The organism is Micromonospora hortensis (genome assembly GCF_022230935.1).
Lineage (GTDB): Bacteria > Actinomycetota > Actinomycetes > Mycobacteriales > Micromonosporaceae > Micromonospora > Micromonospora hortensis.
In genome coordinates, this window is the sequence record NZ_JAKKFE010000012.1 from 1 (window position 1) to 115,343 (window position 115,343).

Genomic DNA, 115,343 nt, shown 5'->3' on the forward strand with positions numbered 1-115,343 from the left:
ACACACGGCACTACCCACAAAGCGCAACACAGCCGACACTACAACGGTACCGCCGCGACCCGTCACGCACGGAGCGTGCAGCGTCAGAACTGCAGCGTCCATTACCACGACCAGGAAAGGCGCACCGACGATGCCGGCACCCACTCCATCAACGACCTCAACCCCGTCCTGCTCACGGCAACCGGCAAGGCTGACGCCTACCGGTAGGTGGAGAGCAGCACCCCCGACGCCGACGCCACGCAGACCGACAAGCTGCGCGCCGACATCGTCAAGACCGTCGACGACGGCCGGGCCGTGGTCGCCAACATCGCCGGCACCAGCACCGACACCAACGGTGTCACCCACTCCTACGAGGGCGGGCACTACATCAGCGTCGTCGGCTACCACGACAACGGCAACACCGTCACCATCGCCGACTCCGCCGACCCCAACCAAGCCGCCTACCAGATCAGCGTCGAGCACCTCGCCGACTGGATCGCCACCCGCGGCTACGCCACCAGCTGACCCCACACCACCCGCACACACCGAAGGGCCGGACCCCACCACGGGGCCCGGCCCTTCGTCGTCTTTCCACCATCTGCGGCACGTATTGACAATTGTCGACTTCACCGTGAGGCTGGGGGCAGTGAGAGCGCTCTCTCGCCCCGGCCCAACCGGCCACTACCAAGTCTGGCCAGGCACAACTCCGATGCCTTCGGCGGCGGCGCCGGAGCTGTCCCTGACCCGTCCCCCGACAGGAGTCACGAGATGGACAGGGCCGCACCCCTCTCCGGCATCCCCCGCCGACTACGCCTCGCCACGGCTATCGGCGCCCTGCTGCTGCTACTCGGCACGTTCCTGGTGTCCACCACCAACCGGGCCGACGCCGCCCCCGGCCAAGCCGGCGCCGACTTCGGCGCCAACGCCATCCGGGTCGCCGAGTTCCCCGCCGACTGCACCTACAGCCACCGACTGCCGGACGACCCGATCGTCTTCCCCGGGCTGCCCGGGGCGTCGCACATGCACAGCTTCTTCGGCAGCACCGTGACGAACGCCAGGACCACCCTCCCGGACCTGGTCAACTCGCCCACCACCTGCAACCCGCGGGTGGACGTCTCGTCGTACTGGGTGCCGACCCTGTATCGGGACAACGTCGCGGTGGAACCGGCGATCGCCACGTTCTACTACCTGGGCGAGGGCGTACGCGCCGACGTCGTCGCGAACACCCAGCCGTTCCCGCTGGGGCTGCGGCTCGTCGCCGGCAACGCGAAGGCCACCGGGCCGAACGACAGCATCGCCCGCTGGTCCTGCCTGCACGCCGGGCACGTGCCGCCGTCGAAGGACTTCGTCAACTGCCCGTCGGGCACCATGCTGGAGTCGTACCTGGACTTCCCGCAGTGCTGGAACGGCCGTGACCTCGACTCGCCCGACCACAAGAGCCACCTGGCGTACCCGGTGAACCAGGCCTGCCCGAGCACCCACCCGGTGCACGTGCCGAAGTTGCGCCAGGTGCTTCGGTACCCGGTGACCGGCGACCCGTCGCGGTTCCGGCTGGCCTCCGGGCCGGGCTACACGATGCACGGCGACTTCTTCAACGCCTGGCCGGTGGCGGAGCTTGCCCGCCGGGTCCAGGACTGCATCCGTCCCGTGATCAAGTGCGGTCACGACGGCCGACCGATCTGAGCGACAGCTCCACACCACGGCGGCGGGTCCGGTCACCCGGGCCCGCCGCACTGGTTGGGAAGGGAGATCGGATGCGTCAGCCCACGGCGTCCACGGTGCTCATCGCCGTGTTGCTCGTCGCCGGCTGCGGCGGCGGGCCACGGGACGCGACCGGCACCGCCACACCGCCCGTGACCGCGCCACCGGCGACGACAGCGCCGACACCGACGGGTACGGCGTTCAACCCCACCGACATCGCCTGGCTGCAACTGACGGTGGCGATGACCGAACGCCTGCTGCCCGTCCTCGATCTGGTGCCGGCGCGGACCACCGACCCGGCCTGGCGGCAGACGGCCACCCAGGTGGCGACCACCCGGCGCGCCGACCTGGACCGCGCCCGCCGGTTACTGGCCGACGCCGCGGCCCCGACGACGAATCCGCACGAGGGGCACGACATGCCGGGCATGGCCACCGCGCAGGAGATGACCGCGCTGCGGGCGGCCAGCGGGCAGCCGTTTCACCATCTGCTCGCCGGGCACCTGCGGGCGCATCTCGCGCAGTCGGTCCGGATCGCCACCGCTGAGCAGCAGAGCGGAGTCCAGCCGGCGACCGTGGCGCTGGCGGCGGCCGTGGTCCGGTCCGGCACCGCCGACCTCGAACGGCTCGATCGTCTCGACGCCAGACAGCAGCGCGCGCTCAGCCGCGAGCGCTGACGGGCTCCGCCGCGAGCAGTACAGCCTCGACCGGACGGGACAGCGCCGGCGAGGCTCAGGCGGCGTAGCGGGCGGCGAGGTCCACGACACGGCGGGCGGCAGCCACCATCGCCCGGTCGGCGAACCGGCCGTCGGGCAGGACCACGGTGCCCGAATCCCGCTGGTGCGCGTCCGCCACGGCAGCCAGCAGCTCCGCAGCGCGGGCCACCTCCCGATCGGCCGGCCGGAACGCGTCGACGATCACCGGGAGCTGGCGCGGGTGGATCGCCGCACGGCCGAGGAAGCCGAGCCGTCGGCCCGCCGCGCAGGAGGCGGCCAGACCGGCGAGGTCGACGACGTCGGCGTACACCGACATGGCCGGCGGGGCCAGACCGGCCGCGCGGGCCGCGACCACCACCCGGCCGCGCGCCCAGAGCAGACCGTCGTCGTCGCTCACCCCGAGATCCGAGCGCAGGTCGGCCTCACCGAGCCCGATCGAGGCCACCGCCGGGTGGGCAGCGGCGATCGGATACGCGGCCTCCAACCCGGCCGCCGACTCGATCAGCGGGTGCACTGGCACGTCGACCCGCTCGGCGAGGGCCGCCAGTGTCGCGGCCGACTCGACCTTCGGCAGCCGCAGCCCGGCCAACCCGGGCCGGCCGGCCACCGCCGCCAGGTCGGCATCGAGGTCCGGGCCGGTCAGCTCGTTGACCCGGACCTGCACGGGCACCGGGTGCGCCTCGGTGAGGAACTCGGCGACCGCGTCCCGGGCGTACGCCTTGCGCCCGGCGACAACGGCGTCCTCCAGGTCGAGGATGACCGCGTCGGCACCCGAGGCGACCGCCTTGGCGAACCGGTCCGGGCGGTCGCCGGGCACGTAGAGCCAGCTCAACAGCATCAGAGCACCCCCCGCTCGCGCAGCGCGGCCAGCTCCTCGGCGCTCAGGCCGAGCGCGGCGAAGACCGCGTCGGTGTCCTGGCCGTGCCGCCGGCCGGCGTGCCGGATCTCGCCGGGCGTCTCGGCGAGGCGGAACGGCACGTTCTGCATGCGTACCTCGCCCAACTCCTCGTCCGGCACTGTGCGCACGGTGCCCAGCGCGGCGTACTGCGGGTCGGCGAGGATGTCGCGCACGTCGTAGACGGGAGCGACAGCGGCCTGGGCCTCCTCGAACGCGGCCACCACCTCGTCGCGGTCCCGTTGCGCCACCCAGGCGCTCACCGCCGCGTCCAACTCGTCGGCGTGGGCGGCCCGGCCGCTGCCGGTGGCGAACCACGGCTCGTCGATCAGCTCGCCGCGGCCGACCAGCCGCAGCACCCGTTCGGCGATGCTCTGCGCGCTGGTGGAGACCGCCACCCAGCGCCCGTCGGCACAGCGGTAGGTGTTGCGCGGGGCGTTGTTGTTGGACCGGTTGCCCAGCCGGGGCTGGACGTAGCCGAGCTGGTCGTACCAGGTGATCTGCGGCCCGAGCATCGCCATGATCGGCTCGATGATGGCGAGGTCGACCACCTGCCCGGCGCCGGTGACGTCGCGGGCCCGCAGGGCGAGCATCACCGCGTACGCGGCGGCGAGCGCGCTCACCGAGTCGGCCAGCCCGAACGGGGGCAGCGTGGGCGGCCCGTCCGGTTCCCCGGTGGCCGCCGCGAAACCGCTCATCGCCTCGGCGAGGGTGCCGAAGCCGGGCCGGCGGGCGTACGGGCCGACCTGCCCGAACCCACTGATCCGGGTGATCACCAGCCGGGGGTTGACGGCGTGCAGCTCGGCCGGGCCGAGCCCCCACCGCTCCAGGGTTCCGGGGCGGAAGTTCTCCACCAGCACGTCGGCGTCGGCGAGCAGCCGGCGCAGCAGTTCCGCGCCGTCCGGGTCGGAGAGGTTGAGGGTGACGGTGCGCTTGTTGCGGCCGAGCACCTTCCACCAGAGCCCGACACCGTCGCGGGCCGGGCCGTGCCCCCGCGACGGGTCGGGCTTGGCCGGATGCTCCACCTTGATCACGTCGGCGCCGAAGTCACCGAGGAACGCCGCCGCGAGCGGCCCGGCGAAGAGGGTGGCCAGGTCGACGACAGTGACGCCGTGCAGTGGCGCGGTCACCGGGTCACCTCCGGCAGGTCGGCCGCACAGCGGAAGCCGACCTGTTCGGAGCGGGCGAGACCGGCGCCGGTGAGCAGCAGCTTCACCGACACGTCCGCCGGTTGCGGGCCTCCGTCGAGGTACCAGTCGGAGCCCTCCGCCCGGTACTGGGCGCCACCCTTGAGGATGGCGAAGCGGGTACGGCCGTCGGAGTGCTCGCTCTCGGTCAGGTTCCACACCAGCGGTTCCCGCCGTACGAGCAGTCCCGCCTCGGCCGCGACCTGCCACTCGTCCTCGGTGGGCAGGCGCAGCCCGGCCCAGGTCGCGTACGCCCGCGCGTCGGCCAACTCGACCCCGGTCACCGGGGCGTCGGCCGGGCCGGAGCCGGCGGTGAACCGCTCCGGGCGCACCGGAACGTAGCCGGTGGCGCGCAGGAACTCGGCGTACTCGCCGTGGGTGACCTCGTGCACGGCGATGGCGAACCGGCCGAGCCGCACACTGCGCCGCAGCGTGCCGCTGTGGTGCAGCCGAGGCGGCAGCGGCTTCCACTCGTCGACGTAGGGCGCCTCGCCGTACAGCCCGGTCTCCCGTACCCGGTGCCGGACGACCAGCTCGTGCCGGCCGCCCTCGACGGCGACCAGACCCGGCGGCACCTGCGCTAGCGGCGTCCACGGCGTACGGACGCGCACCGCGGCTCGGGCCGGGAAGGACGGGTCGCCGGTCGGCGGCTCGTGCCGGTGCGCGGAGGCGAGTCCGCGCGCCACGGCCGCGATCGCGCCGGCCGGGAGTGGGCCACCCACCGCCAGTCGACCGTCGGCGGTCTCGGTGACCGTCAACTCGGCACCGGTGACCAGGTCGACGAAGTGCCGGCCGGCGCTCGGGTCGGTGACCAGCCACGGGCCGTCGTGGTCCGCGCCCCGGTTCACCACCGTCCACAGCGGCTCGTCGTCGTGCGTCCAGCGGGACGCGTACACCTGGCCGTCGCCGGGATGGTCGGCGAGCGGCACCCAGTCCTCGGCGCGCAACCACGCCGCGTGGCTGGCCTGCACCCGGCGCATCGCCCGCAGCACCGCGCGGTCCCGCTCGTTCCAGCCGACCCAGACGCCGAAGACGCTTTCCCAGACCAGCACGCCGACGCCGTTGAGCCAGGCGGAGTGCAGCTCGTCGAGGTGGTCGCGGTGCCAGCGCCGGGTGTGGTGCAGCACGTGCCGTCGCTCGAACCACTTCGCCCGCAGCACGCCGGGCACCTCGGAGTCGGCGAACCACTGCGCCCAGGACATCGCGTGGTCGGCGATGCGGGCCAGCGGCACCCGACTCTCGCCCTCCAGGACCATGCCGGGGCGCACCGTGTCCAGCGCGGCGCGCAGCTCCCCGGCACCCTCCTTGAGGGTGTCCAGGAAGACCCCGTCGACGCCGAGCTTGCCGGCCAGCGTGGCGACCTCCTCGGCGTCGCTGCCCGGCTCGCGCCGGGTGCCGGTGTCCCACGGGTTGTAGTCGACGAAGACCTTCACCCCACGTTGCTGGAAGGCGCGCACCACCTCGGGCAGCTCCGGTACGTCCCGGTACCAGTCGAACTGGTTGCGGTCGTCGAGGCCGATCACCGGGTACGCGTGCCAGAGCACCACCCCGTCGAAGCCGCCGAAGTCCCGCCCGGCCGCGTCGAGGAACTCGTCGACGGTGAAGACGCCGCGTTCGTGGTCGTAGAGCGTCTCGTCCCAGAGCCAGGCCAGGCAGACGCTGAAGCAGTCACCGGCGATTTCGTCGTAGTGCTCGCCGCCGTAGCCGATCCGGTGCCGGGCGTCGACCCGCCACCGGACGATCTGCTCCCGCCAGGCCGGCCAGTCGGCCCTGTCGGTCGGGGCGGCGAAGATCTTCGCCTCGTCCAGGGTGCTCAGGTCGGCGTGCCCGCCCAACGGCACCTCGGTCGGCCGGTCGATCGGGCGCGGGACGTACGGGTTGAAGCTCACTGTGCACCTCGGTAGGTCGCGTCGTAGAGGGCGTCGATGGCCGGCCGGTCGGGCAGGGCGGTGGACGCTCCGGGCCGCTGGGCGCAGGCCGCGCCGGCGGCACAGGCCCAGCGCAGGCTGGCGGTGACGGTGTCCTCGCTGCTGGCGCCGCCGCGTTCGGCCCAGCCCACGGCGAGCGCGCCGGTGAACGCGTCACCGGCGGCGGTGGTGTCCACCGCGTCGATCTGGGGCGCCGGGACCGCGAGACGCAGGCCGTGTCGATCGGCGTACGCGGCCCCGCGCGCGCCGAGGGTGAGCACCACCCGGGGCACCAGCTTCAGCAGGGCGTCGAGCAGCACCGGTGGGTCGTCGGAGGCGACCTCGGCGACGACAGCCGCCTCGTGCTCGTTGACCACCAGCACGTCGACGAGATCGAGCAGTGCGCTGGGCAGCACGGCTGCGGGTGCGGCGTTCAGCACCACTGTGGTGCCGTCGGCCCGGGCCCAATGCGCCGCCTGGAGCACCGCGGTCAGCGGCACCTCCAGTTGCAGGAGCAACACGTCGGCAGCCGCGATCGTCGCCCAGTCGTCAGCGTCCAGCTCGGTCAGCGTGCCGTTGGCGCCGGGCGCGACCAGAATGAAGTTCTCCGCGTCCCGGTCGACGGCGATCAACGCGACACCGGAGGGGCCGGCGGCGGTCCGCAGGCCACTGACGTCCACTCCCGCGTCGACGAGACTGGCCCGCATCCGGGTACCGAACTCGTCGTCGCCGACCGCTCCCACGAAGTCGCAGGCCGCACCGGCCCGGGCGGCGGCGACGGCCTGGTTGGCGCCCTTGCCGCCGGGTACGGTCCGGAAGTTCTCGCCGAGCACCGTCTCACCAGGGCGGGGCAGCCGCGACGCCGTGACCACCAGGTCCAGGTTGCTGCTGCCCACCACCGCCACCCGCGCGCTCATGCCACGCTCCCTTCCGTCGGCGGCTGCGCCAGGGCGAGGGTCCGCTCGGCCAGCTCGTCGAAGCCGATCCCGTCGAAGCCGCCAATGCTGCTGGCCAGCCGGTTGTGCAGCGGGGCGACCCAACGCGGCGGCAGCCCGGACGCGCCGGTGAGCGCTCCGGTCACCGCGCCGACTGTCGCGCCGGTCGAGTCGGTGTCCCAGCCGCCGCTGACCACAGCGGTGATCGACCGTTCCAGGTCCCCCCGCCCGTACGCCAGGGCGGCGGCCACCAGCGCGGCGTTGTTGCGGACGTGCACCCAGTGCAGGTGGCCGTGTCGTGCGTACAGCTCGTCGACAACGCGTTCCCAGTCGTCGGTGCCCGCGCCGAGCGCACGTGCCTCCCGGACGGTGGCGGCGAACCGGCTAGCCGGCGGCAGCACCGCCTCGGCGGCGTCCAACACCTCGTCCACTGTGTCGGCCACCGGCGCGGCGGCGGCCAGCGCCGCCGCCCAGAGCGCGCCGTGCACCCCACCTCGGACGTGGCTGACCGTCGCGTCCCGCACCGCCAGCTCGGCCGCGCGGTCCGGCCGGCCGGGGTTGACCCAGCCGTACACGTCGCTGCGGATCTGCGCGCCGATCCACTCCCGGAACGGGTTGTGCCGGCGGGCGCTCTGCGGCGGCGGGTACCCGAGCAGCAGGTTGCGATACGCCACCCGCTCGGCGGTGAAGACCCGCCCGCCGGGCAGCCAGTCCAGCCACGCCTGCGCCACGTCGGCGCTGGTGAAGCCCCGACCGTGCGTCTCCAGCACGCGCAGCGCCAGCAACGCGTAGTTCAGGTCGTCGTCCTCGGGCATCCCGTCGATGTTCTCGGCGAGGCTGGTCGGCGCGCTGCGCCGGTTCCACGGCCAGCGGGCGGCCACCTCGACCGGGAGTCCCTTCGCGGTGAACCAGTCGCGCAGTGGCCACCGGTCGGTCGCGATGAGGATCTCCCGGATGCCCTCGCGGGGAATCTTCTCCACCGGCTTGCCGAGCAGGCAGCCGACCGCCCGGCCGAGCCACCCGCCGTGCAGCCTGTCGTACGCCGCCTCGGTCGGCAGCGACCAGCTGGTCGGCCAACCGGCGCGCAGCGTGGCCAGGTCGTCGGCCTCGTCGGCGGTGTCGACGGCGGGCACCGCGTCGGCGGCGTCCAGCAGCTCCGTGGCGAGGGCCCGCAGTTGCGGCGACGCCGGGGTCGCCGACGCCCCACTGACCGGTGGGGTCAGGTCCCCGCCGGCCGCCGTCCACCGCTGGGCGATCGCGGCGACGTCGCGCCCCTCGTCCCGGCTGGCCGCCAGCTCGTGCGGCAGGAGGTCCTCGGGCTGAACCCAGGTGATCCTCACCGGGTCTCGCCCCCAACCCCCCGGGTGGCACCGACGGCCAGCCCGGCGAACCGCTCCGCCCGGCGGGCGAACCGGGCCTGGTCGCGTTCGAAGACCTCGCCGGCCACCGCGGCCAGGACCCGGGCCGGCTCCACCAGGTCGGTCCTGGAGGCGGTGGCGACCACGTCGGACCACTCCGCCGGCACCGCGTCGGCGCCACCGAGAGCCCCGGCGATGGCGGCGGCCATGGTGGCTGTGGAGTCCGCGTCCCGGCCGTAGTTGACCGAGCCGAGCACCGCGGCCCGGAAGTCGCCGCCGGCCACCACGAGCATGCCGAGAGCCACCGGCAGCTCCTCGATGGCGTGCAGGCGACTGGGCCGCCGCGCGCCGAGGCCGGGGCTGCGGTACTCCTCCCCCACCGTGTCGTAGGGGGCGACCGCGGCCCGCAGCGCCGGGATGGCCTGCTTCCAGTCGTGGTGGCCTCGGGCCTCCTTGACCACCGCGTCGATGGCCGCGCGGGTGCCGTCGCGGGCCAGGTCCAGCGCCGCCGCCACGACGTCCTCGACGCCCGCGCCGGGGGTCGCGGCCGCCGCGACCGAGGCCGCGAACACGGCGGCGGCCTCCCGCCCGTAGCTGTGCTGGTGCGCGCCGGCGATCTCCACCGCCTCGGCGTACGCCCCGGCCGGGTCGCCCGCGTTGACGATGCCGACCGGGGCCATGTACATGGCCGCGCCACAGTTGACGATGTTGCCGACCCCGGCCTCGCGCGGGTCCGCGTGGGCGTGGTGCAGTCGGGTGACCAGCCACCGTTCGGCGGCCGCGAGCCGGTGGAAGGTCACGCCGTCGCGCTCCAGGTCGGGGATGTACACCACCCGCTCGATCAGGTCGGGAACCAGCAGCTCCACCACGTCGTACGCGTCGAGGTGGTCCCGTTTGGCCGCGTACGCGCGGACCAGGGCGTGGGTCATCAACGTGTCGTCGGTGATGTGCCCGTCGCCCTTGTGGTACGGCGCGAGGGGTCGTCCGGTGGCCCAGTCGGCGTGGTACGGGGGCACGATGCCCTCGACCCAGCCGCCGAAGCGGGTGCGGATCTGCTCGGGCAGCGCCGTCTCGGTGGCGCCACCCAGGGCGTCTCCGACCGCGGCGCCGACCAGGCAACCGACCGATGTGTCGAGCAAGAGTGACATGTCGTTACCTCAGAACCTGCTTGCCACCGTCGACCAGCTGCGTGCCGAGCTGATCGAGGGTGATCTTGTTGGCGAAGTACTGCTGGAGGGCCGGGGTGGCGTACTTGGTCTTCCACTCCGGGTAGCCGTCGGCCTGCTGGAACGGGGCGACGGTCAGGTCCGTGGCGCTGTCCGCGGCGACGTCCCAGCCCTGCTTGCCGGCGGTGAGCTTGACCAGTTCCTCGTTGGCCTGCCTGCCGGTCGGCACCAACCAGTCACCCTTGGCCAGGGCTGCCATGTTGGTCGGGTTCAGGAAGTACTCCAGGAACTGCGCGGCCTGCTTCTTGTGCTTGCTGTCCTCGGAGATCGACAGCGTCTGCGGGTTGGCGGCCTGCTTGGTGGAGAGCCCCTTGATCGGGGGCACTGTGACCCACTCGAAGCCGGCCGGCGCCTGCTCGACCATCTGCTGGCGCAGCGACACCGAGCCGGGCAGCATCGCGTACTTGCCGCCGAAGAAGCCGGGCAGGGTGTCCGCGCCGCTCATGCCGAGTGCCTCCGGGGAGGCGGACTTGGCGGTGTAGAGCATGTCGTGGATCCGCTTCGGGATCTCCTTCTCGGCGTCGCCGACCTTCACCTCGGTGCGGCCACCGTCGCCGTAGAAGAACGTGCCGTCGTAGTTGAGCGCGAGGTTCAGCACCCGGTTGGTCGGCGACTTCAGCGCCCAGGCCGCGCCGTACTGGCCGGGCTTGGTGAGCTTCTGCGCGTTGGCCTGAAACTCGTCCCAGGTCCAGCCGCCGTCGGCCGGCGGGACCGCGACACCGGCGGCGTCGAGCAGCTTCTTGTTGGCGATGACGACCTGCGACTCCAGCAGGAACGGCACACCGGTGACCTTGCCGTCGACGGTAGCGGTGTCCCAGATGCCCTTGTCGATCTGCCCCTTCAGGTCGTCCGAGACCAGGTCGGAGAGGTCGGCCAGGTAGCCCTGCTTGCTGAACTCGCCGATCGAGGACGCCTCGTAGTGCACGATGTCCGGCGCGTCGCCGCCCTCGAACGAGGTGAGCAGTTGGTCGTGCACCGAGTTCCAGTCACCCTGGACGTACTCGACCTGGATGTCCGGATGCTCGGCGTTCCACTTGGCGACCAGATCCTTGTTGACCTGCAGAGACTCCTTCTGCCAGGCGAGGCTGAGGAAACGCAGCTTGGCCGGGCCGGAGGTGGCCTCGTCGTCGCCGCCGGCACCGCACGCGGTGAGCGCGCCGAGGCCGATGACCGTGACCGCGGCGGCCGCCGCGAGTCGACGGAATCGGGTACGGAGCATGGGGGATTACCTCCTTGGTGGTGGTGGTTGGGGGGACGGTTCAGCCCTTGACCGCGCCCGCGAGCGACCCGGACGAGAGCCGGCGCTGCATGAACGCGAAGAAGATCAGGCTGGGCAGCGTGGCCAGCAGTGAACCGGCGGCCAGGGGTCCCAGGCGGGCGGTGCCCTCGATGCCGACGAACCGGGCCAGCGCCACCGGCAGGGTGGCCAGCTCCGGGGTCTTGATCAGCACCAGTGCGAAGAAGAATTCGTTCCAGGCCGAGATGAACGAGAACAGCGCTGTCGCGACCAGGCCCGGAGCGAGCAGCGGGAAGACCACCCGTCGCAGCACCTGCACTCGGGTCGCGCCGTCGACCGAGGCGGCCTCCTCCAGCTCCCTCGGAATGTTGCGGACGAAGCCCTGCAGCATCCACAGCGCGAACGGCAGCGCCCAGACCACGTAGATCAGCACCAGCCCGGCGTGCGTGTTGGCCAGGCCGACCTGCCGCAGCACCAGGAAGATCGGGATGATCAGCAGCACGAACGGGAAGAGCTGGGACAGCAGCACCCAGCCCAGCGCGGCGGTGCCGAGCTTGGAGCGGAACCGGGCGAGGGCGTACGACGCCGGCATGGCGACCAGCACGGTCAGCACCGCCGAGGCGAGGGAGACCTGGAGGCTGTTGAGCACCGCCCGGCCCAGCTCCTGCTCGGTGAACGCCTGCACGAAGTTCTGCACTGTCGGGTTGTCGGGGATCAACGTCGGGTGCAGGCGTACCAGTTCGCGCGGCGGTTTGAACGCCGTGGAGAGCAGCCAGACCAGCGGGAACCCGAGGAAGATCAGGTAGCCGGCGAGCGCCAGGTACTGCAGCGTCCGGCTCGTGCGGCTCGGTTTTCCGAACATGTCAGTTCGCCTCCCTGAGCCGGCGACGGAGATAGACAGCGAGCAACGCGATGATGATCACGACCATGACGTTGCCGAGCGCCGCCGCGTAGCCGTAGTTGCCGTAGCGGAACGCCTCCTCGTACGCGAACAGCATCGGCAGCATCGTCTTGCCGCCCGGTCCACCGGCGGTGAGCACGTAGACCAGGCCGAACGAGTTGAAGTTCCAGATGAAGTCCAGCGAGGTGATCGCCACGATCACCGGCGCCAGCGCGGGCAACGTGACGTGCCGGAACCGGTGCCAGGTGCTGGCTCCGTCCACCGCCGCCGCCTCGTGCAGCTCGCGACCCACGCCCTGCAGGCCGGCGAGCAGGACGACTGTGGTCTGCGGCATGCCCGCCCAGACTCCGACGATGATCACCGCGGGCAGGGCGGTGCTGAAGTCGCCCAGCCAGTTCGTCCGCAGTCCGTCGGCGCCGATGCGGTGGAAGAACTCGTTGATCAGGCCGGCGTCGGGGTGGTAGACGAGCTTCCACAGGATGCCGACCACGACGGGCGGCATCGCCCACGGCACGACGGCCAGCACCCGCGCCACACCTCGGAACCGCAGTTGCTGGTTGAGCAGCAGCGCCAGCCCGAGGGCGAGCAGGAACTGCAACACCGTCACCCCGACCGCCCAGAGCAGGCCGATCTTGAACGAGTTCCAGAACAGCTCGTCGCCGAGGAGGTCGCGGTAGTTGGCCAGGCCGGTGAAGCTGACCTCGACGTTGCGACCGGCGCGGGCGTCGGTGAAGCCGAGGTAAATGCCGCGCAACAGCGGGAACACCGACAGCACCAGGATCGGCAGCAGCGACGGCAGCAACAGGAGGTAGATGGTGGTGCGGTCGGAGCGGAACCGGTTCGGCCGGCGGGCCGGCTCGGCCCGCTCGACGTCCGGCCGCTCGGCCAGGGTGGTCATGCGGTCACCCCTTCGCTGGACGGGTGGGTGGTCGGTGGGCCTGCCGGGCCGGTGGCAGGTCGAGGGCCCGGCAGGGTCGCGGCGCTGGACGCGCGAACGACGAGACTTGGCGGCACCTGCTCGCGCCGTGGCGGCAAAGTGGCGTCGGCAATGCGTTGCAGGAGCAGTTCGGCGGCTCGGCGACCACGCTCGGCCGAGCCGAGCGAGACGCTGGAGAGCTGGGGAAACATCATCCGGGCCAGTTCGGTGTCGTCCATGCCGACCAGGGCGACGTCCTGTGGCACCCGACGACCGGCGACCAGCAGGGCGTGCAGTGCGCCGACCGCGATGAGGTCGTTGGCGCAGACCAGGGCGTCCGGGTCGGCGCGGGCGAGCAGTCGCTCGGTGGCGGCGCGGCCGGCCGCGTACTGGAAGTCGCCGACCTCGATCAGCTCGTCGTCGAGTCCGATGCCGTGTCGGGCCAGGGCGGCCCGGAATCCGGCGTCGCGGGCGGCGCCCGGGACGGTGTCGAGCGGGCCGTTGACGAAGCCGATCCGCCGTCGACCGGTGGCGACGAGATGGTCCACCGCCAGCGCCACACCGTGCCGGGAGTCGGTACGCACATTGTCGATCGGAGCGTCCGCGTCGAGCTGGCCGACCACCACCACCGGCACCGGACTGTCCACCAGCGCGGTGAGGTGGTCGTTGGTGACCCGGATCGGTGAGACGATCATTCCGTCCACGTAGCGGTTGGCCAGTCGTCGCAGCAGAGCGGTCTCGTTGTCGATCCGCCCGCCGGTGGCGTGCACCAGCAGCTGCCGCCCGGAGGACGCGACCACGGCCTCGATGGCCCGCATCATCTCCACGTAGACCGGGTTGCCGATGTCCTCCACCGCGAGCGCGATCAGGCCGGTGCGCTGGGACTGCAACGACCTGGCGATCGCGTTGGGCACGTAGCCCACCTCGGCGGCCGCCTCGCGAACCTTGCGGATCGTCTCGGGGCTGCCGCCGACGCCGTTGAGCACCCGCGAGGCGGACGCGATGGAGACGCCGGCGCGGGCGGCGACGGTGTGCACCGTGGGCCGGCCGTCCGCCGGTTCCTGTAAACGTTTACGACCCACGTCCGGCACCTCCACCCGATAGCTGTAAACGTTTCCGGGGAGTCTGCTCCGTAGGCGGCGGAGAGGTCAACCCCCCGTTACGAAAACGTTTCCAACCCCCCGTACCAGCGAACCCACCCCCGCCCCCACCCCGTTGATCATGAAGTTATTGCCACGACACACCGCAGCGGAGGGCAACAACTTCATGATCAACCGTTCAGGTGGGGGCCAGCGGGAGGGGTAGCTCTCGGGCTGGCCAGCGGGAGCGGAGTCTGCGGTCATGGCTGGCCACGACGATGGCACCTGGGCCGACGCCCAGGGCGTCCTCCAACTCGTCGCAGAGCGTCGGCGAGAGGTGGTTGGTGGGCTCGTCGAGCAGGAGCAGCTCCGGCGGATCGGCGACGAGCACCGCCAGGGCGAGCCGACGGCGCTGTCCCACCGACAGGTCGGCCACCGGGCGGTCGAGGTCCGCCGGGGCGAGCAGCCCGAGGGACGACAGCGGTACGACATCGGCTCGCTCCACGCCGACGGCCGCGTCGAAGACCTGCCGGGCCGTCCGCCGCGCGTCAGCGAAGACGGTGTCCTGGGCGAGCAGGCCGACCCGCAGCTCCGGTCGTCGCCAGAGCGTTCCGGCACCGACCAGGTGACCGGCGAGCACGGCGAGCAGAGTCGACTTGCCGGTGCCGTTGGGGCCGGTCACCAACAGCCGGTCGCGGGACCTGAGCACCAGGTGCGCCACCCGCAGTCGGCCGGGAACCTCCAGCCGGTCCGCCGTGACGACGACCCCATCACTGTCGCCGATCGCGAGCGCCGGCGCGTGGAAGCGCAACGGCTCCGGCGGCACCGGAACGGGGTCGCGCTCGATCGTCTCCAGTCGACGGGCGGCGTCGCGGACGCGACGGGAGATCTGGTTCTGCACGCGCCCGGCGGTGTGCCCGTACCCCATCTTCTCGCTGTCGCGCGGGCCCCGGCCGTGGGCGACCTGGTGCCCGGTCACGGCGGCGGCCTCGCGCAGCTCGGCGAGGAGCGCCTGCTCGTCGTCGTAGCGCCGTCGCCACCGTTGCGCCTCGGCCCGCTTCGCCGTCAGGTACGCGGTGTAGCCGCCGCCGAAGCGGACCGGCCCGTCGACCGCCGGGTCCAGGTCGACGAGATCGGTGCAGACCGCGTCCAGGAAGGCCCGGTCGTGACTGGCGACCACTACCACCCCCGGCATGGCACGAAGCTGGTCCTCGCAGAACGCCGCCGCCGCGTCGTCGAGGTGGTTGGTGGGCTCGTCGAGCAGCAGCGCGCTCGGCCGGCGGACCAGCATCGCCGCGAGGGCGAGCCGGCCACGTTGCCCGCCGGAAAGCGCGCCCACCACGCGGTCGTGGGGCAGCCCGCCGAGACCGAGGCCGTCGAGGATCGTGCGGGCACGCCGGTCGGCGTCCCAGGCGTCACGGTCCTGCGCCCGTTCCAGCACCTCGCCGTACGCGGCCAGCAGCCGGTCGTGCTGCTCGGTGCCCTGCGGCGAGTCGGCGAGCGCGACGCCGATCCGGTCCAGCTCGGCGAGGTCGGCACGGGCCTCGCGCAGCGCCTCGTCGAGAACGGCGGCGATGGTGGTTGATTCCCGCAACGGCAGTTCCTGGTGCAGGAACCCGACGTCCGGTGGGCGCGTGACGGTACCGGAGTCGGGTACGTCGACGCCGGCCAGGACCCGCAGCAGTGTCGTCTTGCCGGTGCCGTTCTCACCGATCAGGCCAATCCGGTGGCGGGGCGCGGCGGTCAGGGAGACGCCGTCGAGCACCCGGCGGTCGCCGCGGACCCGCACGAGGTCCTGGGCGATGAGAGCAGGTCGAACAGACATGGGGAACCTCGGAGACGACGATCCGGGGCGCACATCGGCACCCCGATGGAAGCAGGGCATGACGACGGAGGCCGCGGCGACACGGGCGCGATCACGCGCTCGTCGGCGGCCGGTCCGGGTGCTCACCCGGAGATGTCGTCGTCACCTGCCACGTCTGCTCCGATCTCCGAAAACTCGGGCGCAAGGATAACTCGGCGTCGCTGGCCTCGGCTCAGCTCCCGCCTGTGCGGGCACCAGCGCGCAGCGAGTCGATGGTGAGGTCGAGGACGGCTTCGAGGTGGTCGATCTTTCCGGTGGAGAGCAGCAGCAGCACACCGCCCTGGATGCCGGCGAGCAGTGCCGCGGCCGCCCGGTCGGCGTCGAGGTCCGGGTCGACGTCGCCGGTCGACTGCATGTGCCGGATCCCCTCGGTGATCGCCTTCTGCCAGCGCCACATGAGCCCGGTCACGATGGCCTGCGCGCCGGGCGCCCGTCGGCCGGTCTGGCCGAGCAGACCGTTGAGGGGGCACTTCACCCCCTGGGCGAGGTACCGCTCGATCAGTCGGTCGCGCCAGGCGAGCCAGGCCGGCCAGGACGTCAGGTTGCTGAGCATCGGCTCCTGGTCGAGGAGCACCTGGTCCGCCTCGTGCTGGGCCACCGCGAGCAGCAGCCCTTCCTTCCCGTCGGGGAAGTAGTGGAAGAGCTGGCCCTTGCTGGTGCCGGTGTGGGCCATCACGTCCTCGAGGCGTACCTCGTCGACGCCGCGCTCGCGGATCTCGGCGGCGGCGCCGGCGACGATCCGCGCCCGGGTCGCCTCGCCCTTGCGGGTCAACGCCCGTGTCATGCGACCTCCTGGGTTCGGACCTGCGGGTCCAACCTATCTCGGTTTTTGGACTTGCAGGTCCATTTTTGCCGAGCAAAGGTCGGGAACGCGCGGCCCACAGCGGGCCGACACCACGATCGGGAGGGCACCACCGTGAACCACTACTACCTGCTCGGGCGGTCCGGTCTGCGGGTGAGCCGGCTGGCGCTGGGCACCATGAACTTCGGCGTCGACGGGTTCCACGCCGCGTACGGCAAGACCGAGGAGGAGGCCGAGCCGATCTTCCGGCAGTACCTGGAGTCGGGCGGGAACTTCATCGACACGGCGGACTTCTACACCGCCGGCGAGAGCGAGAAGATCCTCGGCCGCTTGATCGACCGGGCCGGCGTCCGCGAACGACTCGTGCTCACCAGCAAGTTCACCAACACCGTCGATCCGAGCGACCCGAACGCGAGCGGCAACGGCCGCAAGCACATCATGCGGGCCGTGGAGGCTTCGCTGCGCCGGCTCGGCACCGACTACATCGACCTGTACCTGCTGCACACCTGGGACCGGATCACCCCGGTCGAGGAGGTCGTGCACACCCTCGACGACCTGGTCCGCGCCGGCAAGATTCGCTACGCCGGTCTCTCCGACGTACCGGCCTGGTACGCGGCGCGGGCGCAGAGCTACGCCGAGGCACACGGGCTGGCTCCGATGATCAACCTTCAGCTGCCGTACTCCCTGGTCAGCCGGGGCATCGAGGCGGAGTACGTAGCGATGGCCCAGACCATGGGCATGGGCCTCACCGCGTGGAGCCCGATCGCCAGCGGCTTGCTCAGCGGCAAGTACCGGCGCACCGGTGACGGCCTGAGCGGGACCGGCCGGTTGACCAACCCGGGCACCGGAGGTCGCCAGGTCAGCGCCAGCGAGTGGAAGGTCATCGAGGCTCTGGAGAGCGTCGCCGCCGACCTGGGCCGCAGCATGGCCCAGGTCGCGATCAACTGGGTCGCCACCCAGCCCGCCGTCGCCTCGGTGATCATCGGGGCGAGCAGCGCCGAACAGGTCAGCAGCAACTTCGAGGCGCTCGACGTCGAGATCCCGGCCGATGCCCGTCGCCGGCTCGACGAGGCCAGCGCGCCGGAACTCGGGGCGCCCTACGTGATGTTCACCCCGCAGTACCAGTCCTGGGTGGTGAGCCCCGGCCTCGGCATCGGCGACAAGCCGGCCGGCTACGCCCCACCGGTCTTCAACAGCGCCGCCGCCTAGAACCTCGCGCGCAGCACGCCGCCGGCCCCCAACCCCCTGCCCCGCGATCTTGCACTTGCTGTCCCGGCATAAGGGGCGTCCCACTCATGTCGACAACCAAAAGTGCAAGATCGGCGGGGTGGGGCGGGGCGGGGCGGGGCGAGGGGCGGGGCGGCGGGGTTACCGACGGGTCGGGGCGTCGTTCGTCGGCGCTGGCTCGCCCTCGTAGAGGGCGACGTACCGTCGGCGCCACTCGTCACCGTCGGCGCCCAGGGCAGCGAGGTTGAGGGTGTTGTGTTCGACGCCAAGCGCCGCCGGCAGGGTGCACACCCGCAGCGGTATCGCGTTCGCGTCGGCGATCCGGCGCGGCACGTCGACCGCTGCCCTCAGGTTCACCACGCCGTCGAGCGGGCTGATCGCGACCGCCGCGGTCCGCAGACCGGTCCGCCGGGGCGGGTTCGGCAGGGTACGGGCGATCGTCAGGTACTGGGTGACGGCGGCGAGGGAGTATCCGCGTGACGTGACGCGGTCCCGGAGGACGCGGCGCCCGTACAGCACGATGAGCGGTTTCACCGCGTAGGCCGGCGCCTGTCGCGGGTTCGGACCGAAGAACGGCGACAGCAACAGCAGATGCCGTACGACGTTGCCCGGCACCTGGGCCAGCCAGGTGGCGAGCACGGCACCGCCGGAGATCCCCACGACGCCGACCTCGTCTCCCAGCGCCGCCGCGACGGCCCAGCCCTGCGCGGCGTACGTCGTCAGCTCACCGGCCTCGACCCGGTGGTGGGCCCGCCGGTCGACGGTCCCGTGCTGGGGCGCCCGGGGAACCCAGACGTTGTACCCACTGTCGAAGAACTTCTCGGCCAGCCCCTCGTACTGCTCGGGCGCGAGGGTGTACCCGTGCAACAGCAGCACGGCCCGGCCGGTCCGGGAGCCGTGGCTCAGCAGGCGACTGCGCGACTCCGGTCGCACCTCCGGATCGGCCGTCTCGGCGGCGATCATGGCCGCGGCGGCACGGGTGGCCGTGTCGAAGTCGAGCGGTCGGGCCGGCGGGACCCGTAGCCCACGGCGGCCCACCGGCCAGAGGTAGAGCCCGGCGACCGCCGCCCCGGCAAGCGCCAACCCGCCGACGAGGAGCGCGATGATCTCCGGCATGGGCAGATGCTGACAGGGGCCGCGCTCGACGCCGGCTGAGGGGGTGCGCCCGGGTGACCGGGCGCACCCGGTCAGCTATTCCTGGCTGTTCGGCGGCGCGAAGACGACCCGGGAGCGCAACTGCCGAAAGCCGGTCCGCTCCAACTCCGCCAGCACCGCCACCCGGTGGGCGTCCACGTCGGCGATGACCTCGCGGGCACCGCCGGCGGCCAGCACCCGGACCGCCTCGGCCAGCAACTCGGGTCGGACGGCCTCGTCGAGCAGGCCGAGATAGGCGATGAGTGGAAAGCAGGCGTCGCCGGCCGTTCCGACCAGGCCCACCGGCTTACCCGCGTCCATCGCGACGCGCCATCCGTCGAGGGCGTCGCCCAGCCAGGCGAGCGGATCGGTGGCCAGGTCGACGCCGCCGACCGCTAGTGCGTTCTCGACGCCGGTCAGTACGTCCGGCTCGGCGATCCTGGCGACCAGGGCCTTGACCTCCGCGACGTCGACGGGGGCGCGGAAGTCGTACCGTCCGGAGGACGCCGGTAGGGGTGTGCCCGTCCAGGAACAGCGGAGCCGCTCCCCCCGCTCGACAAGCCCGGCGAGCCGGGCGGCCCCCATGGGCGCCCGCACCACGGCCAGCACCTCGGGCCGACGCCGCCAGTGCGCCGGCAGCGCGGCGTGGTACAGACCGGGACCGCCCAGTGCCTGGTGGGCGGCGCGCAGCAGCTCGGCGCCCACCTCCGGCTCGGCGTCCAGGTCGAACCGTTCCAACCACGGGGCACCGACGGCGCCCGGCGGGAGGACCCAGGCTGCCCGACCGACCACCCGGTCGGCACGGAGGGCGACCCAGGTGCGCTCGGGACGGTAACCGCCGCCGGCGATCCCGTCGGCGTAGGCGACCTGGCGCAGTTGCGGCAGCGGATCAGGCATGGAGTCGAACAGGTTTTCCTCGCCCGCGACGAGCGGACGGATGACCAGATCAGTCATGGGTTGGTCCTCCGGGAAGCGCGCGCCCCGGATCAGATCCGCGCGGACGCCGGAGCGCGGAGGGGGCGCAGAACATCGGACATTGTTCTGACCTCCTTCCAGCTCGACGGCGTGCCCGACGACCATACGCGCAGGGGTCGCCCGCTCGCAACGGATCGTCACAGCGTCGGGTTGGTCTCCGCCCCACGCTTGTGGGCACGCTGGTCGTACACGGTGATGCCGGCCAGGATCACCGCCGCGACGGCCGCCACGGCGACCGGCGGGAGCAGCACCATCGGCGGAGCCGCCACGGCGAGCGCCACCGCGCCGTAGTACAGCGCCCGACACCGCGGCGCGGATCGGTCCTCCCGCTCCAGGGCGCTCCGCCCGATCAGGAACAGCACCGGGCCGCCGAAGATGATGGCCACGAGAGCCCAGTCGATCGGCGGGTGCGGATCCTCGATGACCTGACCGAAGCCGACGGCGGTGCAGATGATGCCACCGACGATCAACAGCAGGCTGTAGCTCGCCCACCGGGACAACTGGATCCCCTCCCCGCTCGGGGTCGAGGCATGGCCGGACCTGACGTGGTAGAAGTAGATCCGCCAGAACGAGACGACCACCACGAACGAGGCGACGAGGACGATGGTTCCCTCGGTGGTGAAGCCCGGGAAGCTGACCGCGGCGCCGGCTTCGAGCACCACCTCGGCGAGAGCGATCATGAAGAACTGGTTGTACCGCTCGGCGAGATGCTCCTGCGAGACGGTGACCCTCAGGCTGTTCAGCTGTCTCCGGCCTATTCGGGGAAGGGGGTAGGTGGTGGCGGCGCCGATCATCTCGATGGCGAGGGCGATGGTCCAGAAGATGCCTCGACCGAGACCGCCGCTGATGCCGCCACTGATCCAGAGCACGCTGGACGCCAGGTGCCAGGTCAGCACCCGGAGCGAGAACGTGTGCGCCGGGTGGCCCCGCAGGGCGAACGCCAGGAAGAGCGGTCGGCCGACCTGGATGACGACGTAGGTGCAGGCGAAGACGACGCCGCGTTGGCCGAAGGCCTGCGGCAACGTGACGGCCAGCACCAGCGTGCCGAACATCGTCGCCAGCAGCACTGCCTGCAGATCGGGACGTCGGGGGTCGTAGGTGCTCGCCAGCAGGGCGTTGAGCGACCAGATCATCCACATCGCCGTGAAGAACAGGACGGTCTGGCCGGCCTCGGACAGCAGTGTGTGCCGGACGATGGTCAGGTCGTCCGCGACCCGCCCGGCGAGGCGGGCCAGCGCGAAGACGTAGACGATGTCGAAGAGCAGTTCCAGGACGGTCGCCGAGCGAGGACTCTTGCTTTCCCCAAGCCCACGAAAGAACTCGGTGCGCGTCAGCACGGACGGCGAGACAGCTCAGCCGGCCAGGGCCGCCGGCACGGGCACACCACTGTGGTGACCCTGTTCCGCTGCCATCGTCCCCGAGCCTCCCTCGCCGACCGGCCCCGCTTGATCCCTATCTGCGTATTTTATCCATCTTCATCGGGTCTCCGTCGCTGATGGCGGATACCGGATCGGCGGTACGCCGGATCATCTGTGCCGTCACCCTGCGGTACGAGCCCGGGTCGACGGGGAACAGCCACTGCCGGGCCCGGGTCAGCGGGCCGACGTTGAGCCCCAACTCGTCGAGCACCTCGTCGACGTTGTGCATCGAGAACGGGATGATGTTCGTGCCGCGAGCGTGTCGTCCGTTGGTGCGCTTCGCCATCCAGAACAGCCGGGCGCGCACCTCGTCGCGCATCCGGACCTCGGTCGGCAGCGTCAGACCACCCCGCAGGTACGCGGCCGTCCAGACCGCCGCCATCTCCGCGCTGAGCGGGCTGAAGAACGACGAGTTGTAGCCGGCGAACGTCAGCCTCGGCACGCCGATCGGCAGGATCTGCCGGTAGAGCATGAAGTTGCCGGCGTCGTCCTGGAGCCGGGCGTGCAACGCGTCGTCGAAGAACGGCACGTGCTGGCGGAAGCCGGTGCCACAGATCACCAGGTCGGCGGGGAGCACAGTGCCGTCGGCCAGTCGGGCGGCGGGCCGACCATCGTCGACCAGCAACTCGGTGATCACCTGCTCCCGGTGCACGGCGATGCGGCCGTCGGTGACCCGCTCGAAGAAGCCCTCGGTGGCGAGGCTGACAGTGCTGCGGGCGATGTCCTCGAAGCTGCCCTTGGGCACGAGACCCAGCTCGCGCAGGTTGAACTGCCGGGTCGCTACCGAGCCGACGCTGTCGACCATGCGTTGGCGCAGACCGTTCCCAGGGCCGTGCAGGAACCGCTCGAAGCCCCTCAGGTGCAGGTAGCGGAAGAGCGCCTCACCCATCCGGGTGAGCAGCAGGTACTTGTAGTTGAGCGCACCGCCGAGCTTGCGGGGCATCTTCCAGAGCAGCTCGCGCGCCACCACGTGGGTCTGGGCGGCGACCTCGCTCACCGGGACCGCCACGTCGCAGGACGACTTGCCGTACCCGACCACGAGGACGTTCTTACCCCGGGCCGCCTCGATGTCGTGGAACTCCCCCGTCGCCAGGACGCGCCCTCCGGCGGCGGTGAAGCTCGCCTGCCCGTCGAAGGACGGAACGAACGGGTCGCAGAAGATGCCATTGGCGACGATCAGGTGGTCGTACCGTTCCACGGTCAGTGGGTCCTGGGCGCCCGCCGGCCGCGAGGTCACCAGCCACCCGGTCTCGTCGTTGACCAACTCGGCCGAGGCGACCTCCGTGGACAGGCGCAGCGCGCTGGCCAGCCCGAACTTCTCCACGTAGCTCTCCAGGTACCGCTGGACCTGTTCTCCCGACGGCCACTGCGGGTAGTCGGCGGGCATCGGCAGGTCGGAGAGGTGGTAGGTGCCCTTGTCGTTCTGGGTGTGCAGGCCGGGGTATCGCCGGGTGCGGCTCCACACCCCGCCGACGTCGGGCGCGCGCTCGAACACTGTGACGTCGAATCCGCTCTGCCGCAGCACCTTCGCTGCGCTCACACCGGCGAATCCGGCACCGACGACGGCGATCCTCATGGTCTCCTCCGAAGAACGAACGAACGGCGCCGGCGCTGACCGCCCGCGGTGGTCGCACGCTAGCGAGCGGACCGGGAAGGTCGCTATCCGCTCGACGCGGACGCTGTCCGCGGTACGCGACAGCACCCTTTTCCTGTCGGGTCGACGGCTTTCGGGTCTGGTCCGGCCCGGTCACGCCTTACGGTCAGCGCGACGGGACGCCCGGGAGGTGTCGGATGGATGCGGTGACGGTCCGGACGGACGACGTCGACCGGGCTCGCGCCGAGGTGGGTCGGGTCTTCTGTCCACACCGGCTCACCCCGCAGGCGGGTGTGCACAGCGTGCGACTGCGGATGGCGGCTCGCCGGGCGGGCGGGGTGGGCGTCATCGACCTGGACTACGGGCAGGCGGTGCGCATCCAACCGCCCGCGCTGGAGAGCTTCTACCTCGTCCAGATCCCCAGCGCCGGCAGCACGATGGTCCACCATGCCGGTCAGAGCGTGACCTCGACGCGCGACGTCGCCTCGGTGCTGTCCCCGTACGACTCCTCGGACATGCGGTGGTCCGAGGGATCGCCCCACCGAATCTTCTACGCCGACCGGCGGGCCGTCGACCGGGAACTGGCCCGCCTGCTGGGCCACCCGGTGGACGACCCGGTCCGCCTCGACGTCGGCATGCTCATGACCACGCCGACCGCGCGGGCGTGGGCACGCGGGGTGGCGTTCCTCGCCGACGAGCTGTCCCAGCCGGCGGACGCGTCCCTGTTCGACCACCCGCAGGTAGCCGCCCGTTTCGAACAGGGGCTCATCGGCAAGCTGTTGCTGGCCCATCAGCACAGCCACTCCCACCTGCTGTCCGAGCCGGGCCAGCACGCCCACCCCGGGCGTCTCGTCCGCCGGGCCTGCGCCCTGATCTCCGAACACCACGGGGAGGCACTGACCGTGGGTGACGTCGCCGAGGCGCTACGGGTGAGCGTACGAACACTGCAGGACTGCTTCCGCCGTGAGTTGCAGACCACCCCGACCGCGTACCTGCGGGCCTGCCGGCTCGACGCGGCGCACCGCACGCTCCGCTCGGCCGCGCCGGGGGCGTCCGTGACGACGGTTGCCCTGCAACACGGCTTCGTGCACCTCGGCCGGTTCGCTACCGAGTACCGGAGCCGCTTCGGCGAGACGCCGTCCACGACCCTGCGTCGGTGACGACCGGTCAGACCGCCCGGGCCACGCAGATCCGGGCGCCCAGGCGTGGACCCGCCTCGTAGATCAGGTAGCCCACGCCGCCGTCGGTGCCGAAGCTCGGTGACGCGACCCGACCGTTGTCGGAGGCGATCGGGCTGTGGAACACCCCGAGATGCACCTCCCGGTCGAAGCCGTTGCCGACCTCGGTGAGGTGCATTCGACCGTCACCGCCGTGGTAGACGACGTACGCGGTGCCGTTGCGGGTGAGCAGATGTGGTGCGGAGATGTCGCTCAGGCCGTCGCCGGCCGGCGAGATCAGCGGCTCCGGGGCGAACTGCCACTGGTCCCAGCCGTTCGGCGACCAACCCCAGAAGATCTTCCGGGTGCCGGGCCGCACGGTGTGCGCTCCCATGTAGAGCATCACGTACTTGTTGGCGAGCCCGGTCACCCGGTGCTCGAAGACCCGGGCGTACGACGTTTCGGTGGTGTTCGGCACGAGCCTGGTGCTCAGGATCGGCGTCTCGTCGCTGAAGGTGATGCCGTCTCGGGACCGGGCCACCCGGGTGGTGGTGTTCTCCCCGTGGAAGTAGAGGAAGAACTCCCGGCTGGAGGCGTTCCAGACGACGTGCGGCGACGAGACGTGGCTGACCGTCGTGGTTGGTAGCACCCGGTCGACGATGGGGTTGCCGGGGTGCTCGGTGTAGGGGCCTTCCAGCCGGTCGGCGTAGGCGAGGCAGATCCCGCCGGGCGCATCGTGCGGGGCGTAGTAGAGGTAGTACCGCCCCTTGGCGCCGGTGATCTTGTCGTAGACCCCGCGTACACAGGGAAAGATCGTTTCGCCGGTGGGGTTGTAGGCCAGTGGGCGGTCGAACGCGTCACGGACGTACCGGTAGCTGGGGAAACCGGCCGGCCCGGCCAGCGCCGGCGCGCCCTGGAGCAGGGTGCCGGCACCGCCGGCGGCGGAGGCGGCGCCGAGCAGCGCCGCGCCACGCAACAGCCCGCGCCGGCTCAGCTCGGTGGGTCGGCCGGAGGGCGGATTCGGGTACGGGTGTGCCATCTGGTGTCTCCGATCGTGAGGGGACGCTCGTCGATCGCGGAGCGTGAGTGGTGGCGCGACGGCGGCCCGGAAGGCACTGACGAGAGCGCAACCAGCGTCACTGTCGGTGATGTGGCTGCCTGGCCGGTCGCCCGGGGTCGTCATCGACGAGTCTGGCCGGGTCCTCAGTCGACCGTCAAGGTGCTAATACGAATTATCGAGCGGCTTTCGTCGGCAGAACTTCTCCGCCCGAGGGTCTTGACGGCGACGCCGGATGCGCCGCACCATTTCACCTCACCGACGCTAATGCGTATTACCCCGGTAACGATTGGACACGGAACGTGACTGGTTCGCGCAGGCGAGTCACCCAGCACGACATCGCCCGGATGACAGGCGTCAGCCAGGCGACCGTCTCGCTGGTGCTCAACGGCCGCGACGACGGCAACGTCAGGATCGCCCCGGAAACCCGGGCACGGGTCCTGCACGCCATCCGCACCACCGGTTACGTCGCCGACCCGGTCGCCCGCCGGCTCGCCGCGCGGCACAACCGCATCCTCGGTGTCTTCACCTACGAGCCGGTCTTTCCCACCGGCACCGGCGACTTCTACCACCCGTTCCTGGTCGGCATCGAGGAGTGCGCCGAACGGCTCGGCTGTGACCTGCTGCTGCTCACCAGCGCGCCGGTGGCGGGCGGCCGGCGGCGGATATTCCACGACGACAACCGGCTCCGCCTGGCCGACGGCTGCGTCCTGCTCGGTCGATCGCTGGACCACGACGAGCTGACCCGGCTGGTCACCGAGGGCCAACCGTTCGTCTCGGTCGGCCGCCGCGACGACGCGGGCGGGCCGGTGCCGTACGTCGGCGCCGACTACCCGACCGCCACCGCCGCCGTGGTACGCCGCGCACTGGCCGCAGGTCACACCGCGCTGGCCTACCTGGGCCAGGGCTCCGGCCCCGAGTCGCACGCCGACCGGATGCGCGGCTTCCGGGCCGCGCTCGACGAGGCCGGACGCACGCCACGGCACCTGCCGACCACCGACCGCTCCCCCGCGGAACTGCTCGACGCCCTGCTCGCGGCGGGCGTCACGGCGGCGGTGGTCGAGGAGTACGCCGACGGTGTGGCCATCGCCCAGCTGGCCCGCGAACGGGGCCTCGACATCCCGGGTGACCTGTCCATCCTGGCGCTCGGCGACCCGACCCGGCCGGCCAGCACCGACATCGACTTCACCGGCTTCCGCATCCCCCGCCGCGAGATGGGGTGGCAGTCCGTCGAGGTGTTGACCGGGCTGCTCGAGGCGGACCCGGAAACCGTGCCGCAGCGGCTGGTGCCCTGCCAGCCCGTCGACGGCGCCACCCTCGCGCCGCCGAAGGTGACCCCGTGAAAGGACAGCTCTTGCCAGAGATGCAGGCCGAAGTTCTGATCGTCGGCGGTGGACTCGGTGGCGTCGCCGCGGCCCTCGCCGCGCTGCGCGCCGGCCGTTCCGTGGTGCTCAGCGAGGAGTACGACTGGCTCGGCGGTCAACTCACCAGCCAGGCCGTACCGCCCGACGAGCACTCCTGGGTCGAGCAGTTCGGCGTCACCGCCAGCTACCGCAAGCTGCGCGACGGCATCCGGGACTACTACCGCGCCTACTACCCGCTCACCGACCGGGCCCGCCAGGCCACCGCGCTCAACCCGGGGGCCGGGCACGTGAGCCGGCTCTGCCACGAGCCACGGGTCGCGGTGGCGGTGCTGGAGGCGATGCTCGCGCCGTACCGGGGGGCCGGCCGGCTGCGGCTGCTCCAGCCGTACCTACCGGTGGGGGCCGACACCGACGGCGACCGGGTGACCGGGGTGACCCTGGCGCACCGGGACAGCGGCGAACGGGTGCACGTTGTCGCGCCGTACGTGCTGGACGCCACCGAGACCGGCGAACTGCTGCCATTGACCGGCACCGAGTACGTCACCGGCTTCGAGTCGCGGGGCGAGACCGGGGAGCCGAGCGCGCCGGACGAAGCGCAGCCGGAGAACATGCAGGCGTTCTCGGTCTGCTTCGCGGTCGACCACGTCGACGGCGACCACACCATCGACCGGCCGGCCCGGTACGACTTCTGGCGGGCGTACCAGCCGCCGTTCTGGGGCGACCGGATGCTCTCCTTCCGCTCACCCAACCCGCGCACGTTGGAGATCTCCGAGCGCAGCTTCACCCCCAACCCGGACGACGACCCGTGGCTGGTGATGGCCGACCAGCGGCTGAGCCCGGGCGACGGCAACCTGTGGACCTTCCGGCGGATCGCCGCTCGGCGCAGCTTCGTCCCGGGCAGCTACGACAGCGACATCTGCCTGGTCAACTGGCCGATGATCGACTACTTCGAGCAGCCGCTGATCGACGTGCCCGACCCCGCCCACCAGATCGCGGCGGCCCGGGAGCTCTCCCTGTCGGTGCTCTACTGGCTGCAGACCGAGGCGCCGCGCGCCGACGGCGGGACCGGCTTCCCCGGGCTGCGGCTGCGTGGCGACGTCACCGGCACCGGTGGCATCAGCACCGGCGGCGACGTCGCGCACAGCGGTCTGGCCCAGGCCCCGTACATCCGTGAGGCGCGGCGCATCCGCGCCGAGTACACCGTCGTCGAGCAGGACCTGTCCCTGGCGGTACGCGGCGACAAGGGCGCGGTCAGCTACCCGGACGCGGTCGGCGTCGGCATGTACCGCATCGACCTGCACCCGTCCACCGGCGGGGACAACTACGTCGACGTGGCCTCGTGTCCCTTCGAGATCCCACTCGGCGCCCTGATCCCCCGACGGGTGGAGAACCTGCTGCCCGCCGGGAAGAACATCGGCACCACCCACATCACCAACGGTTCGTACCGCCTGCACCCCGTGGAGTGGAACATCGGCGAGGTCGCCGGTCTGCTCGCGGACTTCTGCCTGGCCCGCCGGGTCACTCCCCGCGCGGTGCGTCACACCCCCGGCCTGCTGGCCGAATTCCAGAACCGCCTCGCCGACGAGGGCGTCGAGCTGCGCTGGCCCGACATCGCCGGCTACTGAGGGAGAACCCTGATGAGGAAACGGTTGACGGCCGTCGTCGCGCTCGCCGCGATGCTCGGCCTGAGCGCGTGCGGCGGCGGCGACAGCGCCGGCTCCGACGGCCCGGTCTCGCTGCGGATGACCACCTGGTCGGCGAACGAGGCACACCTGAAGCTGTTCAACGACATCGCGGCGGAGTACCAGAGCAGCCACCCCAACGTCGCGAAGATCACCTTCGACCCGATCCCGTTCGAGAGCTACACCACCACGTTGACCACCCAGATCGCCGGTGGAAACCCGCCCGACCTGGCCTGGGTCCTGGAGAACGCGGCTCCCGACTTCGTCTCCTCGGGCGCGCTGCTGCCGCTGGACGAAACCCTGCGCAAGACCGACGGGTACGGCTTCGACGAGCTGGCGCCGGCCGCGACGAAGCTGTGGCAGGCCGACGGCAAGCTCTACGGCTACCCGTTCTCCACCTCACCGTTCGGCATCTTCGTCAACACCGACCTGGTCAAGGCCGCCGGCGCGAAGAGCCCGGCCGAGCTGATCGCCGCCAACGCCTGGACCTGGGAGAACGCGGTGACCACCGCCTCGGCGGTAGCCGCCCGGACCGGCAAGGCGGGCCTGGTGGTACGGGACTTCGACTACAAGGGCTGGGACAACCTCTCCACCATCTGGACCGGCTGGGGCGCCCAGGCATGGAGCGCGGACGGAAAGACCTGCGGCTTCAACGCCACCGAGATGGTCGACGCGATGACCTTCCTGCACCAGGCGATCTTCACCGCGAAGGCGCTGCCGGGCCCGGGTACCGCCGCCGACTTCTTCGCCGGCGAGGCCGGCATGACGATCACCCAGATCTCCCGGGCCTCGCTGCTGGAGAAGCAGAAGTTCGGCTGGGACCTGGTGCCGCTGCCGGCCGGGCCGAAGGGCAACTACTCGGTGATCGGTCAGGGTGGCATGGGCGTGTTGAAGAAGGGCAAGCACGCCGCCGTCGCCGCGGACTTCCTGGCCTTCCTCACCAACCCCGCCAACTCCGCCAAGCTGGCGCAGTTCTTCCCGCCGCCGCGTACCCCGCTGCTCACCGCGGCGACGCTGGCCAAGACCAATCCCCTGCTCAAGCCGGAGCAGTTGCAGAGCGTCGTGATCGACGGGATCGCCAACGGGGTGGTGAAGCCCAACCACACCGGGCAGGCCGAGCTGAGCCAGGCCGTGCGGTCGGCGCTGGACCCGATGTGGAAGGCCGACGCGGACGTGCGGGGTGTGCTCGACGGGGTCTGCTCGGCGATCAACCCGCTGTTGGCGAAGTAGGGGATCAGCGATGCCGGTCCTGACGGACAACGTGGCGGGTCGGGCTGAGCCCCGGCCCGCCCCGGGCGGCACGGCAGCGTCGCCGCGACGCGGGTGGTGGACCAGTCGTCGACGTGATCAGCTCGCCGGCCTGCTCTTCGTGACCCCACAACTGGTGGGTACGGCCCTCTTCGTGCTGCTGCCGCTCGGCCTGGTGGTCTGGTACAGCCTGCACGAGTGGAACGTGCTCGCGGACACCTTCGACTTCGTGGGCACCGACAACTACCGCGAGCTGGTCGACGACCCGAAGCTGCCGGGCGTACTCCGGAGCACGCTGTTCTTCTCCGTCGGCCTGGTCGTATTCAACCTCGCCCTGGCCCTGCTGCTCGCCGTCCTGCTCAACCAGCGGCTGCGCGGCACCGTGGTGTTCCGTACGCTGTTCTTCTCACCGGTGGTGGTCTCGCTGGTCGCCTGGACGATCGTCTGGGGTTTCCTGCTCCAGGACAACGGCGGCGTCAACGGGGTGGCCGGCGCGGTCGGCCTGGACGGCCCGAACTGGCTGCGCGGCGAATGGACCGCGCTGCTGTCGGTGATCGTCGTCCAGGTGGTCAAGAACGTCGGCCTCAACATGGTGCTGTTCCTCGCCGCGTTGCAGGGCGTGCCCGCCGAACTCTACGAGGCGGCCCGGGTCGAGGGGGCGAGCCGGTGGAACCAGTTCCGTCGGATCACCGTGCCGCTGATCAGCCCGACCATCCTGCTGACCTCGATCATCACCGTGGTCGGCGCACTACAGGTCTTCGCCCAGATCGCCGTGCTCACCCAGGGCGGCCCGGGCACCTCGACCACAGTGCTCGTCTACTACCTCTACCAGCAGGCCTTCCAGTTCCACCAGTTCGGGTACGGCTCGACGCTGTCGGTGCTGCTGTTCCTGATCGTGCTGACGCTGACCGTCGTGCAGTGGCGGATGCGCAGGAAGTGGGTCTTCCATGAACAATAGGCTCCCCTTGCGGGCCCGGGTGGCGATCTATGGGCTGATCTGCCTGCTGGCCATCCCGTTCGTCTTCCCGACCTGGTGGATGGTCACCTCGTCATTCAAGCCGGTCAGCGACATCTTCGCGTTCCCTCCGTCGCTGATCCCCACCGAGCTGAGCTTCTCGGCGTACCGGCGGGTGTTCGAGCTGCAACCGTTCGCCCAGCAGTACCTCAACAGCGCGTACATCGCCGCGGTGGTCACCGTCGGCACCCTCGCCGTCTCGTCGCTGGCCGGATACGCGTTCGCCCGGATCCGGTTCCGTGGTCAGCACGCGCTCTTCCTGGTGGTGCTGGTGGGCCTGCTGATCCCGAGCGAGGTGACCATCGTGCCGCTGTTCCAGATGTTCAACTCGGTCGGGATGATCGACACCCACTGGCCGCTGATCCTGGTGCCGACGCTCGGCGCGCCCAGTGTGCTGGCCACCTTCATCATGCGGCAGTTCTTCATCACCCTGCCCGGCGAGTTGGAGGAAGCCGCCCGGGTGGACGGGCTGGGCCGGCTGGCGACCTTCTGGCGGATCGCATTGCCGCTGGCTCGCCCGGCCCTCGGCGCGGTGGCGATCTTCACCTTTCTGCACAGCTGGAACCTGTACCTGGAGCCGATCGTCTTCCTGTCCACCCCGGAGAAGTTCACCCTGCCGCAGGCACTGACCCAGTTCGTCGACGCGTACGGCGGACCGATGTGGGACGTACAGCTCTCGGCGGCCTCGATGACGGCGCTGCCCGTCCTGGTCGTGTTCGTCATCGCGCAGCGGCAGTTCATCGAGGGCCTCGCCCACACCGGTCTGAAAGGATGATCCATCTGACGCTGCTCCGGGCCGACGAAACTGTTATCCGGGTACGGCCGGCGAGTCTCCTGAGGTGAGGCGTTGGCGGGTTCCCCCGCCACCGCAGCATGGAACAGTGCTGCGACCACACACGAGGGAGTCGAGACGATGCGCGCAACCGGCCAGGGCGAAGCGGACGCCGCGAGGGGAAACCGGGGCGTCCACGCGGAACCCCGACGTGGGATGCTCGGCCGCCTCCCGATCGGCGCGAGGCGTCTGCTGTGGCCGCTCCTCGTGGCCGCCGTGGTCGCCGTACTGGTGACCGGTGTGATCGTCGTGGTGCAGCCCACCGGGCCGACGCCCGCCCCGGCGGCGACGCAGGCGCTCGACGCGCCGCCACCCACGAGCCCGCAACCCGGCGCACCCACCACGACCACGCCCACCGCCACGCCGAGCCCGGCGGGGGCGTCACCGACGCCGACGCCGACGGCGAAGCCGACAACGGGGCGTCCGGTCGCCCCGGCAGCCCCGGTGGCGACCTCGAAACGCAAGGGCGTCGGGGTGTGGACCTTCGACGGCGTCAGCCAGGCGCTGGCCAACTCCGGGGCGAGTTGGTACTACACCTGGGACGTGGCCCACTCGGGCGTCACCAGCCCCAAGGGCGCCGAGTTCGTCCCGATGATCTGGGGGGCGAAGAGCGTCACCGCCACCAACCTGCAACAGGCCAAGAAGAACGGCCGCTACCTGCTCGGGTTCAACGAGCCGGACCTGAAGGGTCAGGCGGAGATGACGGTCGAGCAGGCGTTGGAGCTGTGGCCGCAGTTGCAGGCCACCGGCCTTCCGCTGGGCAGCCCGGCGGTGGCCTGGGGCGGCGACCGGCCGGGCGAATGGCTCGACCGGTTCATGGCCGGGGCGAAGCAGCGCGGCTACCGCGTCGACTTCATCGCCCTGCACTGGTACGGCGGCGACTTCACCACCGCCAACGCTGTCAACCAGCTCCGGTCGTACCTCCAGGCCGTGCACGACCGGTACAAGCTGTCGATCTGGCTCACCGAGTTCGCCCTGATCGACTTCTCCAACGGCGTCCGCTTCCCCACCCAGGCACAGCAGGCCGCGTTCCTCACCGCGGCGACCCGGATGCTGGGTGGCCTGTCCTGGCTACAGCGGTACGCGTGGTTCGGCCTGCCCGCCACCGACAAGGACCAGACCGGCCTGTTCCGTACCGGCAGCAGCGCGACCGCCGTCGGCCGCGCCTACCAGGCGGCGCGCTGATCTACAGCACGTCGACGTGGTCCCGCCAGGAGTGTTGCGGCTCGTACCCCAACACCCGGCGGGCCTTGTCGATGCTGAGCAGCGTCTCGTGCTCACCCAGCTCCTTACGGACCTCGACGCCCGGGTAGACCTCGGCCAGCAGGCTGGCGCTGGACCTGCTCATGACGGTGTCGGCGTTGGCGATGACGAAGACGTCGGCACCGGGCTGGTCGTGCGCGAGAGCGCGCTCGACCGCCTGGGCGCCGTCGCGGGCGTCGATGTAGCCCCACAGGTTCCACCGGCGCAGCTGCGGGTCGGCGTCGAACGAGGGAAACGGCGCGTAGTCCTCGACGTCCATGACGTTGGAGAAGCGCAACCCCACCATGACCAGCTCCGGGTCCCACCGGCAGAAGTGCCGCGCCATCTCCTCCTCCAGGGCCTTGTTCAACGAGTACGTCGACTCGGGCCGCGGCGCGTACTCCTCGTCGACCGGCGCGTACGGCGGCGGGGTGTCGAACGGCAACCCGAGCACCGTCTCGCTGGACGCCCACACGACCCGCTTGATCCCGGCCGCACGGGCCGCGGCGAACACGTTGTACGTCGCGGCGGAGTTGTTGGCGAAGGTGGTCGCGTTCGACATCAGCCCGGGGGCCGGGATCGCCGCGAGGTGCACGACCGCGTCGACGCCGCCCGCGTGCTCGTCGGCGCCGCCGGTGAACGCCTCCACCACCTGCCCGTAGTCGGTCAGGTCGACAAGCAGGAACTCGCCGTTCACGTCGCGTGGGTCGCGGCCACCGGCCCGGTCCACAGCCAGCACGTCGACGCCCACGGCGCGCAGGTGGGCGACCACGGCACGGCCGAGCTTGCCGGTGGCGCCGGTGACGACGACACGCCTGGGCAGTGTGGATTCGCTCATGACCACATCTTCGCCGCAGGCGACGTCAGCCCGGCAGCCGGGTGGGCTCGGCCCGCCGCGCCGCGATCGCGATCCGAGCGCGATCGGGCGGGCGGGTGCGTAACGTGCAGGGGTAAACGTTGTCGCGACGAGGAGACTTCATGTCCAAGCCACCGCTTCCCGAGGCCGCGGTCGCCATGCTCCAGAAGCCGAACCCCGCCGTCATGACCACCCTTCGCAACGGTGGCCAACCGGTCTCCGCCGCCACCTGGTACCTGTGGGAGGACGGCCGGATCCTGGTGAACATGGACGAGAGCCGCCGCCGGCTGGAGCACGTCCGCAACGACCCCCGGGTGTCCCTCACCGTGCTCGACGAGGCTGGCTGGTACACCCACGTCAGCATCATCGGGCACGTCGCCGAACTGCGCCCCGACGAGGGCCTGGCGGACATCGACCGGTTGTCGAAGCACTACACGGGCAACGCGTACCCACGCCGGGAACGTGCCCGGGTCAGTGCCCTGATCGAGATCGACCGCTGGCACGGTTGGGGCGCGCAGAAGGACAACAACCAGGTCGGCTGACCGCTGCCGTCAGCCCTGTCGCCTCGACGGCTGCCGTCGGGGCGACAGGGCACCGGCCGTCAGGGCGTCAGGGCGGTGGCGGACCGGGCGCCGACGCGGGTCACCAGGAGGCCGAAGGCCGCCGCGGTGAAGAACATGACGATGCCGTAGACGGCGCCCGGGATCGCCATCTGGGTGCTGTTGAGCAGCGCCGGGCTGAGCGCGATAGTGATGGCCAGGGTGCTGTTGTGGATGCCGATCTCGAAACCGGCGGCCGTCGCGGCGCTCCGGTCGACACCGGCGAGGCGCGGCACCCCGTAGCCGATGGCGAGGCTGAGCAGGTTGAAGGCGAGCACGGCCAGGCCTACCGAGACGAAGTAGTCGGCGATGTTCTCCCGCTCGCCGAGCACCGCGCCGGCGATCACCGCGACGAGTACGACGACGGAGATGATCCGGACCGGGCGGTTCAGCCGCTCGGCCAGGTGCGGCATCCGCGCCCGGATGAGCATGCCGATCGTGACCGGGACGAGCACGATGGCGAAGACCTGGAGCACCTTGTCGAACTGCAGGCCGATGCTCCTGCCGTCGGGCAGGAAGTACGCCGCCGACAGGTTGACCAGGATCGGCAGGGTGAACACGGCGAGCACCGAGTTGATGGCGGTCAGGGTGATGTTCAGGGCCACGTGCCCGCCGAACAGGTGACTGTAGAGGTTGGCGGTGGTGCCACCCGGTGACGCGGCCAGCAGCATCATGCCGACGGCCAGCTCGGGTGCCAGGTCGAACGCGAGGACGAGGCAGAAGCAGAGCGCCGGCAGGACCAGCACCTGGCAGACCAGGGCGATGACGGCGGCTCGTGGATGGTGGGCCACCCGGCGGAAGTCCGCCATTGTCAGTCCGAGACCCAGACCGAGCATGATGATGCCGAGGGCGACGGGTAGTCCGATCAGAGTCACGGCGGAGTCCATGGCACAACATCGTTACCACCCGGTAACGCCGTCACAATCCCCCATGTGGCTGGACGGCTCTTGACCCCGGAGGGTGATCGGCTTAACTTCATCAATCAGATAAGTGTCTTTACTAATTCTGCTTGATGTCTCGTGGGAGTGTGCCGATGCGACCATTCCGCCACCGCCGTCTCACCGCCGTCGTCGCCCTGGCGACAGTGCTGGTCACCGCCGCTCCGCCCACCGCCGCCAGCGCCGGTGACAACCACCAGCGCCGCACCGGTTACCACCGGGTCGGCTACTTCACCCAGTGGGGCATCTACGGCCGAGCCTTCCCGGTCAAGAAGCTCGAAACCTCCGGGGCGGCAAGTCGCCTCACCCACCTCAACTACGCCTTCGGCAACGTCAGCGAGGACGGCCGCTGCTATGTGGACGGTGGGCCGGGTGAGGGCGACGCCTGGGCCGACTACCAGCGTCCCGTCCCGGCCGAGGAGAGCGTCGACGGTGTCGCGGACGCACCGGGCCAGGCGCTCAACGGCAACTTCGGCCAGCTCGCCAAGCTCAAGGCCAAGCACCCCAAACTGCAGGTGCTGATCTCGCTGGGCGGTTGGAGCTGGTCGACGTACTTCTCGAACGCTGCCCGCACCGACGCCTCCCGCAAGGCGTTCGTGACGTCCTGCATCGACCTCTACCTCAAGGGGAACCTGCCCGGCGGTGACGGCGCCGCCGGCGGCCCCGGTGCCGGGGCCGGCGTCTTCGACGGCATCGACCTCGACTGGGAGTGGCCCAACTGGGAGGGTGAGCCCGGCAACGTCATCCGCCCGGAGGACCGGGAGAACTTCACCAAGCTGCTCGCCGAGTTCCGCCGGCAGCTCGACGCGTACGGGCGCACGACCCGCGCGCACCACCCGCTGACCGCGTTCCTGCCGGCCAGCCCGGCCACCATGGACGCCGGCTACGAGGGCCGCAAGATCTTCAAGTACCTGGACTTCGCCACAGTGCAGGGGTACGACTTCCACGGCGGCTGGGACGCACGGGCCAACCAGCAGTCGGCGCTTCGCGTCCCGGCGGGTGCCCCGGACAACCCGGACTTCTCCGTCGAGGTGGCCATCGACGGCTGGATCGCCCGTGGCGCGCCGCGGGACAAGCTCGTTCTCGGCATCCCCTACTACGGTCGCGGCTGGACCGGCATCACCGGCGGCGGCAACGGCCTGTTCCAGCCGGCCACCGGGCCCGCGCCGGCCACCTTCGAGGCCGGGTACGAGGACTACAAGAAGTTGAAGACCCTGGCCGGTAACGGCTACACGGTGCACCGCGACGTGCGCGCCGGGCATGCCTGGTTGTTCGACGGTACGACGTTGTGGACGTACGACGACCCGGCGGTCGTGTTGCAGAAGACGCTCTACATCCGACGGGCCGGCCTGGCCGGCGCCATGATCTGGTCGCTCGACGGCGACGACGACAACGCCACGCTGACCAAGACGATCGGCCTCGGCCTGACCACCTGGTAGCCGTACGTGTGCCACCCGGCCCGTCGCCGGCCGACCTCTCGGCCGGCGACGGGCCGTTTACCGCTGCGCGGGTGTCACCGCGCGCACCGCAGCCTCGATGAGCGCTGTCACCTGATCCATGTCGCGAGCCCGGTGCACGTCCACCTCGGCCGACCATCCGTCGGGCCGGGTGAGTTTCACCGTCACATCATCGCGGCGGTGGGTCAGCCAGCCGGCGATCGCCTGCACCAGCACCATGGCGGTGCCCGCGTCGCTGGCCGCCACCCGCAGTTCGTCCGGGGTGTCCACCGACATCCCGTCGGGGGGCGTCGTGGTCACCCCCTCCCGAAGCCGATCCTCGGCGCGCAGCCAGGACGCCAGCGAACGCCGAGCATCGGCGGACGGAAGATCCGGATGGACCGAGAGCGTGATCATCTCCGGCACGTCTCCTCCTCCCAGACGACGACAAGCCCACGCCACCATCCTGCCACTCCGCGTCGGGACCGGCACGCCGAGTAGTCAGCAATATCGATCAACCCTTGACCGTCGTATCGGCGGTTCATAGGCTCCGGCCACTGCGCGGTTGTTCCCGAGAGGGGAAACACGACTCATGGTCCCATCGATGCGTCCGTTCCGGATGGCCCCCGCCAGGCGGCTGGCGAGTGCCGCCACGATCACGCTCCTGCTCGGCATGACTCCCCTGCTCGGCGGCACACCGGCCGCGAGCGCCGCCCAGCCCTCCCGGTGCAGCGACGACCCGACCGCCCGGTTGACCACAGTGCCCAGCCCGGACGCCGTGCTCGGCTTCCCGCTCGGCACGGGGCAGGAGCGGGTCGTCACCAACGACGAGGTCCGGACCTACCTCGGGGCCGTCGACCGCGCCTCCAACCGGGTCGTCACCGGCGTGATGACCACCAGCGTGCTCGGCCAGCCGCTGCCGTACGCGGTGGTGTCCAACGAACGCCACGTGCGGCCCGCCGCGCTACGCGAGATCGCCGACGACATCCGGGACCTGCGCGACCCGCGCCGGACCAGCGCGCGAACGGCCGCCCAAACGGCGAAGGACAGCCCGGCCATCGTCTGGGTCACCGCGAACGTGCACGGCGGCGAGAAGAGCGGCGCCGACGCGGCGCTCAAGACGCTGTACGAGTTGGCAGCGGGCCTGTCCTGCGCTGTCGCCCAGCGCAACGACAACCTGGTCACCATCATCGTCCCCACCCAGAACCCGGACGGCCGCGACGCGACCCGCCGGCAGAACGAGTTCGGCTTCGACCTGAACCGCGACTGGTTCGCCCGCACCCAGCAGGAGACCGACGGCAAGCTCGAACTGCTGCGCCGCTACCCGCCGCAGGTCTTCGTCGACGCACACGAGATGGGCGGCCGGCAGTACTTCTTCCCGCCCAACGCCGACCCGATCCACCACGAGATCGCCGGTGAGGCGGTGGACTGGATCAACCGCATCGGCGAGGCCAACAAGGCCGGCTTCGGCTTCAACGGGGCCTGCGACGAGAACGCCTTCACCGAGTGCTACTTCAACTACGACACGTACGACATGTTCTTCATGGGCTACGGCGACACGGTGCCGACCACCGGCTTCGGCGCGGCCGGCATGACGTACGAGAAGGGCAGCGCGTCGGCGGTGGCCGACCGGGTCCAGCAGCAGTTCCACACCCAGTGGTCGACGCTCGGCTGGGCCGCCGCGAACAAGCGCGAGGTGCTGGACGGCTACTTCGACATCTGGACCGACGCGCTCGCCCAGGGCAGGGCGGGCACCCTCGAACCGAACGAGGTGGTGCAACCCACAAACGAGGTCCAGTTCCCGGTGCCGGACCTCACCATCCGCTCGTACTTCCTGCTGCCCGACCGGCAGCTCGCCGACGTCCGCCAACTCGTCGAGCGGCTGCGCCGGATGGACGTCGAGGTGTACGAGGTGCAGAAGGCGACCCGGGTGCCCACCGCGCGGGTCTTCGGCGGGCGCAGCGCCACCAACGTGACGGTGCCCAAGGGCGCGTACTGGATCCCGATGGACCAGCCCCAGAAGCACTGGATCCAGGCCCTCATGGGCGAGGACCCGTACGTGCCGTTCCCGTACTTCTACGACGTGTCGTCCTGGAGCAACCCACTGCTGATGGGCATCAACACCATCTACACCGGAGACTCCGTCCGGCCGAGGGCCCAACTGGTGCGCAAGGTCTCCGGCGGTCGCACCGGTGCGGCGTGGCCCTGGGGCTCGTACACGTACCCGCTCGACTCGGCCGCCGCCGCGGAGTTCACCTTCAGCCTGCTCGGCCGTGGCGTACCCCTGGTCCGTGACCTCACGACCAGCACTGTCGCCATCCCGGCCGCCACTGTGAACCGGACCGTGGACGGGCTGGCCGAATCCCTCGGGGTCAGCCTCACCCCGGGTGGTCGGCCCTCCGGCACCCGCCTCGACCTGCCCGACGTGGGGCTGTTCCAGGGCACCGGCATCTCCACCACCTCCGGCTCGCACGGCGAGGCCCGCTACGTACTCGGCAAGCGGTGGGGGCTCGACCTGAAACCGGTCACCACTGCCGACATCAACGACAACACCGAGGCGTTCACCGGGCGTACCGTGCTGCTGGTGCCGGACGGCGGCAGCGCCACCGGCGGTCTGACCGCCGCCGGGCAGGCCAACCTGCGTGACTGGATCGGCCAGGGCCACACCTACCTCGGGCTGCGCAACGAGGGCACCCGGGTCGCCCGGGCCGCCGGGCTCACCTCGACCACGGAGAAGACCAAGCCGGCGGACTACCTGGTGATCGGCTCGCACCTGCGCGTCGACGTCGACCGGAACAGCCCGGTGGCGCTGGGTCGCCCGGCGGAGGACTTCGAGTTCAACAACAGCGACCCGATCCTCACCCCGAGCACCACCGGGACAAACGTGCTCACCTACCCGACCGGTGACACCTTCTGGGCCAACGGTTTCACAGTCGGGGCGGAGACGCTGAAGGGCACCGCGGCCGTCGTCGACGAGCCGACCGGCGCCGGTCGGGCGGTGCTGTTCGCGTTCAATCCGCTCTTCCGCGCGTACAACGAGAATGGTCTGCACCTGGTCGCCAACGCGCTGCTCTACCCGCCGACGGCCGCGCCCGACGCCCGGCGTCCGGCCGGCGTCGACGCGGCGCGCGCCGGCGCCGCCGCCGCGCCGGTGCCGCCGGACCTGGGCGGCGGGTGGCGGCCGATCACCATCCAGGTGGCGGCCGGCGACCTGCCCCGCACCCGGGCGATCGTCGAACGCTTCACCGCCGACGCGCGGGCGTCCGAGAAGAACGGTTCGGCGTACGTCGTGATCCCGAACCCGCAGGGGCTCCAGGTGGACGAACACCCGTTCGCGAGGGATCTGGTACGCGCGCTGAATGCCGCGAAGGTGCCACTGCGGTCGGTGGTGGGTTGACGGAGGCCACACAGCGAAGCGCCCGTCCCCTCTACTGGGGGCGGGCGCTTCGGCGCGTTCGGGGATCGGCTACGACCGCCGGGCGACCTCGGTGACGAACGCCCGCCAGGCCACCGGCCCGAAGACCAGCGCCGGCCCTTCGGGGTCCTTCGAGTCCCGCCCCGAATCGGCGAGCCTTACCTGAGCGTAGTTGTCGACTCGGCGGAGTGTCACCAACGGCGCGGCTGGTGGGAGGACCCGCACCACTGCGGACGCGTTCGCGACGGCGGAATCCGTCCGGCGCATGCGGTGGCGGGCGAGCCGGATTGTCCGTTCGGGACAAATTCGGGACAAAATAGACAACGCCGTTGGCCAGGGCCAAACATCGGCGTTGGGCGGAACAGGCCGCATCGGTGGTTCGGCCCGAGCGGACCAGGCCGGCCCAGGGTTTGCGGGCGACGCCGCTGTAGCCGGTGCGGGGCGACCTACGGGTCCTCGGCGGCCGGCGGCTCGGCGCCCCTCGGGTCGGCTAGCGGACACCCACCGGGCCGGATTTCGACAGCGCTCCCGGCACCCACGGCGCAGGCTGGCCGGGATCTGTGCCGACCCTCGGCACCCGGAGGAGGCTCGCGGCCCATGGGCGTACCCCGCGCAGGGACGGCGGTGCTCGCCGGCGGTCTCGCCCTGCTGCTGATGGCCACCACGGTCGGGTGCAGACGGTCGCGCCCGTCAGCGGCCCCGAGCGGCGGCACGGCGACGGTCGGCCTGACCGTCAGTGCCGGCCAACCGTCGTACCGGGTGGGTGAGCAGATCAGTCTGCGGCTGAAACTGGTCAACAACCGCGACGCCGAGTGCCAACTCAGCCGGGTGCCGGACGGGGCGGTGACGGTCATGTCGTTGACCCGCGACGGCACGGCGGTGGCCCCCGCGGTCGGCGGCGCCGCCTACTACCGGGACTTCACCGCGTATTTGGTGGAGAACCTGGTGAAGGTACCGCCGCGTGGGTCGGTGGAGCTGACGTTGGGCAGCGACCCGCAGAGCCCGGTCGGCGCGGCGCTGACCACCAGCGCGCCGGACGGGCGGGGTGGAGCCACAGTGACCTGGTGGCCGGTCGACCAACCGGGGGCGTACCGGCTGGTGCTGGGCTACCTGCGAGCGCCGCTGCGCGGTGTGCCGGCGGATGCCTGCGCCGCGACGGCCGAGCAGGGCACTGTCGCGTTCGAGGTGAAGGGCGGGTGACCGGGTTGCGGAGCCGGGTGCGGATGGGCGTTGTGCTGGCGGGCGTCCTGGTGCTGCTCGCCCCACAGGCGGCGTCCGCGGTGGTCAGCGTCAACGCCGACCTGCAAACGGAGTACGCGGGCTGCGTCGGACAGATCCGCGGCTCCGGCAACGGCGCTGTGCTCGACGAGTTGGAACGCTCCGGCAAGAAGATCAAGGTACGCAGACCCATCCTCGGCTCGGAGAGCAGCACCACGACGTACGTCCCGGGTAGCGACGTACAGATCAACTGGGTGCCGGAGAACGACGGGCGGAAGCTGGACGACGAGGGTTCCGGCTTCACCGAGGACCAGTGCGCCACCCTCATCCACGAGATGAACCACGCCCTCGACGAGGTGAACGACACCGACCGGGGCCAGTTCTGCACGCAGGGCGGCCAACAGGCCAGCACCGTGGACCCCGCCGAGGTGCACGCGGTGCTGGCGGAGAACGCGTACCGCAAGGCCGTGGGGGTGCCGCTGCGCACGACGTACAGCGGAATGAAGCTGCCGTCCAACGGCAAGGACTGCGACAAGCCCAGGCCCCGACCACCCGGTGGTGGTGGTTGTTCGATCTCGGTCATCGGCAAGGGTTACCGGTGCGCGAACAGCAACGGCGACCCGCACCTGCTCACCTACGACGGCCTGCGGTACGACTTCCAGGCCGCCGGGGAGTTCGTGCTGACCCGCTCGACGACAGACGACTTCGAGGTCCAGGTACGACAGACGATGTTCCCGGCCAGCTCGGTGGTGGCCGTCAACTCGGCCGTCGCGGTGCGGGTGGCCGGTGACCGGGTCGGCGTGTACGTCACACCCGACGGCCCGGCGGTCCGGGTGAACGGCGCCGCGCCGGTGTCCGCGCCCGACGGGGTGAAGCTGGCGCGCGGTGGCACCGTCACCACCTGGGGAGATGGCACGGTGACTGTGGAGTGGCCGGACGGCGCCCGACTGACCGCGCAGCCGATCGGCGTGTGGGGGCTGAGCGTGAGCGTCAGCGCGCCCACCGCACGGGCCGGGACGCTGGAGGGTCTGCTCGGCGACCACGACGGTGACCCCGGCGACGACCTGGCCGTGCGTGGCGGGAAGCGGGTGGCGCAGCCGCCCACGTTCGAGGCGCTGTACCCCGGCTTCGCCGACAGTTGGCGCGTCGAGGCGCAACTGTCGCTGTTCGACTACGAACCGGGGCAGAACACCGGCACGTTCACCGATCGGCGCTTCCCGGACCGGCTGCTCACCGTCAGGGACCTGCCCAACCGGGCCACCGCCGAACTCGTCTGCCGGCGGGCCGGTGTCACCGATCCGCAGATCCTCGCCGACTGTGTGCTCGACGTCGGCCTTACCGGGCAGGTGGCGTTCGCCGAGGACGCCGCCCGCGCGCAGCGCGACGCGCCCGCTGCCGGTGACGTCGACCTGGCGGTGACCCGGGCCGGCGCCACGGCGGCGATGAAGGTGCCGGGCCGGGCCGGTCAGAAGATCTTCGTGGAGGTGCCCGCCGCCACCGTGCCGGATCGCTGCGGGGTGTTGCTGCTGCTCGACCCGCAGGGCCGTCAACTGGCGACCGGATGTGTCATCTCCGGCATCGGATTCATCGACACGACCACGTTGACCGCCACCGGCGACCATCAGGTGGTGCTCGACCCGTGGGATGCCGACCTCGGTCGAGCGACGGTACGGGTCGTCACGGTGACCGACGAGGAGAAGACGCTCACGCTGGACGGGCCCCCGGTCCGGGCGACGCTCGCCCAACCGGGTGCGATCAGCCGCCTGTCCTTCGACGGCCGCGCCGGTCAGAAGGTCTTCGTCCAGGTCACCGACGCCACACTGCCGGACCGGTGCAACCTGCTGCGCCTGCGCGACCCGGCCGGTGAACAGGTGACCAGCGGCTGCGTGATCGGTGGCCAGGGGCATGTCGACGGGTTCGTCCTGCCGGCCACCGGCCGGTACGTGCTGGAGGTCGACGGGACCTCCACCGACACCGGCTCGGCGAACGTGCGGCTACGCGACGCGCACGACGACGAGGCCGACACCGTCGCCGACGGCCGGGCCGCCACACTGACGGTCAGCCGACCGGGCGCGGTGAGCCGGCTGAGGTTTCCCGCCGACGCGGGTCGACGCGTCACCGTCGAGGTGACCGCCGGGAGCCTGCCCGACCGGTGCGGTGTCCTGCTCCTGACCGGCCCGGACGGCGACGCGATGGGCAGCGGCTGCGTCATCGGCGGGTCCGGCCGGTTCGAGACGGGTCCGCTGCCGAAGCGCGGCACGTACACGCTCGTGCTGGACCCGTGGGCCGACGAGACCGGCTCGGCGACCGTCACCGTCCGTCAGGTCGGTTGAACCTGCCGTCCGCCGGCCGGCCCGCCCCCGACCGGGCATCGGTCGGGGACGGGCCGTTGAGCGTCCTTCGCGCGGGGCAGTGACCTGTTGTTGTGGTCGACGCCCAGGTCACCCGGCGCTAGGCGACCCCGCTCCGCCACCGGTCACAGGTGTCGGTGGCCCAGGCCGGCTGGTCCACGCAGGAGCGGAACCGGACGGTGCGCCCCTCACCGAAATTGTGGTTCCACTGGGAGCAGTCGCCGCTGCTTCCCGGGTTGTAGTGCGAGCCGGTCTGTAGGGATCCGTCGATGCGAACGTACTCGAACGCGACGTACGAGATGAGGCCGTCCGAGGACGTGTCGCAGTTCTCGAACTTGTCTCCGTAGCTGATGAACCGCGACGACGAGCCCGTGACCTCGGACACCGCGTCGGTCCCGGCGTACGCGCTGGTTCCGGTCGCGAGGATCGTCGCCGTCGCGGCGACGGCTACCACACTGAGTTTTCCGAGCGTCCTCATGCGACACCCACCGCCCAGTTGCTGCAGGGATCCGGGATGATTCCCGGCATGTCGAGGCAGGCACGGAAGGTGACGCTGCGGCCCTCGCCGAAGTTGTGGTCGTACGAGGCGCAGGTCCCGCTTCCGAGGCCGTTGTACTCGAGGTCGCGCTGGACAGTGCCGTCCTTGCGGATGTACTTGTACTCGTTGTAGACGTTCAACCCGTCGGTCTCGGTGTCGCAGACCGAGAACGAGTCGCCGTAACTGGTGAACGTCACCTTCGCGCCGGACACCGTGGCAACCCGGTCGGTGCCGGCCTGTGCGATGCCGCCCGTGCCCACCAGGACCGCCGCGGTCGTGGCGACCACGACGAGTGGTCGTTTCAGCCATCCCATGTCGTTCTCCTCCATCTCGTTGTCAGCCCGTCCTGGGCTGTCCCGATCGACTATCGGCGTCGGGTCTGGGGCCGGTCTGGGACGGACCTGGTATCCGCTGGTGGAACCGGGGTAAGACATAGACGGCGCCTGGGTGAGGAGATGCGGGTGGCGGTGCGATTCGGTTTGCTCGGGGACGTCGTGGCGACAGTCGACGATCGCCCGGTCACCCTCGGGCATGCCCGACAGCAATGCGTCCTGGCCGCGCTGCTCGTCGACGTCAACCGGGCGGTCTCCGTCGACCAGCTCATCGACCGGGTCTGGGGTGAGAGCCCACCGCAGCGCGCCCGCGACACCCTCTACGGCTACCTGTACCGCTTGCGCCGCAACCTGGCCGATGTTCCCGACGCGGCGATCACGCGCCGGTCCGGTGGTTACCTGCTGGCCGTCGACGAGATGGCGGTGGACCTGCACCGCTTCCGCCATCTGCGTGACGAGGCCCGCGCCGAGCGGTCCGAGGACGACCGCCTCGCCCTGTTCGACAAGGCACTCGGCCTCTGGCGCGGCGACCCGTTCTCCGGGCTGGACGCGTTCTGGCTCGACACCGTGCGGACGGATCTGGAGCAGGAGAAGCTGACAGCGGAACTCGAACGCATCGATGCGGCGCTGCGGGTCGGCCACCACGACGAGATTCTGGCGGACCTGTCGCGGCTCGCGCCCGGGCACCCGTTGAACGAGCGCCTGGCCGGCCAGATGTTGCTCGCGCTCTCCGGCGCCGGCCGGTCGGCCGAGGCGCTGGAGCACTACCGGCGTTTCCGGGACCTGCTGGTCGAGGAACTTGGCGTGGAGCCCAGCCCGCATCTCCAGCAGCTGCACCGGTCGATCCTGGCGCCGGAGGTCGCGGCGGACCCCCCTCAGACCGGGTCACCTGTCCCCCGACAACTGCCCATGCCGTCCGGGTCGTTCACCGGCCGGTCCGATGATCTGGCGCAGCTCGACGCGGCCCTGCTGACGAGCGGTGGGACGACCGGTACCGCGGTGGCCGTGAGCGGCACCGGCGGGATCGGCAAGACCTGGCTCGCGCTGCACTGGGCAGCCACCCACCTCGACCGGTACCCGGACGGTCAGCTCTTCGTCAACCTCAGCGGTTTCCACCCCACCGAACCGCCGATGACCCCGGCTGGCGCGGTACGCGCGATTCTGGACGCGCTCGACGTCGCCCCGACCGCTGTGCCGGCCGATCTCGACTCCCAGATCGGCTTGTATCGGAGCCTGGTGGCCGACCGACGGATGCTGATCGTGCTGGACGACGCCCGGGATCCCGATCAGGTCCGCCCGCTGCTGCCCGGCTCGGCCGGTTGCGCGGTACTGGTGACCAGCCGGAATCAGATGTCGGGCCTGGTGGCGACCGAAGGGCTCCGTCCTCTGCCGCTCGGCTGTCTGAGCCGGGATGAGGCCCTCAACCTCCTCGCCGACCGGCTCGGCCGGGACCGGCTCTCGACGGAGGCTGACGCGGCGGGCAGCATCGTCGGGGCGTGCGCCGGTCTGCCGCTCGCCCTGTCGATCGTGGCGGCCCGGGCCGCCACGAATCCGGCCCTGTCGCTTCAGGACCTGGCCGACGAACTCGCCGACCACCACCATGGGTTGGACGCCCTGGCCGACCGCGACGCCGTTGCCGACGTGCGGTCGGTCATCGCCGCGTCCTACCGGGCGCTGAGCGCGCCGGCGGCCGCGCTGTTCCGCCTCTTCGCGCTGTACGCCGGCCCGGACGTCAGCCTGCCGGCGGTGGCCAGCCTCGTCGGGCTTCCCGTCCAGCAGGTACGTGAGCCGCTCGACGAGTTGCTCGGGGCCCACCTGGTGGACCTGACCGGTCCGGATCGCTACGCGTGCCACGACCTGCTGCGGGCGTACGCCGGCGAGCTGCTGGACGACAGCGAACGGGCATCCGCTGTGCGCCGGCTGTACGACCACTGGCTGCACGGGGCTCACGCTGCCGCGCTGACGATCGAGCCGCATCGCGACCGCATCGATTTGCCGCCGCCGGCCGCCGGGACAGCCGTCGCCTCGTTCACCGACAGCGAGCAGGCACAGCTTTGGCTCAACGCGGAACGGCTCGTGCTCCTCGCCGCGATCGACCAGGCCGCCGAATCCGACTTGGACGGTCACGCCTGGCGGCTGGCCTGGGCCGTCGCCACCTACCTCAGCAGGCTGTCCCGATGGACGGATCTGGCCTCGGCCCAGCGCACCGCCGTGACCGCGGCGCGGCGGGCGGGTGACCTCGTCGGGGAGGCACACGGCCACCGCGATCTCGGCTTGGCGCTGCACCAGCTCGGCGAGGTGACCAACGGGTTGGGCCACCTGCGGCGCGCCGGCGAGCTGTTCGGGCGGCTTGGCGACCTCGCCGGCGAGGCGTACGTCGCGCTCTACCTGGGCTGGGTGCACGAGGGGCAGGGTCAGCACCGGGAGGCGCTGGAGTGCGACGAGCGGGCCCTCGTCCTCTTCGGCGAGGTCGGCCACCTGGTCGGACGGGCGAAGGCTCTCAACGCGATCGGCTGGGATCACGCCCGCCTTGGCGACAACCATCGGGCCGCCGACCACTGCCGGCGTGCTCTCGCTCTGCACGAGGAGGTCGGCAACCTGACCGGCGCGGCCAAGACCTGGGACAGCCTCGGCTACGTCCACCACCAGCGGGGTGACTCCGACGAGGCCTGCGTCTGCTACCGCAGGGCGCTGGAGCTCTACGAGCAGTCGGATGACCGGTGGGGCGTGGCCGAGACGTTGACCCGGCTGGGCGACGTCCTGCACGACGCGGGTGACGTCGAGGCGGCCCGGGGCACCTGGCTGCGGGCGTTGCGCCAGCTCACCGAGGACAATCCGGTGGAGATCGCCGAGCTGCGCCGTCGACTCGACAGCGCCGGCTCGCCGTGACACCCCGCCTGCCGGTCGGACGGTGGCACGTGCTGGTCCGGCCGACCAGACGAAAGGGTCGGCCGGACCACCACTGTGGTGTCAGCCGGTGCTACAGATGGTGCCGTTGAGGGTGAACGCCGTGGGCAGCACGTTCGGCCCGCCGTACGCGCCGACGAAGCCGGCGCTCACGGTGCCGCCGGCGGCGATCTGCCGGTTGTCGGTGGTGGGTGTGACCCGCACAGCGGTGCCGACCTGCTCCCAGGTGGCGCTCCAACCATTGCTCACCTGTTGCCAACCGGTGGGCCAGGTCCAGGTGAGCGTCCAGCCGTTGATCGGGCTGGACCCGTTGTTGACGATCTCGACGCCACCGATGTAGCCGTTACCCCAGTCGTTGTTGGCGCTGAAGCGGACGGTGCACGCACTGGCGGCGGGACTGCCGGTGGCGAAGGTGAGCGGCGGTGAGGCCCAGGAGACCCGTCCGGCGGTGTCGCGGGCCAGCACGTTGACTGTGTACCTGCTGCCCGGCACGAGGTTGTCGACGGTGAACGAGGTGGTCGTCGTCTCGCCGAGCTGCTCGCTGACCGCGCCGTGCTGCCGGTGCACCTCGTACTTGGCGATCGGGTCGGCGCCCGGGGTGGACGCCGGCCAGGTGATCGACGCGGCGCGGTCGGTGACACCGCTCGCGCTCGGCTGGCCCGGTGCCGCAGGCCGACCGGCCGTCGCGCCGGCCGGGCGCAGCACCAGCGTTGTCAACGAGTACGCCGGCAGCGTCCGGCTGGTCGCCGAGCCGGACTGGCTGGTGACGATGCCGGTGGCGCCATTGGTGAGGGTGGACACCGTCGGCGCGACGCCCGACGGGGTGAACCCGGCGTAGTCGATGGTGACCGGGTGGTCGTTGTCCGGGTCCTTGTTCACCAGCAGCACGGCGAGGTCACCGTTGCTCCGGCGGACGGCGTGAGCGGTGACCAGGGGCTCGTCTGTGCTGGCGCGAACGAACTGGTCGCCGGTCTTCGCGAAGAGCTTCATCATGCTCAGCCCGTGGTACGGCGCGAACGGTGTGTTCAGCGGCGGTTGGCAGACCGAGCCGTCCTCGGTGCAGGCCCCGCTGGAGAGCATCCCGAAGTCGCCGTAGTCGGTCTGACCGGCCACCTGCGTCACGGTGCCCATGCCGTTGTGCACGTTCCACCAGTGAGCGGTGAAGACGCCGCTCTCCAGCAGACCGCTGTAGACGTCGGCCAGGAACAGCGCGGCCGGTTGGGTGTTCCGGCCGGCGTCGACGTTCAGCTCCGTGAAGCTGATGCCGATCCGGTCGGCGTTCGCGCCGGCGTACCGGGCGAGCTGCTGCCGCAGCAGGTAGGTGGCGTCGGGGAGGTGGTTGACGCGGGCCAGCGACTCGGCGGCGGTGCCGCCCGGGTACCAGTGCACGTCCACGAAGTCGATCTTCGGGCCGGCGATGGAGAGCACTGTCTGGTTCCACGGGCCCGGGTCGCTGCCGGCGGTGATCCCGTCCGGCCAGTTGCCCGGCATGGTCAGCACCGCTCCGACCTTGATGCTGGGGTCGACCGCCTTCATCGCGTCGGCGTACTCGACGACCAACCTCGCGTACTGCGTCGCGCTCTTGTCGGGGTGGTCGTCGGCCTCCCACGCGGACCCGTAGTGGCCGTTGCCGTAGTTCTCGTTGCCGACGGTCCAGTAACGCGCGTCGTAGCCCTTTGTCACGTTGGCGTACCGCACCCAGTCGGCGGCCTCGGCGGGCGTACCGGTGCCGTAGTTCGCGATGATCATCGGCTGCGCGCCGACGCGCCGGACCGCAGCCATGAAGGTGTCGAAGTCGGTTCCCGGCGCGACGTAGCCGCCGGGCGCGGTGTGGTCCTTCCAGTGGTAGATGTCGGCGTACGAGCCGCCGGGGTAGCGCATCATCTGCACGCCAGCATCGCGCAGCAGGTCCGACGTCTCGGCGGTGCCGAGGTTCGAGTCCCAGATGGCGTGGTTGACGCCGAGAGCGGTGTCCGGCACTGTCGCCAGACCGGCGCGGGTGTTGACGGTCACGGTGACCGGGTCGGCCGCCGCGCTGGCGGTCGGTGGGTTGACGCCGGCGAGCGCGCTCGTGGCGAGCAGCAGGCCCGTCAGGAGTGCTGTTCGGGTCTTCGGTTTACGCATGGGCGGGGTTCCTTCGCGCAGATGAGCCGCCCGGCCGGTCAGGGTGCGACGCGGTGACGGGCGATCTCGTGGACGGCGGACCCTGGTTGGTCCATCGCTTGTGTCACCGTCCGCCGAAGATCACATCTGGATCCCGGCTGCCCAGTGGACGGACGTCAGCCCCGCGCGCGGCTCTTCATCGACGTACCACAATGGCACTGCCGGTTCGACAATCTCAAGGTGTGTCAGGCGCCGTCTTCGCCGCGCTCGCCGCGCCCTGAACGAGGCCCACTGACACTCACCCGCAGACGTCATACGTTACGGCTTGACGAACGGCATGTTATCGCTCACAGTCGATGCGGGTGTCGCGCGCCTCGGGCTGAACCGGCGCCGTCGTCGACCGCCTCCGCCGACCGCCGCGCTGCCGCCGGGTCCCCGACTCACGACAAGAGGAACCGCCGATGAGATCAAGGATCGCACTGCTGGCCGCCGCGCTGGCGACGGCCCTGGCGACGACGACGGCCGTGGTCACGGTCGCCACCCCGGCGTCGGCCGCGACGCTCACCCAGGTGACCAACTTCGGCACCAACCCGACTAACCTCCAGATGCACCTGTACGTGCCGGATCGGGTCGCGACCCAGCCGGCCCTGCTCCTCGCTCTGCACTACTGCACCGGCAGCGGTCCGGCGGTGCACAGCGGCTTCGGCCTGAGCACCCTCGCCGACCGCTACGGCTTCATCGTGATCTACCCGTCGGTGACCCGGAGCAGCAAGTGTTGGGACGTCTCGTCACCGCAGGCCCTGCGCCGTGACGGCGGCAGCGACCCGGTCGGCCTCAAGTCAATGGTCGACCACGTCCGCAGCCGCTACCCGGTCGATGCCAACCGGATCGGCGTGGGCGGCTTCTCCTCCGGCGCGATGATGACGAACGTCATGGTCGGCCTCTACCCGGACCTGTTCCACGCCGGGTTCAGCTCCTCCGGGGTCCCGTTCGGGTGCTTCGCCACCACCAACGGCGCGGAGTGGAACAGCGAGTGCTCCGGCGGACGGATCGTCAGGACCGCGCAGCAGTGGGGTGACCTGGTCCGCAACGCCTACCCCGGTTACTCCGGCAAGCGTCCCCGGTTCCAGATCTGGCACGGCACCACGGACACCACGCTGAGCTACGTCAACTTCGGCGAGCAGATCAAGCAGTGGACCAACGTGCAGGGCGTGTCGCAGACCCCCAGCTTCACCGACTCCCCGCAGACCAGCGCCACCCGCACCCGGTACGGAGGCACCGGCGGCACGGCGCCCGTCGAAGCGATCAGCTTCCAGGGGTACGGCCACTCCATCCCGTTCGACGCCGCCCAGGCCATCCGGTTCCTCGGCTTCGATTCCACGAGCCCCACCACCCCACCACCCGGCGGCGCTGCCGCGCCACTGCGCAACACCGGTGCCAACCGCTGCCTGGACGTCCCGTCGCGGTCGCAGACCAACGGCACCCAGCTGACGTTGTGGGACTGCAACGGCGGCACCAACCAGCAGTGGACCTCGACCGCCGCGAAACAACTCCAGGTGTACGGCACGAAGTGCCTGGACGCCGAGGGCGCCGGGACCTCGCCAGGCACCCGCGTGATCATCTGGGACTGCAACGGGGGCACCAACCAGCAGTGGAACGTCAACACCGATGGCACTGTGACCGGCGTGCAGTCCGGCCTGTGCCTGACGCCCAACGCCGCCGGAACCGCCAACGGCACCCCCGCGGTGCTGTCGAGCTGCAACGGCACGAACAGCCAGCGGTGGACCCGAAGCTGACGCGCTGACCGACGTCTTGGCGTACCCCGTCGGTTGCTCGTGCGGGTGGCGTCCCGCTGCTCGGGCCCGGACTCCGAACAGCGGGACGCGCCCCGGCGGCCAGGGCGCCGACGGTCGCCATCAGGGCGGCCCAGGTACGGACTCCTGCCCATCGGCGTCCGCTGGGCAGGTGAGCGGAACCGGTTGTCGACGCACGACTTTCCGGCTGCTCTGGTGCCCTGGAATCCCGGTGGCCGTTCATGCCTCGGCCGCGTGACGCGCGGGTCGCCCGATGGTGGTCTCGGGCCGTCTCGCGCCGGCCACGTGCCACCCGCCCCACGCCACGATCGTCGTCCAGCACGCCTCGGGCCAATGGCGACAGCTCCGTCACAGCGGCCCGAAGTCCGTCAAGGATCGACGACTGTCCGTCACGTTAGCGCTAACAGTGAGCGATTGTCCATAGACAACGGTCTTCGTTTGCTGGTCGGGGCGGTGCGGGTACGCGGACGACAGTCGTGAGCGCGGGCGGAATAGCCTTGCGGCATGCGGGGACGATTCGGTGCGGCCAGACGGTGGTACGGGGAGCAACGGCGGTTGGTCCGTCGCACAGTCGTCGCGCTCGCGGTGGGGATCGTGGTGCTGACCGGCGGCACGGTGGCCAGCGTGTCGTGGATCCGTGACACCGCGGAGGGCCACCTCTACGGTGAGGCCGAGGTGCCGGACGCCCCAGTCGCCCTGGTCCTGGGCACCAAGGTGGACGCCGACGGCACGCCCTCACCCGTCCTCACCGCCCGGTTGGAGATCGCGCGGCGGCTGTTCGACACCGGCAAGGTGCGGGCGATCCTCGTGTCGGGCGACAACATGAACGCCGACTACAACGAGCCCGCCGCGATGCGGAACTGGCTGGTGGAGCGGGGTGTGCCAGCGCACAAGGTGGTGCCGGACTACGCCGGCTTCGACACGTACGACTCGTGTGCGCGGGCCGAGCGGATCTTCGGGGTGCGGCAAGCCACTGTGGTGACCCAGACCTTCCACCTTCCGCGCGCCGTGGCGCTGTGCCGGCGCCTCGGCATCGACGCCAACGGCGTGGGAGACGACAGCGCGAAGCAGTACGCCCAGACGTGGTGGTTCAGTTCCTCCCGAGAGAACGGCGCGTGCGTGAAGGCAGCGCTGGAGCTGCTCTCCGGTCGGGACCCGGCGCACCTCGGCCGCCGGGAGACGGGCGTCGACGACGCGTTGCGCATCGACTGACGGAGGTCACGAGCGTCGTGGTGCGGCGCTGTCGCGGACGATGAGCTCGGTGGCGAGTTCGACCCGGGGGCTCTCGGTCCTCTCGCCGCTGGCGAGGCGCAGCACGGTCCGCGCGGCCAGCATGCCCATCTCGGCCAGAGGTTGCCGGACGGTGGTCAGTGGTGGCGAGCACCAGCGCACCTCCGGCAGATCGTCGAAGCCGACCACGCTGACGTCGTCGGGCACCCGCAGACCCCGTTTGCGGACCGCCTCGTAGACGCCGAGCGCCATCTGATCGCTGGAGGCGCAGATGGCGGTGGGCGGGTCGGGCAGGGCCAGCAGTTGCGTACCCGCGGTGAAGCCAGCCTCGTGGTAGAAGTTGCCGGGGCGGATCAGGGCGTCGTCGATGGGGATCCCGGCGGCGCCGAGGGCGGCCCGGTAGCCGTCCATCCGGGCCCGGCTGCACATCAGGTGCGGTGGGCCGGCGATGAAGCCGATGCGGCGGTGGCCGAGGCTGATCAGGTACTGGTTGGCACTGAGGCTGCCTGCCCAGTTGGTGGCGCCGATGGTGGGTGACTCCTGCGGGTCGACCCCGGCAGGGTCGATGATGACGACAGGTAGGTGGAGCCGGCGCAGCTCGGCCTGCAACGGTGGGTTCACCATCGAGGTCACGAAGATGATTCCCTCGGTGGAGCGCGTACGCATGTTGTCGAGCCACTGCTTGGCCGAGGAGATGCGCCAGTGGATGGCCGACACGACGGTGCCGACGCCGCTGGTCTGGCCGACGTCCTCCACCCCACGGATGATCTCCACGGCCCATGGGCTGTCCAGGTCATTGAAGACCAGGTCGATGAGGGCGGCGTCGGTACGCCGGGACGGTGAGCGGCGGCGGTAGCCATGCCGGTTGAGTAGCGCCTCGACGCGCTCCCGGGTGTCGGGGGCGACGTCGGAGCGGCCGTTGATGACCCGGGAGACGGTCGGCACGGAGACTCCGGCCAACCGCGCGATCATGGCGATGGTGACGTTTCGGCCGTTCTCCGTGCCCACGGTCCCCCCTGCGGAGCTATGGATCTCCGAAACTTTCAATGCTTCGCCGGTAATGATGATCGATGGCCGGCACGCTACGAGCTGTTGTCCCAGCGGTCAAGACCTCTGTCCTATTGCGAAAAGACCGGCTAGCGTAAGCAGGGCTTCCAGTGATCCGGGACGATGATTTTCCGGAAGTTCCAGACAGCCCGTCCAGAGGAGTGCTCGTGTCGACCGACATCGCTAACGTGGCGACCGCTACCCGGTCGATCCGCAATCCCGTCCTCGCCGGGTTCCACCCGGACCCGTCGATCCTGCGCGTCGGCGACGACTACTACCTGGCCACCTCGACCTTCGAGTGGTATCCGGGCGTGCTCGTGCACCACTCGCGTGATCTGGTGAACTGGCGCAGCCTGGGTGGGGTCATCACCGAGAGGCGGCTGCTCGATCTGCGCGGATGCGGTGACTCCAACGGGGTGTGGGCGCCCGACCTGACGTACCACGACGGTCAGTTCCACCTCGTCTACAGCGACGTGGCCAGCTTCGCCAGCGGCTACTGGGATCCGCAGAACTTCCTGGTCACCGCCGAGGACATCACCGGCCCCTGGTCCGATCCGGTGAAGCTGCACGGGCGCGGGTTCGACGCGGCGCTGTTCCACGACGACGACGGCACCACCTGGCTGCTGGGCATGAGCGCGGACTGGCGGCCCGGCCGCGACCGCTTCGGTGGCATCGAGATCCAACAGTACGACCGGGCCGCACGCCGTCTGGTCGGCAGCCCCCGCATCCTGTTCACCGGTTCCCCGGTCGGTGTCACCGAGGGTCCGCACCTGTACCGCCACGATGGCTGGTACTGGCTGATCACCGCCGAGGGCGGCACCAGCTGGGAGCACCAGGTCACAGTGGCGCGGTCCCGGGAGCTGTTCGGACCGTACGAGGTGGACCCGAACGGGCCACTGCTCACCTCCTTCGGACGGCCCGACCTGCGGTTGCAGAAGGCGGGTCACGGCAGCCTGGTCCACACGCAGAACGGCGAGTGGTACCTGGCCCACCTGGTTGGCCGCCCATACTCCCCGCTGGGCAACTGCGTGCTGGGTCGGGAGACAGCGATCCAGCGGGTCGAGTGGCCGTCGGGCGGCTGGCCGCGAATCGCCGGAGGGGTGCCCGCGGACGACGTCATCGCACCCGACCTGCCCGCGCACCCCTGGCCGGCGGAGCCCGAGACGGACCACTTCGACGCCCCCGAGCTGGGCCGGTGCTGGTCGACGCTGCGTCGACCAGCCACCCCGGACTGGGTCGACCTGCACACCCGCCCGTCGTACCTGCGGGTCCACGGCGGGCAGTCGCCGGTCGGTCGACAGGCACCCAGCCTGGTCGGGCGACGCGTCGGCGCACGGAAGTGCTCGCTGGAGACCGTTGTGGAGTTCGAACCGGCCGACCACCGTCAGCTCGCCGGGATCACCGCCTACTACAACACGCTCAACTGGCACCACCTCTACCTGACCCGGGCCGACGACAGCCGGACGGTGCTGGAGCTGCTCAGCTCCGACAACGGGCGGCGCACCGCGTACCCGGAGCTGACAGTCGATGTCGACGGCGCCACGCGGGTCGGCCTGCGGGCCGTTTTCGACGGGCCTGCGGTGCGCTTCGACTACGACCTCGGCGCCGGTTGGCAGCGGCTACCGGTCGAGCTGGACGCGACCATCCTGTCCGACGAGCACGCCGCGCTGATCATCGACGGCGAGCCGGCGGCGTGGGGCTTCACCGGGGCGTTTCTCGGCCTGTGGGTGCAGGACCTGGGCGGCGGCGGCGTGCACGCCGACTTCGACCTGGCCACCTACCGGGAACAGTGACCACGCGGACGGCACTCGGCGGGTGCCGTCCGCGTGCCCACTCGTCCTACCTGGCCTGAGCGGCGACGGCCCGAAGCTGGCCGAGGGTGGTGCGGAAACCGTGGCCGGACGCGGCCGGGTCCTCGGCGTTCAGGCCGCTGACGGCCATGGTCTGCGAGCGGGTCGTGGCGACGGCCTCCGCGTCGGACCCGGTCACGTCGAACACGCCGAAGTCGCCGCTGAGCGTCCGGAACGTCGGGGCCGCCGGGTCCTGGGCGAGGTAGAGCACCACGACCTGGCCGGCCTCGAGCTTCGACATGTGCGCCATGTCCGGCACGCCGTCGGGCAGCGGGGCGAGAGTGATCCGCGCCCCGGCCCGCACTGTCGATCCGGTCGTCGCGCGCAGCACCTCGTCGACCCGGAATCCGGCCGCCTCGACCTCACCGCGTACGACCAGGTCCGCGGTGTCGCTGAGCTGCCGCACCGTGGCGTACCCGCGCAGCTTGCCCTTGATCGGCGGGGGCGCGACCTCGGTCGGTGTGGCGGCGCTGCTCGGGGCGGCGCTGCTCGGGGCGGGCGCGGCGGCCGGGTCGGCGCCACCGCCGCTGCCGCAGGCGGACAGGACCGCGGCGGACAGCACGGCGGCGGCCGTGGCCCACAGCGGCCGGGTACGGCGAAGGTCGACTGCCATGGAACGCTCCTTGCGTCTCGGTGCCGTCCCGGGCCGTCTCGCCCGGAACGCGGCACTGCTTACGCCTTCTATCTGTGCGTCCCGGGCACCGAGTTCCCTTCTTTTTTGGGCTTCTTTTTCTCGCGCTCAGCTTTCCGCGGGTCAGCGCCGCTCGCGCGCGAGCTGACGAAGCTCGGCCAACGTGGTGACGAACGCACGACCCGCCGCGGTGGCGTCCTCGGTCCGCAGACCGGTCACCGACATCGCCGGTGACCGGCTGGTGGCCGTCTCCGCGGCGAGGTCGAAGATCCCGAACTCGCCGCCGAGCGGATGGTAGACGCGCGCACCCGGGTCAACGAGGCCCAGGTAGAGGACTGTCGGTCGGCCGGCCGCCCCGGCCAACTCCGCGGCCACCATGATCTCGGTGGGCACCGAAGTACCCGGGGCGCGGTACAGCACCTCCGCCACCCGGTAGACCGCCCGCCCGCCCGTCACCGACGTCACCTCGCCGCGGACCACCAGGTCGGCCGTGTCGGTGAGTTGGCGCAGCGTGCCGTACCCACGGTTCTTCGCGGCCGTGCCCGGCGGCGCCGGCCGAGCGGCCGGACGGGTCGCCTCGGGTGACGGGGGCGCGGCCGGGGGCGTGTCGCCGGACCGGGCCGCGAGCCCTCCGCCGATCCCCGCGACAACCAGGACCAACGCGGCCGCCGCGAGCGCGGGCCGCAACGACACGAAGGCCCTCCTTCGGGTACGCGGCTCCTGCGCGATCGCCGCCAGCAGGCGGGCGCGGTGCAGCTCGTGCCGGCCCGCCGGCAGGTCGTGGTCACCGGGGTGGGGCACGATCTTCGCCCACTCGGCCGGGTCCGACGCGCTCACTGGCTGCCCTCCCGCACGAGCGAGGCGTCCACGACCGGCGGCCGTGCGGCGCGCGGCGGGGCGTCGACGAGGGTACGGAGTCGGGCGCGGGCCCGCGACAGCCGGGAGCGCACAGTGCCGACCGGAACGCCCAGCGCCTGCGCTGCGGACTCGTAGTCGAGGCCCTCCCACAGGCACAGGGTCAGCACCTCGCGCTCGGGTCGGCGCAGCCGGGCCAACGCGTCGATGGCGGCGGCGATGCGTCGGCTGTCGTCGAGTCGGCCGGCGACCTCGTCGGCGTGGTCGGGCAGTGTGAAGTCGGAGGCGAGCAGCGCTGCGGCGACCCTACGGTAGCGACGGTTGCTGCGGGTGTGGTTACGGGCCTCGTTGGTGGCGACGCCGAGCAGCCAGGGCCGCAGCGACCCGCCCTCCTCGCTGACCCGCTCCCGGGAACGCCAGGCCTGCAGATACGTGGCGGCCATGACGTCCTCCGCCGTGGCCCAGTCGGCGGTCAGCCGGAACGCGTGGTTGTACACCGAGCGCGCGTACGTGTCGAACAGCTCGGCGAACGCGCCGGGGTCACCGGCTCGCACCCGGGCGCGCAGACTCGACTCCATGACCATTCTCTGTCCGTCGGACGGTGCTGGTTCCGACGGACCGGCCCCTTGATCAGTTACGGCCCGACGATAGCCACCGGCGGGTACGTCCCGCCAACGACGGGATGAACAGACGCCGTCACGCCTCGCGGTCGTCGATTGACGAGGAATCGACGTACTGGTATCTGTTAATACAGTTTCCTGATGCTTGGCCCGGCGCGGCGGTTCGGCGCCGTAGGGCACCGCGAACCGACCGGCCGGCGGCACGCCGCCCCTTCCCCGAGGAACACCCATGGTTCACAAGAGAACAGCCGCCTACGTCGTGGGCACCCTGCTGGTCGGCGTCGCCGCCGTCGGCTACGGCCTGCCGTCGGCGAGCGCCGCGACCGCCGGCCCGATCACCGGCCTCGGCGGTAAGTGCATCGACGTGGCCGGCGCCAGCTCGGCCAACGGCACGGCCGTCCAGCTCTACGACTGCAACGGCAGCGCGGCCCAGACGTGGACCGTCGGCAACACCGACACCTCGATCCGGGCACTCGGCAAGTGCCTCGACGTGACCGCCGCGTCGACAGCCAACGGCGCCAAGGTGCAGTTGTACGACTGCAACAACACCGCCGCGCAGAAGTGGACCGCCAGCAACGGCGCGCTCGTCAACTCCGGCTCCGGCAAGTGCCTCGACGTCACCGACCGGAGCACCGCGAACGGCGCCCGGCTGCAGATCTGGACCTGCGGCGGCACCACGAACCAGCGGTGGACCCTGCCGGGCGGCGGCAGCACCCCCACCCCCACGCCAACCACCCCGACCGGCACCAACCTCGACGACCCGGCGAAGAAGAACGTCGCCATGCAGCTCGTCTCGGCCGCGGAGAACTCCTCACTCGACTGGCGCGCACAGTTCTCCTACATCGAGGACATCGGCGACGGGCGCGGCTACACCGCCGGCATCATCGGCTTCTGCTCCGGCACCGGAGACATGCTCGAACTGGTTGAGGCGTACACCCGCACCAAGCCGGGCAACGTACTCGCCGGCTACCTGCCAGCGCTGCGCACCGTCAACGGCACTCCGTCGCACGCCGGCCTCGACCCCAACTTCCCCCGCGACTGGCGGACCGCGGCCACCGACCCGGTGTTCCAGGCCGCCCAGGAGGCCGAACGCGACCGGGTCTACTTCAACCCATCGGTACGCGACGGGAAGAACGACCAGGTCCGGGCGCTCGGTCAGTTCGCCTACTACGACGCGGCGGTCATGCACGGGTACGAGGGCATGCGCCAGATCCGCAACCGCGCCCTGAACCGGGCCAAGCCGCCAGCCCAGGGCGGCGACGAGCGGACCTGGCTCAACGCGTTCCTCGACGAGCGGGTCGTCGAGATGAAGAAGGAAGTGGCCCACTCGGACACCTCCCGCGTCGACACTGCCCAGCGGGTGTTCCTCAACAACGGCAACTTCAACCTGAACACGCCGCTGGTGTTCGCCGTGTACGGCGACCAGTTCCGGATCGGCTGAGCGGTTGGAGTGGTGGCGGGGTCGCCGGCGATCGCCGGCGGTCCCGCCACCCGGCCCCCATCCCTACGCCCCGCCGCCTGGCGCCTACTCCTGTCCCTGCCTGGCCGCTTGGTGGCTGCCCGCACGTGCTCAGCCGCCTGGCGCCTGCCCGTTTCCTGACCGGCCGCCTGCTGTCTGCCCGGCCGCCTGGCGTCTGCCCGGCCGGTCCTGGCGGGCGGGCCTTGGCCGCTGACGCATCTCGCGGTCAGCATCGGTGGACCATTTACGGCAGGATCCTCCGAGTGAACCGGCCCCTGCTCCTGCTCGACGTCGATGGTGTCCTCACCCCCTACGGGACCCCTCAACCACCTGCCGGTTACACCGAGCACCACCTGTTCCCCGGCGAAGAGCCCGTCCGTGTCAACCTCACCCACGGCGCCTGGATCACCGAGGCGAGCGCCGTCCTGGACATCGCCTGGGCCACGAGCTGGAACGACGAGGCCAACCAACTCCTCGCCCCGCTCCTGCGCATCGCTCCTCTGCCCGTGATCACCATGCCACCCGCGCCGTTCCACCCCAGCGACAAGATTCCGGCCATCGCCGCCTACGCCCAGCAACGGCCTGCGGCTTGGATCGACGACCTCCACACGCCGCAAGCCCACACCTGGGCGGCAGCACGCAGCAGCCCAACCCTGTTGATCACCGCCGACCCGACGATCGGCCTCACGCGCGACTCCGTCGATCACGTCATGACTTGGGCCAAGGCCCTTCAACGCCCGTCCGGCTAATCCCTAGCGACGCGCCCGGCCCTCGCCGTATCCCCAGCGACGCGCCCGGCCCTCGCCGTATCCCCAGCGACGCGCCCGGCCCTCGCCGTATCCCCAGCCACGCGCCCGGCCCTCGCTCATACCGGGCGACCGCCAGCCTCGCCGACACGCAGCCCTCCCTGATGTCGCGCCCGCCAGCGCCGCCGACACGCAGTCTTCGGTCACGCCAGGGACCGGCAGCCGCCGACACGCAGCCCTCGCTGATGCCAGGCGCTGTCGATACCAGCTCCCGGCACCGCTGAGCAGCACGCCCACCACGGCCACCATCTGGCTGAGTTCGGCATCGATGAGCCCTTCGGGAACCAGCCGATCAAATCGATCATGGTGAGTGAAATTGTCGTACACCTGTTCTAGTCTCGGGTCATGGTCGAGGAGTTGGCGCTGGCAGACGACGCGGTCGCGGCCTGCCTCGACGCCCCCGCCTGGGCCCTGTCGGAGCACGAGCTGATCGCCGCACTCGATGCCGCGCACCGCTTGGAGCAACGCCTCGCCGCCGTCAAACTCACCCTCGTCCGCGAGCTCGACGGCCGCGGCACGCCCCGCGCGCAGGGGGCCTCCTCCACTGCGGTCTGGCTGCGCGAACGACTGCGACTCACCATCCCCGCCGCTCGCCGCCTGATCGACCTCGCCACCGCCCTCGACACCGGCAACCCCGGGATCCGACAAGCGCTAGCCGACGGGCACATCAGCGTCGACCAGGCCCGGGTCATCACCGACACCGCCACCACCGTGAACACGTCGACCGACGCCGAGACCGCCGACAAAGCCGTCGGTGTGCTCGTCGGCTGGGCCAGCCAGTTCGACGCCACCCACCTGCGCAAACTCGGCACCCGCATCCTCGACCACGTCGCCCCCGACATCGCCGACGCCGCCGCCCAAGCCGCCCTCGACGCCGAAGCACGCCGCGCCGCCCGCGACCGGCACCTCACGTTGTCCGAGCAGACCGACGGCCGACTGCGGCTCACCGGCACCCTCGACGCCGAAACCGCCGGCCTGTTCCGCGCCACCATCGACCCACTGACAGCCCCGTCCGGACCAGATGACACCCGCTCGCCCGGTCAACGCCGCCACGACGCCCTCGCCGACGTGTGCCGACTCGCCCTCCGAAGCGGCGAGCTACCCGACAGCGGCGGCGACCCCGCCCAGATCGTCGTCACCACCACCTACGACGCGCTGACCCGGCAACTCGGTGCCGGCGCACTCGACATCGGCCTACAGCTCACCCCGGACACGGTGCGCCGGCTCGCCTGCGACGCCACCATCCTGCCCACCGTCCTCGGCGGCACCGGCCAAGTCCTCGACGTCGGGCGACAACGCCGACTCATCACCGGGCCGCTGCGACGCGCCCTCGTGCTGCGCGACCGCGGCTGTGCGTTCCCCGGCTGCGACCGACCACCCCGCTGGTGCCACGCCCACCACATTCACCACTGGGCCGACGGAGGCACCACCAACCTCGACAACGCCGTCCTGCTCTGCGGCCACCACCACCGCCACCTGCACCACAGCGACTGGATCATCCAACTCGGCCACGACGGCCACCCCGAATTCGTGCCACCCGCCTGGCTCGACTCCGAACAACTCCCCCGCCGCAACCACTACCACCGACGAACGTAAGAGCAGCCAGTCGAGGACGATCACCCGTGTCGGGCCCACACCGTCGGCCACCCCACACCGCCTAAGGCATCCTAGGAGGCTGGTTGGCCAGGCCCCCCGCCGTGAAGGCCGAAGCGTTGAGCGGCGCGCCTCGGGCGCATGCCGGCTGGGTCGAGAAGAGAGCTGCTCGCAACGGCTCGCCACTGATCCGCAGCAGCTCACACCCGCTGAGCTGGGCCGCAAAGCCGCGTCGGCCTACGAGCCAGATGACGCCCCCGCACGGGCCAGCAGGCGCCCGACGAATCGCAACGGCTTACGACCGCCCGCGCCCGGCCGCAAAGCCGCGTCGGGCCTGCAAGCCAGATGACGCCGCCGCCGGCCAACAGGCACCCGACGACTCGCAACAACTCCGACCGCCTGCGACGGCCAACCACAATCCGCAACGCATACAGACCGCCTACGCCGCCTGCGGCGGCCCACGACGACCCGCAGCGGCCCACGGCGGCTCGCAGCGACCCACGGCGGCTCGTGGAACAACCTCCACGAGCCAGTGCTTCACGGCCGCGAGGTCGTTGTCGTCGAGCGCGGTACCGGATGTCGACGGCACCGCTGCTGTCCCTGACTACGGCCAACGTGAACGACCCGCAGCCACAGACTCGCGTGGCGACTTGACCTCAAGCTCGGGTGAGGTCCTAGCCTCCAATATCGGAGGTTACGCATGAGCATGGAAGTTACCGCGTGGATGTCCCTGCACCACGCGATGAACGCGCAGGATGAGCGGCCGCTGTCCCGCGCAACCTTGAAGCGGATCGCGCAGTTCGCACGGCCACACCGCGCCTTGATCGTCAGGTTCCTGTTGTTAAGTGTGGTGACGGCGGTCCTCACGGTGGCGGCGCCCGTGCTCGCCGGTCGGGTGGTCGACGCGATCGTCGACGGCGCCGACAGCAGCGTGGTGATCCGGTTGGCCGTACTGATCGCCGTGATCGCCCTCGCCGAGGCCGGGCTGGGTCTGGTGACGCGATTTCTCTCCGCCAGCATCGGTGAGGGGTTGATCGTCCAACTGCGCACGGCTGTCTTCGACCACGTTCAGCGCATGCCGGTGGCGTTCTTCACGCGGACCCGAACGGGTGCACTCGTCAGCCGCCTGAACAACGACGTGATCGGCGCGCAGCGGGCCTTCAGCGACACCCTGTCGAGCGTGGTCGGCAACGCCGTCACGCTGATGCTGACGTTGGCCGTGATGCTGACCTTCTCGTGGCAGATCACGCTGCTGGCGCTTGTCCTGTTGCCCATTTTCGTTCTCCCGGCCCGTCGGATGGGTTCGAGGCTCGCTCAGTTGCAGCGTGAAGCGGCCGAGCACAACGCGGCAATGAGCACCCGGATGACGGAACGTTTCTCCGCACCCGGTGCCACGCTGGTCAAGCTGTACGGGCGGCCGGCCGAGGAGTCCGCCGAGTTCGCGGCGCGGGCCCGTCGAGTCCGGGACATCGGCGTCCGAGCCGCGATGCTCCAGTGGGTCTTCATCACCGCGCTCACCGTCGTCGGCTCGCTGGCACTGGCCCTGGTCTACGGGCTGGGTGGTCTCTTCGCCCTACGGGGCAGCCTCGACGCCGGGACGGTGGTCGCCCTCGCGCTGCTCCTGTCGCGGCTGTACGCACCGCTGACCTCACTGGCCAGTGCTCGGGTCGAGGTGATGAGCGCGCTGGTCAGCTTCGAGCGGGTGTTCGAGGTCCTCGACCTCAAGCCGCTGATCCTCGACAGGTCCGACGCCCGGCCACTTCCGGAGGGACCGGTCGCGGTCGAGTTCGACGGGGTCCGGTTCGGCTACCCCTCAGCGGACAAGGTGTCGCTCGCGTCCCTGGAGGACGTGGCGAAGCTCGATACGCGCGGCGGTGAGGAAGTGCTGCACGGGGTGTCGTTCCGCGCCGAAGCGGGGCAGATGGTGGCGCTCGTCGGCTCCTCCGGGGCGGGCAAGTCGACTATCGCGCAGCTCGTGCCTCGCCTCTACGACGTCGAGGACGGCGCGGTGAAGCTGGCCGACGTCGACGTACGTGAGCTGTCGGCCGAGTCGATCCGGACGGCGTTGGGCGTGGTGACCCAGGACGGGCACCTCTTCCACGAGAGCATCCGCGCCAACCTGGCGTTCGCCCAGCCGGACGCGACCGAGGATGAGATGTGGGATGTGCTCCGGCGGGCCCGACTCGACGACCTGATCCGCTCACTTCCCGACGGGCTGGACACCGTCGTCGGCGAGCGCGGATACCGCCTCTCCGGCGGGGAACGGCAACGGCTCACCATCGCACGTCTGCTGCTGGCTCGTCCGCGCGTGGTCATCCTCGACGAAGCCACAGCGCATCTCGACTCCACCTCGGAGGCGGCGGTTCAGGACGCCCTCGCCGAGGCGCTGACCGGCCGGACGAGCGTGGTCATCGCGCACCGGCTCTCCACCATCCGGGCGGCCGACCAGATCCTCGTCGTGGAGGCGGGACGCATCGTCGAACGCGGGCGGCACAGTGATCTGCTCGCGGCCGGTGGCCGCTACCACGAGTTGTACCGCACCCAGTTCGCCGAGGACCAGCCGACGGTGCAGGAGCAACGCGTCGCCATCTGACGCACGCGTGGTCGGGCTGCCCACGTGGGCAGCCCGACCACCGCGTCACAGCGAGCCGCCGCTCACCCCACCGAAGCACCCGGGATGAGCGGCGACCGTGGTCAGTCGTTGTCGTTGTCGTCGTCGTCGTCGTCCTTGTCGTCAACGTCGTCGGCGTCGTTGTCGTCAGCGTCGTCGTTGTCGTCGTCGTCGACCGGCTCCTGCTCGGCCTTGACCACCGAGCCGTTGTCCCGGTCGACGTCCACCTCGTGCTCGGTGTCGCCGGCCACGATCTCGACGCTCCACACCGGTCGGCCGTTCTCCTGCTCGGCCTCGACCTCGACGATCTGACCGCCGCCGGCCTTGGCGAGCGCGATCTCACCGGCGCGCTTCTCGTCGACCGCGCTGCCCGCGGGCGCGCTGCCGGTCGACGGCGTACCGGACGGGGTGCCGGTCGACGGCGTACCCGATGGGGTGCCGGCCGACGGCGTACCGGTGGCTGCCGGCGCGTCGGTGGCCGTCGGCGCGACGGTTGCCGCGGCGAGTGCCGTGCCGCCGGTCCGCGAGTCGTTCGCGGCGTTGACGCCGAGCGCGACCCCGGCCACCGCCAGCACCGCCGAACCGCCGACCGACGCCAGAAGCAGATTGGTGCGCTTCATCGTGGTGTCCACCTTTCCTCGGTTGTCGACTTCGAGGATCGGCCAGATCGGGATAGCACCGCGCTGTCCGGACGCTAAGGGCGGGTTAAGGCGGTCGGGGGCCGGGTCAGCCGCGCCGGTTGAGTTCCGCTTCCAGCCGCTGGACGAGCGTCTTGCGGTCCTTGCTGGCGCGCTCGTTGCGCAGCGCGGTCTTGAGCTGTCGCGTGTCGAGGCCACGGACCAGCTTGGCCGCCTCCGCGACCGACATCTCCGTCATCCGTCCGGCCGTGGTGGCGTCCCGACGCGCCCGTTTGGCCGGCCCGGTGTTGGCGACGTACTGCTTGCCGGATCGGGACGCTTCGCGCTTCTTCGTGTCGGTCGCGCGTTTCTGGTTCTCCGACATCTCCTCCCAGGCCTTCTGGGGCAGGTAGCGACTCGTCGTGGCGCCCTTGCGCGCACGGGTGTCGCCCTCCTTCGTCTGCCACTTCTCGTTGCCCCAGCGCTGGAGAGACTTCTGCCGCTCGTCCTTTTCGCCCAGGAATCCGCCGCCGCGCTTCTTGTACTCCTGAGTGACCAGCTGTGACTTGCGCGCCGACCACTGCCCCGGCCGGCCGCCCTTGTCGGAAGCCTTGATTTCTTCCTTGATCTGCTCTCTGAGCTCGGGTTTCGTATACCGCGCCATGACTGGCAGCTACCCGGCACCGCAGCGGCTATGCGTCCCGCGGCGACGTCGGAGGCCCGAGCCGGAGCAGCACCTGCGCGCCGCCTCGCGGGCCGGCCCGCAACTCCAGCCGGCCCCCGGCGGCCTGCGCGGCGCGCCGGGCGATGTCCAGGCCGAGGCCGGTGGACCCGGCCGCGCTGGCACCCCGCCGGATCGCCCCGGCGGGCATGCCCGGGCCCTCGTCGGCGACAGTGAGGACCACCTCGCCCGCCTCGCCCGCCGCACGGGCCAGCCGGACGGCGAACGGCGTCCCGTCGGGGGTGTGCGCGAAGACGTTGCCGAGCAGGGCGTCCACGGCCGCCGTCAGGTTGTCGGCGGCCACACCGACGGGCAGAGGGCCGGGCGTCAGGTCGAGGGTGACGGCCCGGCCGGTGTCCTCGGCCAGCACCGACCAGAACGCGACCCGGTCGGCGACGATCGCCGCCGCGTCCGAGGAGGCCGGTTGCGCCGGCGCGTGCCGCCACCGGGCCTGCCGGATCAGCCCCGTGACCGCCCGTTCGAGCCCGTCGGCGGCGGCGGTGATCCGGGCGGCGTCGTCCGGGTCACGCAGCGACTCCGCCTCCAGCCGCAATGCGGTCAGCGGCGTACGCAGCTGGTGGGACAGATCGGCGACCTGTTCGCGCTCCTGCACCAGGAGCACCTGGATGCGGGTGGCGAGATGGTTGAGCGCGCCGGCCACCTCGCGCAGCTCGCGCGGGCCGGCCGGCGTGACCCGGGCGTCCAGCTCGGCGTTGGCCAACCGGTGTGAGACTGCCGAGAGGTCGCTGATCGGCCGGACCAGGGTGCGCGCCAGCCGGTCGGCAACCAGGAGCCCGATCAGCACGAGGATCACGCCGAGCAGCGCCAGCACCAGCCAGGCCCGGGTGACTCCGGCGGTCAACTCGTGCTGCGGCACCGCTATCCGGATCACCCCGGTGCCGTCCGCCCGACCCTGCACGGCGATGACCACCTCCCGGCCGGCCGCCGACTCGCCGGTGAGGCTCTGTCCGCGGGCGGCGAGGGCCACAGCGGGCGTACGTGGTGTCTGGGCGCCGAGCACCGTGCCGTCGGGCAGGAAGACGCTCACCGGTCGACCGGAGTCGGCGGCGAGTTGCTCGACGGTGAGCCGGATGGTCGCCGCGTCGGCGGTGCCGACCACCGGCACCAGGCTCTGCGCGTCGGCGGTGGCCCGAACGGTGGCCCGGTCCTCGGCGACGGTGCGGACCAGCAGCGCCAACGGCACCAGGAACGCGATGAGGGTGAGGACGCTGACCGCGGCGACCAGCAGCGCGAGACGTGCCCTCACGGCTGCGCCGCCGGGGCTTCGAGACGCACCCCGACACCACGCACGGTGTGCAGGTAGCGAGGCTGTTGGGCGTTCTCCCCCAACTTGCGACGCAACCAGGACAGGTGCACGTCGACGGTCTTGTCGGCACCGCCGTACGGGATCTGCCACACCTCCGTGAGCAGCTCACGTTTGGTGACCACCTGGCCCGGTCGGCCGGCGAGGTGGTGCAGCAGATCGAACTCACGGGGCGTCAACTCGACCGCGACCCCGTCCAGGGTCACCTGCCGCGCCCGGGGGTCGACGCGCAGCCCGCCGACGACGAGCGCCGGGACCTGCCCGTCGGCGCCGGAGGGACCCCGCCGCAGCACCGCCCGGACGCGGGCGTCGAGCTGCGCCGCGGTGAACGGTTTGACCACGTAGTCGTCGGCGCCCGCGTCGAGCACCCGGACGATCTCGGTTTCGTCGTCACGCGCCGTGGCCACGATGACCGGCACCGAGCTGACCGCGCGCAGCATCCGCAGCAGCTCGCGGCCGTCCAGGTCGGGCAGGCCCAGGTCGAGCACGACGAGGTCGGGCCGGTCCTCCAGCGCGTCACGGAGCCCGGCCATCGCGGTCGAGGCCGCCGCCACCGCGTGGCCGCGTTCGCGCAGGGCCCGGATCAGCGGGGTACGGATCGTCAGGTCGTCCTCGATGAGCAACAGGCGGGCCACAGCTGGCAGGCTAACCGCTGCGACTGGCAGCGCCGCGCACGTTAACCACGCCTTAGCGAACGGATGTGCAAACGACAAGGACGGATCGGGGATAGTCAGGGGATGGGCCGTCGTTCGATCCTCGTCGCCACCGGTTGGGTGGCCACCGCCGCCATCGCCACCCTCATCGGCCTGGGCGCGATCCGGTTGGTGGGCGAGAGCCTCACCGGCACCCCGGGCGGGGTCCGCAGCGAGGCCGAAATCGAGCGGGCGCTCGCCGCACCGGAGCCGGCGCCCACCACGAGCACCGCCCCGGCCGCGCCGGGCACCACAGGCACCGCCTCGGCTACACCGGGCACGACGGGCCCCGCACCGAGCGCCAGCTCCGGGGCCCGCCGGGGGTTCGCCACCGACGGCGGCACGGCAGTCGCCGAGTGCGGCGTCGGCGGCGTACGCCTCGTCTCCTGGGCGCCCGCGCAGGGTTACCGGGTCCGCGACGTGGACCGGGGCCCGGACGACGACGTCGAGGTCACGTTCCAGGGGCCGACCCGGGAGTACGAGTTGAAGGTGCGCTGCATCGGCTCGGAGCCGGTGGCCGTCGCCGACGACTAGCCGGGACGTACACATGAGTGGTGTTCGCCTAACCACCGTGACGTTCTCGACCGTCGGTCCGCCCACCCACTCCGGTCACTCGGAACACCGGCCACCCGATCTCGGTGCGCCACGCGGCTGGATCGCTTGCGTCCCGAGGTCCGACGAGGTAGACCTCCCGCACGGGCCCCGCCACCGACATGGCGTTCTTCACGACCCAGGTACCGAGCTCGCCGTAGGTGACCTCGATGCCATCGTGCTCGCCAACATGGGTGGCCACTGCCAGTTCCGCGGCGGGTAGGGTCGCGGCGTGCACCCGCCCGGTATGAGGTGGAGCGGCCGTCGGCAGGTAGACCAACACGTGACCGCGGCCCTGCTCGAACAGGGAGTTGTCGTAGGTGCCACCCGGTGGACCGGTCACCGCGTCGCCAACTGCCACCTCCAACTCGGCCATTGCGCCCGCGAACCAGGCCTCGACCTCGCCCTCGTCGACCACGGCCGCCACCGCCGCGACCGTGCGGGCGGGCTCGGCACGAAGCTCAACCTTGATCGGCGCGGGGTCGGGCCGGAGCAGGCGGCGCAGCGACGCGACAGCGGCTCGGGTGCGGTCGAGTTCGGCCTCCAGGCGTTGGAGGTGGTCGGCGATCAGGGTCGCGCGGACACCGGGGTCCGGGGACCGCAGGATCCGCTGCACGTCGCCCAGGGGGACGTCGAGTTCGCGGAGCCGGTTGATCACCTGGGCGGTCGGGATCTGCTCGATGGTGTAGTAGCGGTAGCCGGAGGTCTCGTCCACTACTGCGGGTTCCAGCAGGTCGCTCTCGTGGTACCGACGCAGGGTCCGCACGCTCAGGTGGGTCAGGCGCGAGAACTCCCCGATCGTCAGCACCCTCGCAGTATGAAGGCTCCCCCAGGGGGAGAGTTCAGCGCTTGACCTTCCTGCACCGCGAGGCCACACGGTGGGCTCATGACACACCACAACGACCTCCGGTCCGATCCACTGCCAACCACCGTCCGCGGTTTCCTCGCCGCTCACGTCGTTCGCGACGCCGACACGGCTTCGTCGTTCTTCGCCGAGGACGCGGTCGCCGTCGATCAGGGCGAGTCCTTCCGCGGCCGAGAGCAGATTTACGCGTTCCTGCGGGACGCCGGCTCCGAGTTCGAGTACACGACCAAGCAGATCGGCGCTGCCCGCATCGACAGCAGTCACTGGGTGGTGACCCTGCGGCTCGAGGGAACCTTCCCAGGCGGCGTCGCCGAACTCGACTACCGGTTCACGATTCGTGAGGACCTCGTCACTGAACTCGTCATCGCCAACCACGGATCCTGACAAGACCCCCACCACGTCAATCTTCAGGGGAGAGCGAATGCCTACTTCAGATCGCGATCGTCTCGATGGACGCCGTGCGTTGGTCACGGGCGGATCGAAGGGCTCAGGCAAGGCCGTCGTCGAGAGACTGCGGGAGATGGGTGCCGACGTCTACGTGACGGCCCGGACGATGCCCGAGGGGTACGAGCACCCCGACCGGTTCATCGAGGCCGACACCTCGACGGTCGAGGGCGCGAAGGCGGTGGCCGACCGGATCGCCGAGACCGGCGGCGCACTGGACATCCTGGTACACGTCGTCGGAGGTGCCTCGACGCCGTCCGGTGGGTTCGCGGTCATCACCGACGAGCAGTGGATGATCGAGCTGAACTTGAACCTCCTCGGAGCGGTGCGGCTCGACCGAGCCCTCCTACCGGCGATGATCGAGTCCGGCTCGGCGGTCGTGCTGCACTTCACCTCGATCCAGCGTGAACTTCCTCAGTACGACGCGTCCCTGGCCTACGCGGCAGCGAAAGCCGCGTTGCGTACCTACAGCAAGGGGCTCGCCAACGAGCTCGCCCCGCGCGGCGTCCGCGTCAACGCGATCAGCCCCGGCGGCATCGAGACGGAGGCCTACGAGAGGTTCGTGGACCGAATCGCCGAGGGCAACGGGATCAGCCGCGAACAAGCCAAGCAGAGCATTTACGACTCCCTCGGAGGCGTACCCCTGGGACGGTTTGCCAACACCGAGGAGATCGCCGACCTGGTCGGGTTCCTGGTCTCGGACCGCGCCTCGGCCATCGTGGGCGCCGAGTACGTGATCGATGGCGGAACAGTCCCTACCGTCTGAGCCCGCAAACGGCTTCGAGCAGGCACGTGCGAGTCCTGTGAGCAGGCTTAACCTGACCGGTCTGGCACCGACCTCGGATGGCGCAGCCCTCGCGCAACGGCGCCGCAGCACCGTGACACCGGGTGCGTCCGGGTCAGCGCCTTGCGCCTGGAGGGGCCGGTGCTCGATGATCCACGCTTCCACGTCTTCCACCAACCACACCGCTCCCCCGGCCAGCCAATCGAACGGCTCGGGTAGGTCTGACCGACTGGTGATCTGCACGACGAGTCCGCCCCCACCGCCGAATCGACAATGGGGGCGGACTCGGGTGGTGGTTCAGCTCGCGTACGCCTCCAACTCCCAGAGCGAGTGGCCGTATCCGGTGCCCCGGGCCGTGCCGTTGATCCGCAGGTAGCGGCCGTTGGCGCCGAGGGCGGTGTGCTCGTCCACGCCGCCGTCGGCCCCGGTCACCGTCTTCACCGTGGTCCAGGTGGTGCCATCATTCGAGGTCTGGATCTGGTACGCGCTGCTGTACGCCGCCTCCCAGCTCAGCTTGACCCGGCCGATCGCGGTGGCGCTGCCGAGGTCCACCCGGATCCACTGCGGGTCGGAGAACGTGCTCGACCAGCGGGTGGTGAGGCTGCCGTCGACCGCCTGGGCGCCGGACACGTCGGCCCCCTCGTTGCTGGACGTCGACGTGGGCTTGTTCAGCAGCAGGTTGCCGCCTGTCGGGGTTCCGGTGCCGCCGTACACCTCGAACTCGAACAGCGAGTAGCCCCAGGCGGTCCCCCGGGCCGTGCCGAGCAGCCGGACGTACCGGCCGGACCCGCTGAGCCCGGTCAGGTCGTCCACCCCGCCGTCACCACCGGTCACCGTACGGATGGTGGTGAAGGTGACGCCGTCCGGTGAGGTCTGGATCTGGTATCCGCTGCCGTACGCCGCCTCCCAGGTCAGCTTGACGCGGTTGATGGCGGACGTGGCACCGAGATCCACGTCGATCCACTGTGGGTCACCGAAGGCGCTGCCCCATCGGGTACCCGCCACGCCGTCGAAAGCGTTGGCCGCCGTGAACGCGCCCTCGAAGCTGGACGCGCGCGCCGGCTTGCCCCGGGCCAGGTTGGCACCCGGCTCGGGATCCGGGTCCGGGTCCGGGTCAGGTCCGGGACCGCCGGGCGTGGTGGACAGGGTGAACTCGTCGATGTCGAAGTACGGGCCGCTGCCCTTGAAGACCAGGAACAGGGTCCGGGTGCCGGTCGGGGCGGTGACCCCACCGGTGACAGTGGCGAAGTTGGCGTACCCGCCGGTGGACACGACGGTGGCCGAACCGACCAACGGCCCGGTCGGCGAGTCGACCCGCAGCTCCAACGTGCCGCCGCCACCGGCCGGGGCGCCGACCCGGGCACTGAACGACTGGACGCCGGTCAGGTTGTAGGGGCGGAACGAGATCCAGTCGTTGTTGTCGATGTAGCCGACCGCCGCGCCGCCGTGCCCGGCTGCCCCGGCGACGATCTGGACGCCGGACGAGTCACCGAAGTGCTCGGCCTGGCGGACCCGAGGTTGCAGCACGGCCTGGGTGTGCGTGGTCAGCGCCGGCTGGCCGCCCCCACCCAGGTCGGTGTACTCGGCGTCGATGATGCCGAAGATGTTCGCCGCCGTGTCGTGCTCGCCGTCCGCCGAGGTCTGGATGACGCCGGAGCAGCCCTGCACGCTGCCGAGCTGGTGGCCGTGTGAGTCGTGGCCGAGGACGTAGTTCACCTTTACCCGGGCGCAGTTGATAGCACCGTCCTGGGCGTCGGTGACGGTGACGGAGAACGGCACGGCGTCGCCGAAGGTGAAGGTCTGCCCGTTCAACGGGGTGTTCACGGTGACCACCGGGGCGCTGTTGCCGACGGTGACGACCACACTCGCGGTGGCCGTCTTGCCGGTGGTGTCCCGGACCGTCAGCGTCGGGCTGCGGGTTCCGTTCGTGGTGTACGTGAAGCTCGGGTTCGCCGCTGTCGAGTCGGTGGTGCCGTTGTTGTCGAAGTCCCAGGCGTAGGTGAACGGGTCGCCGTCCGGGTCGAGGGTGCCGGCCGAGGAGAAGGCCACTGTGAGCGGCGCGCTGCCGCTGGTCGGGGTGGCGGACACCTTCGCGATGGGTGCTCTGCCCTCGCGGGCGTACTCGATGCGGTAGAGCGCCGAGTTGGCGTCGCCGTTGAACCAGCCGGTGCCGTAGTCGAGCACGTAGAGCGCGCCGTCGGGGCCGAACTCCATGTCCATGACCTGGGTGCCGGTCCACGGGAACGGGTTGATCTTCAGCGGTTGGCCGGACGCGTCGAGCTTGATGTTCTTGATCCAGCGGCGACCGAACTCACCGGCGAAGTAGGTCCCGTCGTAGTACTCGGGGAACGCCACTGGCGAGGTGTTGTTCGGGTCGTACCGGTAGACCGGCCCGCCCATCGGCGACAGGCCACCGCCGGTGAACTCCGGCGGCGAGCCGGAGCCGCCGTACGGCAACCAGGCCGAGATGGCCGGTGGCAGCTGGGTGATGCCGGTGTTGTTCGGTGAGTTGTTCACCGGCCCGCCGGCGCAGTTGAACTTCGCCCCGGAGGGCCCGGACGGGAAGGTGTAGTCGTTGTAGGCGTCGTTGCGGGCGGTGCAGTACGGCCAGCCGTAGAAGCCGGGCCGGTCGATCCGGGCGAACTCGACGTTGCCCGCCGGCCCCCGGTTCGGGTCTGCGGTGCCCGCGTCGGGACCGTAGTCACCGAGGTAGACGATGCCGGTGGCCTTGTCCACGCTCATCCGGAACGGGTTGCGGAAGCCCATCGCGTAGACCTCCGGGCGGGTCCGCGCGGTGCCCGGGGCGAACATGTTGCCGGCCGGGATGGTGTAGCCGCCGGCCGCGCTCGGCTTGATCCGGAGGACCTTGCCGCGCAGGTCGTTGCTGTTCGCCGAGGTGCGCTGCGCGTCGAAGGCCGGGTTGCGTCCGGCCCGCTCGTCGATCGGGGTGAAGCCGGCCGAGTCGAACGGGTTGGTGTCGTCACCTGTGGACAGGTAGAGGTTGCCGGCCGCGTCGAAGTCCATGTCACCGCCGACGTGGCAGCACATGCCCCGGCTGGTCGGCACGTTGAGGATCAACGTCTCGCTGGCCAGGTTGATGGTGTTGTCCGCGTTGACGGTGAACCGGGCCAGCCGGTTGACGCCCTCCCAGACGGCGAATTGGGCCGGCGTGCCCTCGGCGGGCGCACCACCGCCGGGAGTGCTCAGTGGCGGCGCGAAGTACGCGTACACCCAGCGGTTGGTGGCGAAGTTCGGGTCGGCCTTGATGCCCTGCAGACCCTCCTCGTCGCCGGTGTAGACCGGCAGGGTGGCGGCGATCTTGGTGTTGCCGGCGGCGTCGGTGTGCCGGATCACGCCGTTGCGGGAGGTGTGCAGCACGCCCCGGTCCGGCAGGACGGTGAGGCTCATCGGCTCACCGGTCTCGGCCGCGCCCTTGGCCAGCTCCACCTGCTGGAAGCTGCTGGTGACGGTGGGGCCGCAGTCGGCGTCGACAGCGCCGGCGGCCGTCCGGATGCCGCCGAGCAGGTGCTGACGGAAGTTCGCCTCGGTGTACGACGCGTCGGTGTGCCCCAGGCCGGTGTACCAGGCTCGGCCGCCGGAGTAGTTCTGGCACCAGGAGATCGGGTGGTCGGCGCCCATGCTCCCCCCGGTGTAGGTGCTCTCGTCCAGGGTGGCCAGTACGTGCGCGTTGCCGCGGGGGTTGGTGCGGTAGTTGTACAACTCGTCGAACCGGGTCCACCGCTGCGGCAGCGTCGCGGTGGACGGGTGCACCTGGTCGGCGACCTTCACTGTGACGTTCTGCTCGGCCGGGTGCGAGGCGAAGTACGCCCCGACCAGTCCCCCGTACCACTGCCAGTCGTACTCGGTGTCGGAGGCGGAGTGCACGCCCACGTACCCACCGCCGCCGGTGATGTAGCGCTCGAACGCGGCCTGTTGGGCGGCGTTGAGCACGTCGCCGGTGGTGGAGAGCCAGATCACCGCGGCGAACCGGTCCAGGTTGGCGTCGGTGAACTGGGCGGCGTCCTCGGTGGCCTCGACGGTGAAGCCGTTGGCCGCACCGAGCTGCTGGATCGCGGCGATGCCCGGGGTGATGGATCCGTGCCGGAACCCGGCGGTCTTGCTGAAGACCAGCACGGTGAACGGTGCGGCGCTGGCCGTGGGTGGCGAGGCGACGATGCCGCCCGCCACGAGGATCGCGCTCAGCGCGAGGCCGAGCCACGATCTCAGGGATCTGCGCACAGTGGGGTCCTTTCGCGGTGCGAGGGACGGCGTGCGCCGATCACGCCTGGCGGTGGTGGGACGAGATATGTGAATGCATCGTTGCGTCCGGATCACGGGCGCGTCAAGCACTTCCCCACCATCCGTGAGAGCGTTATCTCCGCAGGTCAGGGGCGACCGTGCGAAGTGAGATCGAATAACGGTTTTCGGGCCGCGATCCATCCGCGGAGGGCCCCGGTGCAGGTGCCCGCACTCGGGACCCTTCCCAACCCCCGGTCAGCGTGAGTAGTACTCGACGACGAGCTGCTCGTCGCAGACCACCGGGACCTCCGAGCGGAGCGGAAGCCGGGTCAGCCGAGCGGTCAGGCCGGACAGGCTCACCTCGAGGTAGGGGGCGAGACGTTCCGGGGCGTGCGCCCCGGCCGCCGCGACGACGAACGGAGCCTTGCCCCGACTGCGTTGCGCCACCTCGATGACATCACCAGGTTGCAGCCGCGCGGACGGCCGGTCCAGGCGACGGCCGTTAACAGTGACGTGCTGATGGGTGACGACCTGGCGGGCCTGGTAGATGGTGCGGGCGAGACCGGCTCGCAGCACCAGCGCGTCCAGCCGACTCTCCAGCTCGACGATCAGCTCCTCACCGGTCTTGCCGGGCCGGCGCACGGCCCGGTCGAAGGCGCGCCGGAGTTGGCCCTCGTGCAGGTCGTACTGCGCCTTGAGCCGTTGCTTCTCCAACAGCCGGACCTTGTAGTCGCTGGTGGTGCGTCGGGCCCGGCCGTGCTGCCCCGGCGGGAACGGGCGGCGTTCGAAGTAGCGCACGCACTTCGGGGTCAGCGCGAGGCCCAGGGCACGGGAACGCTTGACCTTGGGACGGGACTGATTCATGCTTCGCCTCTCAAGTAAGGTAAGCCTAACCTTATTAGGAGATGATCGCCTTGAGCAAGCCCTCGACCACCACGGCGGACTCCACTGACGACGCGGGTGTCCGAATCCGATCGATGCTCGTCGCCGCCGACTCCCTCACCCTGCACATCCCGGGCGTCGAGGCGTACGTCGTCGGACGACACCTCGTGATGAGCGACGGGCGGCTGCGGATCGACCTACCAGTCGGCTGCCACCTGGCCGAACACCTCACGCACCAGCGGGAGACCGTCGCGATGGTCGAGGTGACCGACCTGGCGCCCACCCCGGTCCGCGACCGGGTGCGCGGGCGCGCCACGCTCACCGGTTGGTTGGCGACCGAGGCCGACACGACCGGGAGCGATCAGGAGCTGGTGACGGTCCTCGACCTCGCCACCGCCGAGCTGACCGTCGACGGTCGCACCGCGTGCGTCGACCCGGACGAGTTCGCGACCGCCCAACCCGACCCGCTGGCCGCCGTCGAGGCGGATCTGTTGTGCCACCTCGACCACCACCACCCGCACACCGTCGAAGGGCTGAGCCGCCTGATCCCCGCCCGCCACCTTCAGGGCGTCCGGCAGGTCCGGCCGGTACGCCTGGACCGCCACGGTGTCGTACTCCGGTTGGAGCTGGGCACTGGTGATCGGAACGTCCGGCTGAACTTCCGGGCACCACTGCGGCATCCGGTCGAACTCGGGGCGCGGATCGAGGAACTGCTTCGGCACCCGCGCGGCTGCCGCGCCCGGCACGCGCGCTGACGATCGCCGCCCTCGTCGGCGGTTAGGCAAGGCTGGCCTATGCAAAACATCCCGAAAAGAGGCGGCTGATAGGGAGTTGTCCCGTCGAGGCCGGGTATCACGGTGACCCGGCACCACCGACGGAAGCGAGATCGCCATGACCGACATGCTGGAGATGCCGCGGGTACACGAGTGCACTGTCACCGACTGCGGCTACAACCACGACGGCTGCCACGCGTTCGCCATCACCATCGGGCAGCAGAACGCCAGCTGCGCCACGTTCATCGACACCTCGGCGAAGGGCGGGCTGGACCGCGTCATAGCGCAGGTCGGCGCCTGCAAGCGGGACGACTGCCAGCACAATGCCGAGCTGGAGTGCCACGCACCGTCCATCCGGGTGGGTCCGGGTCAGGACATCGCGGACTGTCAGACGTACGAGCCGCGCTGATCCCGGCGCGACGCGATCGAGGGACGGCCGCGACGGCCGTCCCTCATCCGCGTTCGAGGCCGGCTACGCGGGGACGACCATCGGCGTGCCAGCGATCGGGTCGGGTACGACGAGGCAGCTGAGACCGAAGACCTGCTCGACGAGGTCGCCGGTGACCACGTCGACCGGCGCTCCCTCCGCGACGATCCCACCGCCGGACATCGCGATGAGGTGGTCGCAGTAACGGCAGGCGAGGTTGAGATCGTGCATGACGATGACGATGGTCTTGCCGGACTCCGCGTTCAGTTTGCGCAGCAGCCGCAGCAGCTCGACCTGGTGGTTGATGTCCAGGTAGGTGGTGGGTTCGTCGAGCAGCAGCAGGTCGGTGTCCTGTGCCAGGGCCATGGCGACCCAGACCCGCTGGCGTTGGCCACCTGACAACTCCCGGATCGGACGGTCGATCAGGTCCGCGGTGCCGGTGGCGTCGAGAGCCCGGGCGACGGCGTCGTGGTCGTCGTTGCTCCACCGTCGAAACCACCCCTGATGGGGGTAGCGGCCACGGGCCACCAGGTCGGCGACGGTGATGCCGTCGGGCGCGACGGGAGTCTGCGGGAGCAGCCCGAGCACCTTTGCCACGTCGACGTTGCGCAGGTCGGCGAGGGGTTTGTCGTCGAGGAAGACGGCGCCGTCGCGCGGTGCCAGCAGTCGGGCCAGGCCACGGAGCAGGGTGGACTTGCCGCAGGCGTTGGCACCGACGATCGCGGTGACCTTGCCGTCGAGCACTGCGACGTCGAGGCGGTCGACGATGGTCCGGTCGTCGTAGCCGAGGGTGAGACCCTCGGCGCGTAGTCGGGTCATCCACCCGCTCCTTGTCGGTTGGTGGTGGCCAGCAGCCACAGCAGGTAGGGCGCGCCGACCGCACCCGTCACCACGCCGGTGGGCAACGGTGTCGGCAGCACGTGCACGGCGACGAGGTCGGCGGTGAGCAGCAGCGCTGCACCGACCAGGGCGGCGGGCAGGACACCCTGGGCCGCCGGGCCGAGGAGCCGGTTGGCGATCGGCCCGGCCACCAGGGCGACGAAGGCGATCGGGCCCGCCACCGACACCGCCAGGGCCACCAGCACGACGGCGGTGCCGAGCAGCCCGGCCCGGCTGAGCTCGGCCCGGACACCCAGCATCCGGGCGGCGTCGTCACCGAGTGCGAGGGCACTCAGTGGCCGTTGCAGCAACGTGGCGACCGGCAGCAGGACGATCAGGGCACCGGTGAGCACCCACAGCTCCGTGGTGCTGGCCTGCCCGACCGACCCGATCAGCCAGTGCATGGCCTGGCGGGCCTCGAAGAGCTGCGCCCGGCTGAGCACGTAGCCGACCAGGCCCTCGAAGAAGAGCGCCACCCCGATGCCGATGAGGATGAAGCGGTAGCCGCTGACGCCGTCGCGCCAGGCCAGCAGGTACATCGCCAGTGCGGCGGCGACCGCGCCACCGAGAGCGAGACCGCTGACGACGAGCCCGCCGGCCTGGAGGAGCACGATCCCGGTGACGGCCGCCAGCCCTGCCCCCGAGGTGATCCCCACGAAGTCCGGGGACGCGAGGGGGTTGCGCAGCAACTGTTGGAAGATCGTGCCGGACGCGCCGAGGGCGAGCCCGACAGTCAGGGCGGCGGCCGCGGTCGGCAGCCGCAGGCCACGGACGACGAAGTCGACGCTGGGATTGTCGGACAGGTGCAGGACCGAGGCGATCACCTCGGCGGCGCCGATGCGGAAGCTGCCCACCATCATGGTGAGCACGAAGAGGGCGGTGACCGTCACGGTCAGGGCGCAGGTCACCACGATGGACCGGCCGGCGCGACGCCTCCGGTTGGCGCGCAGCGCCCCTGCCGTGCCGGACGGGGCGGAGCGGCGGCCGGTCGTTGTCGTTGTCGTTGTCGTTGTCGTCACCATGCTCAGACCTCCGACAGTCGGCCGTAGCGCACGATCGCGATGAACGCGGGCGCGCCGATCAGCCCGAGGATCACGCCGACCTGAACCTCGTCGGGGGCGGCGGCCATCCGGCCGAGCACATCGGCGAGGAGCAGGACGATGGGCGCCAGCAGCATCGAGTACGGCAGGATCCAGCGGTAGTCGGGGCCGCAGATGAACCGCGCCAGGTGCGGTACGACGAGCCCGACGAAGACGATCGGTCCGCAGGCCGCGGTGGCGGCCCCGGCGAGCATCGCGACCACGGCGAAGGCGGCCACGCGGGTACGGGTCACGTTCTGGCCGAGGCCACGCGCGACGTCCTCGCCGAGCGCGAGGCCGTTGATGGCCCGCCCGAAGCCCAACGACGCGGCCAGGCCGATCAGCAGGAACGGCGCGACCCCGGCCAGGATCGGGGTGTACCGACCGGCGAGCGACCCCACCTGCCAGAACCGCAGCTCGTTGAGGGCGTCCACGTTCGTCATCACGACCCCGCTGGTCACCGACGCCAGGCCGGCGGTGACCGCCGCGCCCGCCAGAGCCAGCTTCACCGGGGTGGCACCCTCCCGGCCGAGCGAGGCGACCGCGTACACCAGGGCCAACGCCGCGATCGCGCCGGCGAACGCGAACCAGACGTAGACACCGACGCCGCGCACCCCGAGCACGGTGATGGCCAGGACCACGAACGCGGCGGCCCCGGAGTTGATGCCCAGGATCCCCGCGTCCGCCAGCGGGTTGCGGGTGACGCCCTGCAGGATCGCCCCGGCCACCCCGAGCGCGGCGCCGACAAGGATGCCGAGCAGAGTGCGGGGTACGCGCATCTCCAGCGTGACGGTGCTGCTGATCGGCCCGTCGCTGTCGAGGCTGAACAGGGCGTGCAGCACCTCGGTGAGCCCGATCGACCGCGAGCCCATTGTCACGCTCAGGAAGCCGACGAGGGCGAGGACCGCACAGAGGACGGCGAGCCCCGGCCCGAGGGCAGAGGCTCGCCGCACGCCTCCCGTCGAGGTGCGCGTCCCGATCTGGTTAGTTGCCGACATTCGGATCAGCGGCCTTGACCGCCTGGGTCAGCTTGTCCAGCTCGGTGGCGAAGTCCCCGTAGGTGTGCAACCAGAACGCCGGCCAGGAGACGGTGGCACCGACCTTGGCAGCCTTGATCTTGGACCAGGTCGGCTGCTTCGTGCTCCACTCGGCGTTGGCGGTGGGCGTGAAGGATCGGCCGTCCCACAGGATCAGGTCCGGCTGGTACTTGTCGGCGTTCTCCCAGCTGAGGTTCTCCCAGTACGGGAAGGCCGGGTCCGGGCTGGCCGGGTTGATCACCTTGAGGCCCCAGGTCTGCAGGTCCAGCAGCTCGGGCGCGTACTCGGGGTTCGCGACGTAGACCTTCTCCGTCGAGGGCGACATCGCCGCGACCGTCAGGTCCGGCTTGGCCGAGGTGGCCGCCTTGAACGCGGTCACCGCGTCCTCGAAGCGCTTCTTGTTCGCCGCGATCTGTGGGCTGGCCACGTCGGCGCCGAGGCTCTCGGCGAGGTCCTCGTACCCCTCGGCCAGCGCGACGATGGACTTGCCCTGCGTGACACCGACGACGGGGGCCAGTTCGGCGAGCTTCTTGCTCTTCTCGTCGACGCCCTCCTCCATGCCGCTGTGCGCCTTCTCGGCCGGCCACCAGTCGCCGACGATCAGGTCGGGCCGCAGGGCGGCTGCCTTCTCCACGTCGATCTTGCCCCACTCCTCGCCGAGGATCTGGATCCCGGTGAGGTCGAGGTTCTTCAGATTGGGGTCGGTCTTGACCGACTCGTCGGCGTAGACGCCGACCGGCTTGATGCCGAAGGACATGAGCGCCGCGGCCTCGCCGGCGTGCGCGATGATCCGCGTCGGTGTCTTGTCCGCCTTGACGACCTTGCCCGAGCCGTCGTTGAAAGACCAGGGGCCGGAGGCGGTGGCAGCGGCGGCGGTGTCACCGGCGCCCGTGTCGTTGCCACAACCGGTGAGCCCGCCGAGCACGGCGCTCAGCGCCGCGACGGCCAGGACCGGACGCCATGAGTGCATGGTGAGGTTCCCGATCTTTCGAAGAGAAGCGAGCCATCCGGCCCGAAAGTTAGGTTAGGCTAACCAACACTTCCGGTTTTGGCCAATGCCGGGTGCCCCCACCTCGAAAGACGGCCACGAAACGGGCGATCGGACGCTCAGCGACCGCCCGCGACCAGCTCGGCGATCATCCCCTCGCAACTGCGGACGACCACCTGAGCGCCGCGCCGCTGCGCCAGCGGGAGCAGAGGATCCTCCGCCCGGTCCCGCCACCGCCACTGCGCGTCGGAGGCGACCTCCCAGAGCTGCCGCACGTCGGCCTCATGCTCGACACCGAGCCGAGCCGCGAGGCCCACCCCGTCGCCGCCGACCAGCCGTTGCGCCTCGGCGGCCAACTCCGCGTCGAACCCCAACCGGGTGTTCCGCAGCGCCACCAGCAGGCGCAGCTCGCGGAACTCGTGCGCGCCGGCGAGGATCTGCTCCACGGCGCCGACCAGCTCGGCGGAGCCCCGGGTGGGCTCGGCCCGCAGCAGCGCCTCCACAGCGGCCAGCGCGGACCGCGCCTTGAGAGCGTCGCGGCGATCGATGAAACACCGCGTCACCGACTCACGCAGCTCGGTGAGACCGCTGCGCCGAATCAACTCCGCGGAGAGTTTCACCCGGCTGTCGAACCCGCTGCGCACCAGCGTGGCCGCCAGCCGGACACCGAAGACCCCGAACCGACCCAGCAGCGCGGCGCGCACCTCGGTGTCCAGCCGCACCGGCAGTTCGCCGCGGAGGAAGCGGTCGGCGGAGATGAGGTGGGTGTCCAGCTCCGCCCGAGGCACCTGAGCCAGGGTCGCGAGCGCGGCGAAGTCGGATTCACCGAGCATCCGGCCGGCCAGGCCGATCATGCCGCTGCACGCCACGACGTTGACGCTGAGCGCGTTCACCCTCGGGTCGCGGTAGTGCCGGCGGGCGAGCTGACGGGCCGTGAGCAGACCGTCGATCCGGCCGCCGCCGGTCTCGTCGGCGCGGGACAACACCATGACCACGTTGACCGCAGCGGACTGTCCGACGGCACTGTCCCGTGCGGACTCCAGCACCCGCAGGTCGCTGTCGCGACCGTCGCGGGTCAGGTACAACACCGCGTCCGAGTCGCGCAGCACCCGCTCCAACACCGGCGCCCGGCCCTGCTCGGCGCCGGCGGTGACCGCCGGGGTGTCGATCAGCGTGATCTGCCGCAGCGCCCGCGTCGGCCACCGCACCACGATGTCCCGTACCTCCCCCGCACCCCAGCCCAGATCCACCCGCAACCCGGTCGCCGACTTCACCACCGCCAACTCCTGCGGCGGCTGCCCGACCGGGTAGGCGGTGGCACGCGGCGCGGCCCCGTCCTCGTACCAGGTGAAGGCCCCGTCCGCCCGCTCGACCGGCGCTACCTCCTCGCCCATCAACGCGTTGAGCACCGTCGACTTGCCCGACCGCCACGGGCCGACGATGGCGATCCGCAGCGGCTGCTCCAACCGGGCCACCTGTTGCCGAAGCTCGGCGACGGCCCGGGGATTGTCCTGGTACAGCTCGATGGCCTGGTGCAGCAACCCCCACGCCGCCTCGTCCAGTCGCACCCCCACTGTCATGCCTGAGGCTCCAGCAGCAGCGGGGCGGAACGGGCACCGGTCAACTGTTGAGCCTGCTCGTACACCGCCGCCAACCGGGTCATCTTCGACCGGATCTCGCGCTGCCGCTGCTCGCGCACCGAGGCGTCGGTGTCGGCCTCCTGCTTCGCGCTGCGGAACGACTGCACGATGGCCTCCTGCAGCTCCTCGGTCAGCCCCGTGAAGTGATCCCGCAGCATCCGCTGCACCTGCCGGGCGGCGTCGCGGCAGTCGCGAATGATTCGGACGAAGAAGTCGTCGACATGCCGCTGGATGGCCGTCTTGACCGTCGCCTGCCGACGGCGGAGCAACTGCTTGCTCTCGTCCCGGATGCTCTTGCCGCCGAAGAGCGCCCCGATGCCGACCGAGACCGGATTGATCATCGGCATGCCGGCCAGGGTGGTCGCCAGACCGAACATCAGCATGCCGCCGTACGAGCCCTTCATGCCGGTGAACAGCTTCTGACCGGTGGTGAACCGGTCGATCGTCGGCCGCTGCAGCTCGGGCATCCGCTCGCCGATGTCGTCCGGCATCGTCATCGACCAGGGCGGCAGGACGTCGTAGCCGTACCTGTCGAAGTTGGCGGCCACCCGCCGGGCGATCCAGTCACAGCGCTGGATCAGCCACTCGTGGTTCGCCTCCGCCGCCTCCACCAGGCTCCGCTCCAGCCAGTCCTGGAAGGTGTCCCAGGCGACCAACGGGTCGGCCGTGTCGAACGCCTCGTCCACCGCGCGCAGGATCTGTCGGGTCCGGTCACGCAGGTCGTACTCAAGGTCGGCGAGCAGGTCGGTGATCTCGTCGGTCAACGTGTTCTGCCACCGGGTGGAACACCGGCGCAGCTCGTCGACCTCGCGCTGCGCCGCGTGCAGCCGGGAGATCGGCCCGGACTGCTCCTCGACGTCCTGGGTCGCCAACTCGGCGCGCAGCGGCGCGGCCAACTGCTCCACCACCGTCCGGGCCACCGTCTGCACCGCAGCCCGGGCCAGGTGGTCGGCCTTGCCGGCCAGATCACGTTGCAGCCGGGCGATCAGCGCCGGGAAGCCCGACTCGGCGTTGAGCACGCGGTCGTCGGCCGCGGCCGCGCGCAGTCGCAGCGCCGCCGAGACCGGGATCAGCGTCGCCGGAACCCCCGCCTCGGCCAGGTGCTGCCGGTTGCGCTCGGCGACCGTACGCCAGTCCGCGACCAGATCGGTCTTGCTCTGCACCACCACCACGTTCGGATGCGAGCGCATGATGTGCAGCAGCATGTTCAGCTCGGCGACCGACAACTCCCGAGTGGAGTCGGAGACCAGCAACACGGTGTCCGCGCGGGCCGGCGAGGCGACCGTGGCGGCGGCGCCGATGCTGGCGACCTCGTCGGTGCCGGGAGTGTCCACCAGCACCAGCCCGGCACCGAGAAGGGCACGGGGAAGTCCGATCTCGACGTACGCCGGACCGCCGCCCGGCCGACGTCCGACCAGGCCGGCAACGCCCGCCGCGACCTGGTTGAGCGCCACCGGGGTCCGCTCGACGGCCACCGCGTCGGCGGTGCCGGCGGGGTGCCCCGGGGCTGGCTGCGGCGCCTGCGCCACCGCCGCGGTGGGGGCCTCGGCGTGCCGCACCACTGTCGGCAGGACCGTCGTCCGGCCGTCGCCGACCGGGCACGCCGGAGCGTTGATGATCGCGTTGATCAGCTGACTCTTGCCCTGGTTCGGCTCGCCGATGACCAGGACGCGCAGCGTCGGGTCCAGCAGTTGCGCGCGCTTCTGCCGCACCGTCTGAAGTAGGTCACCGCGACCGTGTGCAGTGCACGTGCGGGCGATCTCATCCAGCACGTCCAACCAGATCCCGGCCATCACCGCACCAAGTGTGCGGATTTCGGCTTAATTATCAAGAGGGACCGGATGTGGAACCGGGAAGGGCCGGATCGCCCGAGACGATCCGGCCCTCCGCTCCGACCGGAGATCCGGTTCAGAGCAGACCGCCGGTGATACCCAGCAGCCCGTGATCGGACGAGGCGTGTGAGTCGCCGAGCACACCGTCGGTGACCCCACCGGTCACGTCACCGACAGTGTCGGTGACACCGGGGAGGAGGCTGTCCACCTGGTGCGTCACGCCGCCCACAGTCGACGGCACGTCGAGCGGCGGGACCCCGCCGACGACACCGTCGCCATGCCCGAGGCCCAGCCCGTTGAGGGTGTCGTCGACACCCAGCGAGCTGACGACCCCACCGAGCTGACCGTGGGTGCCGGAGAGGACACCACCGGTCAGGTCGCCGCCGATCAGATTCGAGTCAGTGACGCCGAGCAGACCGCTCGGGTCGCCGACGGTGCCGGTGACGTCACCGAGCACCGGGTCCGCGATCGCGTCCACCGGCTGCACCACGTCGGCGTCGAGGGTGTGCGCCACGTCGGAGACACCGGCCAGGTCGGTGTCGAGGCCGTACGGACCGACGCCCAGACCGATGCCCGGCAGCACGGTGACCCCGGCGGCGGCGGTCGACGGGTCGACAGCGATGGCGCCGAGCACGCCGGCCTTGACGTCCACGCCACTGGGCGAGCTCGTGACGCTGATCTGCTGCGCCACGCTCTGCAACTGACCCACCACGTCGGTGGTGTCGGTGAGCAGCGGGTTCAGACCGAGCTGCTCGACCGGCGAGGCCAACGGCGCGAGGCCCGCACCCGGCGCGTAGTCGACGACCAGCGGTACGACGTCCTGCACGTCCGCGGCGGTGATGTCGGTGAGCCCGGCGCCCCGCAACGCGCCCTCGGGGTCGAGGTCGAAGGCCGACCGCGCGTCCGGGTTCGTCAGTAGGTCGAGCACGAAGTCGTGGAGCGTCTGCTGCGAGTCCATGTGCCGGTTCTCCTCGGATGTGGCATTGGCGGGGTGTCGTACGTCGACAGTGACGACGCTATTGCCGGGGGTCGCCCCCGGGCATCGGGGCTGAACCCGCATCCGGGCCGGTTGAACTAGGGGCTCCCCCACCTCGTACGTTAGGGGGACAGGGGGAAACCGTCCCGGCGAGATTAGGGTCCCGACCAGGGACTGATCTCTGGTACGAACGTAGGAGCCCGCGGGGTTCGCCGGGGGTGGGTCGTCGGGGCAGCCGAGGCCATCGCCACCGACCGGCCGACTCACGGGGAGAGACAGAGACGATGCCGTACGTCCTGGGGATAGACATCGGAAGCAGCAACACGGCCGCCGCCGTCGCACGGCGACGCGGCGCGACCTGGACCCGTCCCGAGGCCGTCCCGTTGAGCGCCGGCTCACCTCTCATGCCGTCGGTTCTGTGCCTGGCCGAGGACGGTTCGCTGCGCGTCGGCGAGCCCGTGACCGACGACGGCAGCCGCACCACCCGGGACTTCGTCCACCGGATCGGCGACGACGTGCCGGTGCTGCTCGGCGGCGAGCCGTGCGCGCCGCAGACCCTGACCGCCGAGCTGGCGGCGTGGGTGGTGGAGCGGGTCCACGCCCTGGAGGGCGGGGCGGCCGAGGCGATAGTGCTCAGCCACCCGGCGGGGTGGCGTCCCTACCGGCGGGAGGTGCTGCACCGGGCACTGTCGGACCTGGGCCTACGGCACGTGACGTTGCTGCCCCGCACTGTGACCGTCGCCGAGAGCCACGCCGCTCGCGGGTTCGCGGGCAGCACGGCGGTGGTCTACGCCCTCGGGGGCAACAGCTTCGAGGCGGCTCTGGTGCGCCGCACCCCGCGCGGCACGTACGAGACGTTCGGCACCCCGCAGGGTCTCGACTCGATCGGTGGCGCCGACTTCGACGAGGCGCTCGCCGAGCACGCACGTACCGTGCTGGCCCGGGAGTTGGCCGCGACCGGTCGTCGCGGGGCCCAGGTCGCGTTGCGCGGGCTGCGCGCGGAGTGTGACCGGGTCAAGCGGGTGCTGACAGTCGACCTCACCGCCGACGTGGTGCTGACCCTGCCGAGCGGCCCGGCGCGGGTGCCGGTGACCCGGGCACAGTTCGAGGCCATGATCCGCCCGACGGTGCAGGCCACAGTCGACCTCCTGCTCCGGGCCGTACGCAGCGCCGACCTGACTCCGGCGCAGCTCGACGGCGTGCTGCTGGCCGGCGGCTCCACCCGGGTCCCGCTCGTGACCGAGCTGATCGGCGCGGCCCTCCCGGTGCCCGTCGAGGTGGAGCCGGACGCACAGTTGACCGCTGCCACCGGGGCGGCGATGGCCGCCTGTCAGGTGGTGTCACCACGCCCTCGCCAACCGCCGCCGGCCCGCGTTCCGGCACCGGTCAGCGGTGCCGGGCGAGCCACCCTCCCGGCACCACGTCGTGCCCATCACACCGTTCCGGGCGATCCGCCACCGCGGCCCCCGGTCCGGGTCCTCCCACTGGAACTGCCGAAGCCGTCCCGCCTGGCGCTGGCCCGCGGCCGTGGACGCGAAGGATAAGCCCGATGATCATGAATGACCTCGCCGCACCAGGGTTGACAGTGGACAAGGGGTTGCAGGCGCTGCTGGACACTGTCGCGCAGGACCCGACCGGCCCGCTCGCCGTCGGCGTCGCCGGCCCGGCCGGTCACGGAAAGACAGCGCTCCTCGCCGAGCTGGAGCGCATTCACCACCGCGCCGGGATCGCCGTCCGCACGACCGCCCCGGAGCCGGACGAGCCGGTCGACCCCGACACCGTGGTGCTCGTCGACGACGCGCACCTGCTCGACGACGCACGGACCGAGGCGCTGCTGCGTCTGGCCGCCGGCCGGCGACATCGGTTGGTGGTCGCCCACCGCCCGTGGCCCCGGTCAGCGGCGTTCAGTGAGCTGGTCGACGCCCTGCGGCGCGACGGGCAGGCAGTGCTGCTCACGCCGTTCACCCGGGAGCAGACCGCCGCCTATCTCGCCGCCACACCCGAGCTGGGCCGCGCCGCCGACCTGGTCGACTTCGTCCACACGCAGACAGCCGGCGTACCCCGGGACGTGGAACGGCTGGCCCACGGCCTGGTCGGCGTGGAGACCCGGACCGGCACCGTGGACCCACCCCGGTCCGTCATCCTCGAGTTCGGGCCGGACTTGGACGTCCAGCCCGCCGCGGTACGACGGCTGCTGCTCGCTCTCGCGGCCGGCGGGGCGCTGCCGGTGAGCATGCTCGGTGCGCTGCTGGGCCGGGACCCGGCGGGAGTGGACGAACTGATCGCCACGACCCGGGCGGCCGGGCTGCTCGGCGCGGACGGCCGGCTCGCACCGATCGTCCGGCGGGCCGTCGCGACGCTCAGCCCCAGCACCGAGCGGACAGCGGTCTGGCGGCGGCTCACCGAGTTGCAGCTCGCTCGGGGTGGCGCGGTGCTGCCGCTGGTCCGCTCGCTGCTCGCGGTCGGCGCGCTCGGCGACTGCCCGGCCGCGACACTGGCCGCCGCGGCGGACGAGGCGCTGGCCGACGAGCCGGCGTTCGCCGCGGAACTGTTCGCGGCGGCCACGGCGGCCGGGCAGCCACCCAACGCGCGGCAGGCGCTCGCCGCCGCGCTCGCCGGTGACCTCGACGACGCGCTTCGGCTGGCGGACCGACTCCTGGCCACTGCCGCTCCCCCGGAGCGCTCCGAGGCGGCAGTGGTCGCCGCCACCGCCCTGGCCCACCGTGGTCATGTCGGTCGCAGCGTCGAGTTGTTCCGGTGGTCGGGCACCGCCTCGGCGGCGGCGTTCGCCATCGTCGGCGGGCTGGCCACCGGTGACCCGGCCGCCCGCAGCGAGTCACCGGCGGGTGATCCGGCGGGTGAACCCCCGACCCTGCACGCCAGCGCCGCCCGACTGATGGCCAACGGTGTACGGGAGAGCGTGACCGGCCCGCCGACCGCCGCGCTGTCCGCGCTCGTGCAGGCCGCCGCGCTGCTGGAGCCGGACGGCCGGGCGGCGCTGCTGCCGGACAGCCCGGCTGCCCTCGCCGCGTTGACGGCCGTGCACTGCGGTGAGCTGGACATCGCCGAGCGGGTGCTGCACCGTGCCCTGGGCGCCGGTGTCGGTGGCCCGCTGATGGCCCGCCGCCACCGGCTGTTGCAAGCCTGGATCCTGATGGTCCGTGGCGAGATCCACGCCGCCGGTGAGCGGCTCGCCACAGTGACGCTCGACGGGCGACCACTGGAGTCACGCGACCAGCTCTTCGCCGCCGCGATCCGGATGGGCGTCGGCCGGCGCAACAGCGACCTCGGGGCGCTCAAGCGGGGTTGGGGGCAGGCGCTGGAGGCCGTGGTGCGGCACCCCGTCGACCTGTTCACCCTGCTGCCGTTGGGTGAGCTGGCCATCGCGGGCGCGCGGCTGGGTGACCTGGCCCGGCTGGAGCCGTACCTGCACCAGGGGCGTGCGCTGCTCGACCGCCTCGACAACCCGCCACTGTGGAGTGTGCCGCTGCACTGGAGCGGACTGCACGCCGCCATCCTGACCGGCGAGCCGACGACCGCCGACGAACACGTCGCGGCGTTGCTCGCCGCCGCTGGCCACAGCCGGTACGCGGCAGTGGTCGCCGCCGCCGCGGAGAGCTGGGTGGAGGTGCTCCGGGGGGTCGTCGACCCGACCCGGGTGGAGGCCGCCGCCCGAGGACTGCACGACACCGGGTTGTGCTGGGACGGCGCCCGCCTCGCCGGCCAGGCCGCCATCCGCACCGCGGACCGACGGGCGATGACCACCCTGCTGGAATGCGCCCGAGCGTTGCAGGGGCGGCCCTCCGGTGGGCAGAGCGAGCAGACACCGACGACCGGTGCGAGCACGGCACGGGTCGCCGGCCCGACGCAGCATGGTCTCAGCGACCGCGAGTACGAGGTCGCCGAGCTGGTGCTGGCCGGATTGACCTACCGGGAGATCGGCGATCGGCTCTTCATCTCGGCCAAGACCGTCGAACACCACGTGGCGCGGATGCGCAACCGGCTCAACTGCGCCAACCGCACCGAACTACTGGCGCTGCTGCGCACCCTCGTCGCCGACCGGGCCAGCGACACGGCCGGTCAACCGTGGCCGCAGCGGGCGACCCGATGACCCGTGACGAGGTTCGGCTGATCCGGACCAGGCTGGCCGTGCTGGCCGCCGTGCTGGTCACGCTCTGGTCGTACGCGGCCTACGTGTCCAGCCAGGATGCCATCGACCTACTGCGCGTCCGGGCGCTGGCGGACACACTGGGCCAGCCCATCGACCGCCTGATTCTGGGCCTTCAGACGGAACGCCGGATCACCGTCGAGACGATGGCCGGGGCGGAGCAGACGACGCCCGCGCTGGTCGGGGCCCGCGAAGGCACCGACCGGGCCGCCGCCGAGATCCGCGAGTTCACCAGGGGCCGTGACCTCCGGTTGCTCAGCGCCGGCACCGTGCGCGAGCGGGCCGGCGAGCTGGTCCGACGGCTGGACGGCCTGGGCACGACCCGATCCCAGGTGGACACCGGCCGACTCGACCAGGGCGCGGCAGTCGGCGGGTACGACGAGGTCATCGACGTCGCCTTTCGGGTGTACGGCCCGGAGTGGGGCGCGTACGAGAGCGGGTTGGCCGCCGACACCCGCGCGGTGATCGCGCTGGCCCGCGCCCGGGAGTCGCTCGCCCGGGAGTCGCTCGCCCGGGAGGACACGCTGGTCAGCGCGGCCCTGACCGGCGCACGGTTCGGCGTCGACGAGCGGCGCCGGCTGACCGCACTGGTCAGCATCCAGCGGTACGCGCGCACCGAGGCCGCGGCCGGCCTTCCGCCCGACGGCCAGGCCGAGCATCAGCGCCTCGCGACCGGCCCCGAGTTCGCGGCCCTGCTCGCGCTGGAGGACCGGCTGCTGCAGGCCGGCACCGCCAACGCCCTGGCCGGTCTCACCATCCAGGGCTGGCGGGCGGCGACGGACGCCGCCCTCGGCGCGCTGCAGGCACTGGTGACGAACACCGCCCGCAGCAGCGTCGAGCGGGCCACCCCCGATGCCGCAGTGCTCATCGCGCGTACCGGGGCCGTCGTGGGGCTCGGCCTCATCGTCGTGCTGGTGCTCCTGCTGAGCTGGGCGGGCACCGTCCGACGCCTGACCGACGAGTTGACCAGTACCAATGCCGACCTTCCAGCTCCGGTGCCGGACACGTCGGCCCCGGCTCAGGAACCGGCGACGCCGGGGGCGACGCCGAGCGGGAGCTGTTCCTGGGGCTGACCCGACGCAACCAGGTCCTGCTGCGCGACCAGCTCAGCCTGCTGGACGGGATGCAACGTCGGGAACGATCCACCGAGGAGACCGGCGAGCTGTTCCAACTCGACCACCTCACCACCCGGGTCCGACGCAACGTGGAGAAACTGATCACCCTGGCCGGCGCGACACCCGCCCGCCGCTGGCGACGCCCGGTGCCCCTGCTCGACGTGGCGCGCGGCGCCGTCGCCGAGGTGCCGGACTACCACCGGGTCCTGATCGCGCCGCACTGGCCGTGGTCGCTCGCGGGGTCGGCCGTCACTGACGTCATCCACCTGCTGGCGGAGCTGATCGAGAACGCTCTGGCCTTCTCCGGGGCGGAGACCACCGTCCGGGTCAGCGGCGAACAACGACCGCTGGGGTGTGCCGTCCTCGTCGTCGACGACGGGCCCGGCCTGGACGCCGCCGCGCTGGTCGAGGCGAACCACCTGCTCGGCAACCCGCCACCGGACGGCCCGCCAGAGGGCCTCGCCGGCTGGTACGCCGCCGCCGTCCTGGCCGGCCGCTGCGGCGCCCAGGTCTCGCTGCGCCCCAGCCGGCGCGGTGGGACGGCCGCCGTCGTGCTCCTACCCTCCCGGCTGATCTCGGTCACCGACACCGGCCGCACACCGGCAAGCGCACCACCCGACAGCCCGTACCCACCGGCCCGCACCGGCGCCACCCCGACCGACCCCAACGGCAACGGCGCGCTGCCGACGCGGGTCCGCCACCCCGGGCCGACCGGCCCGGAACACGGCAGGACCAGCCTCGACACTGTCGAGTTGCCGGTCGCCAAAACAGCAAGGAGACAACAATGACGTCTGCAGTGGTCACCGAGGACGGCCTGACCGACGCCCTGAACGACCTGGTCGACCGGGTGCACGGCGCGGAGTTCGCCGTGGTGCTCTCACCGGACGGGCTGCCGCTCGGTGGCTCGCGGCGGGTGGGGGCGAAGCTGGCCGAGCAGATCTCCGGCGTGGTCGCCGGACTTATCGCGTTGGGGCTGGCCGCCACCCGGACCTGTGACGCGGGTCAACTGCGTCAGGTAGTGGTGCAGATGTCGCGAGCGTTTCTGTTCATCGCCACCATCCCGAACGGGACGATCCTCACCGTGCGGATCGCCGGTGACGACGTCGAGGTCGGTGACATGGCGTACGAGGTGGCGCTCTTCGTGGGGCAGGCCGAGCAGCACCTGCCGATCACGCTGGGCCCGGCCTCCTCGGTGACGATCGGGGACACTGGTGCACACCAGCGGCACCACTGACGAGGCGTGGTACGACGACGACGCGGGCCCGGTGGCCCGGCCCTACACGATGACCGGGGGGCGCACCGCCCCCGCACGCGGCCAGTTCGACCTGATCTCGCTGGTCGTCGCTCGGAGGGGCGTCACGCCTCCCGCACCGCTCTTCCCCGAACAGGCGCGGATCGTCGAGCTGTGTCACCATCCAGTGTCGGTGGCCGAGGTGGGCGCCGAGTTGGATCTTCCGCTGGGGACGGTCCGGGTGCTGCTCGGTGACCTGCTCGCGGCCGGGCTGATCGAGACGCACGAACCGCCGATGCTGTCTGAGCTGCCGACCGAGGATCTGCTCGAGGCGATACTGGTCGGGCTTCGCGGGTTGTGACCGGGCAGGTGCCATCCGCGACCCGGACGGATCGTGGGCACGCACCCTGCGACGAACTGAAGGAGAGACTGGCAGTGCCGGCAACACCACCCCAGCCACGCCGTACCGTGGCGATCATCCTGCTGGATCGGGTCGTGGCCCTCGTCAGGGCCACGCGGCGGGTGCTCACCGGTCGGGAGGACGTCTCGCGGGCCACCTGGGTGGCCGTCGTCGCGGCGCTCGGGGTGCTGATCGCGACGGCCGTGTCCATCGTCGGGGTGCTGCGTACGCCGGAGAAGATGACACCGGTGACCCTCGACCCGCCGCCGTCCGTCGAGCAGGTGGGAGCGTCCCCGTCCGCCACCCCCCGGGCGCAGGCGCGACCGGCGCTCACGAGCCCGGCGGTGACCGCTGCCCCGTCCGCCTCGGCCTCCTCGGTCCCACCGGCCGTCACGTCGTCGACCCGGCCCACGCCGACCGGTGCGACAGCCGAACCCACCCCGGAGGCCCTCGGCGCGGCCTTCGCCATCACTGACAACGCCCTGCTCAGCTACGGCGCGACAGTGACGATCAGCAATCCCGGCGCGGTCCCGGCGCCGGGGTGGACGCTTGTGGTCACCCTGCCCCGGGAGTCGCTGGGGGTCAGCGGGGTCGAGGGGGCGCAGGTCAGCCGGGACGGTGCGGTGTGGACGTTCGTGCCGGACCCGAACACCGGCCAGGTGCCCGGCAACGCCTCGGTCCCCGTGACGTTCCGGGTCAATGGATCGTTGACCGGTTCCGCCCCCAAGGCGTGCACGATCGACGGGGTCGCCTGCTCCGGCCTGTCGAACTGACCAATCCGGGACGCTCGGATCGAGCGCGGTACACCAGGCGTTCCGGCGGCCGCCATGCTTGATTGATCATCAGTTCGGGCGCGCTTCGTACCGTCGCGTCCATGACTGTCCTACCCGCATCACCGTCGCCTCGCCACGCCGGGTCACGCCTCGGCGCCCTGGGTACCCGGGCCGCCGCCTCCGCCGCCGCTCTCGCCGTCACGGGCGCTGCCGTCGCGGTCGCCGTCGCGACCTCGTCACCCGCCACCGCCGAGCCGAGCAGCGTCGTCGTGTCGGAGAACTTCTCGGCCGGGTCGTTGCCCGCCGGTTGGCACGCGGTCGACGGCGCCTGGAAGGTCGAGAACGGCCGACTGTACGGAACCTCCGCCAGCTCCAGCGAGAACAACAAGATCACCTTCGGTCGGCACCTGAACGACTTCCGCCTCGAGGCGACAATGCGCTTCGAGTCGGTATCGGCCGCCACCCGCTGGGCCTCGCTCGGCATCGACGTCCCCGCCAGTGGCGCGACCCCCTGGTGGATCGCCACCATGCGCAGCGGCACCACCGCCGCCAACGGGCTCGAATTCGCCCAGCGGACCACTGCCAACGCCTGGGTCGTGACGAACACCGCCTCCGCCCCGTCCGCCGCCGGCACGGGCCGGGACGTGCGCGTCGCTGTCGAGGTGCACGGCAACCAGGCCCGCTGGATCTTCGACGGGCGGGAGGCGATGCGGACCAGCAGCCTCCAGCGTTCCACCGACGGCGTCCAGGGGCTCTTCGTCAACGGCGCGACAGTGTCGTACGACGACGTCACAGTCACCGAGCTGGCACCGAACGGCTACCTCCGCCCCGAGGGCAGCCCGTTCACAGTGATCGCCCACCGGGGCGCGTCCGCCGCCGCACCGGAGAACACCCTCGTCGCCCAGGAGATCGCCCGTAGGGGCGGCGCCGACTGGATCGAGAACGACGTCCAGCCGAGCAAGGACGGCATCCCGTTCATCCTGCACGACGGCACCGTCGACCGGACCACCGACGGCACCGGCAACATCCGGGACCTGACCGCCGCACAGATCAAGGCGCTCGACGCCGGCTCCTGGTTCGGGCCGCAGTACGTCGGCGAGCGGGTGCCCACCCTCGCGGAGCAGCTCGCCGACCTGCGGACGCGGGGTGGCAACCTGCTCGTGGAGATCAAGGGCAAGCACACCCGCGACGAGGTCGCCACGATCATCCAGGTGATCCGGGACGAGCAGATGATGGGCCGGGTATTCATCCAGAGCTTCGAGGTCGACGCCCTGAAGTACACCTACGAGATCGCTCCCGAGCTGCCGCTCGGCCTGCTCCGCGGCACAGTGGACGCCGACCCGGTGGCGATCGCGAAGGAACTGCACCTGACCGCGTACAACCCGGACGGCAACGCGCTGTTGGCCAAGCCGGAGGTGCTCGCCCCGCTGCACGCCGCCGGGGTCGCCGTGATGGCCTGGACGATGGACTCCGCCGGTCTGTGGCAGCGGCTGGAGCGGATCGGCACCGACGCGATCATCACCAACCGGGCTGCCGAGCTGGTCGGCTGGAACTCGGCATTCGTCCAGCGGGCCCCCGCCGACCCCACCGTGCGGATCACCTCGCCGGCCGGCGGGGCGCGGCTGGACCGGGCGCAGTCCCCGGTGATCGCTGTCGCCGCGACCAACGCGGACACCGTCACCGTGACGCTGGACGGTAAGAAGTCGGCCGCCGGACGCAAGCTCGACCTGGCCACGCTGACCGCCGGCCGGCACACCATCACCACCGAGGCGACCGGGCCCGAGGGCACCGCCACCGCGACCAGCACCTTCACCGTGACGGTGAGCCAGGCCGGCCTCGGCTACCTGATCCTCACCTCGGGCGCGGACCCGGCCGCCGTCACGGCGATGACCACCAAGCTGGCCCACGCCCAGTACGCCGAGCTGGCCACCTACGCCGACCGGCAGGCCGGCAAGCTGGTGCCGGCGGAGGTCGCCAGCGTCATCGCCGCCGACGCCCGCACCCTCGCTCTGAAGTAGTGGCTCGACGGGTGGCGCTGGTCCGAAGGGGGCCAGCGCCACCTTGAGTCCTTAGCGGACGGTCGCGGGCGACTCGGTCCGCTCCCCGCGCTCTCGCACCAGCGGCAGCGCCGGGGCCAACGCCAGCGCCATGCACAGGCCGCCGATCGGAAGCAGATCGAGAGTGACCGCCGGCAGGACGATGCCGGCGAGGAGCAGCGGCACACTCCACCACGGCAGCCGCCGTCGGGCGGCGAGCATGCCCGTCAGCACAAGGAGGCCGAGGAAGAAGAACTGGGGTACGACGTCGTAGAAGGCCACCTCCACGCCGGGGATGTCCTTGAATTCCGCGCCGAGCCTCGACATCTCCGCCCGGTCCGCGGCCAACAGCCCCTCGACGATGTCGGCGACGAACTGCACCATCGTCGCGGCGAGCCCGACCAACGTGAAGGCCACCACGCCGGTGCGCCAGCGGCTGCGGGGCAGCAGGCGGGACAGCGCGAGCACACCCGGGACGAAGCACACCATGCCGGCGAGAGCGACCAGGTGGGCCGCCTGCCAGTCGAGCCCGGGGCCGTACACCCCGTCGGATCGTGCCCAGAGACGGACCAGGCCGTAGGCCAGGATGCCGACCGGACCGGCCAGCACGTAGAGCGCAGCGCGTTTCATGCCCGCCATCATCTGGCCGCCGACGCCAGCAGACCTCCGGGAGCTTCCCTCGGATCGCCCTGGCTTTCGTCTCAGGTCTTCCACCGAGCAACCCCGAAACCCCGCCACCGTCGAGCGGTCGTCGTCGACATCGGAGTGGCCCGTGCTCCCGGTGGCGCGCGCTCAGCGTGCGCTGATGAGGGGGGCGTAGTCGCCGCGGGTGAGCGGCCTGCTGGACAGGGAACCGTCGGCCCGGGGCACGCCGAGAGCCCTGCCGTCGCGCAGGAAGGCCACAGTGGAGACGTCCTCGCGGCTGGTGAGCGTACAGACGATCTGCCCGAAGGCGAGGACCTCGTCGCTGCGACCGCCCACCTCCGCGGGCTCGTCCACCGCGACGAGGGCCTGCGTACCGGTCACCGTCGCGCGAGCGGCGTTGACCGCCCCCGGCAACGCACTGGTCAGATCGGTGTTCCGTTCGGCCCCACTGGGCCCGGCGAGCAGGTGCCGCAACTGGTCCGCGATGCTGGGTGCCCTGTCGACGCGCCGGACCACGGGGACGATGCGGTTGTCCCGGACCAGGCAGAGCGTCTCGGCGGCACTGCCGGCCGGTGCTGTGGTGTCGGCGGGAGCGGCGCTGCTCAACGGCCCTCGTGGGGGCGGCACCGTGCGCGGGGTGTCGTCGATGGGGATGCCGCATCCGGTCAGCAGCACGGCGAGGGCCAACGGGACGATGCGGCGGCGCCTCACGACAGGCTCTCCGGCAGGGTCACCCGGAAGCAGGCGCCCCCACCCGGACGGTCGGCCACCGTCACCTGCCCCGCGTGCGCGGCGGCGTGCTGGGCTACCAGTGCCAGCCCCAGACCGGTGCCGTCGCCGGCGCCCCGGGTGTGGGCTGCTCGCCCCCTGACGAACCGGTCGAAGATCGCCTCGCGGTCCTCGACGGGAACGCCCGGACCGTCGTCGTCGACCTCGATGACGCCGCTGTCCCCGTCCCGGCCCAGGCGAACAGCCACCGGGCCACCGCCGTAGGTGACGGCGTTGTCGAGCAGGTTCGCCAGGATCTGGGCGATCCGCCGCCGCTCGACCTGCCACGTCGGGGGCACGCCCGGTGCCAGGCGGACGAGGGTGCCCGGCAGGTCGTACGCGTCGCAGGTCTCCCGGGCCAACTCCACCACGTTCACCGGGGCACGGTGGGCCGGCTGGTCACTGCGGGCCAGGTCGATCAGGTCGTTGACGAGCCGTTGGAAACGGTCGATCTCGTCGGCGACGAGCCCGGCGGCAATGGCCGTCCGTTCGTCCTGGTGTTCCCGTCGGCGGGCCAGGACGCTGGCCGCCGCGGCGAGGGTCTGCAACGGGGAACGCAGTTCGTGGCTGACGTCGGCGGCGAACCGGCGGTCCCGTTCGATGCGCAGGGCGAGGCGGTCGACCATCTGGTTGAACGACGAGGAGAGTCGGGTGAGGTCAGTGTCGGTGGCCGGGTCGAGCCGGGCGGTGAAGTCACCGGCGGCGATCTTCTCGGCCGCGTCGGCGACCGCTGTCAGCGGCCGTAGCCCGTGACGGGTGGCGTACCACGCGAGGGTGGCGCCGGATCCGGCGACCAGCACCGCGACACTGGTCAGCGCGAGGGCCAGCACCTGGAAGGTCTGCTCCAGCTCGCGCAACGAGTTGACCTCGAAGTACGTCGCGGACGCCGACAGCGGCACACCGACCACCAGGGCCGGTTGCCCGTCGACGCGGACGCGCTGCACGGCCGGCTCCCCGGCGGAGACGACCCGCAGCAACTCGCCGGGGATGGCGGCAGTGGTCCCGGGATCGGCGGCGCGGGCGTACCACTCGCCGTTGAGGTGCAGCACCGGTCGACGGCTTCCGCCGGTGTCCAACGACCGGAGCACCTCCACCACGTCCGGGGTGTCGGTGTCGAGGCCGGCATGCACCACGGCGGCGTCGAAGTAGGCGGCCCGCAGGGCGATGCGTTCGCGGTCGTCGAGCAGGGACCGGCGCGTCAACTCGTAGGAGATCAGGGCCATCGACGCCGAGAGCAGGAGCGCGCCGACGGCGAACGCGGCGGTCACCCGGGTGCGCAGTCCGAGGCGTCTCATCGTTGCAGCTTGTAGCCCAGGCCGCGCAGGGTGACCAGGTGCCGGGGGTTCGCCGGGTCCGGCTCGATCTTCTGCCGTAGGCGGCCGACGTGCACGTCGACGAGCCGTTCGTCGCCGCTGTCGTACCCCCAGACCCGTTGCAGCAACTGCTGACGGGACAGCACCCGGCCGGCGTGCTCGGCCAGCTCACACAGCAGTCGGAACTCGGTGCGGGTGACAGTGACCTGTTGGCCGGCGCGGCGTACCTCCCCCGCCTCCGGACTGATCTCCAACTCCCCGAAGGCGACCGCCGGCACGGGCTCCGGCGCCGAGGTCGTGACCACCGGCCGGGCGCGGCGGCGCAGAGCCCGCAGGCGGGCGGTCAACTCCCGGATGGCAACGGGTTTGACCACGTAGTCGTCGGCGCCGGCTTCCAGGGCGGCCACGATGTCGTCGGTGCCGTCGCGGGCGCTGACCACCACGATCGGGACGTCGTCGTCACGGCGCAGCTGCCGGATGCACTCGAAGCCGTCGAGGCCGGGCAGCATCAGGTCGACGAGCACGTAGTCGGCCGGGTGGTGGCGTTGGGCGCGCAGGCCCTCCTCGGCCGTGGCCGCGCCGAGGGCGTCGTAGCCCTCGTCCTCGAGTGCGAGCAGCAGCGCGAGCCGGATGCGGTCGTCGTCCTCGATCACCAGTACGGCCGTCATCCCGGAATCATCCTCGGCCGACCGCCGGGCGGCCAACCGTGCCCGCCAGCCGGCGGTTTTGTCACACAACTGTCACAGAGCCTTGCAGTGACCGCCAACCCCGCCCAGCACGGTGGGAAGGAAGCAAGGGGCGAGGAGAGAGAGGTACGGCAATGGCGACGCCGGTGCTGCCCGCGAGGTACACGCTGCCGCTGGTCGAGGTTCGCGTCACCGAACTCGATCTGGCCTGTCTGCCGGAGGTCGGCGCGGCGTTCGACCGACTGCTCGCACTGCGCCCCGCACAGGTCGTGCTCGACCTGTCCGACTGCCAGCACCTCGACGCCGCCGCCATCGGCCTGCTGCTCGACCTGCACCGGCGGTTGACTCGCGCCGACGCGGCCCTCACCGTCCGCGATCCGAACCCCCGGGTCCGGCGCATCCTGCACATCACCCGCCTGGACCAGGTGCTCTCGATCATGAGCGAGGAAGGACCAGCAGCATGACCGTCGTCCCGGACGAGTATCTGATGACCCTGATCTGCGACACCTGCGGCGAGACCATCCGCGGCACCGCCTGCGTGCTCCCCGACGCCGAGGTCGTCTGGACCCTGGTGGCCGAGCACGGCTGGAGCGGTTCCCCCTTCGCCACCGGGCCGCACCGCTGCCCGCACTGCAGCCTCCTGCCCGCCTCGACCGGTGGCCACGCGTCGCGCGACGACCACGGCCCCGGCGGCATCCTCGGCATCGACCACCTCGACGGCACGACAGTCATCGCCGCCACCGGTGACATCGACCTGGACACCGGCGAGAACCTGCGCACGGCCCTGCGGCACGTGGCCGAGGTGGGCGGGCACGTCGTGGTCGACCTGAGCCGGGTGCACATCATCGACTCGACCGGCCTCGGTCTGCTCGTCCGCGCCCACCGTTACGCCCGCGATCGCGGTGTCACGCTCTGCCTCGCCGCGCCGTCGCGATTCATCCGCACCGTCCTGCACACCATGCGTCTGGACGGGGCCTTCCCGATCTTCGACAGCCGCGACGACGCCCTCGCCCAGTTGGCCGACGGTGGCGAGAGGACTGTCCCCGAGGCCCACGCGGTGGCCGTCCCCCGCTGAGGGCACGAGGCGAGCCGACCGAGTGGCGAGCATGTTTCATGCTGGAGTAATGATTCGTTTCGTACTGAATGTGCTGTGGCTCGTCTTCGGCGGTGGCCTCGTGCTGGCGGTCGGCTACGGCATCGCCGCGTTGATCTGCTTCGTCCTGGTCATCACCATCCCGTTCGGCGTCGCGTCGCTGCGCCTCGCGGTCTACTCGCTGTGGCCCTTCGGCCGCACTGTGGTGCCCAAGCCGGGAGCGGGCGTCGGCTCCGGCCTGGCGAACATCCTCTGGGTGGCGCTGGCCGGATGGTGGCTGGCGCTCTCCCACATCGTGGCGGGCATCGCCCTGTGCGTCACGATCATCGGGATTCCGTTCGGCGTTGCCAACTTCAAGCTCGTGCCGGCCGCGTTCTGGCCCCTCGGCCGCGACGTCGTCGACGTGCCCTGAACACGGAAAACGGGAGACACCAGGTCTCCCGCCACTTCTAACTTATATCGCACTGGGGGGCTTGCGGCAAGACCCCATTTATGACGCAGAATCGTCGGCCGAAGCCACATTCTGCCGAAATGGAAGTCATGAATTGGATTCCTCGCCTACCTCCGTGTTCGAACTTCCCGATCACCTCGCCCCCAAGGCCGACCCCGCGCTCATCGCCCACGACGAGCGGCACTTCGCGGCCATGGCGCAGGGCCTCGCGCAGCTGAGCGCCGAGCTGTCCGACCGCCTGGACACCGCGCGCCGGGCGCCCGGCGGCAAGGGCCGGCAGGCCGTCGACCGAGACGAGGAGGTCCGCCGGCTGACCGCCCGCCTGCGCTCGCTGAGCCGCTACGGGCTGGACCTGTGCCTCGGCCACGTGGTCGAGGCGGACAACCCCGAGCCGGTGTACGTCGGACGTCGCGGTCTCACCGACAGCACGGGCCGGCGGCTGCTGCTCGACTGGCGATCACCCGCCGCCGAGCCGTTCTTCGGCGCGACCCATGCCAACCCGATGGGCCTGGCGAGCCGCCGCCGGTACCGCTGGACCCGAGGCCGGATCAGCGACTACTGGGACGAGGTGTTCACGCCGGACGGGTTCGTGGGGCACGCCGTCGCGCTCGACGACCAATCCGCGTTCATCGCCAGTCTGGGCAGCGCCCGGTCGGCCCGGATGCGCGACGTGCTCAGCACGATCCAGGCAGACCAGGACGCCATCATCCGGGCAGGGTCGGCCGGCGCTCTCGTGGTCGACGGCGGTCCGGGCACCGGCAAGACCGTCGTCGCCCTGCACCGCACCGCGTACCTGCTCTACTCCGACCCGCGCCTCGGTCAACGCCGGGGTGGGGTGCTCTTCGTGGGGCCGCACCAGCCCTACCTGGCCTACGTCGCCGACGTCCTGCCCAGCCTCGGAGAGGAGGACGTGCAGACCTGCACCCTGCGCGACCTCGTCGAAGAGGGGGCCACCGCAACCGCCGACACCGACCCGGACGTGGCCCGGCTGAAGTCCTCGGCCGAGTTGGTCCGGGCGATCGACGCCGCCGTCCGGTTCTACGAGGACCCACCGACCGCCGCGATGACGGTCCCGGTCGGCGACTCCGACGTCCGTCTGAGCGCCGACGACTGGGCCGACGCGTTCCGGGCGCCGGGTCCCGGCACCCCGCACAACGAGGCGCGCGAGGAGATCTGGGAGGAGTTGCTGACGATCCTCGTCGACAGGTACGACGGCGAGGAGCCGGACGACGTGCTCCGCGACTCGCTGCTGCGTAACAGGGAGCTGCGGGCGACGGTCAACCGAGCCTGGCCGTTGCTCGACGCGGCCGATGTCGTGGGTGACCTGTGGTCGGTGCCCGCGTACCTGCGTAGGTGCGCGCCGTGGCTCAGCCCCGAGGAGGTCCGCAAGCTGCAACGCGACGAGCCCCGGGCCTGGACCGTGTCCGACCTGCCGCTGCTCGACGCGGCCCGGCAGCGGCTCGGCGACGCGGAATGCTCGGGGCGCACCCGCCGACGTGACCCGGCCGCCGCCGTGGAACGCGAGCACATGGCCCGGGTCGTCGACGAGTTGCTCGCGGCCGACACCTACGACGACGGCGAGGGTCTGCTGGCGATGCTGCGCCAACCCGACCTGCGCGAGGTCCTGGTCGACGAGTCCGCGCTGCCGGACGCCGACCGGGACCTGCTGGCCGGCCCGTTCGCGCACATCGTCGTGGACGAGGCGCAGGAGCTGACCGACGCCCAGTGGCAGATGCTGCTGACGCGTTGCCCGTCGCGCAGCTTCACCATCGTGGGAGACCGCGCCCAGGCCCGGCACGGGTTCACCGAGTCGTGGCAGGAACGCCTCAAGCGGATCGGGCTCGACCAGGTCACAGTGGCGTCGTTGAGCATCAACTACCGGACGCCAGCGGAGGTCATGGCGCAGGCCGAACCGGTCATCCGGGCCGTGCTCCCCGACGCCAACGTACCGACCTCCATCCGCGGCAACGGGCTTCCCGTCGTCCACGGACCGGTCGCCGACCTGCTGACGATCCTCGACACCTGGCTCGCCACGCACACCGACGGGATCGCCTGCGTCATCGGCGACCCGACCTTCCCGCCCACGGCCCGGGTCCGGTCACTGAGCCCGGAGCAGGCCAAGGGGCTGGAGTTCGACCTCGTCGTCCTCGTCGACCCGGAAACGTTCGGCACCGGCATATCCGGGGCGGTCGACCGCTACGTCGCGATGACCCGGGCCACCCAGCAACTGGTGCTCCTGACCAGCGGCTGAGGGGCGTGCCGCACATCGATCAGGGTCTAGTTGCCGAGCGTGACGTGCAGGATCCTCTCGTTGCTGTTGTTCGGGGTGCTGTCCTTGTCACCGACGTTGGTGGTGGTCAGCCACAGCCCTCCGTCGGGAGCCGGCTCCACCGTCCGCAACCGACCGTAGGTGCCACTGAAGTACGTCTGCACGTTCGTCAGGCTGCTGCCGCTGATCACCGCGCGGTACATCCGAGCGCCTCGGGCGCAGGCCACGTAGAGCGCGTCACGCACGATCGTGATGCCGGAGCAGGACCCTTCGGCAGTCGGATAGGTGCGCGCCGGCGCGATGAACCCGGCCGTACCGCAGGTGCCGCTGGTGCCCTCGCACGCCGGCCAGCCGTAGTTTCCACCCTTGGTGATCAGGTTGGTCTCGTCCATTACCGAGTTGCCGAACTCCTGCTCCCACAGCCGGCCCTGCGAGTCGAACGCCAGCCCCTGCGGGTTGCGGTGGCCGTAGCTCCACACGTAGTTGCCGAACGGGTTGTCCGAGGGAACGGTGCCGTCCGGGTTGAGTCGCAGGATCTTGCCTTCGAGGCTGGACCGGTCCTGGGCGTAGTTGCCGTTCTGGGCGTCGCCGGTGCTGGCGTACAGCTTGCCGTCCGGGCCGAACCGCAGGCGACCACCGTCGTGGTACTTGTTACGCCGAATGCCGCTGAGCAGGACCTGCTCGCTGGCGGTGTTGAGTCGCCCGTTCTCCAGCCTGATCCGGACGATGCGGTTGTCGCTCGGCGAGGTGTGCATGATGTACAGCCAGCGGTCGCTGGAGTAGCTGGCCGAGATGGCGAGCCCCAACAAGCCACCCTCACCGTCGGTGCTCTGCACGTTCGGCACCGTGCCCAGGTTGGTCTTGGCCCCGGTGGTCGGGTTGAGCTGGATGATGTCGTGCGCGTCGCGGCGGTTGTAGAGAACGCTGCCGTCGGGCAACGTCACCAGACCCCACGGGACGTCGGTGTCGGTGGTGACCTGTCGCACCCCGCACACCGGGTTGGCGCACGCCGCGCCGGTGGTCACCGTCGCGGTGCCGCTGCGCGACGAGGCGTTGTCCTGCGCGTCCCGAGCCACCACGTAGTACTGGTAGGAGGTGTTCGCCGCCAGACCGCTGTCGGTGAACGTGGTCGCCGGCGGCGCGCCGGTGACCGTTCCCACCTTCGCGCCGGCCCGGTAGATGTCGTACGCACGGACCCCGATGTTGTCTGTGGACGCGGTCCAACGCAGGGTCACAGTGGTGCCCGACGCGGTGCCGGTGAGCTGTTGCGGCGCGGTCGGTGGCTGACTGTCGGCCTGGCAGGGCGGCGGAGTGATCGAGACGGTGGCGCTCGCCTGCGACACGTTGCCGGCGGCGTCACGGGCGTTGACGTACAGGCCCCAGGTCGCCCCGGCCACCACTGTCAGGTTGGTGGACAGCGTCGTGCCACTCACCGACGTCATCAGCTGGCCGTCGTGGTAGATGTCGTAGAAGGCAACCGCGACGTTGTCCGTCGAGGCGTTCCACGCGAACGTCACCGAGTTGCAGGTCAGGCCGCTGACCCGTGGGCTACCCGGCGCCGTCGGCGGCTGACTGTCGGCGCTGCCGAGAGATGTCGTCCACCGCTGGTTGGACTGCCCGTTGCAGGTCCAGAGACCGACTGTGGTGCTTTGGCGGTGCCCGCGCCGGAGACGTCCAGGCACAGGCCGGACTGGACCCCGACGATGGTCCCGGACGTGGTGATCCGCCAGCGTTGGTTGGCGCCGCCGGTGCAGCCGCTGATCTGCGCCGCGGCGGGAGCTGTGGTGTCCTGGCCGACCACGTCCAGGCACATCGTGTCGTCGTAGACCCGCAACTCACCACTGGAGGTCAAGGTCCACGCCTGGTTGGCCTGGCCGTTGCAGTCGTAGATGTTGATGCCGGCACCGGCGGTTCTGACGTTGCCGACCACGTCCAGGCAACGACCGCTGGCCACGCCGACGACTGTCGACGGCGCCGCGGCGGCCGCCGGCACACCGACGGCCAGGCTCAGCAGCGTCACCGCCACCATCGCCGCCGGCAACAGCCGCCGTCGTGGGCGTCGTGGGCTTCTCCGCGCGATGACTCGCATCCGTCCTCCAGGCTCAGGGCGTCGACCGGCTCAGGGCGTCGACCGGCCCACCCAGACGACCACGCGCCCGACCACGCCGAACAGACACATCGACCATCAAAGATGCGATCGCCGCACATGTCAAACGATGTCCGCCGATCGGGGGCAAAACCACGGATCGGCGTACGCATCGCTCAACTACCCCCCAACGCCTCCCGGACGTACCGACGGGCGTGATGGATCCGGGACTTCAGCGTGCCGATCGGGATGCCCAACTGCCCGGCGATCTCCTGATAGTCGAGCTGACACAGGTCGCGGAGCACGAGGGCCGTCGCCAGCTCCGGCCGGTGCGCCTCCAGCCGGTCCAGCGCGTCCAGCAGATCGAGGCGCGATCCGGCGATGACGCTCGTCGTACGGGGGTCGGCCACCTCGACGGGCAGCAGCGTGCTGGGCCGCTCGGCCGCTCGCCGCCGCAGTGACCGGTAGGTCTGGCGGGCGCAGTTGGCGACCACCGTGTGCAACCAGGTGGAGAAGAGCGACCGCCCCTCGAACCGTTGGATGTGCCGGGCCACCTGCAACAACGCATCCTGCGCCGCCTCCTCCGCGTCCTGCCGACAGGACAGGAACCGCCCGCACTGCTCCAGCACCCGTGGACCGATCGCGGCCAGCAGCGCGTCGAGTGCGAGGCTGTCGCCGGCCGCCGCCCGCCTCGCCAGCTCCTCGGTGTCAGATTCCTTCGCCACCCGCGCTCCCCCGCTCGTGGGCGTCACCGGAGTCCCGGTCGCCGGATAATACGATCGTGTCCATCCCGCCGCAGGTTGGCCGGTACCGCATCGCGCGCCCCGTCGGCGCCGGTGCGTTCGCCACCGTGTGGCTGGCGTACGACGACGAGCTGCACTCGCCGGTGGCAGTGAAGGTGCTCGCCGACAACTGGTCGCAGCGGGCCGACATCCGGGGGCGCTTCCGCCAGGAGGCCCGGTTCATGCGGCAGGTCGACTCCGATCACCTGGTCCGGGTGTTGGACATCGGTGAGTTGCCCGACGGCCGGCCGTACCTGGTGATGACGTACGCCGCCGGTGGCACGCTCGCCGACCGGCTGAGCGGCGGGCCGATGCCGGTGCGCTCGGCGCTGCGGATCGCCGCCGACATCGCCAGGGCGGTGTCGATCCTGCACGACAGCGGCGTGCTGCACCGCGACCTCAAACCGTCCAACGTGCTGTTCGACACCAGCCCGGCCGGCGACCGGGTGTTGGTCGCCGACCTGGGGCTGGCCAAGACGCTCGCGCACGCGTCCGGGTTCACAGTGGTCGCCGGCACGCCCGCCTACATGGCGCCCGAGCAGCTCGTCCCCGGCGGAGGGATCGACGTGCGCGCCGACGTGTTCGCGATCGGCGCGCTGACGCACCACATGTTGACCGGTTCGCCGCCCGGGCAGCCGGTGACGGCGGCACCCCGCGCACCCGCCGCCGTCGAGCGCGCCGTCCGCCGGGCCCTGCATCGCGATCCGGACCGCCGCTGGCCCACAGCGGCCGCGTACGCCGCCGCGTTGGAGGGTCTGCTCGCCAGCCGGCAGTTGGCGGCCCGCCCGCCGCCGCGGCGCATCCGCCGGTTCCTCGCCGCCGTCGGCACCGTGACCGCGACGCTGGTCATGGCCGGATCCGCCACCGCCGCCACCGCGCCGCACGGCTGGACCCGGGTCGGCGACACGACCGGCGCCGTCTCGGTGGCCGTTCCCGACGGCTGGGCGCGGCAACTGCGCGACGGCGGCTGGGACCCGGCGGTGATCGGCCTCGCCGACGGGCGCGGCCCCGGTCTGCTCGTCGGAGCCGATCTCGCCGACTGGTCCGATGTCGACAGCGCGACACCGGGGGTCTTCGTGGGAGTGAGCCCCGGGCTGCGCGGAGCGGAGCAACCGGCGCTGCCCGATCACAGCGGATGCACACCCGCCGCAAGCCGGGCGGTCACCGTCGCCGCGTTCGGTGGGACCGTCCGGCACTGGTCGCGATGCGGTGGCGCGCAGACGTCGTTCAGCGAGGTCACCCTGGTCGCGGCCACCGGCACCTTCGGCGTGTACGTCCAGGTCAAGCAGACCGACGGCGTCGACCGCACCGACGAGATCCTCGGCACGCTGCGGGTGAACGGCTCGATGGTCGCGCAACGCTAGTACCGTTCCCAGTTGCCGGCGTAGTCGATGGTGCGCCACCGGCGTGTCTCAGTGCCGCCATCGAGCTTGCGGACTGTGGCCTGCACCCTGTTGTCTCCCAAGACACGGTACGACAGAAACGTCATGACCCGGTCATCGCTCGGACTGGAATCGTCCCCCAGGATGACCGGCTGCGCCCACCGCTCTCGGCCGGTGTAGTCGAGCTGAACCGGCACGAGGGCCTGCCGCCGCGCGGCGTCGGAGTTGCCCAGTTCGACGAGGACGAGCGCGTCCTCGGTCGACGGCAGACTCACCGGCTCCTCGGTGATGAAGTCGGCGTACACCGGTCGCGCGCCACCGGGCAGGATTCGGCAGGGGATGTCGAGGCCGTTCGACCCGTTCCGGAACTTCACCGTGTCGGACTCACCGCAGAATCTCAGACCGCGGATGACAGCGTTGGGCCAGTCGGTCCGCCTGATCTCGCTCACCGGAGCGGCCGGGCGGGAGGTGCGGGTGGTCGGGGCGCCCGGGGTGGCGCTGCGGGTGGCCGGAGCACTCGGGCCCGCGCTGCCGGTCGCCGGAGCGCTCGACGCCGACGGGCTCGGCGGGCTCGCGCTGGTGGACGGGGAGCCGGCGGGCCCGGCGTCGCCGCCGACCCGTTTCACCGGTGACGTGCAACCGGCGACGAACGTAAGGGTGAGCATCGCACCGACGAGCAGGTTGCCGCGCATGGGTGGTCCTTCCTCCACGGGGTCTGTCACAGGGTTTGATGCACCGGTACGGGCGGTGGTTCACGCGACCGGGGCGACACCTCTGCCCACCATCGGCGCACCCGCCCCTCCTCCTCAAGTCGTAGGCGCATTGCCGTCTCGCGCCAGATGGCTCGGGGCGATCACTCGAACAGGCTTGTCCCAAGGCATCGGGTGACGCCGTACGGACCTGCTCCGGACACCCGTTCGCCAGGAAAGGCACCGGCAGACGATGCGCTCTCTTCCCCTTCCCGCCCCCGGTTCACCCCGACCCGCCCGGCCGGTCGTCCGACTCGGCGCGGTGCTGGCGACCGCTGTCGTCCTCGCCGTGGGCGCCGCCGGCTGCGGCGCGCAGCAGCACAACCCCGCACCGCACATCGATGCTCCGGCGGCGCCCGCCGTGGCGAGCGGGACGGGTTCCGCCCTGACCGACACCGACGTCAACGCCTGGCTCGACGGCCTGTTGCCGGCCGCGCTCGACCGTACCGACATCGCCGGGGCCACTGTCGCCGTCGTGAACAACGGCAAGATCCTCACAGCCCGGGGGTACGGGTACGCCGACACCGGTGACGGCGGCAACGGTGCCGTACCTGTCGACCCGGACCGGCACCTGTTCCGGATGGGATCGGTGTCGAAGCTCGTCACCGCCACCGCGGTGCTGCAACTCGTGCAGAGCGGGAAGCTCGACCTCGACACCGACGTCACGACGTACCTCGACTTCGAACTGCCGCTGCGCTACGAGCGGGCCGTCACACTGCGGCACCTGCTGACGCACACCGCCGGCTTCGAGGAGCGGATCGCCGGCCTCATCGGCACCGACGGCGGCGACCTCAACCTCCGCAGGGCCCTGATGACCGACCCACCGGAGCAGATCTACCAGCCCGGCACCGTCCCCGCGTACTCCAACTACAGCAACGCGCTCGCCGGCTACATCGTCGAACGCGTCAGCGGGACGCGCTTCGAGGAGTACGTCCAACGCACCGTCCTGGACCGCGCCGGCATGCCGTCGTCGACCTTCGCGCAGCCCCTCCCGGCGGCGCTGCGCGACCGGATGTCCAACGGGTACGACACCTCCGCCGGGCCCGCCGCGCCGTTCGAGATCGTCGGTACGCCCCCGCCCGGTGCGCTGAGCGCCCCGGCGACGGACATGGCGCGATTCATGCTCGCCCAGCTCGGCGAGCCGGTGGGCTTCGCGCCCCTGCTGGACCAGCCGACCCGTGAGCTGATGCAGCGGCCGGCACTCGACGCGACGTCGCTGGGCACGCTGGCCGACGGGCCCCGGATGACCCTCGGATTCTTCGCCGAGGACCGTAACGGCCACCGGATCCTCGGCCACGGCGGCGACACCAAGTACTTCCACTCCCACCTGCAGATCTACCCCGACGACCGGGCCGGCATCTTCCTGTCCCTCAACAGCAACGGCTCCGGCGCCCTCGACAGCCACGAGCTTCGCGAGTCGATCGTGAACGGCTTCGCCGACCGCTACTTCCCCGCCCGCGACGACCAGCCGACCGCCGGCGTGGACCCGGCGACCACCGCCACGCACGCCGCGCTGGCCGCCGGCACGTACGAGTCCTCACGAGCGATTCAGAGCAACTTCCTGACGGCGATCGGCCTGGTCGGTCGGACCACGGTCAGCGTCGCCGACGGTGACCGGTTGCTGGTGGAGCCGGGCCCGCTGTCGGACTCCCCCGCCCTCTACGAGGAGGTGGCGCCCTGGGTCTGGCGCGAGGTCGGCGGGCAGCGCACGATCGCCATGCGGGCGACCGACGACCGGGTCGATGCGATCAGTTTCGACTCCGCGTTCGCGTTGCTGCCCGTCGAGCCGGCCCGCGCCTCCATGGTGGCCGTTCCGGTGCTGGCCCTGTCGACAGTCGTGCTGCTGCTCACCGTCCTGTCCTGGCCGGTCGGCGCGATCGTCCGCCGTCGACTGGGCCGCGCTCCCCGGGAGCGGGCGGGGCGCACCGCGCGGATCCTGAGCCGCCTCGCCGTAGCCGGCACGCTGCTCGCGTTCGCCGGCTGGGTGCTGAGCATCGGCAGCATCATGAGCCTGCAGGACGTTCCCGGGCCCGTCCTGCGCACCATTCAGGTGCTGCAACTGGTCGGACTGCTCGGAGTGCTGCCCGCCGCGGTCCGGCTGGTCGACGACGTGCGACGCCACGTCGGCTGGCGGCGGATCACCGGCAGCGGCCTGATCCTGTTGGCTCTCGCCGGCGCGGGCTGGTTCGCCGTGGAGTTCCACCTGCTCGCGCCTAGCATCTCCTACTGACCCGCCCGACCCGGGACGATCCGGAGCAAGGATGCGCACCCCATGAGGGACCACACGGACACCGATTTCGGCACACGACGACTGACGAAGTGGCTCGACGGCCGACTCACCCGGCTCGGGGTGACCGGAGTGTTCCCCCGGGACTGCCTGCTGGCCGCGGTGCTGACCGTCCTGACGTTCGTACTGCTCACCTCGCTGTTCTGGTTCGTGGCACCGGAGGACGGGGTGTCGTTCGACCCGGCGCGGGCCTGGCTGCTCGTCGCCATCTGCTGCGCGCAGGCGATGCTGCTGTGCCTGCGTCGGGTCCGGCCCCTGCTCTGCCTCGCGCTCGTCGTCGGCCTCCAACTGCCCATCATCGGCTTCTCCCTGCCCGAGGCGACCATCCGGGGCCTCGCACCGTTCGTCGTGGCGTACACCGTCGGGTCGTTGCTTCCGGTTCGCCGTGCGCTGCTGGCCGTCAGCGCGGTCGTGGTGGTGGAGTCGATCGGGGCGGCCGTCGTGGTGACCCCGGATCTGCTGACGGCCGTCGCGTACGTCTCGGCGAGCGCCCTGACCTACGCCAGCGCGACCTTCGTCGGCGGCTACGTGGCCACCTACCGGCGCTACGTGGAGCTGGTCCGGGTGCGGGCGGACGAGGCGGTCCGGGAGCAGCGCACGAAGGTCCAGGCGGCGATCGGCGCGGAGCGTTCCCGGATGGCCCGGGAGTTGCACGACGTGGCCGCGCACCACCTCTCCGGCATGGTCGTGCAGGCGGCGGCGGTCGAGCGGCTGATCGACCGGGACCCGGTGGCCGCGAAGGCCGGTGTGGCCTGGATCCGCAGCCAGGGCAAGGAAACCCTGGACAACCTGCGGCTGGTCGTCGGTGTGCTGCGCGGCAGGCCCGGGCACGAGGGCGGCGACGGTGCCGCCCCGGTGCCGGGGCTGGGCATGCTCGACGACCTCGTCCGCACCGCGGGCAGCCTCGCCGGCCCGGTGGAGTTCGTCCGGGAGGGCGAGCAACGCGAGGTGCCACCGATCGCCGACGTCGCGCTCTACCGGATCGCGCAGGAGTCGCTCAGCAACGCCCGCCAGCACGCCCCGGGTGCCGCAGCACGGGTGGTGCTCCGCTTCGAGCCCCGCTCGGTGTCGCTGGAGGTGGTGAACGAACCCGTCGCGCCGCGACGCGTACCGGCGGCACGGACCGGCGGTGTCGGCCTGGTGGGCATGCGTGAGCGCGCCCAGCTGATCGGGGCGACGTTCACCGCCGGCCCGACGGCGGCCGGCGGCTGGTCGGTCGCCGCGACACTCCCGACGAACGGCCCCGCCGCGTCCCGTCCGAAGGAAGAGGCCCCCGCGTGATCAGAGTGATGCTCGTCGACGACCAGGCCGTCGTCCGGGCCGGTTTCCGCGTCATCCTGGAGCAGTCCGGCGAGATCGAGGTCGTCGCGGAGGCGTCGAGCGGGTCCGCCGCCGTCGAGCTGGCCCGCCGGCTGCAACCGGACGTCATCTGCATGGACGTCCGGATGCCGCACGGCGACGGACTCACCGCGACCCGCCAGATCGTCGCCGAGGCGACCGGAACGCCACCGGCGGTCCTGGTCGTGACGACCTTCGACCTCGACGAGTACGTCTTCGGCGCGTTGGAGTCCGGCGCCAGCGGCTTCATCCTCAAGGACTGTGAGCCCGAGGAGCTGATCGAGGCGATCCGTCGCCTGGCGAGCGGGTACGGGCTCGTCGACCAGACCGTCACCCGTCGGGTGATCTCGGAGTTCGCCAGGCGTACGCCCGCTCCCCGCTCGGACGCGGCGGCGGCGCACCAGCTGACCGCGCGGGAGACCGAGATCGTGGAGCTGCTCGCGCAGGGCCTGTCGAACGTCGAGATCGCCGAGCGGCTCTTCATCGAGACCAGCACCGTCAAGTCGCACCTCGGGCGGGCCATGGCCAAGATCGGTGCGCGAGATCGGCTGCAGACCGTCGTGTGGGCGTACCAGAACGGGGTGGTCCACCGGTGACAGCGACCCTGATCCCCTGCCTGGCGACGGTAGGTCCACCCCTGGTCGAGAGTGGACATTGCCGGAGTACGATCCCGGGCGTACCGCTGTGGTGACCTCCAGCTGACGACCCCTCGATTGGAGCCAGGCATGGTTGGCCCGGACCCCGAACTCGCCGCGAAGCTTCAGCCCGACGTGCCGCACGCGGCACGGATCTGGAACTACTGGATGGGCGGCAAGGACAACTTCCAGTCCGATCGGGCGGCTGGCGACGCTGTCGCCGAGGTCTACCCGGAGATCGTCCTGATGGCGCAGCAGTCCCGCGTGTTCCTGGTGCGGGCCGTGCGTCACCTCGCGGCCGAGGCGGGCATCCGGCAGTTCCTGGACATCGGCACCGGCCTGCCCACCATGCAGAACACGCACGCGGTCGCCCAGGGCGTCGCGCCCGACTCGCGGATCGTCTACGTGGACAACGACCCGATGGTGCTGGTGCACGCGCGGGCACTGCTGGCCAGCACGACGTCGGAGGGTGTCACCACCTACGTCCCGGCCGACTACCACGACCCGGAGAAGATCCTCGCCGAGGCGGCGCAGACGCTCGACTTCGACCAGCCCATCGCCGTGATGTACATGGGCGTGATGGGCTACGAACCCGACCTGGACGTGGTGCGCTCGATCGTCGGGCGCACGATGGACGCGGTGCCGTCCGGCTCACACCTCGTGCTCTGGGACGGCACCAACACCAGCCCGGCGGTGGTCTCGGGTGCCGAGCGGCTGGCGCAGAGCGGCGGGGTTCCGTACATCCTGCGCAGCCCGGAGGAGCTCGAGAGCTGCTTCGACGGGCTGGCGATGGTGGAGCCGGGCCTGGTGCCGATCCCGCTGTGGCGACCGGAGGAGCCCGACGCCGTCGGGATCGACGCCTACGGCGCTGTGGCCCGCAAGCCCTGACCGACACGACGTCCGCCCCGCTCCCGCCATCGCGCCGGAGCGGGGCGGACGTCGTTCACCGCGCGCACGTCAGGGTCAGGCCGTCGGGCACCGATTCCGCCGGCCCTCAGCGGGGAGACGAACCGACCCGCACCCGGTCGCTCTCGTTGTCGGAGAGGAAGGACGCCAGGGCCTGCCCCTGCTCGGTCACGGCGGCCCGGTCAGCTCGGGAGAAGCCGCGTAGGGGGTTGACGGTCACCGTTTCCGACTCGACCGTCCAGGTCGCGGCGACCCGGCCGTCGACGAGCACCACGCGCTCGCCGGCCACCGAGAGGAGACGGTGCGCGTCGTCGATGATCCGGCTGCGGTCGTCGTAGCCGAGGATCGCATTGTCGAACGCCGGCAGGAACCGCACCGGGGCGGGTGTCTCCGGGTCGGGGCGCGGCGCGTCGGGGAGGTCGATCAGCTTCCGGCCACGCTCGTCGCGGAAGGTCACCAACTCGTCCCGCATGGCGGTCACCGCAGCGGGCAGCCCGGCGAGGCCGCACCAGGCCCGCAGGTCGGCAGTGGCCGCCGGGCCGAACGCGGCCAGATAGCGGCGGACGAGCAGTTGGCCGACCGGATCGGTGCCCGCCGTGGTCGACGGGGCGATCTCCCGGCCGAGCCACGCGGAGAGCAGGACGTAGCGCGCGCCCCCCGTCGTCCGCCACAGCCCGCGCGGCGGCACCTGTGTCATCGGGAGCAGCGCGACAGCTATCTCGCCCAGCACCCGCGGCCCCGGCGTCGGCCAGCGCTCGGCGAGCGCCCGCCCGATCTCGGGCATCGAGCGGGGCTCACCGTCGGCCACCACCGCCCGCGCGGCAGCGGCGAGGTCGTCGAGGTCCACCCCGTCGAGCTCGCCGCGGTAGACCCCGAGCACGCGTTGGCGCAGCATGGCGTCGTGACGGTTGCGCCAGGCCACGAGGTCGTCGGCGACGAGCAGGTGGACGGTGCGGCGCATGAGGTGGGTACGCACCACGTGTCGCTGGGTCAGCAGGGTGGAGAGCACCGTCGGGTCGAACGCGCGCAGCCGCGACCACAGCCCGATGAACGGCTCCTGCGGCTCCTGGGCCTGCAGGCCACCGAGGTGGGCCACGGCGTCGAGCGGCGGCAGGTCGGCGCGGTCGAGCAGCAACTGCCGGGCGAGCGTCGCGCGGTTGAGCGCCCTGGTGTCGAGAACTGTCATCGGGTCCCTTCGGCCGGCGTCATTATCTGACCTGGGGCCGACGGTCCGGGTGCCCGACCGTCTCGGCTGAGCGAACTCGTCCCGTCCGGGGCAGCGGACGGGGCGAATTCGGGTGCGTACACCGATCGGTGCTTGCCCACGACGATCCCGATGCCGTTGGTGACCAGACGCTCCGTACCGTCGGACGGGCTGTTGCGGGCGGTGGCCGCGGTCTGGCCCGGCTCGCGGACGGTGACAGTGCTCGATCCGCCGCCGCGTCGGGGTGCAGCAGGTCGAGGGAGACCTTGTCCTTCTTCAGGTCGCCGGTGAGCGGGTGACCGAGGGTGACGTCCCGGGGCGTGGCCACCTCGAACGAGCCGTACGTGACGCCAGGGGCGAGCCGCGCGGTCGCGGTGATGGTGATCGGGGCACCCGTCGCGGGTACCGTGACCCTCGCCGCGTGGGCGACGCCGACCGGCGTGACGAGCGTGGTGAGTCCCGCCGCGAGCAGCAGCGCCAGACGTGGGCGTACGAGGTGCGGTGACCTCATTGCCGCTCCTTCCCTGGTGCGTTCCTGACCTGGTCCGGGATGGTCGAGCCGGGCCGGCGGTTGACCGGACCGGCGATGATCTTCCTGGTCAGCCGATCACCCGGGGATCAACTCGGGAGGCTGCGGACGTGAACCGCCCGCACCGCCTTGATCAACTGCCGGAGTGCCAGATCGGGTCGGCACGTCTTCCGGTGTGCCAAAAAGTTTTGTGCATTTCCTACAACTGAGGGACGGTGGGTTCGGTGGTTGCGCCATAGCGCTGGCCGCCGCCACGCGGAAAGGTGATCACTGCTGGGAGCCGTCGTCTCCCGGCGCGCAGGTCGAGGTCTAGCTAAGGGGTTTTTCGGGTGTTCAACCGTGTCGCCATCGTCAACCGTGGTGAAGCCGCCATGCGGCTCATCCACGCGGTCCGCGAGCTGGCCGCGGAGACCGGCATCCAGCTCGAAACCGTGGCTCTCTACACCGATGTCGACCGAAGCGCCACGTTCGTCCGCGAAGCGGACATCGCCTACGATCTCGGCCCGGCGTCCGCACGCCCGTACCTCAACCTGGCGGTGCTGGAGCGCGCCCTGATCGAGACCGGTGCCGACGCCGCGTGGGTCGGCTGGGGCTTCGTCGCCGAGGATCCGGCGTTCGCCGAGCTGTGCGAGAAGATCGGCGTCACCTTCGTCGGGCCGAGCGCGGACGCCATGCGCCAACTCGGCGACAAGATCGGCTCGAAGCTGATCGCCGAGGAGGTTGGCGTGCCGGTCGCGCCGTGGAGCCGCGGCGCCGTCGAGACCCTCGCCGCCGCCCAGGCCTCGGCAGCCGAGGTCGGCTACCCGCTGATGCTGAAGGCGACCGCCGGCGGCGGCGGGCGCGGCATCCGCGTGATCAGGAACGAGGCCGAGCTGGTCGACGCGTACGACCGCACCAGCCAGGAGGCGGCACGGGCGTTCGGCAGCGGCATCGTGTTCCTGGAGCGCCTCGTCACCGGGGCCCGGCACGTCGAGGTCCAGGTGATCGCCGACGGACAGGGCACCGCGTGGGCGCTCGGCGTCCGCGACTGCTCCGTGCAACGACGCAACCAGAAGGTCATCGAGGAGTCGGCGTCGCCGGTGCTCGACCCGGCGCAGGCCGCCGAGCTGAAGACGTCGGCGGAGCGGCTGGCCGTGGCTGTCGGCTACCGAGGCGCGGCGACCGTCGAGTTCCTCTACCACCCCGGGGACCGGTTGTTCGCGTTCCTCGAGGTCAACACCCGCCTCCAGGTCGAGCACCCGATCACCGAGCTGACCACCGGGTTCGACCTGGTCAAGGCGCAGCTGCACGTCGCCGCCGGCGGGCGACTCGACGGTGCGCCGCCGGCCGAGCGCGGGCACGCCATCGAGGCGCGGCTCAACGCCGAGGACCCCGACCGCGACTTCGCCCCGTCCCCCGGCCGCATCGCCCGGCTGGACCTGCCCAGCGGCCCCGGCATCCGGGTGGACACCGGCGTCAGCGAGGGCGACACCATCCCCGCCGACTTCGACTCGATGATCGCGAAGATCATCGCGTACGGCCGTGACCGCGACGAGGCGCTCGGCAGGCTGCGCCGGGCGATGGCGAACACCACGGTGATCATCGAAGGTGGGGCGACGAACAAGAGCTTCGTGCTCGACCTGCTCGACCAGCCCGAGGTGATCGACGCCAGCGCGGACACCGGCTGGATCGACCGCGTCCGCGGCGAGGGCCGCCTCGTCACCCACCGCCACTCCGCTGTCGCCCTGGCCGCCGCCGCCATCGAGGCGTACGAGGAGGAGGAGCGCGTCGAACGGCAGCGGCTGCTGTCGACGGCGGCCGGCGGGCGCCCACAGGTGCAGCACGCCAGCGGCCGACCGTTGGACCTCAAGCTG

General features: G+C 71.2%; 97 protein-coding genes and 1 pseudogene (1 of these 98 running past the window's edge). 47 read left to right on the forward strand and 51 right to left on the reverse strand.

Going from position 1 to position 115,343, the window contains the following annotated elements:
• From NIE111_RS08600 to NIE111_RS08610, 3 genes and pseudogenes are all read left to right on the forward strand, one after another.
• Positions 1-504: pseudogene (locus NIE111_RS08600) on the forward strand (C39 family peptidase); the annotation flags it as partial.
• A gap of 243 nt (positions 505-747) precedes the next feature.
• Positions 748-1,662, forward strand: coding sequence for a DUF1996 domain-containing protein (locus NIE111_RS08605; RefSeq protein ID WP_238683867.1), 915 nt, complete (start codon positions 748-750; stop codon positions 1,660-1,662).
• Between the two features lie 71 nt (positions 1,663-1,733).
• A complete protein-coding gene (locus NIE111_RS08610; protein ID WP_238683868.1) occupies positions 1,734-2,354 on the forward strand; it encodes a DUF305 domain-containing protein in 621 nt (206 codons plus the stop codon).
• 55 nt (positions 2,355-2,409) lie between these two features.
• Here NIE111_RS08610 and NIE111_RS08615 read toward each other — a convergent pair whose 3' ends face one another.
• The 12 genes from NIE111_RS08615 to NIE111_RS08670 form a co-directional block, all read right to left on the reverse strand.
• The gene (locus NIE111_RS08615; protein WP_238683869.1) at positions 2,410-3,231 is read right to left on the reverse strand and encodes an HpcH/HpaI aldolase/citrate lyase family protein; all 822 of its coding nucleotides are present in this window, start codon (positions 3,229-3,231) and stop codon (positions 2,410-2,412) included.
• Entirely contained in the window at positions 3,231-4,418 is a 1,188-nt protein-coding gene (locus tag NIE111_RS08620; protein WP_238683870.1) for a CaiB/BaiF CoA transferase family protein, read from the reverse strand. The genes NIE111_RS08615 and NIE111_RS08620 overlap by 1 nt, the downstream gene beginning before the upstream one ends.
• A complete protein-coding gene (locus NIE111_RS32210) occupies positions 4,415-6,364 on the reverse strand; it encodes an SUMF1/EgtB/PvdO family nonheme iron enzyme (protein ID WP_238683871.1) in 1,950 nt (649 codons plus the stop codon). The genes NIE111_RS08620 and NIE111_RS32210 overlap by 4 nt, the downstream gene beginning before the upstream one ends.
• The gene (locus tag NIE111_RS08630; RefSeq protein WP_238683872.1) at positions 6,361-7,299 is read right to left on the reverse strand and encodes a ribokinase; all 939 of its coding nucleotides are present in this window, start codon (positions 7,297-7,299) and stop codon (positions 6,361-6,363) included. The genes NIE111_RS32210 and NIE111_RS08630 overlap by 4 nt, the downstream gene beginning before the upstream one ends.
• Positions 7,296-8,657 (reverse strand): ADP-ribosylglycohydrolase family protein, encoded by a 1,362-nt coding sequence (locus NIE111_RS08635; RefSeq protein ID WP_238683873.1) that lies wholly within the window; start codon positions 8,655-8,657, stop codon positions 7,296-7,298. Before NIE111_RS08635 ends, NIE111_RS08630 begins: the two co-directional genes overlap by 4 nt.
• The gene (locus NIE111_RS08640; RefSeq protein WP_238683874.1) at positions 8,654-9,823 is read right to left on the reverse strand and encodes an ADP-ribosylglycohydrolase family protein; all 1,170 of its coding nucleotides are present in this window, start codon (positions 9,821-9,823) and stop codon (positions 8,654-8,656) included. Before NIE111_RS08640 ends, NIE111_RS08635 begins: the two co-directional genes overlap by 4 nt.
• 4 nt (positions 9,824-9,827) lie before the next feature.
• On the reverse strand, positions 9,828-11,120 hold the full coding sequence (locus NIE111_RS08645; protein ID WP_238683875.1) for an ABC transporter substrate-binding protein: 1,293 nt from the start codon (positions 11,118-11,120) through the stop codon (positions 9,828-9,830).
• 40 nt (positions 11,121-11,160) lie between these two features.
• On the reverse strand, positions 11,161-12,000 hold the full coding sequence (locus NIE111_RS08650) for a carbohydrate ABC transporter permease (RefSeq protein ID WP_238683876.1): 840 nt from the start codon (positions 11,998-12,000) through the stop codon (positions 11,161-11,163).
• A gap of 1 nt (position 12,001) precedes the next feature.
• Positions 12,002-12,937 (reverse strand): carbohydrate ABC transporter permease, encoded by a 936-nt coding sequence (locus tag NIE111_RS08655; RefSeq protein WP_238683877.1) that lies wholly within the window; start codon positions 12,935-12,937, stop codon positions 12,002-12,004.
• Complete coding sequence (locus NIE111_RS08660) at positions 12,934-14,037, reverse strand: LacI family DNA-binding transcriptional regulator (RefSeq protein WP_238683878.1); 1,104 nt, start codon at positions 14,035-14,037, stop codon at positions 12,934-12,936. Before NIE111_RS08660 ends, NIE111_RS08655 begins: the two co-directional genes overlap by 4 nt.
• Positions 14,038-14,233: 196 nt before the next feature.
• Complete coding sequence (locus NIE111_RS08665; protein ID WP_238683879.1) at positions 14,234-15,859, reverse strand: ABC-F family ATP-binding cassette domain-containing protein; 1,626 nt, start codon at positions 15,857-15,859, stop codon at positions 14,234-14,236.
• A 211-nt stretch (positions 15,860-16,070) separates the two neighbouring features.
• Positions 16,071-16,682 (reverse strand): TetR/AcrR family transcriptional regulator, encoded by a 612-nt coding sequence (locus NIE111_RS08670; RefSeq protein WP_210785280.1) that lies wholly within the window; start codon positions 16,680-16,682, stop codon positions 16,071-16,073.
• 132 nt (positions 16,683-16,814) lie between these two features.
• Between NIE111_RS08670 and NIE111_RS08675 the strand changes: the two genes are divergently transcribed.
• Positions 16,815-17,909 (forward strand): aldo/keto reductase, encoded by a 1,095-nt coding sequence (locus tag NIE111_RS08675; protein ID WP_238683880.1) that lies wholly within the window; start codon positions 16,815-16,817, stop codon positions 17,907-17,909.
• A gap of 159 nt (positions 17,910-18,068) precedes the next feature.
• Here the strand turns inward: NIE111_RS08675 and NIE111_RS08680 are convergent, their stop codons facing one another.
• The 4 genes from NIE111_RS08680 to NIE111_RS08695 form a co-directional block, all read right to left on the reverse strand.
• A complete protein-coding gene (locus NIE111_RS08680; RefSeq protein ID WP_238683881.1) occupies positions 18,069-19,043 on the reverse strand; it encodes an alpha/beta fold hydrolase in 975 nt (324 codons plus the stop codon).
• Between the two features lie 75 nt (positions 19,044-19,118).
• Positions 19,119-20,015 carry an acetyltransferase gene (locus NIE111_RS08685; protein WP_238683882.1) on the reverse strand — a complete coding sequence of 299 codons (897 nt, stop codon included), beginning with the start codon at positions 20,013-20,015 and terminating at the stop codon, positions 19,119-19,121.
• Positions 20,016-20,173: 158 nt separating this feature from the next.
• A complete protein-coding gene (locus tag NIE111_RS08690) occupies positions 20,174-21,373 on the reverse strand; it encodes a low temperature requirement protein A (RefSeq protein ID WP_238683883.1) in 1,200 nt (399 codons plus the stop codon).
• Between the two features lie 115 nt (positions 21,374-21,488).
• Positions 21,489-23,030 (reverse strand): flavin-containing monooxygenase, encoded by a 1,542-nt coding sequence (locus NIE111_RS08695; protein ID WP_238683884.1) that lies wholly within the window; start codon positions 23,028-23,030, stop codon positions 21,489-21,491.
• Positions 23,031-23,254: 224 nt separating this feature from the next.
• On the opposite strand from NIE111_RS08695, the gene NIE111_RS08700 reads away from it, so the two are divergent.
• A complete protein-coding gene (locus NIE111_RS08700) occupies positions 23,255-24,208 on the forward strand; it encodes an AraC family transcriptional regulator (RefSeq protein ID WP_238683885.1) in 954 nt (317 codons plus the stop codon).
• A gap of 7 nt (positions 24,209-24,215) precedes the next feature.
• Here NIE111_RS08700 and NIE111_RS08705 read toward each other — a convergent pair whose 3' ends face one another.
• The gene (locus NIE111_RS08705; RefSeq protein WP_210785287.1) at positions 24,216-25,244 is read right to left on the reverse strand and encodes a glycoside hydrolase family protein; all 1,029 of its coding nucleotides are present in this window, start codon (positions 25,242-25,244) and stop codon (positions 24,216-24,218) included.
• 320 nt (positions 25,245-25,564) lie between these two features.
• Here NIE111_RS08705 and NIE111_RS08710 point away from each other — a divergent pair, with 320 nt between their 5' ends.
• From NIE111_RS08710 to NIE111_RS08735, 6 genes are all read left to right on the forward strand, one after another.
• Complete coding sequence (locus NIE111_RS08710) at positions 25,565-26,605, forward strand: LacI family DNA-binding transcriptional regulator (RefSeq protein WP_211326774.1); 1,041 nt, start codon at positions 25,565-25,567, stop codon at positions 26,603-26,605.
• Positions 26,602-28,251, forward strand: a complete 1,650-nt coding sequence (locus tag NIE111_RS08715; RefSeq protein ID WP_238683886.1) for an FAD-dependent oxidoreductase — start codon at positions 26,602-26,604, stop codon at positions 28,249-28,251. Before NIE111_RS08710 ends, NIE111_RS08715 begins: the two co-directional genes overlap by 4 nt.
• Before the next feature lie 12 nt (positions 28,252-28,263).
• Positions 28,264-29,538, forward strand: coding sequence for an ABC transporter substrate-binding protein (locus tag NIE111_RS08720; protein ID WP_238683887.1), 1,275 nt, complete (start codon positions 28,264-28,266; stop codon positions 29,536-29,538).
• Positions 29,539-29,548: 10 nt separating this feature from the next.
• Complete coding sequence (locus tag NIE111_RS08725) at positions 29,549-30,514, forward strand: carbohydrate ABC transporter permease (RefSeq protein ID WP_238683888.1); 966 nt, start codon at positions 29,549-29,551, stop codon at positions 30,512-30,514.
• Positions 30,504-31,346 carry a carbohydrate ABC transporter permease gene (locus tag NIE111_RS08730; protein WP_112700239.1) on the forward strand — a complete coding sequence of 281 codons (843 nt, stop codon included), beginning with the start codon at positions 30,504-30,506 and terminating at the stop codon, positions 31,344-31,346. Before NIE111_RS08725 ends, NIE111_RS08730 begins: the two co-directional genes overlap by 11 nt.
• 138 nt (positions 31,347-31,484) lie before the next feature.
• Positions 31,485-32,588 carry a glycoside hydrolase family protein gene (locus NIE111_RS08735; protein WP_238683889.1) on the forward strand — a complete coding sequence of 368 codons (1,104 nt, stop codon included), beginning with the start codon at positions 31,485-31,487 and terminating at the stop codon, positions 32,586-32,588.
• Between the two features lies 1 nt (position 32,589).
• Here the strand turns inward: NIE111_RS08735 and NIE111_RS08740 are convergent, their stop codons facing one another.
• Positions 32,590-33,483: an NAD-dependent epimerase/dehydratase family protein gene (locus tag NIE111_RS08740; RefSeq protein ID WP_238683890.1), complete on the reverse strand. Its 894-nt coding sequence runs from the start codon at positions 33,481-33,483 to the stop codon at positions 32,590-32,592.
• 140 nt (positions 33,484-33,623) lie between these two features.
• Here NIE111_RS08740 and NIE111_RS08745 point away from each other — a divergent pair, with 140 nt between their 5' ends.
• Positions 33,624-34,043 carry a PPOX class F420-dependent oxidoreductase gene (locus tag NIE111_RS08745; RefSeq protein ID WP_196926210.1) on the forward strand — a complete coding sequence of 140 codons (420 nt, stop codon included), beginning with the start codon at positions 33,624-33,626 and terminating at the stop codon, positions 34,041-34,043.
• Between the two features lie 59 nt (positions 34,044-34,102).
• On the opposite strand, the gene NIE111_RS08750 is transcribed toward NIE111_RS08745, so the two are convergent.
• Positions 34,103-34,987: a bile acid:sodium symporter family protein gene (locus NIE111_RS08750; RefSeq protein ID WP_238683891.1), complete on the reverse strand. Its 885-nt coding sequence runs from the start codon at positions 34,985-34,987 to the stop codon at positions 34,103-34,105.
• Between the two features lie 146 nt (positions 34,988-35,133).
• Between NIE111_RS08750 and NIE111_RS08755 the strand changes: the two genes are divergently transcribed.
• A complete protein-coding gene (locus NIE111_RS08755; protein WP_238683892.1) occupies positions 35,134-36,477 on the forward strand; it encodes a glycoside hydrolase family 18 protein in 1,344 nt (447 codons plus the stop codon).
• Positions 36,478-36,534: 57 nt separating this feature from the next.
• Here NIE111_RS08755 and NIE111_RS08760 read toward each other — a convergent pair whose 3' ends face one another.
• Entirely contained in the window at positions 36,535-36,891 is a 357-nt protein-coding gene (locus NIE111_RS08760; protein ID WP_238684374.1) for an effector-associated constant component EACC1, read from the reverse strand.
• A gap of 187 nt (positions 36,892-37,078) precedes the next feature.
• Between NIE111_RS08760 and NIE111_RS08765 the strand changes: the two genes are divergently transcribed.
• Positions 37,079-39,871 (forward strand): M14 family zinc carboxypeptidase, encoded by a 2,793-nt coding sequence (locus NIE111_RS08765; RefSeq protein ID WP_238683893.1) that lies wholly within the window; start codon positions 37,079-37,081, stop codon positions 39,869-39,871.
• A 69-nt stretch (positions 39,872-39,940) separates the two neighbouring features.
• Here the strand turns inward: NIE111_RS08765 and NIE111_RS08770 are convergent, their stop codons facing one another.
• Complete coding sequence (locus NIE111_RS08770) at positions 39,941-40,156, reverse strand: DUF397 domain-containing protein (protein WP_238683894.1); 216 nt, start codon at positions 40,154-40,156, stop codon at positions 39,941-39,943.
• A 330-nt stretch (positions 40,157-40,486) separates the two neighbouring features.
• On the opposite strand from NIE111_RS08770, the gene NIE111_RS08775 reads away from it, so the two are divergent.
• Both NIE111_RS08775 and NIE111_RS08780 read left to right on the forward strand, forming a co-directional pair.
• On the forward strand, positions 40,487-41,089 hold the full coding sequence (locus NIE111_RS08775) for a hypothetical protein (protein WP_238683895.1): 603 nt from the start codon (positions 40,487-40,489) through the stop codon (positions 41,087-41,089).
• A complete protein-coding gene (locus NIE111_RS08780) occupies positions 41,086-43,440 on the forward strand; it encodes a VWD domain-containing protein (protein WP_238683896.1) in 2,355 nt (784 codons plus the stop codon). The genes NIE111_RS08775 and NIE111_RS08780 overlap by 4 nt, the downstream gene beginning before the upstream one ends.
• Positions 43,441-43,558: 118 nt before the next feature.
• Here NIE111_RS08780 and NIE111_RS08785 read toward each other — a convergent pair whose 3' ends face one another.
• Positions 43,559-43,936 (reverse strand): hypothetical protein, encoded by a 378-nt coding sequence (locus NIE111_RS08785; protein WP_146766340.1) that lies wholly within the window; start codon positions 43,934-43,936, stop codon positions 43,559-43,561.
• Entirely contained in the window at positions 43,933-44,310 is a 378-nt protein-coding gene (locus tag NIE111_RS08790) for a hypothetical protein (RefSeq protein WP_146766342.1), read from the reverse strand. Before NIE111_RS08790 ends, NIE111_RS08785 begins: the two co-directional genes overlap by 4 nt.
• 147 nt (positions 44,311-44,457) lie before the next feature.
• Between NIE111_RS08790 and NIE111_RS08795 the strand changes: the two genes are divergently transcribed.
• The gene (locus NIE111_RS08795) at positions 44,458-47,217 is read left to right on the forward strand and encodes an AfsR/SARP family transcriptional regulator (protein WP_238683897.1); all 2,760 of its coding nucleotides are present in this window, start codon (positions 44,458-44,460) and stop codon (positions 47,215-47,217) included.
• 81 nt (positions 47,218-47,298) lie between these two features.
• Here the strand turns inward: NIE111_RS08795 and NIE111_RS08800 are convergent, their stop codons facing one another.
• Complete coding sequence (locus NIE111_RS08800) at positions 47,299-49,359, reverse strand: cellulose binding domain-containing protein (protein WP_238683898.1); 2,061 nt, start codon at positions 49,357-49,359, stop codon at positions 47,299-47,301.
• A 440-nt stretch (positions 49,360-49,799) separates the two neighbouring features.
• On the opposite strand from NIE111_RS08800, the gene NIE111_RS08805 reads away from it, so the two are divergent.
• Both NIE111_RS08805 and NIE111_RS08810 read left to right on the forward strand, forming a co-directional pair.
• Positions 49,800-51,134, forward strand: a complete 1,335-nt coding sequence (locus NIE111_RS08805; protein ID WP_238683899.1) for an extracellular catalytic domain type 1 short-chain-length polyhydroxyalkanoate depolymerase — start codon at positions 49,800-49,802, stop codon at positions 51,132-51,134.
• Positions 51,135-51,656: 522 nt separating this feature from the next.
• Complete coding sequence (locus NIE111_RS08810) at positions 51,657-52,364, forward strand: SanA/YdcF family protein (RefSeq protein WP_238683900.1); 708 nt, start codon at positions 51,657-51,659, stop codon at positions 52,362-52,364.
• Positions 52,365-52,370: 6 nt separating this feature from the next.
• On the opposite strand, the gene NIE111_RS08815 is transcribed toward NIE111_RS08810, so the two are convergent.
• Positions 52,371-53,354: a LacI family DNA-binding transcriptional regulator gene (locus tag NIE111_RS08815; protein WP_274530890.1), complete on the reverse strand. Its 984-nt coding sequence runs from the start codon at positions 53,352-53,354 to the stop codon at positions 52,371-52,373.
• A gap of 242 nt (positions 53,355-53,596) precedes the next feature.
• Between NIE111_RS08815 and NIE111_RS08820 the strand changes: the two genes are divergently transcribed.
• On the forward strand, positions 53,597-55,222 hold the full coding sequence (locus NIE111_RS08820) for a glycoside hydrolase family 43 protein (protein ID WP_238683902.1): 1,626 nt from the start codon (positions 53,597-53,599) through the stop codon (positions 55,220-55,222).
• A gap of 46 nt (positions 55,223-55,268) precedes the next feature.
• On the opposite strand, the gene NIE111_RS08825 is transcribed toward NIE111_RS08820, so the two are convergent.
• The 3 genes from NIE111_RS08825 to NIE111_RS08835 form a co-directional block, all read right to left on the reverse strand.
• Complete coding sequence (locus tag NIE111_RS08825; protein WP_238683903.1) at positions 55,269-55,892, reverse strand: hypothetical protein; 624 nt, start codon at positions 55,890-55,892, stop codon at positions 55,269-55,271.
• Between the two features lie 141 nt (positions 55,893-56,033).
• Positions 56,034-56,747, reverse strand: a complete 714-nt coding sequence (locus tag NIE111_RS08830) for a hypothetical protein (RefSeq protein WP_238683904.1) — start codon at positions 56,745-56,747, stop codon at positions 56,034-56,036.
• Complete coding sequence (locus tag NIE111_RS08835) at positions 56,744-57,343, reverse strand: RNA polymerase sigma factor (protein ID WP_238683905.1); 600 nt, start codon at positions 57,341-57,343, stop codon at positions 56,744-56,746. Before NIE111_RS08835 ends, NIE111_RS08830 begins: the two co-directional genes overlap by 4 nt.
• 271 nt (positions 57,344-57,614) lie before the next feature.
• Here NIE111_RS08835 and NIE111_RS08840 point away from each other — a divergent pair, with 271 nt between their 5' ends.
• The 4 genes from NIE111_RS08840 (at position 57,615) to NIE111_RS08855 (ending at position 63,836) form a co-directional block, all read left to right on the forward strand.
• Positions 57,615-58,826: a chitosanase gene (locus NIE111_RS08840; protein WP_238683906.1), complete on the forward strand. Its 1,212-nt coding sequence runs from the start codon at positions 57,615-57,617 to the stop codon at positions 58,824-58,826.
• 281 nt (positions 58,827-59,107) lie between these two features.
• Entirely contained in the window at positions 59,108-59,593 is a 486-nt protein-coding gene (locus tag NIE111_RS08845; RefSeq protein WP_238683907.1) for an HAD domain-containing protein, read from the forward strand.
• A gap of 402 nt (positions 59,594-59,995) precedes the next feature.
• Positions 59,996-61,246, forward strand: a complete 1,251-nt coding sequence (locus NIE111_RS08850; protein WP_238683908.1) for an HNH endonuclease signature motif containing protein — start codon at positions 59,996-59,998, stop codon at positions 61,244-61,246.
• Between the two features lie 697 nt (positions 61,247-61,943).
• Entirely contained in the window at positions 61,944-63,836 is a 1,893-nt protein-coding gene (locus tag NIE111_RS08855; protein WP_238683909.1) for an ABC transporter ATP-binding protein, read from the forward strand.
• Between the two features lie 101 nt (positions 63,837-63,937).
• Here the strand turns inward: NIE111_RS08855 and NIE111_RS08860 are convergent, their stop codons facing one another.
• The 4 genes from NIE111_RS08860 to NIE111_RS08875 all read right to left on the reverse strand — a co-directional run bounded on the left by NIE111_RS08860 (position 63,938) and on the right by NIE111_RS08875 (position 67,151).
• Positions 63,938-64,474, reverse strand: coding sequence for a PepSY domain-containing protein (locus NIE111_RS08860; RefSeq protein WP_238683910.1), 537 nt, complete (start codon positions 64,472-64,474; stop codon positions 63,938-63,940).
• Positions 64,475-64,580: 106 nt separating this feature from the next.
• Positions 64,581-65,135: a DUF5872 domain-containing protein gene (locus tag NIE111_RS08865; protein WP_238683911.1), complete on the reverse strand. Its 555-nt coding sequence runs from the start codon at positions 65,133-65,135 to the stop codon at positions 64,581-64,583.
• A 28-nt stretch (positions 65,136-65,163) separates the two neighbouring features.
• Positions 65,164-66,459, reverse strand: coding sequence for a sensor histidine kinase (locus NIE111_RS08870; RefSeq protein WP_238683912.1), 1,296 nt, complete (start codon positions 66,457-66,459; stop codon positions 65,164-65,166).
• Entirely contained in the window at positions 66,456-67,151 is a 696-nt protein-coding gene (locus tag NIE111_RS08875; protein ID WP_091399570.1) for a response regulator transcription factor, read from the reverse strand. The genes NIE111_RS08870 and NIE111_RS08875 overlap by 4 nt, the downstream gene beginning before the upstream one ends.
• 102 nt (positions 67,152-67,253) lie before the next feature.
• Between NIE111_RS08875 and NIE111_RS08880 the strand changes: the two genes are divergently transcribed.
• A complete protein-coding gene (locus NIE111_RS08880) occupies positions 67,254-67,742 on the forward strand; it encodes a septum formation initiator (RefSeq protein ID WP_238683913.1) in 489 nt (162 codons plus the stop codon).
• Between the two features lie 28 nt (positions 67,743-67,770).
• Here the strand turns inward: NIE111_RS08880 and NIE111_RS08885 are convergent, their stop codons facing one another.
• Positions 67,771-68,607 carry a MerR family transcriptional regulator gene (locus NIE111_RS08885; RefSeq protein ID WP_238683914.1) on the reverse strand — a complete coding sequence of 279 codons (837 nt, stop codon included), beginning with the start codon at positions 68,605-68,607 and terminating at the stop codon, positions 67,771-67,773.
• Positions 68,608-68,685: 78 nt separating this feature from the next.
• On the opposite strand from NIE111_RS08885, the gene NIE111_RS08890 reads away from it, so the two are divergent.
• Entirely contained in the window at positions 68,686-69,048 is a 363-nt protein-coding gene (locus tag NIE111_RS08890) for a nuclear transport factor 2 family protein (protein WP_238683915.1), read from the forward strand.
• A 37-nt stretch (positions 69,049-69,085) separates the two neighbouring features.
• Positions 69,086-69,874 (forward strand): SDR family oxidoreductase, encoded by a 789-nt coding sequence (locus NIE111_RS08895; protein WP_238683916.1) that lies wholly within the window; start codon positions 69,086-69,088, stop codon positions 69,872-69,874.
• Between the two features lie 315 nt (positions 69,875-70,189).
• Here the strand turns inward: NIE111_RS08895 and NIE111_RS08905 are convergent, their stop codons facing one another.
• Together NIE111_RS08905 and rpsD are read right to left on the reverse strand one after the other, a co-directional pair.
• Positions 70,190-74,131, reverse strand: a complete 3,942-nt coding sequence (locus NIE111_RS08905) for a ThuA domain-containing protein (RefSeq protein ID WP_238683917.1) — start codon at positions 74,129-74,131, stop codon at positions 70,190-70,192.
• Positions 74,132-74,386: 255 nt separating this feature from the next.
• Positions 74,387-74,995 (reverse strand): 30S ribosomal protein S4, encoded by a 609-nt coding sequence (rpsD, locus tag NIE111_RS08910; RefSeq protein WP_238683918.1) that lies wholly within the window; start codon positions 74,993-74,995, stop codon positions 74,387-74,389.
• A 113-nt stretch (positions 74,996-75,108) separates the two neighbouring features.
• Between rpsD and NIE111_RS08915 the strand changes: the two genes are divergently transcribed.
• Together NIE111_RS08915 and NIE111_RS08920 are read left to right on the forward strand one after the other, a co-directional pair.
• On the forward strand, positions 75,109-75,768 hold the full coding sequence (locus NIE111_RS08915) for a DUF2470 domain-containing protein (RefSeq protein WP_238684375.1): 660 nt from the start codon (positions 75,109-75,111) through the stop codon (positions 75,766-75,768).
• Between the two features lie 136 nt (positions 75,769-75,904).
• Positions 75,905-76,195 (forward strand): DUF1540 domain-containing protein, encoded by a 291-nt coding sequence (locus NIE111_RS08920; protein ID WP_112678265.1) that lies wholly within the window; start codon positions 75,905-75,907, stop codon positions 76,193-76,195.
• 63 nt (positions 76,196-76,258) lie between these two features.
• Here NIE111_RS08920 and NIE111_RS08925 read toward each other — a convergent pair whose 3' ends face one another.
• The 7 genes from NIE111_RS08925 to NIE111_RS08955 all read right to left on the reverse strand — a co-directional run bounded on the left by NIE111_RS08925 (position 76,259) and on the right by NIE111_RS08955 (position 84,626).
• Entirely contained in the window at positions 76,259-77,032 is a 774-nt protein-coding gene (locus NIE111_RS08925; RefSeq protein ID WP_238683919.1) for an ABC transporter ATP-binding protein, read from the reverse strand.
• Complete coding sequence (locus tag NIE111_RS08930; RefSeq protein WP_238683920.1) at positions 77,029-78,114, reverse strand: FecCD family ABC transporter permease; 1,086 nt, start codon at positions 78,112-78,114, stop codon at positions 77,029-77,031. The genes NIE111_RS08925 and NIE111_RS08930 overlap by 4 nt, the downstream gene beginning before the upstream one ends.
• A 2-nt stretch (positions 78,115-78,116) precedes the next feature.
• Positions 78,117-79,124 carry a FecCD family ABC transporter permease gene (locus NIE111_RS08935; protein ID WP_238683921.1) on the reverse strand — a complete coding sequence of 336 codons (1,008 nt, stop codon included), beginning with the start codon at positions 79,122-79,124 and terminating at the stop codon, positions 78,117-78,119.
• A gap of 31 nt (positions 79,125-79,155) precedes the next feature.
• Complete coding sequence (locus tag NIE111_RS08940; RefSeq protein ID WP_238683922.1) at positions 79,156-80,178, reverse strand: ABC transporter substrate-binding protein; 1,023 nt, start codon at positions 80,176-80,178, stop codon at positions 79,156-79,158.
• Positions 80,179-80,315: 137 nt separating this feature from the next.
• Complete coding sequence (locus tag NIE111_RS08945) at positions 80,316-81,776, reverse strand: P-loop NTPase family protein (RefSeq protein ID WP_238683923.1); 1,461 nt, start codon at positions 81,774-81,776, stop codon at positions 80,316-80,318.
• On the reverse strand, positions 81,773-83,629 hold the full coding sequence (locus NIE111_RS08950) for a dynamin family protein (protein WP_238684376.1): 1,857 nt from the start codon (positions 83,627-83,629) through the stop codon (positions 81,773-81,775). Before NIE111_RS08950 ends, NIE111_RS08945 begins: the two co-directional genes overlap by 4 nt.
• Positions 83,630-83,744: 115 nt before the next feature.
• Positions 83,745-84,626: an IniB N-terminal domain-containing protein gene (locus tag NIE111_RS08955; protein WP_238683924.1), complete on the reverse strand. Its 882-nt coding sequence runs from the start codon at positions 84,624-84,626 to the stop codon at positions 83,745-83,747.
• Between the two features lie 302 nt (positions 84,627-84,928).
• On the opposite strand from NIE111_RS08955, the gene NIE111_RS08960 reads away from it, so the two are divergent.
• The 8 genes from NIE111_RS08960 (at position 84,929) to NIE111_RS08995 (ending at position 94,349) form a co-directional block, all read left to right on the forward strand.
• Positions 84,929-86,188: an Hsp70 family protein gene (locus NIE111_RS08960; RefSeq protein WP_238683925.1), complete on the forward strand. Its 1,260-nt coding sequence runs from the start codon at positions 84,929-84,931 to the stop codon at positions 86,186-86,188.
• 5 nt (positions 86,189-86,193) lie between these two features.
• Positions 86,194-88,755 carry a helix-turn-helix transcriptional regulator gene (locus NIE111_RS08965; RefSeq protein WP_238683926.1) on the forward strand — a complete coding sequence of 854 codons (2,562 nt, stop codon included), beginning with the start codon at positions 86,194-86,196 and terminating at the stop codon, positions 88,753-88,755.
• Entirely contained in the window at positions 88,752-89,885 is a 1,134-nt protein-coding gene (locus NIE111_RS08970) for a nitrate- and nitrite sensing domain-containing protein (protein ID WP_238683927.1), read from the forward strand. The genes NIE111_RS08965 and NIE111_RS08970 overlap by 4 nt, the downstream gene beginning before the upstream one ends.
• A 50-nt stretch (positions 89,886-89,935) precedes the next feature.
• Entirely contained in the window at positions 89,936-90,715 is a 780-nt protein-coding gene (locus NIE111_RS08975; protein ID WP_238683928.1) for an ATP-binding protein, read from the forward strand.
• Positions 90,712-91,161, forward strand: coding sequence for a roadblock/LC7 domain-containing protein (locus tag NIE111_RS08980; RefSeq protein ID WP_238683929.1), 450 nt, complete (start codon positions 90,712-90,714; stop codon positions 91,159-91,161). Before NIE111_RS08975 ends, NIE111_RS08980 begins: the two co-directional genes overlap by 4 nt.
• The gene (locus NIE111_RS08985) at positions 91,139-91,519 is read left to right on the forward strand and encodes a DUF742 domain-containing protein (RefSeq protein WP_124857205.1); all 381 of its coding nucleotides are present in this window, start codon (positions 91,139-91,141) and stop codon (positions 91,517-91,519) included. The genes NIE111_RS08980 and NIE111_RS08985 overlap by 23 nt, the downstream gene beginning before the upstream one ends.
• A 74-nt stretch (positions 91,520-91,593) precedes the next feature.
• The gene (locus tag NIE111_RS08990) at positions 91,594-92,331 is read left to right on the forward strand and encodes a cellulose binding domain-containing protein (protein ID WP_238683930.1); all 738 of its coding nucleotides are present in this window, start codon (positions 91,594-91,596) and stop codon (positions 92,329-92,331) included.
• A 101-nt stretch (positions 92,332-92,432) separates the two neighbouring features.
• On the forward strand, positions 92,433-94,349 hold the full coding sequence (locus NIE111_RS08995; protein ID WP_238683931.1) for a glycerophosphodiester phosphodiesterase family protein: 1,917 nt from the start codon (positions 92,433-92,435) through the stop codon (positions 94,347-94,349).
• A gap of 51 nt (positions 94,350-94,400) precedes the next feature.
• On the opposite strand, the gene NIE111_RS09000 is transcribed toward NIE111_RS08995, so the two are convergent.
• The 4 genes from NIE111_RS09000 to NIE111_RS09015 form a co-directional block, all read right to left on the reverse strand.
• Positions 94,401-94,997, reverse strand: coding sequence for a hypothetical protein (locus NIE111_RS09000; protein WP_238683932.1), 597 nt, complete (start codon positions 94,995-94,997; stop codon positions 94,401-94,403).
• A 162-nt stretch (positions 94,998-95,159) separates the two neighbouring features.
• A complete protein-coding gene (locus NIE111_RS09005; protein ID WP_238683933.1) occupies positions 95,160-95,723 on the reverse strand; it encodes a GerMN domain-containing protein in 564 nt (187 codons plus the stop codon).
• Positions 95,720-97,075: a sensor histidine kinase gene (locus NIE111_RS09010; RefSeq protein ID WP_238683934.1), complete on the reverse strand. Its 1,356-nt coding sequence runs from the start codon at positions 97,073-97,075 to the stop codon at positions 95,720-95,722. The genes NIE111_RS09005 and NIE111_RS09010 overlap by 4 nt, the downstream gene beginning before the upstream one ends.
• Complete coding sequence (locus NIE111_RS09015; RefSeq protein WP_112678279.1) at positions 97,072-97,761, reverse strand: response regulator transcription factor; 690 nt, start codon at positions 97,759-97,761, stop codon at positions 97,072-97,074. The genes NIE111_RS09010 and NIE111_RS09015 overlap by 4 nt, the downstream gene beginning before the upstream one ends.
• Positions 97,762-97,913: 152 nt before the next feature.
• On the opposite strand from NIE111_RS09015, the gene NIE111_RS09020 reads away from it, so the two are divergent.
• From NIE111_RS09020 to helR, 4 genes are all read left to right on the forward strand, one after another.
• Positions 97,914-98,243: an STAS domain-containing protein gene (locus tag NIE111_RS09020; protein ID WP_238683935.1), complete on the forward strand. Its 330-nt coding sequence runs from the start codon at positions 97,914-97,916 to the stop codon at positions 98,241-98,243.
• Positions 98,240-98,854, forward strand: a complete 615-nt coding sequence (locus NIE111_RS09025) for an STAS domain-containing protein (protein WP_238683936.1) — start codon at positions 98,240-98,242, stop codon at positions 98,852-98,854. Before NIE111_RS09020 ends, NIE111_RS09025 begins: the two co-directional genes overlap by 4 nt.
• Positions 98,855-98,903: 49 nt before the next feature.
• A complete protein-coding gene (locus NIE111_RS09030; RefSeq protein WP_238683937.1) occupies positions 98,904-99,284 on the forward strand; it encodes a YccF domain-containing protein in 381 nt (126 codons plus the stop codon).
• Between the two features lie 154 nt (positions 99,285-99,438).
• Complete coding sequence (gene helR / locus NIE111_RS09035) at positions 99,439-101,574, forward strand: RNA polymerase recycling motor ATPase HelR (protein WP_238683938.1); 2,136 nt, start codon at positions 99,439-99,441, stop codon at positions 101,572-101,574.
• A 26-nt stretch (positions 101,575-101,600) separates the two neighbouring features.
• On the opposite strand, the gene NIE111_RS09040 is transcribed toward helR, so the two are convergent.
• The 3 genes from NIE111_RS09040 to NIE111_RS09050 all read right to left on the reverse strand — a co-directional run bounded on the left by NIE111_RS09040 (position 101,601) and on the right by NIE111_RS09050 (position 104,403).
• Positions 101,601-103,109 (reverse strand): PQQ-dependent sugar dehydrogenase, encoded by a 1,509-nt coding sequence (locus NIE111_RS09040; protein WP_238683939.1) that lies wholly within the window; start codon positions 103,107-103,109, stop codon positions 101,601-101,603.
• Positions 103,110-103,120: 11 nt separating this feature from the next.
• Positions 103,121-103,681 carry an RICIN domain-containing protein gene (locus NIE111_RS09045; RefSeq protein WP_238683940.1) on the reverse strand — a complete coding sequence of 187 codons (561 nt, stop codon included), beginning with the start codon at positions 103,679-103,681 and terminating at the stop codon, positions 103,121-103,123.
• A gap of 173 nt (positions 103,682-103,854) precedes the next feature.
• The gene (locus NIE111_RS09050; RefSeq protein ID WP_238683941.1) at positions 103,855-104,403 is read right to left on the reverse strand and encodes an RNA polymerase sigma factor; all 549 of its coding nucleotides are present in this window, start codon (positions 104,401-104,403) and stop codon (positions 103,855-103,857) included.
• Between the two features lie 56 nt (positions 104,404-104,459).
• Between NIE111_RS09050 and NIE111_RS09055 the strand changes: the two genes are divergently transcribed.
• Entirely contained in the window at positions 104,460-105,824 is a 1,365-nt protein-coding gene (locus tag NIE111_RS09055; protein ID WP_238683942.1) for a serine/threonine-protein kinase, read from the forward strand.
• Here NIE111_RS09055 and NIE111_RS09060 read toward each other — a convergent pair.
• Positions 105,821-106,534: a hypothetical protein gene (locus tag NIE111_RS09060; protein WP_238683943.1), complete on the reverse strand. Its 714-nt coding sequence runs from the start codon at positions 106,532-106,534 to the stop codon at positions 105,821-105,823. The two genes, NIE111_RS09055 and NIE111_RS09060, sit on opposite strands and share 4 nt — an antisense overlap.
• A gap of 250 nt (positions 106,535-106,784) precedes the next feature.
• Here NIE111_RS09060 and NIE111_RS09065 point away from each other — a divergent pair, with 250 nt between their 5' ends.
• From NIE111_RS09065 to NIE111_RS09080, 4 genes are all read left to right on the forward strand, one after another.
• Positions 106,785-108,821, forward strand: coding sequence for a serine hydrolase domain-containing protein (locus NIE111_RS09065; protein ID WP_238683944.1), 2,037 nt, complete (start codon positions 106,785-106,787; stop codon positions 108,819-108,821).
• A gap of 42 nt (positions 108,822-108,863) precedes the next feature.
• Positions 108,864-110,159 (forward strand): sensor histidine kinase, encoded by a 1,296-nt coding sequence (locus NIE111_RS09070; protein WP_238683945.1) that lies wholly within the window; start codon positions 108,864-108,866, stop codon positions 110,157-110,159.
• A gap of 8 nt (positions 110,160-110,167) precedes the next feature.
• Complete coding sequence (locus NIE111_RS09075; protein WP_238684378.1) at positions 110,168-110,812, forward strand: response regulator; 645 nt, start codon at positions 110,168-110,170, stop codon at positions 110,810-110,812.
• 129 nt (positions 110,813-110,941) lie between these two features.
• On the forward strand, positions 110,942-111,739 hold the full coding sequence (locus tag NIE111_RS09080; RefSeq protein WP_238683946.1) for an SAM-dependent methyltransferase: 798 nt from the start codon (positions 110,942-110,944) through the stop codon (positions 111,737-111,739).
• A gap of 106 nt (positions 111,740-111,845) precedes the next feature.
• Here NIE111_RS09080 and NIE111_RS09085 read toward each other — a convergent pair whose 3' ends face one another.
• On the reverse strand, positions 111,846-112,943 hold the full coding sequence (locus NIE111_RS09085; RefSeq protein WP_238683947.1) for a winged helix DNA-binding domain-containing protein: 1,098 nt from the start codon (positions 112,941-112,943) through the stop codon (positions 111,846-111,848).
• A gap of 876 nt (positions 112,944-113,819) precedes the next feature.
• Between NIE111_RS09085 and NIE111_RS09090 the strand changes: the two genes are divergently transcribed.
• A protein-coding gene (locus tag NIE111_RS09090; protein WP_238683948.1) for an ATP-binding protein crosses the window boundary here: on the forward strand, positions 113,820-115,343 show its start. 3,939 nt of this gene lie beyond the right edge of the window; only the first 1,524 of its 5,463 coding nucleotides appear in the window; its start codon is at positions 113,820-113,822; its stop codon lies off the right edge, out of view.

Coding starts and splice junctions, on each gene's coding strand:
- NIE111_RS08605 (WP_238683867.1), top strand. CDS start 748: ATGGACAGGGCCGCACCCCTCTCCGGCATCCCCCGCCGACTACGCCTC.
- NIE111_RS08610 (WP_238683868.1), top strand. CDS start 1,734: ATGCGTCAGCCCACGGCGTCCACGGTGCTCATCGCCGTGTTGCTCGTC.
- NIE111_RS08615 (WP_238683869.1), bottom strand. CDS start 3,231: ATGCTGTTGAGCTGGCTCTACGTGCCCGGCGACCGCCCGGACCGGTTC.
- NIE111_RS08630 (WP_238683872.1), bottom strand. CDS start 7,299: ATGAGCGCGCGGGTGGCGGTGGTGGGCAGCAGCAACCTGGACCTGGTG.
- NIE111_RS08640 (WP_238683874.1), bottom strand. CDS start 9,823: ATGTCACTCTTGCTCGACACATCGGTCGGTTGCCTGGTCGGCGCCGCG.
- NIE111_RS08645 (WP_238683875.1), bottom strand. CDS start 11,120: ATGCTCCGTACCCGATTCCGTCGACTCGCGGCGGCCGCCGCGGTCACG.
- NIE111_RS08650 (WP_238683876.1), bottom strand. CDS start 12,000: ATGTTCGGAAAACCGAGCCGCACGAGCCGGACGCTGCAGTACCTGGCG.
- NIE111_RS08655 (WP_238683877.1), bottom strand. CDS start 12,937: ATGACCACCCTGGCCGAGCGGCCGGACGTCGAGCGGGCCGAGCCGGCC.
- NIE111_RS08665 (WP_238683879.1), bottom strand. CDS start 15,859: ATGTCTGTTCGACCTGCTCTCATCGCCCAGGACCTCGTGCGGGTCCGC.
- NIE111_RS08670 (WP_210785280.1), bottom strand. CDS start 16,682: ATGACACGGGCGTTGACCCGCAAGGGCGAGGCGACCCGGGCGCGGATC.
- NIE111_RS08680 (WP_238683881.1), bottom strand. CDS start 19,043: ATGCCGGAGATCATCGCGCTCCTCGTCGGCGGGTTGGCGCTTGCCGGG.
- NIE111_RS08685 (WP_238683882.1), bottom strand. CDS start 20,015: ATGACTGATCTGGTCATCCGTCCGCTCGTCGCGGGCGAGGAAAACCTG.
- NIE111_RS08695 (WP_238683884.1), bottom strand. CDS start 23,030: ATGAGGATCGCCGTCGTCGGTGCCGGATTCGCCGGTGTGAGCGCAGCG.
- NIE111_RS08705 (WP_210785287.1), bottom strand. CDS start 25,244: ATGGCACACCCGTACCCGAATCCGCCCTCCGGCCGACCCACCGAGCTG.
- NIE111_RS08720 (WP_238683887.1), top strand. CDS start 28,264: ATGAGGAAACGGTTGACGGCCGTCGTCGCGCTCGCCGCGATGCTCGGC.
- NIE111_RS08725 (WP_238683888.1), top strand. CDS start 29,549: ATGCCGGTCCTGACGGACAACGTGGCGGGTCGGGCTGAGCCCCGGCCC.
- NIE111_RS08730 (WP_112700239.1), top strand. CDS start 30,504: ATGAACAATAGGCTCCCCTTGCGGGCCCGGGTGGCGATCTATGGGCTG.
- NIE111_RS08735 (WP_238683889.1), top strand. CDS start 31,485: ATGCGCGCAACCGGCCAGGGCGAAGCGGACGCCGCGAGGGGAAACCGG.
- NIE111_RS08740 (WP_238683890.1), bottom strand. CDS start 33,483: ATGAGCGAATCCACACTGCCCAGGCGTGTCGTCGTCACCGGCGCCACC.
- NIE111_RS08745 (WP_196926210.1), top strand. CDS start 33,624: ATGTCCAAGCCACCGCTTCCCGAGGCCGCGGTCGCCATGCTCCAGAAG.
- NIE111_RS08750 (WP_238683891.1), bottom strand. CDS start 34,987: ATGGACTCCGCCGTGACTCTGATCGGACTACCCGTCGCCCTCGGCATC.
- NIE111_RS08755 (WP_238683892.1), top strand. CDS start 35,134: ATGCGACCATTCCGCCACCGCCGTCTCACCGCCGTCGTCGCCCTGGCG.
- NIE111_RS08760 (WP_238684374.1), bottom strand. CDS start 36,891: ATGATCACGCTCTCGGTCCATCCGGATCTTCCGTCCGCCGATGCTCGG.
- NIE111_RS08765 (WP_238683893.1), top strand. CDS start 37,079: ATGCGTCCGTTCCGGATGGCCCCCGCCAGGCGGCTGGCGAGTGCCGCC.
- NIE111_RS08770 (WP_238683894.1), bottom strand. CDS start 40,156: ATGCGCCGGACGGATTCCGCCGTCGCGAACGCGTCCGCAGTGGTGCGG.
- NIE111_RS08775 (WP_238683895.1), top strand. CDS start 40,487: ATGGGCGTACCCCGCGCAGGGACGGCGGTGCTCGCCGGCGGTCTCGCC.
- NIE111_RS08785 (WP_146766340.1), bottom strand. CDS start 43,936: ATGAGGACGCTCGGAAAACTCAGTGTGGTAGCCGTCGCCGCGACGGCG.
- NIE111_RS08790 (WP_146766342.1), bottom strand. CDS start 44,310: ATGGGATGGCTGAAACGACCACTCGTCGTGGTCGCCACGACCGCGGCG.
- NIE111_RS08800 (WP_238683898.1), bottom strand. CDS start 49,359: ATGCGTAAACCGAAGACCCGAACAGCACTCCTGACGGGCCTGCTGCTC.
- NIE111_RS08805 (WP_238683899.1), top strand. CDS start 49,800: ATGAGATCAAGGATCGCACTGCTGGCCGCCGCGCTGGCGACGGCCCTG.
- NIE111_RS08810 (WP_238683900.1), top strand. CDS start 51,657: ATGCGGGGACGATTCGGTGCGGCCAGACGGTGGTACGGGGAGCAACGG.
- NIE111_RS08815 (WP_274530890.1), bottom strand. CDS start 53,354: ATGATCGCGCGGTTGGCCGGAGTCTCCGTGCCGACCGTCTCCCGGGTC.
- NIE111_RS08825 (WP_238683903.1), bottom strand. CDS start 55,892: ATGGCAGTCGACCTTCGCCGTACCCGGCCGCTGTGGGCCACGGCCGCC.
- NIE111_RS08835 (WP_238683905.1), bottom strand. CDS start 57,343: ATGGAGTCGAGTCTGCGCGCCCGGGTGCGAGCCGGTGACCCCGGCGCG.
- NIE111_RS08840 (WP_238683906.1), top strand. CDS start 57,615: ATGGTTCACAAGAGAACAGCCGCCTACGTCGTGGGCACCCTGCTGGTC.
- NIE111_RS08850 (WP_238683908.1), top strand. CDS start 59,996: ATGGTCGAGGAGTTGGCGCTGGCAGACGACGCGGTCGCGGCCTGCCTC.
- NIE111_RS08855 (WP_238683909.1), top strand. CDS start 61,944: ATGAGCATGGAAGTTACCGCGTGGATGTCCCTGCACCACGCGATGAAC.
- NIE111_RS08860 (WP_238683910.1), bottom strand. CDS start 64,474: ATGAAGCGCACCAATCTGCTTCTGGCGTCGGTCGGCGGTTCGGCGGTG.
- NIE111_RS08865 (WP_238683911.1), bottom strand. CDS start 65,135: ATGGCGCGGTATACGAAACCCGAGCTCAGAGAGCAGATCAAGGAAGAA.
- NIE111_RS08880 (WP_238683913.1), top strand. CDS start 67,254: ATGGGCCGTCGTTCGATCCTCGTCGCCACCGGTTGGGTGGCCACCGCC.
- NIE111_RS08890 (WP_238683915.1), top strand. CDS start 68,686: ATGACACACCACAACGACCTCCGGTCCGATCCACTGCCAACCACCGTC.
- NIE111_RS08895 (WP_238683916.1), top strand. CDS start 69,086: ATGCCTACTTCAGATCGCGATCGTCTCGATGGACGCCGTGCGTTGGTC.
- rpsD (WP_238683918.1), bottom strand. CDS start 74,995: ATGAATCAGTCCCGTCCCAAGGTCAAGCGTTCCCGTGCCCTGGGCCTC.
- NIE111_RS08915 (WP_238684375.1), top strand. CDS start 75,109: ATGCTCGTCGCCGCCGACTCCCTCACCCTGCACATCCCGGGCGTCGAG.
- NIE111_RS08920 (WP_112678265.1), top strand. CDS start 75,905: ATGACCGACATGCTGGAGATGCCGCGGGTACACGAGTGCACTGTCACC.
- NIE111_RS08925 (WP_238683919.1), bottom strand. CDS start 77,032: ATGACCCGACTACGCGCCGAGGGTCTCACCCTCGGCTACGACGACCGG.
- NIE111_RS08930 (WP_238683920.1), bottom strand. CDS start 78,114: ATGGTGACGACAACGACAACGACAACGACAACGACCGGCCGCCGCTCC.
- NIE111_RS08940 (WP_238683922.1), bottom strand. CDS start 80,178: ATGCACTCATGGCGTCCGGTCCTGGCCGTCGCGGCGCTGAGCGCCGTG.
- NIE111_RS08945 (WP_238683923.1), bottom strand. CDS start 81,776: ATGACAGTGGGGGTGCGACTGGACGAGGCGGCGTGGGGGTTGCTGCAC.
- NIE111_RS08950 (WP_238684376.1), bottom strand. CDS start 83,629: ATGGCCGGGATCTGGTTGGACGTGCTGGATGAGATCGCCCGCACGTGC.
- NIE111_RS08955 (WP_238683924.1), bottom strand. CDS start 84,626: ATGGACTCGCAGCAGACGCTCCACGACTTCGTGCTCGACCTACTGACG.
- NIE111_RS08960 (WP_238683925.1), top strand. CDS start 84,929: ATGCCGTACGTCCTGGGGATAGACATCGGAAGCAGCAACACGGCCGCC.
- NIE111_RS08965 (WP_238683926.1), top strand. CDS start 86,194: ATGATCATGAATGACCTCGCCGCACCAGGGTTGACAGTGGACAAGGGG.
- NIE111_RS08970 (WP_238683927.1), top strand. CDS start 88,752: ATGACCCGTGACGAGGTTCGGCTGATCCGGACCAGGCTGGCCGTGCTG.
- NIE111_RS08975 (WP_238683928.1), top strand. CDS start 89,936: ATGCAACGTCGGGAACGATCCACCGAGGAGACCGGCGAGCTGTTCCAA.
- NIE111_RS08980 (WP_238683929.1), top strand. CDS start 90,712: ATGACGTCTGCAGTGGTCACCGAGGACGGCCTGACCGACGCCCTGAAC.
- NIE111_RS08995 (WP_238683931.1), top strand. CDS start 92,433: ATGACTGTCCTACCCGCATCACCGTCGCCTCGCCACGCCGGGTCACGC.
- NIE111_RS09000 (WP_238683932.1), bottom strand. CDS start 94,997: ATGAAACGCGCTGCGCTCTACGTGCTGGCCGGTCCGGTCGGCATCCTG.
- NIE111_RS09010 (WP_238683934.1), bottom strand. CDS start 97,075: ATGAGACGCCTCGGACTGCGCACCCGGGTGACCGCCGCGTTCGCCGTC.
- NIE111_RS09015 (WP_112678279.1), bottom strand. CDS start 97,761: ATGACGGCCGTACTGGTGATCGAGGACGACGACCGCATCCGGCTCGCG.
- NIE111_RS09020 (WP_238683935.1), top strand. CDS start 97,914: ATGGCGACGCCGGTGCTGCCCGCGAGGTACACGCTGCCGCTGGTCGAG.
- NIE111_RS09025 (WP_238683936.1), top strand. CDS start 98,240: ATGACCGTCGTCCCGGACGAGTATCTGATGACCCTGATCTGCGACACC.
- NIE111_RS09030 (WP_238683937.1), top strand. CDS start 98,904: ATGATTCGTTTCGTACTGAATGTGCTGTGGCTCGTCTTCGGCGGTGGC.
- NIE111_RS09045 (WP_238683940.1), bottom strand. CDS start 103,681: ATGCGAGTCATCGCGCGGAGAAGCCCACGACGCCCACGACGGCGGCTG.
- NIE111_RS09060 (WP_238683943.1), bottom strand. CDS start 106,534: ATGCGCGGCAACCTGCTCGTCGGTGCGATGCTCACCCTTACGTTCGTC.
- NIE111_RS09065 (WP_238683944.1), top strand. CDS start 106,785: ATGCGCTCTCTTCCCCTTCCCGCCCCCGGTTCACCCCGACCCGCCCGG.
- NIE111_RS09070 (WP_238683945.1), top strand. CDS start 108,864: ATGAGGGACCACACGGACACCGATTTCGGCACACGACGACTGACGAAG.
- NIE111_RS09075 (WP_238684378.1), top strand. CDS start 110,168: ATGCTCGTCGACGACCAGGCCGTCGTCCGGGCCGGTTTCCGCGTCATC.
- NIE111_RS09080 (WP_238683946.1), top strand. CDS start 110,942: ATGGTTGGCCCGGACCCCGAACTCGCCGCGAAGCTTCAGCCCGACGTG.
- NIE111_RS09085 (WP_238683947.1), bottom strand. CDS start 112,943: ATGACAGTTCTCGACACCAGGGCGCTCAACCGCGCGACGCTCGCCCGG.